This window comes from Vibrio chagasii (assembly GCF_024347355.1).
Taxonomy (GTDB): domain Bacteria; phylum Pseudomonadota; class Gammaproteobacteria; order Enterobacterales; family Vibrionaceae; genus Vibrio; species Vibrio chagasii.
Window position 1 is genome coordinate 1,672,477 of record NZ_AP025465.1, and the last position, 115,343, is coordinate 1,787,819.

Below are 115,343 nucleotides of genomic sequence, written 5' to 3' on the forward strand. Positions count from 1 at the left end.
TTTTAGACCAGTTATCATTCACCGTCGCTTGGATATTATTGCGAAGAAGAAAGCCTTTGAGTTGGAACTTTGCGTCTTTGAGATCTTTCATTGCCGTTTCTCTGGCACGCGAGAGATCTCGAATAGCTTCATCTTCGGCTTCTGGTACATAGATGGGTGTAAGCTCTTCGGCTTTTAACAGCTTGGCGAGCTTTGCTGCGTCTCGTTTGTCAGTTTTAACTCTATCGCCTGGCTTCTTAGGTATAAGTGATGGAGCGACGACATAGCAGCAGTGTCCCAGGCTCGTAATCAGGCGATAAGTCCAGTAACCACATGGTCCTGCTTCATAGACAAAGTGCAGAGTGGCTTTTGGATACTTGGATTGCAGTTGCTTGGCCAATTTAATTAGCGCGGCCTTATTGGATTTAATACGGCCTAACTGTTGTGGGTTTGCCCCTCGATGTTCTAGTAAAACAGCGACTTGAATAAATGACTTATGCGTATCTAAGCCAATGAAAATTATGCTATCTTTACTCATGCTAGCCTCCAAATTTAGTTGTTTGACGCACTAATTATGGCTCTGGCTTAAAGCTAACCCACTATATTGGAGGCTAGCACCTTTCGTGGGGGGCATTATGTCTATGTTCACCGAATAATGAAGCTTCATAGGAGGAATTATAAATGGACGATTTTTACATAGATCCAAAAGGATTGGCAGCATACTATGAAGTTCAATGGCTTGATAAACTTCGCTTAAGTGGAGTGTCTGAACAATTCGAGAGTAAATCTAAGTACGTACCTGAGTCGTTTATCTCCTCAAACCACACACAAAGCGTAGCTAAGTTTATTATTGATGCTCTGGAAGCTGAGAGTATTGATCCTATTGACGCATTAGAGGTAGGGGCAGCTTTGGGACGAAATAGCTACGAGTTAGTTACTAACATACCAAGCATTAGTTCTGTCACAGTTGTTGAGCCGTCTCACCGCTTGCTATCAAATCTCAAACAAATACTAATTGACGGTACTAAATGTGAATTTCCTTATATCAAGAGCTTGAAAGAGTTGGGGTGTTTGGACTTTGATGCTTCAACAATAGCAAAAGCGTGTGATCATGTATCATTTACTTTAATTGAAGCACCTTTCGAGCGTGGTGTGGTTAAGAAAGAGTTTGATTTAACAGTTTGCCTCAATGTACTGGATCAATGTGAATCGCCTAAAACTTTAGTAAACGCATTGATGGATGCAACTTCTTTTAATGGAATGTTAGTTTTATCATGTACTTATCAGTGGAACAAAAAGCATTTAAAAGAAGAAAGTGAAGCTGTTAATGATATAAACGACTATTTTGGAGAGGGTTGGGTAAAGCTATCTGAAGATGAACATGAATACAAGATAAGATTTAACGAAAGGTATTCGTTACTATTTCTTTCCCATGTAGTCGCTTACAAAAAAGTTGGTGGCTAACGTTTGGTACGTGCGCATAACAAACAATTTAGTAGTGATTAAGCACGCGTGGTATTTTGGGTATGCGGTGACTTCGGTGTTGAAGTGCAATACAGAGACTTGGTCATTGCGTGTTTCACACCTTAATGCTGCACTATGTCCTTGGAGATAAAATGAGAAAACTATCAATCATTACATTGGGGGTATCAAATATCGAGTCCTCAGCAAAGTTCTATGAAGCCGTACTTGGATTAGAGCGCACAGGTTATCAATCTGACGAAATTGTATTCATGGATATTGATGGTCCGGAACTAGCTCTGTTTCCCAAAGCCGAATTAGCAAAAGATGTTGGTATTGAACCAAATGGTTCAGGTTTTGCCGGTATTACACTGGCTAGAAATGTTAGTTCGTCTCGTGAAGTTCTTAGCCTGCTGAAAAAAGCTGAAGATAATGGTGGAAGAATCGTCAAACAAGGACAGCCTGTGTTTTGGGGTGGTTTTTCAGGTTACTTCTCTGATCCAGATGGGTACTTGTGGGAGATTGCTGTAGGTTCAGAGCTCTACAAAGCAGAAATCGAGTAACGCACATAACAAATTGTTTAAGATTGATTCGCAACACGTGGCATTTTCACTATGCGTTGGTTTTAGTGTTTAAGGTGGTATGCGGCGGCTTCGGTATTGCGTTGCTCGCACCTTAGTAGAGCGTTAGGTAAAAGGAGGGGTAATGAGCACGAGAGTAATTGAAGTTGTAGATTATCGAACTTCATGGGCCGATGAATTTAGTGACGAAAAGGTATTGCTTGGTTCGGTCTTGAATTCAGCTAATGTAGTGGAAATTCATCACATAGGCAGTACTTCAGTCAAAGGTCTTTGTGCGAAACCAATTATCGATATTCTTGTTGAAGTGAAATCACTAGAAGAGTTGGATAAAAACAATAAGCAGATGGAGTCGCTTGGGTATGAAGTCAAAGGTGAATTTGGGATAGCAGGTAGGCGTTATTTTCAAAAAGGTGGTATACAACGAAGTCACCAAGTGCATGCTTTTTTAGTTGGGTCTCCAGCAGTAAATAGGCATATTGCTTTTCGAGACTACTTAATTCAATTTCCAGAAATAGCGTCGCACTACGGTAATCTGAAGCGAGAAGGCGCTTCAATTTGTAACAATGATATTGGTGTATATTGTAATCATAAAGATAGGTTTATAAAGGAACATGAAGTAAACGCACTACGCTGGAAATTTACCTAACAAGAAAATCGGGATAGATTCGCAACGCTTGGTGCTCTGAATTCAAGTCCGTTTAGTAATTAAGGTCAGTTGGTGGCGCTATTTACATCTTAATTTAGCGTTAGCCTTCGTCATAGGGTTGTTGAACCAGAAAGGGATATATATGGATGTAAACCACATCTTAACTTTTGTAGCGGTTGCGACATTGTTAGTTATCTCCCCAGGTGCTAATGGGGTTCTTATCGCTAAAACTGTGTCGTCATCAGGACGAACAGCTGGATTTGCTAACATTTGGGGCTTTGTCGTTGCGTTTTATGTGCATGGGACACTATCAATATTTGGTATTTCAATACTCTTAGTTAAGTCATCTCAGGCGTTTTTCATATTTAAGATGTTAGGTGCGGCATATTTAGTTTGGATTGGTTTGAAAGCGATGAAGAGTGCACTCCATAAAAATCAAGAGCACCCAAAGATTACAGGAGGGAATAATAAAGTTACCTCACTCCGCATAGCCTTCACGGAAGGGTTAATAACAAATTTATTAAACCCTAAAGTCTCTATGTTTTACTTAGCAGCCTTTCCTCAATTTATGCCTGATACTGAGAGCCCAATAAGTGCCTACGTGCTAGTAACAGCTCATTCAATGGTCAATTTTATATGGTTCGCTATTATGGTTATGGTCCTTTCCAAAGTTAAGAACGTTACCGATAGTGCTGAGTTTAAAGCTTGGTTAAACTCAATTACAGGTTTAGTGTTTATTATTTTTGGTTCAAAACTAGCTCTAATGAAAAATGGCTAACAAAACACTTATGTTCAATTCTCTACACTTGGCATTGTTACTTCGTTCACGGTCTCTAGCTACTTAAAGCCACACTAGTAGGTCAGGATGAATAAACAATATTAAAAAATCTACTTAAGCATGGGTTCAAACCTTGTGGGGGAGGTGACTACAAAATATGCCAGAGAGTACTTAGGGAAATACATATAACAAGGCTCAAGTAGCAAGGAGGAAATCGTGACAAAAAGGTATATACCTTACGCAACACTGATATTGGCATTGTGTACTGTATTGGTATCTTTGGGTGTGAATTTCCAAATAGCAGGGTCGCTATTCGGAAAAATTAAGATTACAGAGCTAGAGCCCTTTGGCGGCTTCACATACAAGCACATTTTAGACTTGGAACTATGGCGTCTAGTAGTTTCTCAATTCATTCACGTGATGCAATTTCACATGATTTACAACGTTCTTTCACTGTTTGCTCTCGGCTACTTGCTTGAGCGAAAACTAGGTTCCAGCGTTTTTCTTGTAATATGGTTTATTTCGGGATCGATTGGCACATTTGCTAGTACATTTACGGTACCTGAACCATGGAATTTGGGGACCGGCGGTTCCCAGGCCATCTTAGGATTAGCTGCCGCGGGGCTTTTAATGTATTTAAAACGACAGATTGAAGGGAAGTTGGCGTTGGGTGTTTTAATACTAACAATTGGCCCAGCATTCGCTCTAGATCTAATCTTCAGCGAGTACCATCTTCCAAAGGTTGGTCATGTGGTTAGTTTTAGCTTAGGTGTTATTCTTTTATATGGTTTTCAACAACGTGGTAAAACTTGCTACTAAATTGGCGATTAAAATTGATTCACAATGCATGGCATTTTCACTATGGGCTTATTTAAGGCGTTAAGGTGGTATTCAGAAGGATCTATGTTGCGTTTTTCACCACTTAATGCAGCATGATTGGTCACTATACATATCTAGAAAAGGAGTTCAAACTTGAAAGTAGCTTTAGTAACTGGTGGTTCGAAAGGTATCGGACTAGGTCTCGTTCTACGCCTAGTAGAATTGGGTTATAGGGTTGTCACGTGCTCACGTTCTGAAGCAGGGTGGGGGAAAGTGCTTGCTATATATCCAGAATTAGACGCTGTGGATCATAGGGTTGTAGATATTGCTGACCAAGAGCAACTAGCGGGTCTATTCTCCTATATTGAATCCGAATATAAGAAACTAGATATTGCAGTAAATAACGCTTCTCCAGCGCTGGTTTCACGAGGTTATCTACATAAAGTTGACATCGAATTACTTAAAGAAACCCTCAATGTGGATTTCTTGTGTCAGGCTTTATGTCTGCGAGCAGAATTAAAGTTAATGGGGCCTGGCTCAAACATAGTGAATTTAAGTTCGGTGAATGGCCTTAGACCAACGCCAAATGCATCAATGTACAGCGCGTCTAAACATGCTTTGGAAGGATTAACGCGCTCAGTTGCACTTGAGAGTATTGGATCTGGTATTCGAATTAATGCGGTAGCGCCAGGTGTAACATGGACCCCACGTTGGGAAGAGCGCCAACTGGAAAATGAAAATATCCGCTCGGAGGTATCTCAAGCCGTTCCCATGAAGCGGTTTGGTTGTACCAATGAGATAGTAGACGCAATAGAGTTTTTACTTTCAGACAAGGCTACTTATATAGTAGGGCACACATTGGTAGTAGACGGTGGTTTGTCTTTGGCATAAATGGCGATAATCTGTTTAATATGATTCACAACATTTGGCGCTTTTCGACGCTTTGCGTGTAGTGTTGAAGGTGGTGTAGCTGAGTCCGATGACAACGTGCTCACTACCTTTGTTTACCGTTATTCAAAAATTTCGAGGGTATTGTTGACTATGTTTCCAAAGTTGAGACAGCCAGAAGGTAGTTTGTATTGTGGACCTTATTGTATTACTGCTTATTTAAAAAGTATGGATAAATTACCCCTTAACTCGCCTCTTAAGCTACATAAATTTGATGCGGTGCAGGTTTCATTCACGGGGGCTCCTGTCGAAGTTAATGGTTTAGAAAAATTGAAAGACTTCGCTTTTGAACTCTATAAGATCACGGGAATAATTACTCCCGGCGAGTACCCAGAATACATTGAACACTCCGGCTACAATTCATTAGGAGCAATGCTCTATGTTCTTCGTCAATTTGGCATAGAGTGTGAGGTACTTATTAGAGATGCACAAACGGATGAATATTTGCGGCGAGTTTTCCCTATCGAATTTGAGCTAATTGAAAAGCTGGGTGTTTCAACAAAAGTTTTGTCGTTAGGCAAGTCGACACCCAACAACACAATGTTGATATCAGTTATCAGGGTCAATGGTTCACTGCATTACGTACTTAACGATGCTAAGGGCAACTGGTTTGATTCAGGTATAACTGGTACTAGAGCCGAGTGGGACTCAATTGAGAATTGGCACACTGCAGCTAACAAGCGTGAAGGCGCTGCTTGGTTAGGGATATCAATTCGAGTCAAATATTAAGTACAAAACAAACTACCTAACAAAGATTCTCGCGCTTGGCAGTTTCAGCCTCATCTTTATGACCACACGAAATTCAGTTCAAGTGGTATGGCGTAATTATTCATTGGCTGGTTTTTAACCTTAAGGAGATTTATGGACAAATTTTTGATGCTTCAAGAACTTGGTGCGGGTGACTTTCAGCACCTTAACGGTTCATTGGAAGCACACTTGAAAGGAACTGAACAAGTTCTAATTAACTGGGGTAGTAGCGAGCTACTTCAAATCGCAGGTCTCTTCCATGCCGCGTATGGAACAGCAGGTTTCGATGAAAATATGGTGTCGTTAAGCCAGCGTCAAGACATAGCACGAATTATTGGTAATGATGAAGAAGCATTGGTTTATTTGTATTGTTCATGTGACCGAGACTATGTATTTCCTCAATTTGGTAAAGTGCCAGAAATCGAGTTTAAAGACAGATTTACTGGTTCAATATTCAAACTCGAGAGTGCAACGGTGAAGTTGTTTTGCGAGTTAACGGTCGCTAATGAGCTAGAGCTTGTCTATAACAGTGAAGAGTTCAAGCTCAAATATGGTTCTGAGCTATTTGAACTGTTCCAAGGTATGGATAGCTACTTAAGCTCCGAGGCAAGAAAGGCGTACAAATCAGCATTGTCGAATTTTGCATAACATTTGTTCAAGAGCGATTCGGCACGTATGTCATTTTCCATCCAATAGTTGAGTTCGATTTCTACGATGGTAAGGTGAAGCTTTGTCGTCGCATTGCTAATACTTAAATGCGGCGTAAGTAGTCAGAAGTAAAAAGGATTTATAGATGGAATTAAAGTATCGTTCAGCTGAATTTGAAGATTTGGAAAGCCTTGTTGCTTTGCTTTCAAATGACCTACTTGGTAGTAAACGAGAAGATGCGTCTATTCCGTTGAATCGTGGCTACATTGAAGCGTTCGAAGCGATTGCCCGAGACCCAAACAACGAATTATTGGTTGTTGAACTGGAAGGCGCTCTGGTCGGGATGCTTCAACTAACCTTTATTCCGTATCTAACGCATATTGGTAGTTGGCGTTGTCTTATCGAAGGTGTTCGAATCCATAGTGACTATCGTGGACAAGGTTTCGGTGAGCAAATGTTCGGACACGCTATCGAACTGGCAAAAAACAAAGGCTGTACAATCGTTCAGTTAACAAGCGACAAGCAGCGCCCTGATGCCATCAGGTTCTATGAGAAACTTGGATTCAAAGCAACGCATGAAGGGTTCAAACTCGCGTTGTAGGCTGTCTGCTAACCAACTATATAGTGAATCGCAACGCGTCGCTTTTTGATCATGCTTTGCGTTTCATTGCTTACTGTAGAACACGGGAACTTTGCTATTTCGTTGTTCAATGCTCGCAACGTAACGGTTTGTAGCCATTGTTATTTATCTATTTTGGCATTTATTATTGTTGTAGTGGCTTTGGTGATAGCCTTCGTTACTTTGGCTGTTGCTTTCAAAATATAAAAATGAATCCTTTTCTCATTTTAAGTTATTGAAATTTCGATAGTGCCATGCGTTCTTTTTTCAGCCCAATTTCGTCTCTCAATAGTAGCAAAGTTTTGTAGCCGCCCGTCTCACTTTTTTACTCAACCTCTTTTATATCATCTCAATTTTCAATATGTTTGCGCACATGAATCTAAGTGGTGAATTTGTCGACATATTGCTTAAGAATTGTTTGTCGTGCATGAATTTTTACTTTGCGGTGTTTTATTTGATTAAGGTGCTGCCCCTTAACTTTTGTATTGTATCGTTCAAACCTTTTCGATTCTCCACACCATAATGTGCTTAAAATAAGAGGAAAAGAAATGGATTTAAATTCACTGCTATTATTTGTCGTTGCTTGCCTAGCTATCAATATGATTCCAGGGCCTGATGTCATCTACATTGTTTCAAATACAATGAGAGGAAAGATGGCGAGTGGGATGAAAGCTGCTGTTGGCTTGGGTGTTGGTTACTTCATCCATACTTTAGCCGCATGCTTAGGCTTATCCGCAATAATTTTAAGTTCTGCTTTAGCTTTTAGTGTTGTGAAATGGCTAGGTGCTTTGTACTTGGTGTACTTGGGTATTCAGTCCCTAATCTCAATGTGGCGAGGGGGCAACAAAATTGTTGTGAGTGAAAACTCCGAAACTGAGAGAAGCGTATTTGTTCAAGGTGTCATTGTTAGCGTTTTAAACCCAAAGGTTGCACTCTTTTTCCTTTCGTTTCTGCCTCAATTTATTGATACATCAGTTGGCTCTGCTTCAACACAATTATTGATACTTGGTTTGTTGTTTAGTGCGTTAGCAACACTATGTAATGTTTTATACGCCTCAGTGGGAAGCTGGGTGTTTAGTCGCCCAAATTCTGAACGTTATTCTCGAACACTTGAGGGTGTATCTGGTTTTTTGCTTATTGGGTTGGCAGGTAAAGTTGCAATCAGCGAGCGCTAGTCACATAACATAAGTACCAATTCGATTAAATATACTCGGTAATCTCTGTTTGCCGAGTTCTTCTCGCTTTAATACATCAACACAAAGTTAATTTGCATAGTCGTTATCGTGTTATGCATTAACAGGCAATACGGTTTTTTCGATGGCAATGGGCTAATACTAGATCCACTTTGCTTGGCATTTTGGGGGTCAAGCACAGTTCAAACAAGGAGTGTAAATATGAAGCAAGACTTTTCTACATTAGCGACAACCGAGTACGGAAACATATTGGGTAACCAGTACTTTATGGATTTCAATATTGTTCCTCTTTGGCACGACATGCCGCGAATTTGTGGCGAAGCTTTACGGTTCAATTAGCTGCTGGTGATAACTTAATGCTTCATTCTGCAATATATGAAGCACCAAAAGGCTCAATCATTGTCGTCGATGGCGTTGATAGCGAATATGCAGTAGCAGGAGGCAATGTATGCGAAGTTGCTAAGAGCCGAGGGATAATAGGCTTTATTATTGACGGTGTCATTCGGGACTTAGGTGAAATTACAGACATGAAATTCCCGGTTTTTGCTAAAGGTGTTCATCCAGTTCCGGGAAAAAAAGAGGTTTATTCTGAACTAGGTACTGAAATTAGATGTGGAGGTATAAACGTCTCAACGGGAGATATCATTGTGGCTGATATCGAGGGAATTGCTGTTATTCCTCAGTCCAGAAAAGATGAGGTATTTTTAATGGCTTCAGAGAAAGCCAATAAAGAAGCCTCGTTAACATTAGCTCAGTGGGAAGAGAACCATAAGGCGAAGATTAAGCAAGCAATAATCTGTGCGAAACAAAAACAAAGCGTGCAAAATGATGTAGGTTGACCCAAAGATTTAAGGCTTACGTTACATAAGATTCACCAAAGACTGAGTCTTCTATCGAGTTGTTGAGATATAAGTGCATTTCAGATGCGCTGTTTTTGGTAATTAACGTTCCCTGTCGATTATCGACTTTTTCTTCAAGCTAATTACTAAGACAGGGAACTGAAATGAACAGATTAACATGGACTGCACTTGCGCCGCTTTTGCTATCAATGGCCATGGTGTTTAGCACTTATAGTTATGGAAGCGAGAGTGGGTTAGAAGCGTTCACTGTCTCTTTGGTGTTGTCTGCGCCTTTAATTTTTACCTTTTTGCTCGTTTTCTCATTTTGCCAAGATGGCGCTGCTGACAGGCATGCGTTACTTGGAACCATTGCCATTTGTATGCATCTATCTACGGTATTGTTACATGTTTGGTGGAATGGGTTCATGTTCACCGATGTGACCAGAAACGACGATTTAGGGCCAGCACAAGGGTACTCTGGTTTGATACTTTGGCTGGGTAGTATCAAGGCAATGATCATTGGCGTCGCTGTTGGAGTCTGCGCACATTTCGTGACTCGAATGGTTAGAAGGCTGGTCTTCAGATAAGATTACGTAGCTTACCAACACCTCTAACAAAAGGAGTTTGAAGTATGTTTTATAGCAAGGAGCTCAACAAAGGGTTGCTCTTGATCCTCATTGTGCTTAGCGTGTTTATTGTATTTGCATCTGACAACGGCTTCGGAGCCTTGTTTGCCCTGTCGACAAACGCTTTAATTGCGATTCTCTTTTTCTCCATGACGATTGAGCTAAAAGGCGACACACTGACTTGGTATTTCGGTTTTGGTTTTTGGCGTAAGGCTGTGAAGGTATCTGATATCGTCGAGACATCGTTTTATCAAACTAAGTGGTATCAAGGTATTGGTATCCGAATGTTGAGTGATGGATGGCTGTATAACGCATCAACAGGCTCAGCAATAAAGCTAAGCTTAAGCGTTGGAAAAAACATTTATATTGGTTGTAAAGACGCACAAGGTTTGAAGGTTGCGTTGAGTAAAAGCAGTTAGTCGAATGAAGTGACTAACTGTGTGAATGATCTGGGTTGGTTTTAACGGGTACAGGTAAATTGTGATTGAATTTAAAACGGTAGGTCTTTTTGTACTTACGGCGATAGCGGAAATAGTAGGGTGTTATTTACCTTACCTTTGGCTAAGGGAAGACAAGAGTGTTTGGTTACTTATTCCGGCGGCCATCAGCCTTGCCGCATTTGCTTGGTTACTCACGCTACACCCTACAGCAACAGGGCGAGTTTATGCGGCTTACGGTGGTGTGTACATCTCAGTCGCACTGGTATGGCTGTGGCTTATCGATGGTGAGAAGCCAACAACGTGGGATCTAGTTGGTGGTTCGGTGGCGCTGCTTGGTATGGCGATTATTATGTTCGCACCAAGAAACGTGTAATTAGACGCTGTTCCGGCGCAATTTGAATTGATTATTTTCAAGAAGGAATGAGAGTACATGACAAAGGTTGATTGGCACAAAAATCTTATAGATGAGAACACGTTAATCACAGATAGCTATAAAACGACTCAGAATGTCCGTCGATATTTTAAATCCCAACTTGGTGAACAGTTTAAGTTTGATCGTGATTTCATGTTTTGGATGAAAAGCTCAACGGGATTAACGATGGGTGATGCCGTACAAGAGTGGGCGAAGCGCAACCAAGCTAAGTAGTCACGTTTGTATGAATAGAAAAATACCGCTGATTGATTCAGCGGTATTTTTTGTTTATTGCTTTGGTGAATTGTGTGTCGGTCTTTTAATTTACAGCAGCTAACTCGACATTTTCTGTATTGTTAGAGACTTTCCAATCACCACCGAGTGCTTTATATACAGCGATAGTGCTGTTCGCGGTTTGTAGCTTGGCGGCCTTGCATCATCTTTGGTTGTCTTTGTGCATCTAACACAGACAAGTAATCAACAAGGCCAGCTTTGTACAAGGATTTTGCCTTATTGACGGCGTTATCGACGGCGAGGGTGGCTTCATCAATACGCTTTTGATTCTCTTGGCTGCGACCGTACGCGAACAAGCTTGAATCTACTTCAGCGAATGCGCTGTCTACCGAATGTTGGTAATTAAGTGCTGCTGAGCGGAATCTTGCTTCATTCATCTCGACCATGGCTTCACCGCGGCCACCATCAAACACATTCCAACTAATACCCGCTGACGCAGCCCAACCGAATGAGTCGCTACTGAACAAGTCGTCAAAACTTCCAGCGGTAACGCCAGGTGTACCCGTTAAGAAGAACTTTGGATAACGATTGGCAATACTCGCACCAAGTTCCTCGTTGATAGCGGCCATTTCACGTTCTGCGATGCGAATGTCTGGGCGCTGTTCCAATAAATCTGAAGGGATGCCTGTCGGGATAACGTCCTTCATTCTTGGCAGAGTATAGTCACCCGCTAAACGCTGATTAATGTTCGAAAGTGACTCACCTAGTAATACCACCATACGCTGCTTGTGAACTTGTTCTGCAATTTCTAGCTGAGGAACAATAGATTCCGTTGCAGCGAGCATCGCTTTGGCCTGTGTCAGATCTAACCCAGAGCCATAACCGCTTCGAACCACTTTGGTGACGAGTTCAAGCGTTCGTTGTTGGTCTTGTATGTTCTCCATGGCGATTGCTTTGCGTTCTTGAGCGCCACGGTATTGAAGGTAGTTGTGGATCACGTCTGCGGTGATTAAGGTATTTAACCCCGATTGGAAGATTTCGGCTTGTTCGACACGAATCGAAGCTGCGTTTGCTTGTCTGTCGATGCGTCCAAACAGGTCCATTTCCCACGCGATGCTCGCGCCAAGAAAACCGCCATCGTGTTGTGCCTCCAGCAATGACATACCGGTTGCTGATTCAACCGCATCTGACGCGCCAAATACTGGGCCGAGTAGGGAGTCATTCTCACTCAGTTGATAGTTGTAGTAACCACCACCGACATTCACGGTCGGTACTCTAAAGCGCGAGCTTGCAGCTCCTCTAATGCAACTTGGTAATCGTGTGGGTCGAGTTGAGCGATAGGCTGACCTTTTTGCACTCGATCGCCCGTTTTAACGAGCAATTCTTGTATGGTGCCGAGAACACGGAATGCCACGCCTGCGGTTTCTACTGATTGAAGCTTCCCTGTGAAGGTTTTACTCGACTGTTGAGATGCAGATTCAAGTTGGATAACTTGAATTGGACGCTCTTCCGTTACTTTAGATGAATCTGCAGTTGGCTCCGTAGAAACAGAATGGTTGCAACCGAAAAGAGGGAGAAGAGTGGCTGCGAGTAGAGAGTAGCGATAGATGGACATCATGAATTGCTCCTAAATATTGATGGAGCAATTCTATCGAGATGAAGACTAGAGATAATCAGTGCTAACGTTATAACACTGTCATAAAAATCGAGACAATAGCTATAGTTTTGGTAGTTCTTGTAACAAGAAATCAATCAATAATTGACTCGTATGGCTCAACGCTTTTCGTTGTGGATAAAGAAGCCAAGCTTCTTCTTGTTGCATGGTGTGATCAGGAAAAAGGTTAATCAGTGACCCTTCTTTAAGCTCTTGCCTCACAATGAGTTGTGGCAATAACGCAATGCCTCGGTGCCGCACCGACGCTCCTTTCACAAAGCCGATACTGTCACTAACGATAGACGGCTCTACTTTGATGACTTGATTTGATATTTCCCACTCTTTATCGATGTCACCACTTGGCCAACGAAAACAGACGAACGGAAATTTCGCTAACTCCTCAAGGGTGGCTGGCCTGCCGGTTTTAGCGATGTATTCTGGGCTAGAAACGAATATACGCTGTAGATCCATTACTTTACGTGCAACTACATTTGAGTCACTTAAACGACCGCCATGCATTGCAAGGTCTAACCCTTGGCGATACATGTCGATAAAACCGTTACTGATGCTGCGAATATCGAGTTCAATTTCTGGGTAGAGATCTTGGAACTTGAATAGGGTGGCTTGGACGATATCACCGGTCTCTGGAAGCAAACCGATTTTGACTCGACCATGAGGCACTTCTAGTAAGTTTGATGCCACGTGATTGGCTTTTTCCAAAGCACCCAATGCTTTCAACAGCTCGTTGTAATACAACTCGCCAGACTTGGTAACCGATAGGCTGCGCGTTGTACGGAAAAACAACTGTATATTGAGTGATTTCTCTAAATCATTGATTCGACGACTGACGTGCGTTCGCTGCAGCGGTAAAGCTTCCAAGCTCAACGACGATAGTAAATAATTTAAGACCTTCAATTTTCATAGCAAAGCGGCATTGAATACAAAGTGGGAATGTTCACGCGGCATCGTATATTAAATGGTATCTAAAATCGAAAAAAAACAATGAGTAGTTAATGACTCATTGGTTTTGATAGGACATAAATCAAAAAGTGCAGAATTACCCGTGACCGAATCTGATAAATGACTGCAAAGTCGATTTTTAGCGACCTCGGCCATCAACCATCACAACGATCGTTTTTGTGATAATGCGTAGGTCAGTCGCAATCCAAGATTTTACAGAGCATAGGCTTAATGCGTAACTGTGGTCGAATCCAACTTTACGGCGCACGTCTTCAATACAAGTGTCATAGCCTTGATTAACTTGTGCTAGCCCTGTGATACCAGGCATAACGCCATAAGTACGGTCAGCAAAGTAAGGAATCTCGTTTTCTAACTTCGTGTAGAAAGTTGGGCGTTCTGGGCGTGGACCAATTAGAGACATTTCACCCTTTAGCACATTGAATAACTGAGGGATTTCATCAAGTCGAGTTTTTCTTAAGAAGCGACCGACCGGCGTAATTCTGGGGTCGTTTTGTGTAGCCCAAACCGCACCAGAGCGAGACTCCGCATCTTCGTACATGCTTCTGAATTTCATGATCTCAAAGATTTCCATTTTCTCTGGTGTTGATTTACCGACGCGAAGCTGCCGATAAAGCACTGGACCACGAGAAGTGAGAACAATGGCTAGAGCAATGATAGGGAACACTGGTGACAAAATAATAAGTGCAACCAATGAGACTACAAAATCGAAGGTACGCTTCGCACGAGAGACTTTGTGTTGGTATAGGTTTTGATTTGATTGTTGGTCGATATTAATCATGGTCAATCCTTAACGATTTGCACGAGTCCAAGGTGAGTTTTCTAATCCAAGTAGGTAGCGTAAGCCACCGATGAAGTTGGCATAATGACCAACCACTAAATAAGAGATTAATGAAACAGGTTTGGTGACTAGGCGTTTCGGTAATATGCAGCCAAGTAAGCCAATGATGTATATCGCAATCTGTGCCCACAGCAGTGCTTCAAACACTAAATAGTGATTTAGGAGAGCTGAGCACACTAAGCACATGATCATCAAATAGGGGGTCAGTAGGCGTAGCCCTTTACCTGAAAAGAAAGCGAAAGCGATGCCTTTGAACTTAGGACTGAACAAGCCGAATAATCGGATAGCTTGCTGCATGTTACCTGCCGAGATACGTAAGCGACGTTTGAAATCGGTTTTGAGGTTTGACTCTTCAAGCTCCAGTGCAACCATTTGAGTTTCATATTCGGCGATATAGCCTTGCTTGACGATTTGCATCGGTAAAATGAAATCATCATTAATGGTATTGAGTGGCAGTGGTTCGAAAAGTGATGTTCTAAATAAGTAGAAGGCGCCATGAGAACCTAAGCTGGCCCCCAAAGATGCTTCACACTGTTTCACTGCCGTTTGATATTGCCAATAGGTGTTTTCACCTTCGTTTCCTGTCGGGCATAACAGATAAGTAGCGTTAACGACACCAACCTTGTCACTTTCGAAGTGAGCAGCGGCAATTAAAAGTGCATCCAATGATATCAGGGCTGACACGTCACTAAGTGCTGTGATGTCGCTGGTTATGTTTGTCACTTCTTCGTTTACTACTGAGACTTTACCTCGGTTCTGAGTGTGTTCATGTATCTCGAAATGGATGTCACTGCACATTGCTTCTTGAATCGTCATCTGAGCAATGTCGACAGTATTATCAGTGCAGCCATCACACGCGATAATCACTCGTAGCTTCTTTTTCGGATAGTCGAGAGAAGCTAGGTTACGGACTTTATCTGCTATCCATTGCTCTTCGTTAAATGCCGGTACAAGAATGGTGATGCTTGGTAACGTACAATCTTGTTTTTCATCTTTGTAGCAGCGATGGCTTTCTTCTACTTGACGTGCTGGATGGCCTTTCGCATACCAGCGTAAAAGGATCGGATACGCTGCATGGTGATAGACAATCAACATTCCGGAAAACAAACACAAACCGGCTAATACCCAATCAATCATGCGCAAGCTCCTTGAGAAATATTGTCGTAAGACGCGACCATTTTCACTATATCGAAGTTGTCGAGAACATATTGGCGCGGTGATAGGACGCGTTGCTGCTGGCCCTCTAGCAGAGCGTTGGCTAACTCAATAATGTTTCCTTTTTTTACCAATGTGCCACTAATTGGACATAGCGTTTCATCCACTGCACCAACATCCATGGCTACCGTAGGAATATTGCAAGCTTGCGCTTCTAACGTAGACAGGGGTAGACCTTCGTGTCGTGAAGGAAGACAGAAAGTATCGAGCGAGCCATAAAATGTGGTCATGTCTTCAACTAACCCCAGAAATATTATGCGATCTTGTAAACCAAGTTTTGTCGTTAACGCTTCTAATTGGGTTCGCTTTGAGCCGTCGCCTGCAAACGCAACAATGAAATTAGCGGGAAGAAAGGAGAGCGCTTTGATAAGTTGATCTTGTCCCTTCACATGTTCTAAGCGTCCAGCACAGCCAACAATGTGTTTATCGTTAGGTAATTCGAGCTTTTGTCGAGCAATTGCTTTGGGCGTTGGCTTGAATTTATCGCAATCGACACCGTTTTTTATAGTGATGATATTGTTGTATGAAAAAGTATGACGAAGTTGGTCATAGACACGGGTCGCGTCAGCAACTAATGTCGGTTGAGCGGCTTTTAAAGCAAGGGCTTGAAGTCTTCGGCGCTTGTTGTTTTTTAAATGCCATGCGTCGTGCTCTGTATGGATTCGGGTTGGGACCCCCGAAATTCTCGCGGCATATCCAGCGTAGAGCAATGGACCAATGTGATGCGTATGGACGACGTCCGGGCGTATGACTTTAAAAGCCTTAATGAGTTTGACGATGACGCCGATTTGAACGCCCGGTGCTTTATCTAAAAACACGATCTGGTTTTGATACGGTTGTAGTTTCGGCCAATTTTTTATCGCTTCATCTTTGGTTCCTTCTAAGCTAACGATTAGTACTTGGTCGAGTGGCTTTGCAAGACGTAACAAGTCGAGAGTGAGTGTTTCTAAACCTCCTGGCGCTAGGTGCTGAACCACATGTATGACTTTCTTACGTTGGTTTGTATTTGGCTTTTCCATAATGCGGCTCCTTGCACTGACGTTTTAAGTCTTTTTGCTAAACATATTTGTTGTTATGACTGCAAAGTTGCACGTGCCGTGCCAGAAAATTAATTAAGTTTAATCAATGGCTTAATTTGATATGGTGTCTGTTGATTTTACATTCTCAAAATAGGAATCAAAAGACAATCGACAGCGAGAGGAATCGGCTCAAATCTCCAATGGAACAACAATGGTGTTTATCGCTAAAAAAAGAGCACCAACATCAGGTTGGTGCTCGTTTCGTTAATAGTGAGCCCTTAGTTCATTTTCGGGATTACCGTTAAAACCGAAACGCCCATGATCGCTTCAATATCACTTTTTCGTTTGATCGATGAGTCAAACAATTCGAACAGTATCGCTAACCCCGCACCCAAGCCAATGCCTGCGATCAGACCTGCTAGGATGAATATGAAGGTCGGCATATTCGATTTAATACTCGGGGTGTAAGGTAAGTCGATAATCTTCACACGTTTATTTTCTTCGAACACACCTAGCGAGCCAGTTAACTGAGCCATCTCATAACGTTCATTAAGTTCATCGAATAGTTGTCGCTTAACTTCTACATCACGCTGCAAACGGTACATTTCTTTTGCGTTGTCACCGAAGTTGTTTGCCTTGTGTTCCAATTCAAAAATCATGGTTTTAAGGCTTTTTGTCTCTTCTTTTAATGACTCATAGCGCCCCCGAACAAGTTGAAGGTTATGAAGTTGAGTCACTAAAAGAGGTTGCGTGTCGGAGAGTTTGTCTCGTGAAGTGCTACTCGCAATATCCCACAATTGGTCGCTGTTCATTCCGGGTTGCTTCTGTGCGAGCAGTGTTTTTCTTTCGTTCTCAAGACGTTCCAATTCCAGGACCTTCGCCTGTACAGCACTGTGTTTATTGGTGTACTTTGCTTTTAGTAAGGTTAACGAACTTTGTGTGTCAATAATCTGATCTTCTAATCGGCCGATAACAGGATTGGTTTTTGATAGTTGTTGGTCAATCGACCCTAGGCTTTTTTCAACACCTGATAACTCGGCTTGTTTCTCGGCTAGGGTTTGCTTTAATGAAGCCAATCGATTCAAGCTTTGGCTTTGAACCTCAGGAGTTGAGTGTACATTTTCATTAATATATCTCGCTAACTCTTCTTCCGCCTTTGCCAGTTCAGCGCTTCGTTCGTCGATGTGAATTCTAAGGAAACTACTCGAGTCTTGGATCGACGAACGTTCTGGAGCCAATATTTGCTCAATAAAATGCTCGCTGACGGAACTAAGTGTCTCTTCCATACCGATCGGCGTGTTAGAGGTAAGACTTATCTTTAAGAAATCTTTACCCATTTGAGTAACAGATAAACGTTCCGACAAATCAGTAATGATCTCTTGTTTTTGAGCTTCCGACATATTAGGTGTTGTTAGCTGAAGTTCTTCTGCCACCGAATAAAGAACGTGACGGCTGTGTAACAGGGTTCTAAGTGCGCTCATTCTGTCTTTAAGCATGGTAGAAACGGCGATGTCCTCAAGAAATGGATTCATTTTCGCGGTTTCTTGTATCAGCATACTGGTGTGCGAATCGTATTTTGTTGGCGCAAGTTTACTCACACCAAACCCCACAAATGGCAAGATAAGAATAGGGATTACAATCACGTAGCGCTGACGCCACATCCCGTTCAATATGCTTAATAAACGCAGCTTGAGATTGTTCATAATAGCTCCAGCATCCAATGTACGAAGTTGCCACGGTTTTTCCAGCTGTCTTTTTCTACGATAGAGATCGGTGAGTGAGTGAGTTGGCGAGCGTTGTTAAGTGCTTGGATCATTTCCTGGGCATTATTGATTGCTGTAACGTACTTCTGATAAGACGCCATGGCAGGGAATGGTGTTGTTACTATGGGTGTGCCTGCAGCTAAGTATTCCATCAGCTTAAGGGGGCTACACGCTTGTATTTGCTCATTGTCTACAAAGGGCAGCAAACTAATATCCCAATGTTGTGAGTAACTTGGTAAGGTGTGATGTGGTCTTGGGCCAAGGTAATGGACATTGTGTAACTTTGGTAACATTAGCGTATCAAGCTCGTTAGGCCCAATGAATACAAAATCCCATTCAGGCATTGCGTGAACAACATGTCCGATCATGTCATAGTTTAGCCACTTCGACAGGCTGCCATAAAACCCTGCAATCGGACGATGACTACTTGGCAGGTCTTCAGCTCTGGCTACTGGTGTAGAAAATAGCTCAACATCAACGCCGTGTGGAAGAAGCTGCGTTTTACATTTAGGAAACTTTTTCACTAACTCTTTACTCGCTGCGAAAATCAGATCCGCTTTATCGATAAGTTTAGATTCGTGCTCAGCGACAGTTTGGTGATCAACGCCTGCGAGCGCACTGAAATCATCGCCGCAGTAATAAACCACAGCAGACTCCCCCAGATGCCCACACAGATCAACTGCAGTAGGAAGTGATGTCCACAGGATTGGGGCTTGTAAGTTAAGCTCTTCAATTATTGGTTTTAACTGTTTCAACATCATCATTTGAGCGAGCTTGCGTGAAGTGTATGATGCAGGAGCAGGGATGGTTCTCAAGTTGACGACTTTAATGTTGCTGAGGCCCGCAGAGTCCGACATGTTCTGGGTGATTGCGTTGGTCTTACCAAACAACTTATTGAATGCACGTGTTACATCTTTCACGCTTAAGCGCGGCTGTCTGAGGCCAATAGAGTTAATCCAAAGTACTTTATGTGTTTTAGCTAGTTGGCGAACTAAGTGCTGGGTTGACGATGGAAGTCCGCCGAAGTCTTCACCGAATACGATTAAATCACGCATGGTCACCTCCGTGAGTCTCAAATGCATCAAAAACATCCGACTCTGTCACTTCTACGGATTTTATTTCCCCAACCACTCGTGCGGGATTACCTGCGGCAATAGAGAATGGGGCGATATTTTTGGTTACAACGCTACCGGCAGCAATCACGGCACCTTCACCAATTGTCACGCCGCCTTTGACAGTTACATTGGTCCCTAGCCAAACATCTCGCTCTAGTATGATGTCGCCAATCTGTTGTGGGTCATCACCTTCACCGTTTGCACGACGTGTCGCATCAAGTGGGTGGCCAGAATAACCAAAAAGAAAGGCACCGCCAGCAATTCGGACATTGTCGGAAATAATCACTAGTTTGCCTACCGCGATAGTTGATTGCCAACCCACATCAACATTATTACCAATTGACAGTAACGGATGTTCCAAACCGTCGAGCGGCTGCGTACACCCTGAAAATGTGGTGTGACCCGATATACGACAGTCATTCCCAATTGAAATTTGCAGTGGTCCACTTACGAAAGGTAGGCCTCCATACAAATATAGGCGCTTACCACACTGTGCGACTCTGCCTTTGAACGCTGGGGTCCAGTAGCAAAAACGAGTAAATCCCCCGATGACATTTACAATCAATTTGTGTGTTTGATACAGGCAACGATTGAAGATCTGAGGTGTAGGGAGCTCGGCGCTTCTGATGTTTTTCAAAATGAAAAAAACATTTCTAATTCGAGAATTAGGGTGAAACTTAAGCCAGTGTTTAAATTGATGGATGCTTGCTGACGTCATAATGAAATTCCTTCTCTGTTGTTATATAGAAGTACTTTCATATTATGTGCCATATACTAAAGCCCATATTTTCAATGAGTTAAGGTTTGGCTTTTAGATTTTCTCATTTTGACAAGCAGTTTGAGATACGTTTGAAACGCAAACTGTGAGTGCTGCAAGGATGTAAATCGGCCAGTTGAAGCCCTGAGTTAGAAAAGTGCCGGACACAATGGTACCTATCAGGCCTGCGTAGACCGCGTAGGCGACAGCATTGAGTTCTGGTGGGACATTGGAACCCGCAGTTTTAAGTCGCGCCAAAGTGGCACGAGAGGTTTTGATCAGAGATACGATAAGCCCTACGAAAATGATCAACCCAATAAATCCAGTTTCAGCTAAAACGCCAAACCAGGTGCTGTGCACAGCATGATTTAATCCATCCCAATAAGCGCTATAAAAAAAGTAGTTAGAATAGAAGTTATTTAGTCCTACGCCGGTTAATGGGTTGTCTAACGCCATTTTGAACGCCGCTTCCCACGCGTAGATTCGCCCCATGGCGGATTCATCAATCCCTTCTTCGGCGGCACCACCTGAAGCTCTGTCTGATATTCCGGCAACTAAGTAAAGGACGACTGCGGCAATTGCTCCGCCAGGCATTAACAAGAGTTTAGAGTGAACCCACTTCCAAGCAAATATACCAATCACGGCAATACACCCTAATAGTCCCCCACGGCTCTGCGTTGCGATGATAGCAGCGAGCAGTAACACGCAAACGAGGCCACTTATAATTCGTTTAAACAATGGGATTCCGGAAGTGCTGGCTTGACTGATAGTAAATGCGAGAGGGAACATTAATACCAGCGCCAAATCGTTAGGGTCTCCGAGCATTGACCCCAAATCACGACCTATGGTTACGCGTGTGCCTTCAACTAAACCAATACCGTTGATTGAGTTGTAAACCGCGATGGTACTGACCAGAGCCCCCGCGTATATGATCATCATCGCCGTTTTCGCAAGATCCTCGGTGGTATTCACTAGCCACATGATCGCGAGTGTCATAACGATAATTTTCCAATAAATCCCTTTAAACTCAGCTAATGCGATCGGCCTATTCGATGCGAATACGATACCAATGATGGTAAGAACCCAAAATATGGCGAGCCAATTGAAAGAGTGATGCCAGAAGATTTTCAGCTCTTTACTGACGAACGCATGCCAGAGTAGAGCAGACAGTGCGCCTATAGAAAGCAACAAAGGGATTTTCATCGGATAGAGGACGGGAAGTGCTTCGTGAATTCTAAAGAATGAGAAGACAACGAACAGTAGAACAAAGTAAAACGCTCTGTTAACAACGAATAGAGCACCCAAAGGTATAAAAGCAAGTACTATGACAACGACCGGGTGAGGAACGAGATACCAAGCAGCACCAATAACAAGGCTTAGGAATGAGAGCCCTAAAATTAGCGGTGTTCGGTTAACTTGGTCTCTCATTGTAAATCCCTAGCGTTTTTTATTATTCAACTAAAGACATAGCAAGGTGAATGCCACATATCAACTGATACTAAGTTATTGTATTTGTGTTCAATTTAGATTTTTCTAAAACGTTGAGTTGAGGCGGGTCAAAATGAGAATCAAATTGGAAACGCGCTTGCCATTGTTATTTGGATTGAATCTATGGTGTGGCAATGTTATGCACTGTAGCAGGCTAGGATCTGGGGAATAACAGCTTGTGGAGAGTAATGCTTGCGGATGGTCGCTTTGGCTTTCATTCCCATAGTCTGCTTGTCTTGAGAAGGGAGGTCAAACCAACTCGTTAAACATGCAGTGAGTTCGCTTTCATTTGTAGCGATGTAACCATTGTCTTCATGCTGAATCAGCTGCGATAGATTACCAACGTTGGTCGCTATAACCGGTATGCCACGAGCCATGGCTTCTAATGCCGCCATAGGTAGACCTTCGTAACGAGATGGTATGACTAAAACATCAATGGTTTTCCATGCATTGTCCATACTGGTTTGGTGTCCATGGAACGTTAAGTTATTTGGTTTACTCTTTTCTAGCGTTTGCCTTTCAGGACCATCTCCAAATAGGTGAAACTTATGATTAGCCGCAAACCGTGCAAGAGCAACAAAACGGTCTGGCGCTTTTTCGTGGCTTAAACGGCCAACAAAACCTACGTGATAAATTTTGTCACTGTTGCCTGCGTCATCTAAATGTTCAGAAGTCGCTGTGCTATCAGGGATCGCAATAAAATTATTAAGCAGGGTGGTTTGCCACGGAATCTTATTTTGTATCTTGTTGCTGACAACAAAACAGTGATTAGACAGGAATCCAGTATATCTATCTAAAAAATCGTAGAGCCAAACTTTGCCTTTAGGTGTTTCGCCTGCGTGATACGTCGATATTTGACGAGGCTTACAATGGCTTGGGGTCACTAGCTTCACCAGTTTACTCACAATGCTTGCTTTGTAGCCATGAGCATGGACATGCGTGGGTTTATATTGCGTGATTGCCAGTTTAAGTTGCGAAACTGAATTGGTTTTACTTGGCGCTAAGTCGTTAAGGTGACTGTAAAGCAGGTCTAATTCTTTTAAGCGTGTTATCACTGGTGGAAGAGGAGCAAACTTGGTGAGCAGGACGACTCTAGCTTTGCGGTTATGTTTAAGTAAACCAAGGGCGAGCTCAATGACATGCGTTTCAATTCCACCAAAGGTTTGGCTATCGATGAGCAGCCAAATCTCTTCAGGTTCAGGAACTAAATGCCCCTGAACCTGAATTGGTTGAGCTTGAGTATCCAAATTAGGCTTGGTTACACTCATCTTCAGACTCCCAAGCCTGTTTCTTACGGTAAACAGTGGAAGGACTCAACTCCAATAAAACGGCAGCGTTTAACACATTTCCATCACAATGATTGATCGCATGTTGAATGGCTTCGCGTTCTATCTGCCACATTGGACGTATCGCACCGTCACTAGTGGTAAATGCCGGTGTCATTGGATCATTTGTGTCTTGAGAGACAGATGAACGCTCAAGCTCTTCTGGTGTGACTGGAGGCAGCTTACCTTCTTGAACAACTGGCGACACAGCTTCGACAACAGCGCTACGTATTGGCGTAACGCTTTTTGAGGTTGTAGCGTCTGCTTTATTGATCGGAGCAGGTAACATCTCTTTGGTTACACTGGTTTCATTGTTTAACACTACGATGTTGCGAATGATGTTTTGTAGCTGACGAACATTGCCCGGCCATGGATAGCGCTTAAGTAAACCTTGTGTCTCTTTATCGATAGACTTGAATTTCTTCTTGTCTTGTTTGGCGTAAAGTTTCAAAAAGTGGTTAGCTAGAGTGACAATGTCACTTCCTCTTTCTCTCAGCGGTGGCATCTCAATAGGCACCACATGTACACGATAGTAAAGGTCTTCACGGAATCGACCTTCTTCTACTTCGACGAGAGGGTCACGGTTAGTCGCACAGATGATTCTGACATCTACTTTGATTTCTCGGTTGCCACCTAACGGGGTAAAAGTCCCGGTTTGTAGGAATCGAAGGAGCTTTTTCTGCATTTCCGATTCCATTTCACAAAGTTCATCCAGAAACAGTGTGCCACCGTGTGCTTGCATTGCAGCACCTTTACGATCGGTTGTTGCACCGGTAAATGCGCCTTTGACATGACCGAAGATTTCGCTTTCCATTAAATCGCGGGGAATAGCACCACAGTTGATGGCAACGAATGGTTTATCACCACGCTGACTCTCTTGGTGAATAGCCTCTGCGCATACTTCTTTACCTGTCCCGCTCTCGCCATTGATGAACACACTTGCGGTTGTCGGAGCAACTGAGTCGATGATTTTATAAACGGCTTGCATCGGTAAACAAGAACCGATGAAGTTATGGAAACGGTCACGATCGAATTTGCTTTGAATATTGTCGACTAGATTTTCGAGTTTGGCTCTGCGCAGATGTAGGTTAACCGATGTTTTTAGGCGGTCGGCTTGAATTGGCTTTTCTAAGAAGTCTTCCGCACCGCGCTGAATTAGGTCAACGGCAATGTTCACTGAACCATGGGCTGTCGCGATGATTGCAGCGGTTGGGATGTCGTTATCACTGATCCAATCTAATACCTCTTCACCTGGCATATCAGGCAGTTTTAGATCGAGGATGACCAGTTGTGGGACGTGTCTCTCTATAAATGTTTTTGCTTCAGCTCCAGTTTCGACATGAAATATGTCGTATGGCTCGTCTTTTACGTACTGCTTGTAAAGTACGGCGAGGGAGGTGGAGTCTTCAACTAACAATACCTTAGGGCGCATTGTGTAATTCCTTTTGAAACTTTATCCTAACCAATCAATAACATAGTGATGTTTGAGCGTAGATACGAGTCGACTGTCTTTGTTACTTACTGGGCGCGCTGTCTTATTTGAGTTTAGTCTGTTTACGCGAACAGATGACCATGAAACGTAAATCGGTAATGACTATGTTGAGCTATTTAACTAATTTATATCTAGTGAAAGAGCGTTAACTAAAACCGGCTTCTTTTCTTTCTAATAACGCGTTGATTGAACGCTCTGCAAGTTCGATTAACTCGCCAACCTGCAGAAAGGCTTGTTCATGATGCGCTTCTAAACACTGCTGTTCTAATGCTCTTGCTAACTTACCTAAAGGCCGGTTACCTAGCGAAAGTGCGGTACTACCAAGGGTATGGACTTCAAACTCGAGCGTTTGAGCGTCGTTGTTGCTAACTGCTTCTTTAATGGTGAGTAAACGAGCCTGTGACTCTGTCACATAGTGGTCGATTAAAATTGAAATAATCTCCGGACTGGTATCTCGAACCATCTGTTCAAGTACGCTTTCATCCACAAGCTCTTCATTTTGTTGCTTATTTTCACCTGAAGGTGTGTCTGACGTTAAAGTCGAGTTCATCAAACTAAGTCCTTTTATTGAGCTGTAAATCCTTACATCATCGAGAAGTCTAATACTCGTTTGCACTCTTAAGTTTTAGTCATTTTCTGGAATAATTTCAACTGGTTGCCTTATAAACAGCAGAATAAATCGACATTAAGCCATGCTTGTGGCTATCTTTGTGATAAACCTAACGGATTGATTATACGTATTTTCACTTACAAAACATTAACTTAGGTGTGTAATGGGAGAAGGGCTTGGACTCTAGTGCTAAAAAACCTCGTTTCCTCAAAATCTAGCAAACTAAATAAAAAGGCCACCCTGTTGCTGAATAGTGGTGGCCTAAGTGTTAATAAAGTAATTGGTTACGCCTTTGTCCAAGTTGGACTTGGACTAAGACGCTTTGTCAATTTTTGGCTTTGGGATAGGTTCTACTTCTTCCTCGCTTGTTTCTGAGAAGATGTCGGCAACAGCGCTTCTCTCTAGTTCACCTTTGAGGTTCCCATCTTCGTCCACGACCGGAAGAGAATAGTCGCAAGACATGGTGTCTGGCAGAACTTCTTCAATCACTGCATCAGGTAATACCGCAGGAACTTCTTCGTAGATCTCATCACTGAAATCGTGAACCGAAGAATCTTCAACTGCGTCTTGTAAGCTCTCTTTTGTGACCAAACCTTGATAGCCATCGTCAGTAACGTGATAAGCGTAATCGTGCTTGAGCATCTTCATTTGAGCCAATGCACCTTCGATGGTCTCTGAGGTGATTCGATACAAAGGAGGCTGCATAACTGTTTCTACAGTCAAAGCACGAGCGCGATTCACGTCTTTTACGAATGCCTCAACGTAATCATCGGCAGGGTTAAGTAGGATTTCATGAGGCGTGCCTTGCTGTACTAACTCGCCATCTTTAAGGATAGCGATGCGGTCACCTAGGCGGAGGGCTTCGTCTAGATCATGGGTGATGAAGACAATGGTTTTATGGAGTTTCTCTTGAAGTTCAATTAACTGATCTTGCATTTCGCTTCGAATGAGAGGGTCGAGTGCAGAAAAGGCTTCATCCATTAACAAAATTTCAGCGTTAGTACACAGGGCGCGTGATAAGCCGACACGTTGTTGTTGACCACCGGAAAGTTGGGCAGGGTACTGATTACCATACCCTTTCAAACCTACGGTTTCCAACCACTCATTTGCTTTTGATAGGCGCTCATCTTTCTTGATACCTTGGACTTCCAAACCATAGGCGACGTTCTCAACCACAGTTCGGTGTGGCATCAACCCAAAGCGTTGAAATACCATCGACATTTTGTGACGACGAAACTCTTCCAGTTCTTTGGTATTCAAGCTCATTACGTCGATGCCTTCTACCGTGATTTTACCTTGAGTCGGGTCAATTAAGCGGTTGAAGTGACGGATGAGTGTTGATTTACCTGAGCCTGAAAGCCCCATAATCACAAAGATCTCACCGCGATTTATCTGAAGGTTAATTTCTTTAAGGCCAACGGTATGACCGGTGTCGGCGAGAATCGCATCTTTATGCTCGCCATTCTTAACGCGGTCCATTACGGACAGAGGTTTAGACCCAAACACTTTGAACAGGCCACTAATTTCGATTAATGGTTTAGTCATGTCTGAACCCTCCTAGGTGGGCATTGGTTCTACGCGCATAAGCCTGTGATGCTCGGTCAAACAGAATCGCGAGTGCAACAATGGCGAAGCCGTTCATCAAGCCTAGAGTGAAATATTGGTTGGTAATCGATTTAAGGACCGGTTGTCCTAAGCCTTTAACACCAATCATAGACGCAATAACCACCATTGATAGGGCCATCATGATGGTTTGGTTTATACCTGCCATGATGGTTGGCATTGCCAGTGGTAACTGAACGCCCCATAAACGCTGTTTCTTGCTCGCACCAAAAGCAGTCGCAGCTTCTAACACTTCTTTATCGACTAAACGAATACCTAAGTTAGTTAATCGAATCACAGGGGGGATTGCGTAAATAACCACTGCGATAAGACCTGGAATTTTACCAATACCAAGCAGCATAACCACTGGGATTAAGTAAACAAACGCAGGCATTGTCTGCATAATATCCAGCAGTGGTGTTACGATCGATTGTGCGCGATTAGAACGCGCCATGGCGATACCAATAGGAATACCTAGGAAGATAGAAACTAAGGTACACACAGTGATGATGCTGAGTGTCCGCATTGTGTCTTCCCACATACCAAAGTAGCCGATGAGAAGTAGAGATAGCACACAACCTAGAGCCAATTTCCAAGAGCGACTGGCGGCATAAACTAAGCCCGTGCAAACGCCAAGAACGATCAGCCAAGGGGTAGAGATGAGAAGTTTTTCAAACCAAACTAGGAAGGAAAGAAGAGGGTCAAATAATGATTCGATCATTTCTCCGTATTCACGGGAAAACTCACGATATGCGCCGTCTAGCGTCTTTTTAATTGCTCGCAAATCAGAGCGTTCCATTTCCGGGAAGCTCGATAACCAATTGCTGTCAGCCATTTTATATCCTTATAGTTCGGAGCCACTTGTTCAACACACTAAAATGCGATGTGAACAAGGCTCCGAATTACGAATAACATCAAGTATAGCGACGTTATTTCCATTGTATTGAAGCGTAGCCATAGACAAATATAACTACTCTCTAAGCATTGTTATTAAAGCTCAGCTTCAACCTTTTTTGCGACTTCTTCAGAAACCCATGGGTGCCATACTTCTGGGAATTCACTCAAGAAATGTATGCTCGCTTCTTCACCATCCGCTTGGTTGTCTTCCATCCAAGCTAGTAAAGCATTCATTTTTTCGTTGGTGAAACCACGCTTAGTAAAGTAGTCGTACGCTTCCGGTGCGCGCGATGCAAAACTTTCAGTGGTAATGGTGTGGACAGGAGAAGGCGGGTACATGGTTGCTTTAGGAGATTCACAGCCTTCTTGGGTCGTACAGCTGATAAATTCTTCTTTATCAACACCACTTCCAAAGTCGACTTTTACCATGTCATATTTGCCAAGAACTGCAGTTGGTGCCCAGTAGTAACCGAACCAAGCTTCTTCACGTTCATAAGCTTTCGCGATAGATCCAGATAAACCAGCACTTGAGCCAGGGTCTACGATGGTAAAACCGCTCTCTTCTAGGTTAAGTGCGTCAAACAGGTTAGCGGCACTGATTTGACAGTTCCAGCCTGCTGGACAGCTGTAAAATGCGGATGTATCTGGGTCTTCAGGGTGCTTGAACAACGCAGCGTTCTTACGTACACCTTCGATTGTTGCCATTTCTGGGTTTTGTTTAACTAGGTAAGCAGGAACCCAAAAACCCTCTTCACCACCATTTACAAGAGCTTTACCTGCGTAGCGAAGACGTTTCTCTTCAACACCTTTATCAAGAGCGTCTTTTAGGCTGTTACTCCATAGTTCCGGTGCAACATCTGGTTGGCCTTTTTCAATCATGGATGTGCCGGTTGGCATAGTGTCGCCAGGGATGAGTTCGGCATCGCAATCGTAACCATGCTCAAGGATGAATTGGTCGATGTTGGCGATAAGAGTTGCAGAGTTCCAGTTCATGTCTGCGATTGTTACGCTGCCACATTCTCCAGCGTTAGCATGACCACTGGCTGCTGCAACTAACAAAAATACGGAGCTTAACTTGTATTTCATATTGAGTTTCCTTTCTCTTTAATAATACAACCGAGCTAGTCAATGTCTGTTGACTAACTGAATTGCTCGATGGTGATCCTTTCCATGTTTTGAACCATTTGAGCAGAAGGAGGGATGGGGGAAGTGTGTGAATCAATCAGCAAACCAATACAGCAACAAAGCATAAGTGTGATTTGCTTGATTTATCCACGGTGTTTCACCGCCATCGGATAACTTTGTCAAACTATTACAAATTCTTCAAAAACCACCTCTATTTATAATCTTAGGGACTATTCGTACGAATTCCATCTTTTACTCTATTTACATGGCACTTTAACAGGCTGTGTCACATTACCACCAAAGTTAGCCGGTTTGTGTTGATCTTTGAGGCGTTTTCAGGTGAGATGACCACTAATTATGTGCATGAAATGCATTGAATGGTCGCAAAAATCGTATTTTCTATATTAAATTCGCCAAAAATTAGAAAATACGATTAATGTGCGATTTGAGGAAGTAATTGGCATTAATTCACCTGCTAGCAGGATACATTCTACATCGGCAGGTTCAAAAACTCGTTCCGATAGAGTTTATTAGCTAGACGCTCACGTAGCTTAACTGGGATAAACTTCATTCGGTTTATCTGTCTAACCAGTTCTTGTGCAAAGCTTGGCGTATCCTTCATATTCATGATGCAGCCCGTTAAGGAGATAGTCTGAGCATCGAGAAGCTTCTTAGCTTGCTCGAGATGATGAGACGATGTATCTCCGTAAGCGACAACAAGAAGCGTTGAATCACAGGCGCTAGCTACTGATTGAGCTGGGATATTACCTTTATTTATGTTGAGTAGCGGCGAAGTATCGATGATTACGCGGTCGTATTTAACTAGCCATTGAGCAACAGCCTGCTTTAATGTCGATGGATCTTTGTATGCTAACTGCGTCGATGCGACTTGCGGTGCGGGTACCCCGATAAACGTGCGTTGTGATTCAACATGCTCAATAAGCTGACCTGATTGTTCCTCTTCAAGCATATTGAGGTTCTTAAAAGCTGGGTTGAACAGGTTAAGGTCCACATACAGTGTAGAGTGACCCGCTAACAAGAAACGCTCGGCGAGGGCAGTTGCGACCGATGTTACGCCGTCACCTGAATGACAAGCAGTAACACAGATAGAGCGTTGTTCGTTTAATTCAGACGCCAAATAGATTTGCTCAACTTCGGCATGCGTTGCTGAAATAGTCATTATAACGCTCCTATTAGTACAATCGTGGTAGTAATACGTAGTATGTCCTCTAGGCCTACACGGGCTTTTTCCATAAAACTGTCACGACGGTCTGGAATGTAAATGGTGTCTCCAGCGCGCAAAACCGGTAGGTTATAAATGTTGGCTGTTTTACTAAATTCAACCAGGTCGAAAGTGCGAGCTTGTCCTTGGCAACAAGACATATTTACAATGGTAATCTTCTCAACGTATGCATTGTCAGTAGGGCCAGCCGCTTCAGCTAAGATATCTAAAATCGTCATGTTATCGTTAAACACATAACGGCCGGGGTTATTAACTGCCCCTAGCACACGCACGGTTTCTTCTTTTGGCTTGTCTAGCCAGTTTTTGTTCTTCTCAGGGATATAGATAGTATCGCCAGTAGTGACATTCGGTAGTAACGATTCATCGCCTGTTTCAAAATACAAAGACAGATTAAGCTTGCTGACCTTGGCGTAAGGTTTATCACGATGGGTCACACGAATATTGTGTATGTCTGCATCTCCAGTAGGGCCGTCGGCCGCAGACAAGATATCTAGGAAATGCATGTCTTTAGTGAAACGGTAACGGCCCGGTGCGTTGACTTGTCCAAAAATGTAAATAGACGCATCAGAGCTTTGGCGAACCCATTGTGATTTATTGTCTGATGGGTCTTGCGGTAAATCGTGTACACGAACGATTGAGCCAGCAGAGATATAGGGCATTTGGTCTCGTGGTGCACCGTTTTTAATAAACTCATCTAAATCGAATACCACGAGCTTTCTGCCAGTCACAATCTCAATTTTTGTAGTATCAGCGCGTAGAGTTGGTCCTCCGACATGCGCGAGTAGGCCCATGAAGTTCATTTCGTCTGACCACTCAATTCGACCAGGTCGGTTTACTTCACCAATCACGTTAACGGCTCTGTCTGGAGCGATCTTCAACCAAGATTTTTCGTTCATATCCGTTTTCTCAGGAACAAAAATCGCATCACCAGCTTTAATGTTTGGTGGGTTTGAGTTCGGTAAGCCTTCGGTATAGGCGGCTAAATCGAATCGAAGTACTCGACCATCGGCTTTGATAACGCGGATTTGGCGAGACTCAGCGAAGCGAGTAGGTCCACCGGCGTTAGCCAAGATATCCATGAAGGTCGCGCCTTTTTTTCCTTCAAAGGCACCAGGTGCTGCCACTTCGCCCATTACATAAACCATGTTCGCACCGGATTTAATCTCTTCTTCCTGTTTTGGCACAAAAATGGTTGAGCCCGGGCGTAGCACTGGCAGTAGACTTTCGTCGCCAGAATCAAGGTAGCGCTTAAGGTTGAATAGCGTTGGAGTATTGTTTGAGATGACGCGGATTTGTTCGACACTGGCGTAGCGAGTTACGCCGCCAGAGCGCATTAAGACATCAACGAGATCGGTATTTTCTTTATAAGTGAATGAACCAGGTGCGTTGACCTCACCGAAGACTTTAATTGAACTTCTTGAATCCGCGCTGTCACCCGAGTTGGCAAGCTTAGCAGGATCAAATTCTTGTTCAATATTACCAACCAGTGGTGAAGCAGGGACAAATAGAGAATCAAGTGATTGCAGTGTAGGCAGGTAGTCCTCATCGCCAGAATCTAAGAAACGCTTGTAATTAAATTCTTTACGTTCTGCGCCACGCTTTAAGATTAACTTGTCCAATTGAGCCCCAGAACGTAAGCCTCCAGCCGCGTACAGCGCCATTTGGACGCTCGAGCCCAAAGCCAAGGTGTATTCACCCGGTTGCTCGACGTAACCTTGAACGTAGATAATGATCTGCTGTTCTTTCACATAAACAGAAGCATTCGACAGATCTTTATAAGCCGTCGCCAGTGACTCTAGAACGACTTTATTCAACTGTTCTTTATCGTAGCCTGCGACGAACACAGTACCCACTTCAGGTAGAGTGATTCGACCGCGTTTATCCACTTGATAGCCTTTGTTTAACTCGCTCTCTCCAGGCACATTCACTTGGATAAGATCACCGACTTGCACTGCGTCTGAAAAGTCGTCGTTGGCATGTACCAAAGTCGCAATGAACATCGATAACGTGATAAGTAACGCAATCAGTAATTTCATAGTGAGCTCCCCATCTTAGCCGCGTTTTCAGGGGAGATTACTTCGATACTCACTCTGCGATTGGTTAAGCGTGTACCTTCGGATTCACCTTCAAATAGTGGTACGGTTTCACCTACCGAGACGGCTTTGATACGGCTTGGACTTAGACCAAAGATAGTGAGATAGCGCTCAACTTGTTGCGCTCGGCCTAGGGCTAATTTGTCGTTGTATTCTTCTGAGCCTGTCGCGTCTGCATGGCCTGTCACTATTAGCTCTAGCGACTTGTTGTCTTTTAAGATGTAAGACGCCTCTGCAAGCTTACCCATGTATTTGGGATTCACTTCGATAGAGTTGTGTGCGAATTGATTGTCGACGTTAAGTAGATCGTACAGTTGTTGAATTATCGACAGCTGCATACGGAATTGGTTTTCGTTCTTTGGAGGTTCACAACGCGCTTGTGAAGTTACATAGTCAAGTTGAAGCTCAAGTTCGTTTAGGCGTTTTCTTTGGATAACCAAATCGTTAGCCGCATCTAGAAGTAGGCCTCCTTGAAGCTCACGAGCGATGCGATTTTGCTTCTCGATGGCTTGGACAACCGCTGCGGGGAAGCACCAACGCGCGCCTTCTTGAATCAGCGCATCCAAATGCAATTTAGCAAGTTGCCAATCAAAACGTAAGCCATGCTCTGGACCTAACGGTTCGTCAGGCATAACCGGAGAGAAGTCAGAATTCTGATATTTCATCGAATCATAACTCTCGGCCAGTCCGCCAGTGCCGTGTTCTGGGTAACTTGTGCAACCCAGAACTAGCACAGACAGAGATAGGACTATATAGTTTTTGATTGTATTCATGCCAACGTCCTTTGTTTTTCGCTTTTTATTATTATTTTTTGTTACTTCTAGCTTAGTGGATCTTCATGAATTTGTAGGATTTTTTGAGTTAACAGGAATAGCGTGTCCAATTCGTAGGAGGTTCATGATTTCCAGCGGTTGGCCTGAAACGTTTTCTAATCGCATATTACGTTCACGTTCAGTTAGGCGTTTGAACATGTAAACAATCGCACCCACACCTGATGAATCAAGAAATTCGACCTGACTGAAGTCGACTTCGATCTCTTGATGACCGTCATTAGAAATCACGTCATCAATGTCGGTTTGGGCATCGCGACTGCCTGCCGCGTCTAAATCACCAAAAATTGAAAGTGTAAGTGTTGTTGTGTTTAGGTCAATCCTACGTAGTTCCATAGTCTTATCTCCTTTTGTTCATGAGTTTACAAAAGCACTGAATGTGCCAACTTTTTTGCCCCTACATATCAATAACTTATAGTATTTGGTTTTTAGTGTTTCATATTGAGAAAGGTGATTTCTCAATATGAGAACTAAAAATGGTCGGATTTTTGGGAGGTGTAACGAATTGATTTTGCGAATGAAACGTCACTATGGATAAGGTTGATGTATTGATCGCATCTTAGAGCAAAGATTGAATGATGAATGGCTAGAACACCTAGGATAGAAAGTAGATTTGAGCAAAGTGCTCAATACTTCTAACCGCTCAGGTACAAAAGGAATTTTGAAATGAGGCTAACCAGGTTGGCTATAGCAACACTGTGCGCGTTTTCTACGTTTCCTTCTCATGCTTCGTATCTGCCTCCAGCACAATTGGTTTTAGCAAATACTTATAAGCAAGGTATAGATGTGTCTGAATATTGGACCAGCGAAAAGCTTGATGGCATCAGGGCTTTGTGGGATGGAAAGCATCTTTATACCCGGAATGGGAATCGAATTTATGCGCCTAAGTGGTTTGTTAAAGAGTTACCGGATGTTCACCTTGAAGGAGAACTGTGGGCCGGAAGAGACAATTTTCACTTAGTCCAAACAACAGTCTTAGACCACATTCCAAGTGATACGGCGTGGCAAGAGATCGAATTCATGCTGTTTGATATGCCAGGTGCGGCGGGCGACTATCAGAAACGTTACTACAACATCTTGCACTGGGTAAGAGTGATAAACGAACCGCACATTAGGTATGTGGAGCACACACCTATTACAAGCGAAGAGGCATTGTTTCATCAACTTGATAATGTCGATGAAATTAAAGGCGAGGGGTTGATGCTTCGTAAGATTACCAGCCGATATCAGGCGGGAAGAAGTAATGACTTGTTAAAACTAAAACGACATCACGATGCAGAAGCGACCGTTATTGGCTATAAAACAGGAACTGGTAAGTATAAGGGGATGATGGGCTCAATTTTAGTACACACAGAAGATGGTGTGGAGTTTTACATTGGAAGTGGCTTCAGCGATAAGATGCGATTGTCTCCTCCTGAAATTGGCAGTCGAATTACCTTCCGTTACAATGGCTTCACTCAAAATGGTAAGCCGAAGTTCGCAAGGTTCGTTAGAGAGAAAAGTGATTATTAAACACTTGTGGATAAGCATCATGAACAAGCATTGCTGATAACTATTTTGGACACGGAAAAAGTGTGTACATGGAATAAAAAAGAGCTCTGATTATCAGAGCTCTTTTGTTTAATTAACTTGTCTTTAAGAAGCGGTTAGCGAGAGCCGAACTCCAACTGTACTCCATCACTTTGTTTGTGCATCCAGTGCAAACGCATACCAAGCATAATTGCTGCTGAAGACAAACCAATAATGAAGCCAATCCAGAAGCCGTGTGCGCCCATTGGTTTAACAATCCAATCCGTCATCCCTAAGATGTAGCCAATCGGCAGACCAAGCAGCCAGTAAGCGATAAAAGTACGATTAAAGATTGAACGCATATCTTTATAACCACGAAGTGCACCCGCAGCGATGACTTGAATTGCATCTGTACATTGGTATACCGCAGCAAAAATCAGGAGCTGCATCGCAATGGTAATTACTGCTGTGTTTTCCGTGTAAAGAAGTGACACTTGCTCTCTAAACAACACGGTGAGTGCCGCTGTGATAAATGCTGTTACCAAGCCAACAATGATACCGACGTGAGTCGCAATTTTAGCGCCTTCAGTGTTGTTCTCACCTAGCTTATGACCAACACGGATACTAACCGCAGCACCAATGCTCATCGGGATCATGAATACCAATGAAGAGAAGTTAATCGCAACTTGGTGCGCCGCTACGATCAATGAGCCGAGTGGGGCAACTAACAGCGCAACCACCGCAAACAGCGTCACCTCAAAGAAAAGTGCTGCAGCGACTGGGAAGCCGAGCTTGAATAAACGAACTTGAGCTTTTAACTGAGGTTTATGGAATTGACCGAAAATGTTGATTTTAGCCAAACGCTTAGAAGTCAGCACATAAGTAAACAGTAAGCCAAACATTATCCAATAAACGATAGCGGTTGCTACGCCACAACCAACACCGCCAAGGGCAGGAGCACCAAGCTTACCGTAAACAAACATCCAGTTAAGCGGAATGTTTAATAACAGGCCAATAAAACCAATTACCATTGCAGGCTTAGTCAAAGACATACCATCAGTGAAACTTCTTAAGGTTTGGAACAACAAGAAAGCAGGCACTGCAAACATCACCGCATTCATATAGCCGATGGTCTTTTCTGCCATTAAGGTTTCAATATCCATCAATTGCAAAATGGCTTGAGTTTGGAAGAGAACGCCAATAGTTGGAAGCGAAAGTACAAGCGCTAAGAATGCACCTTGCTGAATCTCAAAAGGAATCTTTACTTGGCGACCAGAGCCATTTAGTTGTGCGACCACAGGCACTAACGCCATAAGTAATCCGACACCAAACAAAATTGAAGGAAGCCAAATACTTGCCGCTATTGATACCGCTGCCATATCGATAGCACTGACGCCACCGGCCATAACGGTATCAACGAAACTCATGCCGGTTTGCGCGATAGATGCGATCAATACTGGCGTCGCAAGTTTGATTAGATTTGAGGCTTCTTCTTTGTAACGATGCACAAATAACTCCAGATGAGACAGAAATAAGAGACAGAATGAATATTCAGAAGGAATCAGAGACACTGATCGTTAAGCTTCCATTGGACGAATCATAAAGAAATGTCACAATAACTGCCATAGTAAAATGCTAAATAGGAAACTTATGTTTACAGGTATCGTTCAAGGCATGGCAACACTGGTTGCTATCAATAAAAAAGAGTTGGTTCAGACTCATACCATTGAGTTGGTTGATGAAATGGTAGAGGGATTAGCGATTGGCGCTTCTGTTGCTCACAACGGTTGTTGTCTAACTGTGACAGAAATTTCAGGCAACCAAATTTCTTTCGACCTGATACAAGCCACACTACGTTTAACGAATTTAGGTGCTCTAAATGTCGGCGATAAAGTGAACGTCGAGCGCGCTGCGAAATTTGGAGACGAAATTGGTGGACACAGTATGTCTGGTCACATTTCGTTAATGGCTAAGTTAGTAGAAGTCATCAAAACAGAAAACAACCGTACACTTTGGTTTGAACTACCAGAATCATCAATGAAATATGTTCTAAGTAAAGGGTACATAGGTGTTGATGGTTGCTCACTAACGATTGGTGAAGTGGAAGAGAACCGTTTCTCCGTACATTTAATCCCAGAAACGCTAAATCGCACGCTATTTGGTGGCCGTGAAGTCGGTGACGAAGTAAATATCGAGTTTGATCCTCAAACTCAAGCGATTGTTGATACTGTGGAACGCGTACTAGCAAATCAGAAGTAACTAACAGCCCCGTTCAATTTGCGTTGTTCGATTTACGCAGATCGCTAAATTAAAAAGAGCACCCATGTGCTCTTTTTTGATCTTGAGTGAAAATCTTGGATTAAAACACCTGCTCATCGTCGGCATCGATCGACAGATTGATTCTGTCTCGAACTTCGTCGATTTGCATATCTAGGTGGATGGCATTGCAACACGCAGGGCAGTCATCGTAAAAGTCTTGGCTGCCATTGGAGGCATCGAGCGTTATATTAATACCGTGCCCGCAATGAGGGCAGGAGACATGTTTCTCTGTGTATTTCTGCATGACAAATTCTCCTCAAGCTAACTTATACCACCTGAATGCTTATCTATTGTGATAAGTATTACACAGCCTGAATCTTCTGAATGCACGCTTCTGTTTGTGCCAGATATTCACCGCCAAATTGATTACAGTGATTAAGAAGGTGGTACAAATTGTAAATGTCTTTTCGATCAGTATAGCCAACGTCAAGCGGCATGACGCTTTGGTATCCTTCATAAAACTCAGGTGGGAAGCCCTGAAACAATTCAGTGAGCGCTAAATCACACTCATGGTCGCCCCAATAACAAGCAGGGTCGTAGCAAATAGGACCAAATGCTGAATTAGCCACATTACCATTCCAAAGATCACCATGAAGTAATGAAGGGCGAGGGTTGTGGCCAGCAAGTCTCATGTTCACCATCCCAACAATGTCGTCAATATCCCCGAACTCGATACCTTTCTCCTTTAGCAGCTGGAGTTGGAATCCGATGCGTTGTTCTGAAAAGAAACGGCCCCATTTTTTATGCCAGGGATTTGGTTGAAGCGTGCTGCCGATGTAATTGTCTTGGTCGCAACCAAACTCTTTTTGCTCACCCCATTGATGAAGTTTGGCAAGCTGGACACCAAAGTCATAACTGTTGTTGCCTGTCTCAAGTGGTTTGGTAGGCAGATAGTTAAGAATGATAAACGAGCACTCTTTAGTTTTACCAATCAGCACGAGCTCAGGTACGTAGACTGTTGAAGTCTCCCTTAATAAACGTAGGTTCTCAGCTTCAATCTCAAACTTAGGTAGGAACTCTCGCAGATTCACCTTAACGAAGTAACGTTCATTACCGTCGCTGATCATATAGCAATCGTTAATGTCACCATCGGGAACCTTAACGCGCTCGGTAATCTGAAAATTGAATAAGAGTGTGTCTGAAAGCTGTTGAGAAATGGCCTGCCACATAGGAAATCCTCAATGAACTGTTGGAGTGAAATACTATCGTTTGATAGCAATAGTTTAGGACAAATCTGAGTGATTTATAGACGTTCTGGTCAATGTTCTCAGCACTAGTACAAGACAGTACAGATCAATTAACAGTTTTGTGAACTCTGACTGTGTGAATGCCTTTGATAAATCAGTAACAAGTGAATTACCAATCGCAAAATAGTTGGAACAAATATCACGTGCGACACCAAATAACCTTACTTCCACTAGAAAATCAATAATAGCTTGGTATGGTTGACGCGCTATTGCTAAAGAGAGCTTTGAGATGTTGTGGTTTGAGCAGCACGGTAATTATTATTGAGTCAGCAGCTTCGCGTATTATTGATTCAATTTTGAACTTAAATACTAACAAAGATCATTTTAATCCTCGTTATAGCAATAAAATGATGACAAATGACTTCATATACATAGTATTAGCCTAATACGTATTAATCTGCCTTAGAGCTTAAAACGGAGATTTATTGTGGTTGTAGAAACCGATGGCTACCTAGCTTTAATCGAGCACTTATCATTTAACCTAGATGTATTTACTAACGGTAACGGTGATACTGGAAACGAAAGTGTCGAAGACATAGTAACTGACATGATTTCAAGCAACATTATGGCGATCTTCGAGCAAAACCCTGAGCTGCATTCAAGTGTACGTTTTCAGTTGCTTAAAGAAGCGGATGCCGTGGTTGCTGATCTAGGGGAAGTGCTTGCAGGCGTGTGGGCTAAGAAAGCGACGAACGAACAGATTGTTTTTTTGGATGAATATATCGCATTGGTGAAGAACCTGTTTGATACTGCAGTAGCAAAATACGATTAACCTCTATTCGTCTTTACTGACTATTTTTGTGGTTAGTACTCTTTATTGATGGGACTGAAAGCGTAGCACCTCTATGAGGTTGCCTTTAATTCGATTGGTGGCCTCGCAAATACACTATATGCGCCTAAAGTGCCAAAATTTAGAAGCCCAATATGGGTTATCTAGCCTAGATATAATCACACCTTTCGATGTAGAAGCATGTAGGAACTGGTTATTCCCCAAATATACACCTACATGCCTAACGGTGAAAGACGTCTTGAAAAACACCAAATCTCCACTCTTTGCTTGTTCATAAGCGATTTCAACGCCTTGTTTACTCAGATCTTTTGTTGTTCTTGGTAATGCTTGCTGTGTCGCATTTTGCACGGCAATTTGAACAAAAGCTGAACAATCCACGCCTCTGAATGAAGTTCCACCGAAATGATAAGGTACGCCTTTCCACTGCTTGTACACACCCATATAAGCATTAGTAGTCAATTGTTCTGACTTTGATAGAGGTTTATTTGCAATTTGGCTGTTTTTAGAAGGGGATGGTGCTGAACTACAAGCGGTTAATGTTGCGAAAGTTATTGTAACTGCAAGCATTTTTCTGAATTTCATATGTAACTCTTCTGAAAGAAAACTGAAATAAAAGCGTAATGAAGGGCTTCTAGTATACCGACTAACTTAAGGATATCTCTTTTTGTAGTCAAACTGGATTTCGCATGACTGACACCAATTTATCGGTAAAACCCTCACGTTATACATTCTCGCTCATTCAAACGGTGAGTGCCGTATTTATTTCGATCCTTCTACTTGTCAGCTTTTTATCTATGGTCAGTATTCGTGGCATAGATCGAGTAGGAGGTTACTTTGATACTCTGTCTGAACAAGCTCTGCCACTCGCTCTGCATAACGCAGAATTAACACAAAGCGTATTAGAACAAGTAAAACTACTCACTTATAGCACCCAATCGACTGACTTAGATACACTAAACCAAACACGTAATTTGATCGATGAACTCGCTGTAGAGAGTAACAACACGCTCGAGGAACTCCTTTTTATCTCCCAATCTTTTCCTGATGCGATTTCTCTCGAACAAAAGCAAAGCCTTATCGACGATATGGCACGGCTACAACAAATGACCAACACGGTTCTTTCTGCACAAATTGAAATACAAAGTAAGCAAAATCTGATCGACAGTAAAATTGCTGAGTTTCGTTACGGCGTAGGTTCTATCGGTCCTGAAATGAATCGTATTAGCTCCTTCTTAGTGGAAGATAATCCAGAAGCGAGTGACGCGGCCAACCGCTTTACGTCGAGTGCATCTGCGATGGCCAATACTTTCTTAATGTTGATGATGCAAAACGACCTTGAGAAAGCAGAAGATGAATATCGTCAATTGAGGAACCGAATCGCAGGTCTTAATTTGGCCTACAGTGATTTCTCTGATTGGCATCCGGACATTGCAGAGTTCGCGAGCCTAATCGCCCCTTATGAAATGGTAAAAGAAGGCTTTACAGAAGAGGGCGTCATCAAGCAAATATTGCTTAAGCTAGAGTTAGTTAAACAGCAAGAGCAAAACTTAGCGCAAGTGATTGGACTAGCGAATACGGTGATTAATACGCTCAATCAGCTATCGTCGACAGCGTCTCAATTGATCGATGAAAGTGAACTGGTCGTAAATCAAACCATGACTAACATTGACCGCGTGTTATTCATTAGTGGCTTAGTGATTGCCATGATCATTATTACATCGTGGCTAATGCTGCGTCGTTGGATGAACAAAGGCTTAAAAAACATTACACGCCAGTTAACGTCACTTGCAGAACATGACTTTTCGAAGCAGAGCGAGTTGCTTGGCCCACTCGAACTACAAGTCATCACCTCTAAACTTAATACGGTTGTCGGTTCAACGGCCGATTCTATACGTTTAGTTACTCGAAATTGTGAAACGCTTTATCAGACCGCAGAAGTGAGTCACGACGCTGCAGAGCAAACCAACTTAAGTTTACATGAGCAGAATGAATCTCTACAGAATATGATCACCACAATCACACAACTTGAAGCGTCCATTGGCGAAATCGCTCGTATTTCAAACGCATCGAATGATGATGCTCAGGTCGCAGAAGATGAGTCGGTGAGTGGTAGCCAGGTTATTGGTTTAAACCAAGAGCGCTTACAAGCTTTAGAACATTCTTTGAATATGAACGAGCAGTCAATGGCTGATCTGGATGGACGAGTGAAGCAAATCCGTGAAATGGTCGACATGATCAGTGGTATTGCAGAAAACACCAATCTGTTGGCATTGAATGCCGCGATAGAAGCAGCGCGAGCGGGAGAACAGGGCCGTGGTTTTGCGGTAGTTGCAGATGAAGTAAGGAAATTAGCGAGTGGTACGTCCCAACAGACCACCAATATCCGCAATATGATGAATGAGCTGGTGGCGGCGGCGGATCGTTCTCGTACGTCAGTTACTGAATCACGAACTGAAATGGCGAATGCACTACAAGCGAGCTGCGATGTAAAACAAGCTTTTGAAAAGATTGAAGTTGCAGTTAACCAGATTAAAGGCCGCGTCGAGCAAATTATGGTCGCAACTGAGCAACAGGCTCGTGCAACTGTTGATGTGACACACTCAATCACGCGCGTATCCGAGCAGGGCGAAAATACTAAACTGCAACTTGAATCCATGATTGAAAGTTCTGAGCAAGTCGGTGAAATCGCAGGCCATCAACAAGCTATGCTTCATAAGTATCAATTCGACGCAGAGAAATAGCCTTGCTGCTTAAAACACCTAGCGAAGTCACAAACTGCCTCGTCCGAAAACACTAAAATCCGAAAAGCAAAAAGGCAGAGTTCACGCTCTGCCTTTTTGCTTGTACCTAGTCTTCTAATTCTTACATGAAAAAGGTAGGCATGACGTGTTTGAAAAATATTAGCGAAGCAACGCCACTGATTACCACCCAAATCAAATCGAAGCGCAGGCTCACAAGCGTACAAACAATTGCGGCCAATACTTTTGGGTTGTGTAGATCAAATTCCATATCTGGCCCTGCACCTAATATCTCGACAGCAATAATCGCAGGTAAAACCGTAACCGGAACAAAGCGCAGCGTCTTTTTGAATCGTTCCGACATCTCAAACTTACCAGCTAAACCAATCACTGAGAATCGAATAACAAAGGTTGCCGCTGCCATCGCAAGAGTAATAAGAATAAAAGTCGTAGTATTCATTGTTATGCCACTCCACGTTCTTGAGTTAATAGGTCATTTTGGATCGCTTCTTGTTCCGCTTGTTCAGTCGACAGGTCCATTCGGTAGCCTGCGTACACCCCAACAACGGCAGCAATTACAAGGCCAAGAGAGTAGGGAAGTTCTGCAAGAAGCACCCCAGTAAAGGTCGCGACAATGGCTGCAACAATACATTCACGGCTTTTAACTTGTGGAATCACGATAGCGATAAAGGCTGCGACCATCGCGAAATCCAATCCATAGTTAGCAATTTCAGGGAACGAAGAACCAATCAGTGCGCCAAGGAAATCTGCCACTACCCAGTTAACCCAAAAACCACCCATTGCCGCTAAATAGAACCAGTGTCGACTTTCACCTTCTTGCTTCATCTCATTGATCGTTGCTGCATAGACCTCATCGGTAAGGCCGTAGGACATCAACATACGAACGTGAAAGGGATAGGATTTCATGTGCTCTGATATTGAAGCGCTGTATAGCATATGGCGCAGGTTTATGATGAAGGTCGTAAACATGATGACCACAATACTTGCTGATGACTGAACTAGCCCTAACGCCACCATTTGTGATGATCCGGCAAAAACGGTGAAAGACCATAAGGTACTCTGAGTAACGCTCATCCCTGCGGTAATACTGACCGCTCCCACAATGAACGAAAATGGAAATGCACCAACGCATAAAGGGAAGATTGCTCTTAACCCTGCCTGGATTTGTTGATTATTCATGACATGCTCACCCTAGATAAAAATTCAAATTTATTTGCAAATTATGGTGGGAATCGTATTGGCGAATGAAATTATTTTCAAATCAAGATTAAAATTTATTTGATTTAGATCGGTATTTTGAATTCAGTAAAATAAGAGTATGGCCTTGATTTATTTATAATCAATAGCTTAAAATAGCTTTCATTTTTGAGATCTTTGATTGAATGATTTTTCTAGTATTTTTGCAACTATTTTTGCATTTTATTGTTTTCAGTGTTTAAACTGTAGTTGAAATATTTGGCAAATCTGAATAGGAAGAATCATGAAAGAAATCATTACAGCAAATCAAGCGCCGGAAGCCATTGGTCCATACTCACACGGTAACGCATTCGGAAACCTTGTTTTCACATCAGGTCAATTACCTGTGTGTAAAGAGAAAGGTGGTGTTGTAGAAGGTGGCGTGAGTGAGCAATCTCGTCAGTCACTACTTAACCTCCAATATGTTTTACAGGCTGCAGGCAGCGACCTAGACCAAGTACTAAAAACAACGTGTTACTTATCAGACATTAATGACTTTGCAGCTTTCAATGAAGTGTACAAAGAGTTCTTTGAAAAAGACTGTCCTGCACGTAGCTGTTTTGCAGTGAAGGATCTTCCTCTAGGCGTGAAAATCGAAATCGAAGCGATTGCTGGTCGTAAGTAGCTGCTCGTAAATAATTGAAGAATAGTGTGAGGTCCTTACTATGAAACACCAATGGCAACAGTATAAAGAGATTTTGAATACCGTCGTGAAGCCAGCGCTTGGCTGTACAGAACCCATCTCCGCAGCTTACGCTTGTTCTGTTGCGGCCAAGATGCTTGTGGGTGCACCCGATAAAGTTCGCGTGTATGTATCGGATAATTTATACAAAAACTCTATGGGCGTGTTTGTTCCGGGGACAGGAAAAATTTGCCTACCCATAGCTGCAGCCGTGGGTGCGATTGGTGGGGACCCACACGCTGGCTTGGAAGTATTGGCGAACATCAGCGAAAAGATGTCGAAAAAGCACAAGCGTTGATTGACGCAGGCCAAGTCAGCGCACACCGTAAAGATGTAGACGAATTCATCTATTGCTATGCGGAAGTAGAATCTGAAGGTCAAATAGCGGCCGTAGAAATCAGTGGCGGTCATACTCATATCATCAAAAAAACCTTAAATGGAACCGTTCTATTCAGCCAAGATTGCGATCAAACAATACCAACAGGTTCTATCTGTGATGGAATCGATATTGATATTGGTAGCATCTACAACTTTGCCACCAGTGCGGACTTCGACGATATTGCTTTTATACTCGAAGCATCGGCTCTCAACGGCAAGCTGTCAGAAGAAGGGTTAGCTCATGCCTATGGGCTTGAAGTCGGGCGTACTATGGTACAAGGCATTCAATTAGGCCTAATGGCAGAAGACTTGATGAATAAGATCGTCATGCAAACGGCTGCCGCGTCTGATGCTCGAATGGGCGGTGCGACGCTACCTGCCATGAGTAACTTTGGTAGCGGTAACCAAGGGATAGCTGCAACAATCCCTGTCGCGGTTATTGCCGAGCACTTTAAAGCGACTCAAGAGCAATTGGCACGAGCATTAATCATGAGTCACTTAGGTGCGATTTACATTAAGTCGCATTATCCACCGTTGTCTGCATTTTGTGGGAACACAGTCACGAGCGCTTCAGCGGCTATGGCGATGGTGTATCTTGCAAAAGGATCATTTGAGCAAGGCTGCTACGCGATTCAAAATGTACTGAGTGATTGTTCAGGCATGGTGTGTGATGGCGCTAAGTCTACCTGCGCAATGAAAGTGAAAACCTCAACCAGTGCTGCAGTTAATGGTTTCTTAATGGCAATGCGTTGTAATGAGGCACACAACCAAGGCATCGTTGCTGATGATGTTGAGACCAGTATCCGCAATATTGGAAAATTGGTTACCGCTGGTATGAGTGTTACAGACTCTACGATTATTGATATAATGTCAGCGTAATCAAACGTTTTTGATTCAAACTATTTTTAAGACGAACCGCTTGGTAATTTTTACTTAGCGGTTTTCTCGCCAAAAGAGGAAGGACTCCGTGTTCGAATTATCTCAAAGTGACTATGACATCTTGCACGCAATCGAGAACATCGTTGATGGCATCGCCGCAATGTATGGCGAGCATACCGAAGTGTTACTACACAGTTTAGATGTTCGTAATCCTTCGATTATTAAAATTGCGAATAGCCACGTCACCGGGCGAGAAGTAGGGGCTCCAATTACTAATTTAGCATTGATGAAGCTCACTCAAGGTAACGATGTTTCGGGCGCTTACATGACAAAATGTCCCGATGGCAAAACCTTACGCTCAATGACGACCATCATTCGAAACCCTCAACAACAAGCCATTGGTTTGTTGTGTATCAACACCAACCTCGACGCACCATTTCAAGAAGTGATGCATTCACTTGTCCCTTGTTTGCTACCACATGTCGATCGTCCTCAAACGACGCCCGAAACCTTTGCGCGTAGTAATGAAGAGATGATGCACGGCTCAATCGAAACGGTAAGAGAACAGGTAAGTAATGACGCAGACATCGCGCCATCGAAGAAGAGCCGAGAGATTGTCACTCGATTACATGAAATGGGGATTTTCGACTTGAAAGACAGTGCCCAAATTGCGGCAAAAGGACTCGATATCTCTATCCATACCATCTACCGCTACCTGCGCGAGCTAAAAGCCTAACGTTTGTTGGTTAGCTATCTCTCATTCTATTTGTTCTGGTTGTATCTAAATGGCTGGGTAATCAGTTTATCTAGCCTCTGTTCCTTCCCATCACGTATTTCTGGCACACCAATATTGACCTTGTCGTGCCCAAGCTTGGGTTGAGCGTGATACGTTTTAAACCAGATATCCCACACCGATAAGAAGAAGCCAAAATTAGAGTGTGTCTCTTTGACAATCACAGAGTGGTGCACTCGATGCATATCTGGCGTGACAATCACTTTACGAAGCTGTTTGTCGAACCATAAAGGTAGACGACCGTTACTGTGATTAAACATTGCACTTACATTCAGAACGACCTCGAATATCACAACGGCTAGTACGGGCACACCCAATACAAAAATTAACGCGACCTTAATCAACATCGACAAAATCATCTCGATGGGGTGGAAGCGGGTACCCGTGGTTACGTCTATATCTAAATCGGCATGATGGACGCGATGAAGTTTCCACAGTACAGGGATACGGTGGAAGACTAAATGTTGAGTGTAAATGGCAAGATCTAATAACGCGACACAAAGGAACACGATGATTTCAAAGGGTAGGCTGATGTTATTGAACAGACCCAATTGGTTTTGTTCCGCAATCAGTGCCGCTTGAAATGCCGCAACAGGTACTAATGTCGCCAATAAAACACTGTTAAGCGCCATTAATGAGAAGTTATTTCCCCAACGAAACCATTTATTTTGAGTCAACGTTTTTCTTGGCGCACGATATTCCCACAACGCACACAAAACAAAAGCGCTAACAAAGAAAACAAGGCGAAGTAAGGATGGGTCTTGCATGAGAATTCCTTCTATCATTCTAACGATACTGTAAGTACAATCGGGCCACTTTTCTAGATTTACTGTTATTGTCCATGAGAATCCACGCTTTTCACCGTTTATATAAACACCGTTTGTCCCTTTCTACCAAGCCGTTCAATGCGCGCGGGTGTAAAGTGGTTCGATGTGAGTTCTGTAAAATCAAACAAGACAGCTGTATCTGTGAGCACCAACCGAACATAGATACGAATATTGCCACAATGTTGATTTTGTCAGATAACGAAATATTGAAACCAAGTAATACCGGTCGTTTGATTGTCGACACAGTAAAAGACAGCCATGTTTACCTTTGGCACCGAACAGAGCCAAACACAGAGATGCTGGATGTTCTGAAAGACGAGCAATATCAACCGGTGATTGTGTTCCCAGAAGATTATACCGATGACAAATCGCGAGTGGTTCAAGACCTGCCACAAATGCGTAATCCAAATAAAAAACTACTACTGATTTTCATCGATGGTAGCTGGCGTGAAGCAAGACGTATCTTTAGACGTTCTGAGTACTTACAAGATCTACCTGTGTTGTCGATTGAACCTGAATCCGTTTCTCAGTACATGATGCGAAAGTCAGACAATGAGCAACACCTTTCAACTGCAGAAGTCGCGAGCTTAGTATTAAAACAAGCTGGTGAAGAGCAGGGCGCCAAAACATTACAACTATGGTTTGAAGCATTTCGCGAAAGCTACATGCTAAGTAAGACTCGTTACAAGTCAGATCCGACCAAACCAAGCCTGAATGCTTTCATAGAGCACAGTAAAAATGAGATGTCACTCTAACCTTTAACCGCTTTGTGCTGACTTGTTGTTCAAACAGACTCAAACACGAGATAAGTTTGTTATCTATCACGGTTTGTAGGGGGAGTGTTATGGATAATGTTCCCCAGTTGTTTTATTTAAAGAGTTTATTTGCCCGAATTTAGGGAAAAATTGGAGAGATTTCATGTATTACGGCTTCGATGTTGGCGGCACTAAAATTGAATTTGGTGCATTCAACGAGAAACTTGAGCGAGTAGCAACAGAGCGCGTTCCAACACCAACAGATGACTATCAATTACTGCTTGATACGATCGCTGGTTTAGTAAAGAAATACGATAGCGAATTCTCTTGCGAAGGCAAAATCGGCCTTGGCCTTCCTGGTATGGAAAACGCAGACGACGGCACTATGCTGGTTGTTAATGTTCCTGCATCAACAGGTAAGCCACTACGTAAAGATTTAGAAGCGCTAATCGGTCGTAGCGTAAAAATCGAAAACGATGCGAACTGTTTCGCGCTTTCTGAAGCATGGGATGATGATCTAAAAGACGAGCCATCGGTTGCTGGTCTAATTCTAGGTACAGGTTTTGGCGGCGGTTTAGTTTACGAAGGTAAGGTATTCTCTGGTCGGAACCACGTTGCCGGTGAACTAGGCCATATGCGTCTACCTTTGGATGCATGGTTCCACCTTGGTGACAACGCACCGCTTTTAGGTTGTGGTTGTGGTAAAAAAGGTTGTCTAGATAGCTATCTGTCGGGGCGTGGCTTCGAATTGATTTACGAGCACTACTTTGGCGAGAAGAAGAAAGCGATTGATATAATCCAAGCTTACAACGAAGGTGAGGCTAAAGCGGCTGAACACGTTGACCGCTTCATGGAGCTTTTGGCAATCTGCTTCGCGAACCTGTTTACTGGCCTAGATCCACACGTTGTTGCACTGGGTGGCGGTCTTTCAAACTTCGAGCTTATCTACGAAGAAATGCCAAAGCGCGTGCCTAAGTACTTACTGTCTGTTGCTAAGTGTCCGAAGATCATCAAAGCAAAACACGGTGATTCAGGTGGCGTTCGTGGTGCTGCATTCCTAAACATCAAATAGTGATGGCTTTCAGCTAAACACATTACGCAGAATAAATAAAAATGCCGCAATCTCGAAAGAAGTTGCGGCATTTTTTATTGTTTGGTGTTTTTGAGCTATCGACTAACAAGAGCGAAGCTCGCTAAGAACTTACTTATTCTTTTTACCAACACCAAGGTTTTCTTTTTGCTTCAGCGTAAGATTTGAAAAACCAAGCTTGCGGAAGTAATTGTCTTGGTAGTTGCGAACTGCTTTAGTATCTGAAATCAACTCAAGCTGCTGCTCTGTTTTTAAATATTCAGTGATGTCGATGCCTTCAGCATCAGCAACCGCTTCTTGGATCGTGCGGTGTTCTTGCTTTGAAAACAGTAACTCTTTGTCTTCGTCTTTGTACGTGTACAGAATGGTACGAGCCATGATGCGCTCCGATAGAATTTTTACTTTGGGCGCACTGTACATAAAAACCGTACGTCGCTCAAGGTAATGGTAAGAAATCTTAAGATTAACTTAGTTAATGGGTTACTTATTAAGGTTGCTCAGAAATATAAAAGCCCCTTACGACTAAACCATCGCAGAAGGGGCTTCGAGCGTTCGAACTTTAATGCAATCAATACACCTTAGGCCGTTTTATTAATTAAACACGACCTTGCAACGGAATGATCGTCACTGTTTCACCAACTTTCACGGTATCAACCGATGGTGAAATTTCAATTAAGCAGTTTGCTTCACTCATTGAGCGCAGAATGCCTGAACCTTGTTTACCCGTTGTCTTAACTTCAAGTACGCCAGATTCGTTCATAGTGAACACACCACGGCTAAATTCAGTACGGCCTTGGCGAGAACGTAATTGCTCGGTAGCTACCGCATTCGCTTTTACTGGTGTCCAGTTTGTTTGACCTTGCAGCTTGCGAATCGCTGGCTCAACAAAGTTGATGAACGACACCATTACTGCGACTGGGTTACCTGGTAAACCGAAGAATGGTTTATCTTCAATTTTACCGTAAGCAAGAGGACGCCCCGGACGCATGTTGATGCGCCAGAAGTTAATCTCACCCAGTTTATCTAGCGCGAGTTTGATGTAGTCAGCATCACCAACAGATACACCGCCAGACGTTAATACCATGTCAGTCTCTAACGACGCAGCATGAAGGACATCCATCATCTTCTGTTCGTTATCTTCAATAATTCCGTAATCAACGATGTCACAGCCCAGTTTTTGAAGCATACCAATAATAGTAAAACGGTTTGAATCGTAGATAGAATTTGGTTTCTGCTCACTACCTGGTGCTTGAACTTCATCACCTGTCGAGAATACACCAACCTTCACTTTACGTAGAACAGGGCAGGTACCGAAACCCAGTGATGCCATCATGCCCATTTCTGGCGCTTCGATTCTCGTGCCACGAGTAAAGACAGGTTGGCCGATTTCAAGGTCTTCACCCGCCATACGGACATTTTGTCCTACCGAGATTTTCGCGTCTGGGAAACTAACTGTGTCACCTTCTTGAACGGCTTGCTCTCGCATCACAACCACATCAACACCTTCCGGCATTGGTGCACCAGTCATGATCTTAACCGCTTCACCTTGTTGAACTGTCTTGTCGTAGCTGTGTCCTGCCATAACTTCAGCAACAACGTGGTAGCTATCCAGATCCAAATCTTCACTACGAATGGCGTAACCGTCCATTGCAGAGTTCGTGTTCTGAGGTACATTGATTGGTGAAATAACATCTTCCGCCAATACGCAACCATACCCTTGTTCTAAGGCAACAGATTCCGTCAGCTCTAATGCATCAATACTATCAACAATCTTTTGCTGACCTTGAGTCACGGTAAGGCCTGCAGGAGAGAAAGAATCACAACACACAACTGGCGTGTTGTCTTTTGAAGATGCACACGAAGCGACTTTATTTGTTTTCGAAGCTGGGTCGAACGACTGAGTATAGTCGATGATGAAATCACGAATCGCTTCTAAGTCGCTGATCGCCATTTGTGGCAGGTTAGATTCGACTTTGCTGTCGGCTGCGATAGCAATGATGTTGTCATCATTTGGATAAAGCCAAGGTTTACCAACTTCATCACGGTGAAGCTCGATTTTAGGAAAAGCGATGTTCTTGCAGCCTTCAACCAAAATCAAATCCAACGTGTTGGTATCAAAACGGGTAAGCAGATAATCAAAGTCAGCTTCGGCTTCTGGCGTTTCTGTCATCATTACATGACGGTTACGAGAGCTGATCAACATTTGGTTTGCACCAGCTTTACGTAAGCGATAGCTGTCTTTGCCCGGCTTATCGACATCAAAATCGTGATGAGCATGTTTAAGAACGCCAACTTTCAAACCTGCGTCGGTTAACAAAGGTAACAGGGCTTCAAGTACCGTTGTTTTACCTGTGCCGCTGTAGGCAGCAAAACCTAATAACGGCAGGTTAGGGCGTTGTTTTGAATCTTTCATTATTGAAGCGTTCCGAATTGGGTGAGTTCTTCTGGCGTATTAAGGTTTACAAAGCAATTTGGTGCATCGCTGAAGTCGACGTACTCAGTGACGCACTCTTTATAGAGCAAGATAATCTTGCGATCGCCACGCTCTAAAAAGGCTTCTAGCTTTGGAAGAACACGCTTGTGGAATAGGGTAAACACCGGTTGTTTGAATTCGCCATCGTGAGCCACAAGAATGTCACTGTCTTCTTTTACCGCCGCACAAAAGCGCTCTACAAGATCATCACTGATTTGTGGACTATCACATGGGACAAAACCGACCCAATCAGTGGTCGCGTTTTTAAGGCCAGCATGAATACCGCCCAATGGCCCCGGATAATCAGGGAACGAATCGGAAACAACCGGAGCGAATGCTTGGTAACTGTCGAGGTTACGGTTGGCATTGATGGTGATGCTGACATCTTGTTGTGACAGCTTGTCTATAACGTATTGAATAAGCGGGGAACCGTTGAGCTCAACGAGTCCTTTATCTTTTCCGCCCATACGGCTGGCTTGTCCGCCAGCCAAAATAACCCAACTAGTTTGCGTTGGAAGCAGCATAAATATTCTCTTGTGCTTTGTTCTTTTTAATTACTTGCAGAAGCGGTGACTCAGCTAGCGTGTTATCTTTGATCCACCATTGCTTCTTGCACAAATCGGTTAACGCGTTGGTTTGGTGACTGGTAATGACTAAACTCGCGCCTCTCTGAAGAAGATCTTCGGCCATAATCACCAATCTTTCAATAGATTCTTTGTCTAAAGAAGCACTTGGCTCGTCCATCAGCAAAATTGATGGCTTGAGAATCCAAGCTCGTGCCATTGCTACGCGTTGACGTTCACCACCAGACAACACAGAAATGTGTTCATCTGCTAGGGTTTCTAAACCTACCATCCTCAACGCATTAATTATTTGAGCTCGCTTATCTTTTTGGCTCTCTTTACTAAAGCGAATCCCATAAGCGACATTTTGGTACACAGAACCATCAAATAGGTAAGGTGTTTGATGCAGATAGATGATGTCTTTAAATTTTAGTCTAGGGAACAGGTTATGTTGCCAACTTTGTGTCGGTGACTGAATACGGCCAGAAGTCGGCTTAATCAATCCAGACAGAATTTTTAATAGAGTGGTTTTTCCTACACCGTTATCGCCCTTAAGATAAATCGCATCGTTCGGACCGATCGACAATTCAGGGATGTGGAACAAAACACGCTCTTTGTAGCGCATTGAAATTTGCTGCGTTGTTATTTTTATACTCATGACAGCGTTCCTAAGTTCTTAAATAGCCTTTTCCTCTCACACTAGAAAGGAAAAAGTTAAGGGCTAATGCCAATGCCAATAAAACCATGCCTAACGCCACACCTTGAGCGAAAGCACCTTTGTGACTTTCCATTGCAATAGCGGTAGGGATGTTTCTTGTCATTCCCATAATGTTTCCGCCAACCATCATTGAACAACCCACTTCAGTGACGATGCGAGAAAACGCAGCAATGACTGCCGCCAGTAGAGGAAAACGAGTTTCCCAAATCAAGGTGCAGGCAACGCGAGTGGTTGAAACTCCCAGAGTGCGTGCCGTTTCCACTGCTCGGCGATCACTGGCTTGCAGCGCACCGTGCATCATGGCAACTAGAATAGGAAAGCAGATCAGCATCTGACCTAGAATCATAGCCTTTTGAGTGAACAGCAATTGCCAGTCCCCCAATGGGCCAGAACGAGAGAGCATCATGTACATCAATAAGCCAATAACCACGGTTGGTATTGCTTGCAATGTGTTGATTACAGAAAGTAACGCCCATTTCCCAGGGAATTCCGTGTAGGCCAATAAGAAAGCCATGATGATAGAGGGAACAATTACCAGTGAGATGGCGGACAAAGATACGCTGAAGGACACCGCGACAATTTGCCACAGGTCGTGGTCAAAATTCACCAGTAAATTCAATGCATCTAGCGTTGTTTGCCATAAGGTCATGAAGTATCTCGTGTGAATCGATAATAGGTTTTTATCGGTAATGACTGATGTTAATCATAGCTGACACAATATTAATGAGCCTTATTGGCCAGCTATTATTTCTTTACGTGTTTGGTTTGCAGACTCGTTAAGCGTAGTGCTATTTGGCAAAGAGTGAACCTTTAACCCCATTTAGCACAACGTAGCGAGCGAAAAACTACTCAGCACTCGCAACAAACAGTTGCTTGCCGTGCAGCTTAAAGTCGTTAATCAGTTTTTGACCTTTAGGGTTAACCAACCAATCGCTGAACGTTTTTGCTGCTTGGTAGTGAATGCTTGGGTAACGCTCTGGGTTAACTAGAATCACTTGGTAAGGGTTGAATAGGTTTTCGTCACCTTGGAAAAGAATTTTTAGATCCAATTTGTTTTGGTAAGCCAGCCAAGTGCCACGGTCAGTCATTGTGTAACCTTGCATCTCTGACGCCATGTTTAGAGTAGGGCCCATGCCTTGACCAACGCTGCGGTAGCCGCCAAAGTTTGGCTCCATCTTAGTTTGAGCCCAGATACCCATCTCTTTCTTATGTGTACCTGAATCATCACCACGAGACACAAACGTTACATTGTTTGTCGCAATCGCTTTAAATACATCCGCCACTGCTTTTTGAGATTCAACTTTCGCTGGGTCGCTTTCAGGGCCAACGATCACAAAGTCGTTGTACATCAATTTACGAGGTAAAACGCCGTAGCCTTTCTCAACAAAGTTAGCTTCTGCTTTTGGTGCGTGTGTCATCACCAAATCCACATCACCGTTTTCACCCATGCGAAGTGATTTACCAGTACCCGCTGCTAAAACATCGACTTTGATACCCGAATCTTTTTCGAATTCAGGCAGTAGATAATCCAGTAAGCCAGAATGATAAGTGCTTGTCGTTGTCGCAAGCTTGATATGAGTGGTGTCTTCTGCGCTGCTAGCCGAGTAACTGACGATAGATAGAGCTGCAATAGTTAGGGGAATTGCTTTCATTATTATTATGTCCATTTTGTTAGAAATGAATGACATGTCTTCAGTTTTAAAGGGCTCAAAGAAGGACATGTGCATAAGATGCTAATTATAGTAATTAGAAATCCTCTCCCTATAAGCAATCTTAATGCCAACAATAATGCATCAAGTCTCATTAAATTGTTGTTATTTCGGACAAAACTGCGTCATTTCGCTAGATAAAATGAACCAAAACATGAGCTAGGACAAAATGTCGCACATTGTCCCTGTTGAACAAAAGGTTAATTGGTACACTCTGTCCCAACTTTCCCTTTCGGCTGATCATTATGTCTTTACCTAGTTCAAACGCCTCTAACCTCAATCCAAACACCTTGACTCAATATCAGGCGTTTTCGGTCCTGGTGGTCGATGATGAAATTGGCATGCAGGCAATTTTAAAGAAAGCACTAGGTCAGTACTTTGGCAAGGTGTCGAGTGCAGGCTCAGTAGAAGAAGCAGAAACGCTACGTTGCAATGAACACTTCGACCTGATCGTTCTCGATATTAATCTTCCTGGTCGCTCTGGTATTGAGTGGGAAGAAGCCTTCAATGATAGCGACCGAAAAGCAGATGTTATCTTTATGACTGGCTATGCCGATCTGGAGATGACCATATCAGCACTCAAGCTCGGTGCTTCAGATTTCATTTTAAAGCCATTCAACTTAGAACAGATGATTCAAGCTGTACTTCGTTGTATGGATAAGCGCCTTGACCAAAGAATGCAGTACGCGTTGAAGCGTGATGTCAGCCGCCACATCAAAACCGAGATTATTGGTAGCTCAGATAAGACCAAACAACTTAAGCTTCTTATTAGCCAATTTGCTCCGTCAAGAGCGTCCTTGTTAGTAGAAGGTGAGTCTGGTACCGGTAAAGAATTGGTTGCACGTGGTGTTCATGAAGCCAGTAAACGAACTGGGCCATTTGTCCCAATCAACTGTGGTGCGATTGCTCCAGAACTTCTTGAAAGTGAATTATTTGGCCACACCTCCGGTGCCTTTACTGGTGCGAAGAAGAGTAGAGAAGGTTTATTCAGAGTGGCTAATGGCGGTACGCTATTCCTTGATGAAATTGGCGAAATGCCACTGCCTATGCAAGCTGCACTGCTGCGAGTGCTCGAGCAACGTACCATTCGCCCCGTCGGTAGCGAGAAAGAGATATCCGTAGACGTTCGTGTTGTCGCGGCAACCAACAGGAATCTTCAGGAAGAGGTCGAGAAAGGGCACTTCCGCCGCGACCTATTTTACCGACTCAATGTACTTAAGATTGATGTGACTCCGTTACGCGAACGACCATCCGATCTGATTGAGCTTGTTCCATATTTTACGCGCCTTTTATCGAGTGAATTAGGTATGCCGATACCTAATTGGGCACATGAAGATATCTTAGCGATGAATGAATACGAATGGCCGGGCAATATTCGCGAGCTTAAAAACCTCGTGGAGCGCTGCATTCTGTTAGACAAACCACCAGCTCACTATTGGCGAGAGATAAATGGCGACCCGGCACCTGCGAGCATTTCAGTGACGGTGTCACATGGTGCTGAAGTGCCGAACTTGAATACAACGGACGCTGCTGAAGGCTATCCAAACACTTGGACACTTAAAGAAGTGGAGAAAGCACATATCGAACAGCTTGTGAGTTTTCACGATGGTAATAAGTCTGCAGCGGCAAGAGACCTTGGCGTTGCTCGTAAAACCTTAGAACGCAAATACAAAGACTGGAACACAGAAGGCTCAGAATATGCCGATTAGACGTCAGTGGTGGGCAAAGTGGGCGTTCCGCTTCAAAACCATGGTGCGCTACCGTTTACTGTTTCTCACGTCAGCACCGATCTTTCTTACACTGTGCGCGCTCGTTGCGATCACCTTTTATTGGTCTGTTCACTATACGTGGCAAGGCGCTTTGATCGATGTTGATGAACGTCTCGACGTCGCAGACAACAGTATTCATCTGATTCAAAACCAACAAGCTTATAACGTGCGCGCATTTGCTGAGTCTTACAACTTTCGAATGAAGCTTGCGAACGACGTGCCTCAAGATGAACTCATTCGTTGGGTCTCAGAGAATAAGTCACGATACGAGCTCGATTTTTTACGCTGGCGCAGCGTAGAAAGCATGGAAAAGAAGCTTGAATATCTGAATCTCACACATAAATCATCGTTTTTCAGTGTGTTAGACAGTAGTGAACTCGATTACTTAGATCGTGATCTTGCAAAAAAGGCAGATGTTCCGATGCTTAATGGTCATGATGTTGAAACACGTGGCTTGGTTAGCCGTACTATCGTATCTATTAAAGATAAACATGATCATGTGATCGGCTTTCTTGATGGCGGGATCTTGTTGAATAACAGCACTCAGTTGGTCGATCAAATCAGCAACCTGATCTATCCGCAGAGAGAGGGCTTCAACCGCCATGTAGGAACCGTCACCGTATTTCTTGACGACCTTCGTGTGAGCACTAACGTGCCATTAAGCAGTGAAGACAGTGCAGGGCGTGCAATTGGTACGCGAGTTTCTCACGAGGTTCACTCTAAAGTCTTAAACGAGGGCAAAGAGTGGCTCGACAGAGCATATGTATACGATGCATGGTACATAACAGCTTATCAACCAATTCACGACCAGTTTGGCAACGTGATCGGCATGCTATATACCGGTTACCTAATCTGGCCGCTCATTGAAACCTACCTGACTAACCTTGGCGAAATCAGCATTACTATCGTTCTGTTGTTGATGGTTTCAGGTTTGATCGTTCACAGAGGTGCGCGCGACCTTTTCAACCCTATCGAACGCATTCATAAAGTGGTGAAGCTAGTACAGATGGGGCAAGACAAGCGAATTGGTACGTTAGGACTGGATGATCAACATGAGCTTACCTTACTTGCTAAACAATTCGACAAGATGTTGGATCTACTGCATGAGCGCAATCAAGAGATTCAACAAGCGGCGTTAGAACTCGAGTGTAAAGTCCATTCTCGCACCGCTAGTTTGAAAGAGAAAACCGAAGAACTCGAGCTGCATATCAAGCTGCTAAACCAAGCCAGAGATAAGCTGGTGGTCAATGAGAAACTGGCAGCGCTCGGTGAGCTAACCGCAGGTATTGCTCACGAGATCAACAATCCAACAGCGGTAATCCTTGGCAACGTTGAGTTGATGAAATTTGAACTAGGGGATGACGTAAGCCGTGTCGAAGAAGAAGTCCATGCCATCATGGAGCAAATCGACCGAATTCGAAATATTACGCGAAGCTTGCTGCAATACAGCCGACACGGTGGCGTGCAGGATGAGATCACGTGGCAACACATCAACCCGATCGTCGATGAAAGTATCACGCTCGTGAAAACTGGGGCGAAAAAGCGCGGCATGGTTTACGTTTCGAACTTAAACGCTAAAACATCGGTTGAAGTAAATCGAAACCAACTGCTGCAGATTCTGGTCAACCTACAAATGAATGCGATTCATGCGATGGACGGGCAGGGAACATTAACGATTTCGAGTGAAGATTGGGTTGAGAACGGCGTATCTCATGGTGCTATCGTACATGTTGAAGACGAAGGTTGTGGCATCAAAGAAGAGCAGTTAAAACGAATCTTCTCACCATTCTATACAACGAAACGAGACGGTACTGGCTTAGGCTTATCCGTATCTCAAAGTATCTTAAGTCAAATTGGTGGCGAGATACGCGTAGAATCAGAAGTGGGTAAAGGAAGCCGCTTTAGTATCTACCTTCAGCAAAAAGCGACACCACAGTTATTGGTGTCTAACCTCTAAACCTGCTACGGCTATCGTTCGATGGTTGTCCTAGCTCGCTTGGGCTGTTGTTTTTACATTCAGCCCAAGCACGAAAATCCCGCACTACTAAATTATCACCAATCAAACCTCAACCTCTGCCTGTTTGACCTATACCTCTTTTTGGTTATGTAACACAGTGTATATTTAGCGTTCTTGATGCATATCATCTGAACTGTACGAAATTTTGATAACTTGTCGAAAATCCATAATCAAAACAAATATTAAAGTCAGTCAGCTATGAAATTAAGTAACTTATCTATCAAGTCAAAACTCGCCTCAATTGTCGTTCTATCGGTTGTACTGCTAGTAATGGCATCTACATTTAACCTCATGCAGCAAAGAGCCAGCTCTATGGAAGAGCGGCAAGATAAGCTCAGTGCTCAAGTTGAAACCGCCGTAAGCTTAGCCGGCTATTACTACAGCCACCGTAGTGCGCTAGGTGAAGAAGTCGCAAAGGAGCGAGCGCTGCAAGCCATTAAGACGCTTCGTTATGACAACACCAATTACTTCTGGATTCTTAACCAGCAGCTCAACATTATTAGTCATCCGCTCAAACCAGAACTTAATGGTACTAACGCGGGTAATTTGAAAGACGGAGCAGGAAAGCACCATTGGCGTGAAATGGTGACGATTTCACGCTCTCCTCAAGAGAAAGGCTTTCTCGATTACCAGTGGATGAGCCCTCAAGGTGAGCTCAAAGATAAAATCTCTTACGTACAACTCTTCCCAGAATGGAACTGGATTATTGGCTCAGGAATACTGGTCGCTGATATTCAAGAGGCTTTCTACGCATTAGCACTTAAAGAAGGCATGGTCGCGGTTGTTTTATCAGGCTTACTGTTTGCGATGGGTTATGCGATTTCAAATAACATAATCGTCCCTCTTAACAAGCTTATCGACAACACGCATAAGATTGCCGATGGTGACCTTCGTGTTCGTATGAATATGACACGTAAAGATGAGTTGGGCGATATGAGCCACCAGATCGACACCATGCTCGACAAACTGCAAACAACGCTTCGTACAGCAAACGAGTCTGCAGATCTGTCGAGTAATATGGCAAGTCATATCGCTCAGGCCAGTGAAGAGGCAGCAACCAGTGTGAATTCGCAACATGCGCAGCTTGAACTGTTATCGACAGCAATGACAGAGATGAGCGCGACCATTTCAGATGTCGCGATGAATGCAGAAAACACCGCTGCGAGTACCAACAAAGTGGTCGATCACGCTAACCAAAATGATGAAAACATGAAGGTTACGGCAACGACGATATCTCAAGTATCTGAGAACATTTCAACTGCAAATAACTTGGTCAGAGATCTTCAATCTGGTGTTACAGAGATAAGCCAAGTGGTTGGGGTAATTCGCGATGTATCAGAACAAACCAATTTACTGGCACTCAACGCTGCGATTGAAGCAGCACGCGCAGGGGAACAAGGGCGCGGTTTTGCTGTAGTTGCTGATGAAGTTCGTAACCTAGCAAGTCGCACGCAGAACTCTACCAACGAAGTGCAATCGACCATTGAGAAGCTAACACAACAAGCTGAACGTACATTTAATGCTATGCAAAGTAGCAATGAGAAAGTGGACCACAGCGTGGTTGCATCTAACGAGACACGCCAGCAACTCGATGTAATTGTGAATGAGCTACACAACGCCAACGATATGGTTTCGCAAATTGCTGCAGCATCCGAGCAGCAGAGCACAGTAGCAACAGAGATGAGTGAGAGTGTCACTGGTATTCACTTGGCCGCTAACGAAGTACTACAGGCTTCACAATCGTTGGCTGAAGACAGTCAGAAGATGGCAAACACCACTGAACATCTCACTGAACAGTTGAAGTACTTTAAGGTTTAGTTCAATTAACCAAGCCGGAAAGACAACAGCGTTAAATAGGCGGAAACCATAAAAAACCACCTCCGATTCTTATTCAAGTGCGGAGGTGCTTTTGTTTCTATCAATCTAGCGATCAATCTAAAAATTAAGAGTGGGCAGCCACTGAGATTTTAGGTGGGTTGATGCTGTGTTTCTTAAACTCTTTCATGACACGAAGCGTAATATCTGTCTCGAATAGTTTCTCATAGGCTGTATCGACCACATAAGCCTTACAGGTTAACTGTATTGCTAGGTAGTTGTCAGTAATGGTCTGTTTCACCAATACCGTCACAGGCTTAGGTAGGTGGATGTAACGGCTTGATGAGGCCGCTTCCTGAATTAGATCACGGGCGAGGGTAATGTCCTCATCCATACCGACATAAAACGGGATCACCACCTGCATATCCAACGCCCCATAGTTACCACTGGTGGTCACTTCGTTTAGGAACTTGTTGTTTGGAATCGTAATGATGTCGTCGTTCAAAGTTCTCATACGTACTGAGCGTAAGCCGATAGTAATAATGTCACCATAGTTACCTTCGAACGTGACACGGTCACCTACTTGGAATGGTCTATCAATCATTACGGTGATACCCGCGATGAAAGAGGCCGCCAAGTCTTTAAGCGCAAAGCCGACCGACACCGCTAGGGTACCGCCAATCAGAGCCAAGATTTGGTCGTTGATGCGGAAACTCATCATGAACACGATAAGACCAGTGCTCACGTAAATGAAGAATTGCATGAACGATTGAAGCTTTTGCAGCAGCATTCGATATTGCACGAATTGGCTACCAAAGCTCGTCACCATTGAGTTAATGAACTTCAATAACAACCACATCGCTGCAATGACGATGATAGAGAAGAACACGCCACTCCAACGAACCAAACTCGCAATCTTAGAAATGTTTTCTACATTGGCTAACTCTTCTGTCGCGTAAGTCGGGAAACTTACCGCCGTCGCAAAGCCAACAAGTAATAGGACAAATAACTTCTTCATTTTACTTCACCAATAAATGTTGACGGTCGAGAACGTTAGTAATGTGACGGAACCAGTGGTCAGAGATTCTTGCCTTATCTTCATTCCAACCAATGTAACTACGGCTCTCAAAGTAGCGAAGAATACCAGTGATTTCGGCAATACTTAGCTGAGTACATTCTGATAGCACCTCGGTAGACGCAATTTCTAACTGAACGATAGAGCGAAGGACCGCCAGCATAGGTTTTGGCATGTTCTCTAGTTCTTGCGCTTCTGGAACATGGAACAGCCTTACTACCGCTTGGTCTGTCTCTTTGTTTCTGTTCAAAGAGAGACGGAAGAAGCGCAGTGCAACGGTCGGGTTACCATCTGAGTAGTGCCACAAGATACGATAGAAACCTTGGCGTGCGCGTTCTTCTTCGCTCATGTCATCTTGATCCCACTGCTTTGGTACCACTAAACCATCAAATGATAATGGCTTCTCAAGTTCAGTATTAATGCGGCTGCTTAGCAACTCACCAACTTGTTTCTCTGTCCAACGCGGAAGGAAGCAAACCAAATCAAATAACAGACGCTCGCCACGAGCTCGATCGACAAATCGCCAGCTAGACTTAGCAATCGACATCACGATTCTGTGGTTCTTCTTCGAACGACGCAGTAAGTTAGTCAATCGAATCAGATCTGAAAGACCACCAACCATTGGTTTAACTAGGCGTTGTGCATTATCAATTGCAATCAGATAAGTCGTTTCGCTCTTACGAAGATGTGCCAAGATTTGAATCTCAGTTGCGTCTTCTTCTAAGCCGATGCTTACTGCTAGATGACACAGTAATTCTTGGTAACCCGCGTAAGGGCAACTAACGTAAATTGGTTCTGCATTCGATACCTTATGCAGTAGGGTATACAGAAGTGTTGTTGCACCCACGCCACGTTCACCCGACACGATACAAATCGCTGGACTGTCAGACATAAGATAACGAGACAGTTGTTTTACTTCGTCGCCTGCATAGTCAATCAGCTCGCTGTCGATGGATCCAGGTAGAATGTATTCGTATGTCTGATCGCCTTTAATACGCACTAAGTTTTTCTGATTCTTATCAAGGTCAGACTGCTTAGCCACTTCAATCCTAAACAGGTAAGCCAGTGCTTGACTGAATACTGTGTAGTTCGAAAGCAGCGACATGATGCGATGCTGGAAGTGATAAACACTCAACCAAGCAATACCAAGCGCAGTCGCGATGATATTAAGTAAAAAGGTATCTTGGCGATTCACGGCCCAGTTAACCCACACTGGGCGATCAGAGATATGTTCTAGGCTATTGAATACCTTCGCTCTCCATAATCGAAGTACCGAGATGGTCACCAACACAAACCAAAAGAATAGAACGCTGTAAATCCAACTGTAGATGGTGCCTCTACCCAGCGTGATGCTAGAGATTTGCAGAATCACACCAGCAACAATGAAACTCCATACGTAACGGCGAATCGTTGAAAGGCGTAGCGCAATGACTTCTTTGTTTGAGGTACGTCCCATGCGGTATGCAAACTCAAGAATGAAGCTGATTGCGATAGAGCCACCTAAAATCCACCACGTGAAGATCTCAAGGAATATCAGATGTTGCAGGCTAGGGATACTTGATAGCACACGCAGAGACAGGGTGATAGCAATTAACCAAGCAATGGCTCTATCCGCACGGCTCACATACCAAATTAGACGAATCAGGAATGGAGGGTTTGGTTTCGCTTCAAGCAGGTTAACGCGAAACAGTTCGATCAACCTTTTACTGTTCGCTAACCACCACACCAGCGCAAAATAGATGAACAGCACTTTTAACGCTGCACCAATCACAGGAACCGGCGAAATAAAAATGTCTTTAATAAGCGCTTTGAAGCTGCGTATTTGGAAATACACCAAGTATTCGACGTTTAGCTTTGTCAGTTCCCACTCTTGCTTGAACTGGGTAACACCGTAAGGACCAAAACCGGTCAAGCGTTCTCTGTTACTTGTGGTGCTTTGCTCCAATAAGTGCTGCTTGCTCACATTCAAACTGTTCAACGTGACGTAGCTAGACTCTACATCGAACCACTGTTTTGGCTCGCTGTTTTCTCGATAAGCCTTGAGTCGTTTATCGAACGTTGCGATTTGCTGATTCTGAACACGCAGCACTTCAGCGAGCAACAGATTTACCTTGCGCTTATCTGACGCCTCCATAAAAAGAGGGTCGGGAAGCTCATCGATACGATTAGTCAGATCTTGGGCAATGTCAGAGACCTGAGGTTGTGATTGTAAGTCATATTCCAAGTTGGCATGACTCGGCCATGAGAGCATTGCTAATATGAGGAATAAGAAGCGCGGTAATGAACGCATAAAAGTCTCTTAGAATTATGAGGTTAGGATTACTATAGTTAGATAATCGAGCTTTGTGAAATCTCATGCATTAATGAGGGCGAGTACTTTATCCCCGAATCTTGGTGTTTTGTCATGAAACTGTCAGGCGTTAGACTAGTATTTGTGCATTAGAGGGTGTTGTGAATAGCTATATATAAAGAAGCTTTGGTTGTAACGGGTTGTTATGCGATATATTAAATTATTTATAAGAGATATGTCTTTATATAAGGCGGATTTTACTCAGTGGCTCAACACTTTATATGTTGCACAGTTTAGCTATTTATCGCTATATAAATAGAAATCAAAAATGTGAGTTATCTCAAACTATGATTTAGCTAGGTTATCGCTCACTTATTAGCGGGTAATTGCAATCAATACTTGCAGTTAAAGCCCTGAACAAGTAACGTTGCGGCGTTTTTCACATTAAAAAGGTAAAGGCATTGATCTCCACAGCAAATATCACCCAACAATTCGGCGCTAAGCCACTTTTCGAAAATATTTCAGTTAAGTTCGGCGAAGGTAACCGTTACGGTTTAATCGGCGCGAATGGCTGTGGTAAATCGACGTTCATGAAGATCCTATCTGGTGAACTAGAGCCGACTTCTGGCAATGTAAGCTACGATCCAAACGAGCGCGTAGCTAAGCTAAACCAAGACCAATTTGCTTACGAAGAATTCACGGTAATCGACACGGTTATCATGGGTCACAAAGAGCTATGGGCTATCAAACAAGAGCGTGACCGCATTTACTCTTTGCCAGAAATGAGCGAAGAAGACGGCATGAAGGTAGCTGATCTTGAAGTTCAGTTCGCTGAAATGGACGGTTACATGGCAGAAGCGAAAGCGGGTGAGCTTCTTCTTGCTGTTGGTATTGAAGAATCACAACACTTCGGTCTAATGAGCGAAGTAGCACCTGGTTGGAAACTTCGTGTGCTTCTAGCGCAAGTTCTGTTCGCAGACCCGCATATCATGCTTCTAGACGAACCAACGAACAACCTGGACATGGATACCATCAAGTGGTTGGAAGATACGCTAAACCAACGTAACTGCACAATGATCATCATTTCGCACGACCGTCACTTCCTAAACTCTGTATGTACACATATGGCTGACCTAGATTACGGTGAACTTCGCCTGTTCCCGGGTAACTACGATGAGTACATGACGGCAGCAACTCAAGCGCGTGAACGTCTACTGTCTGACAACGCTAAGAAGAAAGCACAAATTGCTGAACTTCAAACGTTCGTTTCTCGTTTCTCTGCTAACGCATCTAAAGCGAAGCAAGCAACGTCTCGTGCTAAGCAAATCGATAAGATTCAACTTGAAGAAGTGAAAGCTTCTAGCCGTCAAAACCCATTCATTCGTTTTGAACAGTCTAAAGAGCTATTCCGTAACGCACTTGTGGTTGAAAACCTATCTCAAGGCTTCGAAGAAGACCTATTCAACAAGTTCGATGCGATCTTCGAAGTAGGTGAGCGCGTTGCGATCATCGGTGAGAACGGTGTGGGTAAAACAACACTACTGAACACATTAGCTGGCGAACTTGAAGCTCGCACTGGTGGGTACAAGTGGTCTGAAAACTCAAACATCGGTTACTACGCTCAAGACCACGCACATGACTTCGAACAAGACATGAACTTGTTCGATTGGATGAGCCAATGGCGTCAAGAAGGTGAAGACGAGCAGGTGGTTCGTGGCTTCCTAGGTCGTATGCTATTTGGTCAAGACGACATTAAGAAATCAGTTAAGGTAATTTCTGGTGGTGAGCAAGGTCGTATGCTTCTTGGTAAGATCATGATGCACAAGCCAAACATCCTACTTATGGATGAACCAACTAACCACATGGATATGGAATCTATCGAAGCGCTTAACTTGGCTCTTGAGAACTACAAAGGCACATTGTTCTTCGTATCTCACGACCGTGTATTCGTAGACTCTCTAGCAACGCGTATCCTTGAAATCAAAGATGGCAAGATCAACGATTTCCGTGGTACTTACGCTGAGTTCCTAAAAGCACGTGGCTAATCTAGGCTAGTGCTTCGGACAACCGCTGTTTGTAGACATCGATAGTCTGCAGATAACAGAAAGTGTCCTTATAGAATTAAAACGCCCTTATCAGCATAAAGCGATAAGGGCGTTTTTTATTACCTACAGTGTATTCAGAGGTGGTGACAGCCCACAACAAAGTAGGCTACACATCAGTATTTAAACTGAGCCACAATCTTCTCTAGTTTCACACTCACGCTCGATACCTGTTCACTACAACGCACTGATCCTGATACTACGGTATATGTATTACTTGCTAGATGAGCGATGTCGCTAATGTTTCGGTCGATCTCCGCTGATACCATGGATTGTTCTTCTGATGCTGTCGCTATCTGACTGTTAAGGTCGAACATCTCTCCGACTTGAAAGTGGATACCTTCAATCGCATTGACCACATCTTTAGTCTGGAGCTTAACTTGTTCGGTTTGCTCCAAGCTTGCCGACATCTTAGCGACTGTCTTTGCAATGCCGGACGTTAAACCATGGATAGTCGATTCAATTTGATGGGTTGAGTCGTTAGTCATTAAAGAAAGCTCTCTCACTTCAGAGGCGACCACCGCAAAGCCTCGTCCATGATCGCCTGCACGTGCAGCTTCAATCGCCGCGTTAAGCGCGAGTAGGTTAGTTTGTTCAGCAATTCCCTGAATCGTCGTTACCACTTGATTGATTTCACGGCTCTGTTCTTCAAGCTGCACGATTAAATCTTGCGACTCTGCAATGTTCTCGACTAACACATTGATACTCGTATCTGTTAAGTGTGTTTCTTGTAATGCTTGATGGGCGTTATCTTTAATTTTCTCTGCATTAGTTGCGGCATTTTCTATATTGGCTGATACCTCGTTACTGGTCATCACCAGTTCGTTCACTGCCGTCGCGACGGACTCCGATTGTTGTTTCTGTTTCTCAGCATTACTCATGCTTTTGATCGCGGCTTCTTCAGAGCTACATGAACTCTCTGTCAACACTGTCATAACTCCCGACAACTCTTTAATGTTGCCGTGCAGCTTGTTGATGAAGGTATCAAACGAGTGAGCAAGTTGAGCGAGCTCGTCGTTACCTTTAGCGTTCATTCGCACCGTTAAATCACCATCGCCATTGGCAATCGACTCCATCATCACGTTAATCGCTTTGATACGACCCAAGATGTTGCGACCAATGAACACCAATAATAGAGAAAGCAGAGCAACAATGGCGGCGCCAAACAGATGCAACATATTTTGTGTGTGCCTAACTGCCACTGTAATCGCATGGCTTATCTCATTCTGCACTTCTTCAATGGCTTGTTCCGTTTTATGGACATTGCTACGTAAGGCGCCTCTAAGCCCCAACTCTGCAGACAAGCCTAGATTGCTGTTAGCAACCAACAGAGTTTCAACTGCAGCCTTATATTCGGAATAGGCTTGCTCAGTCGCAATCGAGGTTTGGGAGTAGGGTTCAAACTCAACAAGAGCATTGGTTAACGCCGCATTCGTTTCGCTATTAATATGTGCGAGGTAATGGAAGTCTTTTTCGATCAGCTCTAACAACGCAAGTTCCAGTGCCAAGCTTGATTCTGATTCGATTGCTGATTTCAGCGCTGTTCTTTTTCCATCAAGAGCGGCGACAAAGCCCAAAGGTGGGGTTGAACGTTCAATGTCGTTCACTTGATTGACGATCTGGTGGAACTGTTTCTGGTACTGATGAAGGGTATCGGAGATCTTGGTCATTTGCTCGGTCAGGTGAAGTTCGTGCGAGGTGAGAGTTTGGTTCAACGTCACCAATCTTTGATTCAATATGTCGGCGGTTTTATCGAAACGCTCTGCGTATTTTTGATTGTAGCGAGACAAGAAGTCTTTCTCATGTCGCCTAAGCGTTAATAAATCTACTGAGCTTCTGAGGTTTTCGGTCGCAGCGATCTCCAATGATTCCAATTTGTCTAAGCTAAGTTGCTCGTAGACGGCATAGATAAAAACACAAATAAACAGAGTGAGGTTGATTAAAATAAACTTACTGCGAATAGAAAGAGACAGCAGAGGATGCTGAGGTTCCGATGGATTACTCATGGTTAATTCCCTTTAAGCCAGTGACGTTGATATTCATCTTTAATTTGTATTAACAGATTCATTAAATTGACGAATATGTAACTAATAGCTTATTGGGGTGTTAAATCAAGATTTGTTTTAGGAAAAGCTAATTTAAGACATGATACGTGTAGGTTTAGATGGTTTGAAGCGTGAAACCTGTATCGGGAACGAATTGGGATAAAAACTGAAGAATATAAAAAAGGTGCAGCTGATACTGCACCCATAACAAATTAACTAAGCACGAGTTAACTTTACGTTTACTGCTCGCCTTTGACGTCAAAATCTATCTTGTCTGTACCTGTAAACACTTGGAAGCGCAAGCCTTTAGCACGAGCAATCGTTGTTATGCCGAACTTCTGAGCTAAATCTAAGCCCATTTGTGTAACGCCAGAGCGTGACAGTAGAACAGGGATTCCCATCTGCGCTACCTTAATCACCATTTCAGAGGTAAGACGACCTGTGGTGTAGAAGATCTTATCTCCGCCATCTTCTTTGTTGAGCCACATCTCACCCGCAAGGGTATCGACGGCATTGTGACGACCTACATCTTCCACAAACGACAACACTTGGTCATCTTTGCACACCGCACAGCCATGAACCGCACCCGCTTTCTTGTAGGTGTCGTTATAATGAGTCAGCGCTTCTAGAGCCGTATAGATTTCAGATTGCTTAATCTTGGTTTGAGGCACTTGGTAATCTTCCAATTGCTTCATCACGTTGCCATACATGGTACCTTGGCCACAGCCAGACGTTACGGTCTTCTTCTTCAGTGCTTGTTCAAGTTGGCTCGTATCTTCTTTGGTGATAACCGCTGCTGAGCTGGTTTCCCAGTCGATGATGATTGATTCAACGGCTTCTGGATCAGAAAGGAAGCTTTGGTTTTTCAAATAACCCAAGACTAATGCTTCTGGGCGTGAACCCAATGTCATTAGAGTTACGATCTCTTTCCAGTTCAACATAACGGTAAGAGGGCGCTCGCACGCAATTTGTTTCGTTAGCTTTTCGCCATATTCATCAAACACTTCAACTTCGATGGTCTGAAGTGGGTTTTCACTGGTTTTTATTATGTTTGGTTTTACCACAGTCACGTCCTACTTAATGAGATAGCGATTATAAGGGATAAGAAGTTAGGCAAGAGTCATCATACGACTCTTTAGAATACATGCGTTCTCTGTCACTTAGTCAGCCTTAGCTTTAACTCAAGCATTTAGCAATTCTCATTCCAAAATAACGGCTATCCGAGAAAACATGAAGCATTCGATTAAAATAGCGCAAAATATGAGAGTTCACCGAGACTAACTGTCTCAAACCAGCGCGATCGACTAACGTTATAAAGGTAACTTTACGACAAACGCACTAAAGACTGAGCAGGACTTAAAATGTATTGGCGTGTTTATTGCTTTGTAGAGGGTATATGATTATGCGAAGTACAAAATGTCCTACGTACGATCAGAATAAAGAAAATCAATTGGGTGCAGTATGTCTGAGATAAAAGAATTCCAAGAACACTATGAAAAAACAGAATCAGCTTGGCCAATAGGTGTCCAAAGAATAGAGAAAGAGATCAAAACTGGCATTTGGGTAACGACTCAATGGGAACTCATCGGTTTTGAATTATCACCTGAAAATGAAACCCCAGACGTATGTTTGCTCCAGTTACACAAAGACGAACGTACCGACTACCGCTTTAATCTAAGCTCTCAGCAACCTAAGCTATTCTTAGTTATGGATAATGTTGACTCCGGTAAACCTATTATTCAATTACTGACAGCGTCACAAACAGTCGCAGGCCAGTACATGGACGGAGATAACCAAGTATTGTCTTACGACATGCCTTTACCGGTACAAGCGTGGATGGAAGCCTTTATCGGTCGTCATGGCGAATTATTAGAAGCAAGACGCAAGAAGCGTAAAGGGGCAGGTCGTTCTAATGGCAACTAACTTTTTTAGCCGTTGGTCTCAACGAAAGCTCGATGAATCGACTGACAAAGCGCTCGAAGCTGAACAGCCTGTTGAAGAAACCTCGGTTACTTCTTCTGAGCCTGCTTCTCAAACACCCACCTCTGCTGAAGGACTTGCACCAAATGAACCAACCTCTATCGAGCCAACTAATGCTTTAGAAGAGTCTGCTGACACTAAAGAGTCGGCATCAGAGGCGACTGAAGAGCTGTCTATGGCTCAATTATTGGTATCAGAAGCATCAGAAAGCGTAAAAAAAGCCGCATTGCGTAAATTATTTCTCTCAGAAGAGTTTAACGTACGTGATGGCTTAGACGATTACGATGACGATTATAGTAATCTTAAGTCACTTTCTGAAGATGTCGCTGAAAGCTTACGTGATTGGGTAAAAGAGAAGGCAGAAGAAGAAACGTCAAGCGAAGAAGAGCAAGTCACTGAAAATAAAGAAGAAGTTTCAGTTAACAACGCTGAAGACACGGAATCAGATCTTGTTGAAAGTGACGAAATTACGGGACAACAAAAAGGACTGTGTAGAAACACAGTATCGAATAATTTCGACACCGATGTTATCGAAAATGACCCAAAAGAGGTGGGACAAAATATACCACACAAAGAATAGGTACATTTTGACTAAACACTCAATGAACCGCTTGCGACAAAATGTCCCAAGCGGTTTTTTTATTATCAAAATCGATTTAAATTTAATCTAATCCATTGAAAATATTGAATTATTAAATTGGCACGGCATTTGCTAAAACTAGTCCATTATCGACTTTTTTGTAGATAACTCGCGTAAACTTGACGAGTGAATGAATAGTTAACGAGACCATACGTTGTTAACTGAATACTCAGCAAGTTCTCCAACGCTAACTACAATGAAGATTGAACAGATTATCCATATCCAAAAATGGAACTGAGCAATGCTTAAACAATTATTAGAACAAGCAACTTCAAATAACGCAAAGGCGAGACTGTATGCGTTTGAGAATACCGTTGAGTTAACAAACCTAATTCCACCGACAGTAAGTTATGAAAGTGGTGGTAATACGCTAATTATTGGTCCAACTGCGATCATTGAAAGTGCTGCGGCTCAATTGCCTCAGTTAACAAGCCTGACACTACTTTCAACAGACGGTGCGAAAGCGAAAAATGCTGAGTCAGAGCTTTACTACGCAAATGCTGTTCAGGTTTCTGGATTCCTTGGTACGTTCGAAGTTCTAATCGAGAACAAAGGCCTAACCAATAACCTTGCGAAAGTAGCAATCAATCATGACTGTTTTGATGTGGTTTTGGATTTATGTCTGAATAGCTGCATGACAGAAGAAGTGCCAGTTCCTGGTTATTACCCGGTAGGGCGCGGTTATCCAAAGCTGGCTGAAGCGTTAGAAGAGATTCCTACGTTAATGGGCACGTTTGATAAGCCTAAGTTCTTCCGTTTGGATACAGACCTATGTGCACACAGTTCTCGTGGTGTTAAAAGTTGTGAGCGTTGTGTTGATGCTTGTCCTGCTGGCGCACTTTCAAGTGAAGGCTCTGATAAGACGGGTCACAAGATTGAGATCAACCCTTATCTATGCCAAGGCGTAGGTACTTGTGCAACGAGCTGTCCGACAGAAGCTATCTCTTACGCATTGCCTAATCCTGATGATACTCAAAAATTCATTGAACGTACGCTAGCTAACTACGAGCAAGCGGGCGGTTTGGACCCAATTGTGCTTATCTGTAGTTCACGTCATGAAACCTACAATGTGATGGCTCTTAAAGCGCTACCAGATAACGTGATTCCTATTGTTGTCGAAGAGTTGCCATCTATTGGTATCGATACTTGGTTTGCAGCATTGGTTAATGGTGCGACTCAAGTTCTGTTTGCAGCATCTCGCTTTATGCCAGAAACGATCATTCGTGTTCTGAATAACGAAGTAGGGATTGCTCAAGAACTACTAGACCAAATCGGTATTCCGAAAGAAACCATCGATATTCTGTACTTAGAATCTCTACGTGAAGGTCCTCCAACACTTTGTGTGGATTCGTTCGACCTTGCACTTGGCGATCTTCAAGGTAATAAGCGTCAACGTCTATTCACAGCACTTGATGCAATGTCTTCAGCTCGTATTCCTGTTGAGAATATTGTTGAGCTTCCGTCAAACGCTCCATACGGAAACGTTTCGTGTGATAGCAAAGATTGTACGTTGTGTATGAGTTGTGTGGCTGTATGTCCAACACGTGCACTTCATACCGACGGAGCTTCTCCATCTCTTAAGTTTGTAGAACAAGACTGTATTCAATGTGGCCTGTGTGAGAAGGCATGTCCTGAAAATGTTCTGACTCTTACGCCTCGTATGAACTGGGTGAAAGAAGAGCGTCAGAAAGCGGTTGTGATTCATGAAGAGAAAGCAGCTGAATGTGTACGTTGCCATAAACCATTTGCGCCTCAGTCTATGATTGACATGCTACAGAACAAGTTACGCGGTCACTCTCACTTTTCAGATGAAGCAGCGATTAATCGTATTGCTATGTGTGAAGACTGCCGTGTAGTGGATATGTTTGATTCAATGGCTCAAGACCCATTGAAACAATTGAAATACTAGGAGTTAGCCTTGGAAACGAATTTGGATCAGGCACAAGAACAGACACTAAGAACTGAGATTTATTTAGTTCTATCTGCACTGTTTCGTAGCGCACCTTCTGAAGAGGTGATCGACTTTCTAAAAACGCTCGATATTGAATCGTCAGAAAGCGCAATGCAGAAAGCTTGGATTGCCATTCAACAAGCAGCAACAGAATCAAACCGCGAAGCACTGGAAGATGAATATCAAGACTTGTTCATCGGCATTGGTCGCGGAGAGGTCGTTCCATTTGGTTCTTGGCATCGCACGGGCGCCATGATGGAAAAACCATTGGCTGACATTCGTCATGATTTAGAGCTTTTAGGCATTGAACGTGATGATCAAGTGAAAGAGCCAGAAGACCACATCGCAGCGCTTTGTGAAGTGATGGCGATGCTAACGGCTGAGGAAGAAGCACTGCAACAAGCGGTATTCAATAAGCACCTTGGTCCTTGGTTTAACTCTTTCACGCGTCAGCTTGCAGGTGCAGAAAGCGCGAACTTCTACAAATCGGCCGCTCAGCTTTGTGAAGCATTCTTAACGTTAGAACAAGTGCGTTTTAGCGTGAATACAAAAAGCAGTAAGCACAAATTAAAGATTGATGTGAAAAACGTCACTGATTACGAGTAATCGAGCAGTACGCGATTATATCGATAGAGGGGCATTAAGCCTCCAAAAAAAGATCTACCGTAAGGTAAGGAAGCAATGATGAAAAATAATAAAGATATAAACACAAGCCGTAGGGATCTACTCAAAGGCTTGACGACTGCAGCCGTTGCTGGTGCCGTTGTCGCAGGTACAACTAAAGTGGCAACCGCTTCAGAAACTGTTGAAATTTCGAAAGAAGACGTGAAGAAGACTGGCTATCGTGAAACGCAACACATTCGCGATTACTACGACACACTTTAGGAGATAACGGATGAAACTTGTCAAACGCTCCGATAGTGTGAGCAAAGAAACCAATCAGCTAGGTGTGTCTCGACGTGCCTTCATGAAAAATACTTCATTAGCTGCTGGTGGCGCAGTCGTAGGCGCAAGTCTATTTGCACCAGGCATGATGAAGAAAGCACAGGCTAAATCAGTCGACCCAGAAGCGAAAACAGAAGTAAAACGTACTATCTGTTCTCACTGTTCTGTGGGCTGTGGTATCTACGCTGAAGTTCAAAACGGTGTTTGGACAGGTCAAGAGCCTGCGTTCGATCACCCATTCAACGCTGGTGGACACTGTGCGAAAGGTGCAGCACTTCGTGAGCACGGCCACGGTGAACGTCGTCTTAAGTACCCAATGAAATTGGAAGGCGGTAAGTGGAAGAAGCTTTCTTGGGAACAAGCGATTGAAGAGATCGGTGACAAAGCGCTAGAACTTCGTAAAGAGTCTGGTCCTGATTCAGTTTACTTCCTAGGTAGTGCGAAACACAGTAACGAGCAAGCTTACGCATTCCGTAAGATGGCGTCGCTTTGGGGCACGAACAACGTCGACCACCAAGCACGTATTTGTCACTCAACCACAGTAGCCGGTGTTGCGAACACTTGGGGTTACGGTGCAATGACAAACTCGTTCAATGACATGCACAACTGTAAATCGATGCTGTTCATTGGTTCAAACCCAGCAGAAGCTCACCCAGTAGCGATGCAACACATCTTGATCGCGAAAGAGAAGAACAACTGTAAGATCGTTGTTGCGGATCCTCGTCGTACGCGTACTGCTGCGAAATCAGATCACTACGTTTCTCTTCGTCCAGGTTCTGACGTTGCGTTTATCTGGGGTGTGTTATGGCACGTCTTTGCAAACCAATGGGAAGACAAAGAGTTCATTAAACAACGTGTATTCGGCATGGACGAGATCCGTGAAGAAGTAGCGAAATGGAGCCCAGCAGAAGTTGAACGTGTAACTGGTGTTAGTGAAAAAGACGTATACCACACAGCGAAACTACTTTCTGAAAACCGTCCGGGTTGTATCGTTTGGTGTATGGGTGGTACTCAGCACACGACTGGTAACAACAACACACGTGCTTACTGTGTACTTGAGCTTGCGCTAGGTAACATCGGTAAATCAGGCGGCGGTGCAAACATCTTCCGTGGTCACGATAACGTACAGGGCGCAACTGACCTTGGCGTACTTTCTGACACACTTCCAGGCTACTACGGCTTGTCTGAAGGTTCTTGGCGTCACTGGTCAAAAGTTTGGGATATCGACTTTGACTGGGTTAAAGGCCGTTTCGACGACAACGCATACGGTGGTCAAAAACCAATGAACAGTGCAGGTATTCCTGTATCTCGTTGGGTTGATGGCGTACTTGAAGACAAAGACAAGATTCGTCAACGCGAAAACATCCGCGCGATGTTCTACTGGGGTCACGCAGTGAACTCTCAGACGCGTGGTCCAGAGATGAAGAAGGCGATGCAGAAGCTGGATATGATGGTTATTGTTGACCCATACCCAACGGTTGCAGCGGTAATGAACGATCGTACAGACGGCGTTTACCTGCTACCAGCAACGACTCAATTTGAAACCTACGGCAGTGTAACGGCGTCAAACCGTTCTCTACAATGGCGTGACAAAGTCGTTGAGCCTCTGTTCGAATCTAAACCTGACCACGAAATCATGTACCTGCTTTCTAAGAAGCTTGGTTTCTCTGATCAGCTGTTCAAGAACATTCGTGTTGAGAACAACCAACCTCTGATTGAAGACATTACACGTGAATTCAACAAAGGTATGTGGACGATTGGTTACACAGGTCAAAGCCCTGAACGCTTGAAAGAGCACCAACAGAACTGGCATACGTTCCACAAAACGTCTCTAGAAGCAGAAGGCGGTCCAGCAAATGGCGAGACTTACGGTCTACCTTGGCCATGTTGGGGCACACCAGAGATGAAACACCCTGGTACACACATCCTTTACGATACCTCTAAGACGGTTGCTGAAGGTGGTGGTAACTTCCGTACTCGTTTCGGTGTTGAGTTTGAAGGTCAAAGCCTGTTGGCAGAAGACAGCTACTCGAAAGGCTGTGAGATCAAAGACGGCTACCCAGAGTTCAGTGACAAACTACTGAAACAACTGGGTTGGTGGGATGATCTAACTGCAGAAGAGAAAGCGGCTGCTGAAGGCAAAAACTGGAAGACTGACGTTTCAGGTGGTATCCAACGTGTGGCAATTAAACACGGCTGTATCCCATTTGGTAATGCGAAAGCACGTGCGATTGTTTGGACATTCCCAGACCGTGTACCACTGCACCGTGAGCCACTTTACACGCCACGTCGCGACCTAGTTGCTGATTACCCAACGTGGGACGACAAAGAAGCTATCTTCCGTGTTCCTACGCTTTACAAGTCGATTCAAGAGCAAGACAAATCTGGCGAATACCCGATTATCCTGACCTCTGGTCGTTTGGTTGAGTACGAAGGTGGTGGTGAAGAAACCCGTTCTAACCCTTGGCTAGCAGAACTACAGCAAGAGATGTTTGTTGAAGTGAACCCGAAAGATGCAAACGACATCGGCTTTAAAGACGGTGACGATGTTTGGGTTGAGGGTGCAGAGAAGGGCCGTATTAAGGTGAAAGCGATGGTTACACGTCGTGTGAAACCGGGTCTGGCATTCATCCCATTCCACTTCGGTGGTAAGTTCCAAGGCGAAGATTTGCGTTCTAAATACCCAGAAGGCACTGATCCTTACGTTATTGGTGAAGCTGCTAACACAGCAACCACTTATGGTTACGACCCTGTCACCTTGATGCAGGAAACGAAAGTAACCCTTTGTAATATTCGTAAAGCGTAAGGAGTCTTAAAATGGCTAGAATGAAATTTCTTTGTGACACCAAGCGTTGTATCGAATGTAACGGTTGTGTCACTGCATGTAAGAATGAAAATGATGATGCTCTGGAATGGGGTATTCAACGTCGTCGCGTTGTGACATTGAACGGTGGCGAACCGGGTGAAAACTCAATCTCAGTAGCGTGTATGCACTGTACTGATGCACCATGTATGGCAGTGTGTCCTGCAGACTGTTTTGAACATACAGAAGACGGCATCGTGCTTCACAACAAAGATCTTTGTATCGGTTGTGGTTACTGCTTGTTTGCTTGTCCGTTTGGCGCACCTCAATTCCCTAAACAGGAAGCATTTGGTGAGCGCGGTAAGATGGACAAATGTACCTTCTGTGCTGGCGGCCCAGAAACAGAGCCAGGTTCTGTAGAAGAGCGTCAGAAGTACGGTGCGAACCGTATTGCTGAAGGTAAGCTTCCAATGTGTGCTTCACTATGTTCTACCAAAGCACTGCTTGCGGGTGACGCAGAGAAGGTTTCTGATGTTTTCCGTCAGCGTGTTGTTGAACGTGGTGCGAAAGGCGCGGGTTGGACAGACGGTAATGACCTGTCTTACGACGCAACTAAGAGCTAAGTAGGAGAGACATATGCTTACAATGTTTAAGCGTCTCTTCCTTGTTGTGCTGCCAATGTTGGCAGCACTAACAATGCTTTCTCCTATGAGTCATGCATCTGAGACGAACTCATCACAAACTCAAGCAAGCTCAGCTGAAAGAGAAGTGGTTCAACTTGCTGGTGCGGATTACTGGCGACAAGTTAGAGATGGACAATCAGGTTACACCACATCTCAGTCTCCTGAGCATGGCGTACTCATCAGTACTCCAGGTCAAACTTGGTACATACTAAAAGAGAAGTGGATGTCACCAGCCGGTGCCGTGGCTATCTTTGGCAGTATTGCTTTTGTCACTCTGATGTACTTTGTGATTGGCCCGCTAATGCTAAGTGCACCAAGAACAGGCAGTAAGATCAAACGTTGGTCTCGACTTGACCGTGCATTGCACTGGAGCATGGCGTTTACCTTCTTAACACTGGCGTTCAGTGGTTTGATGTTGGTTTACGGTAAACACTTCTTGAAACCATACATCCCAACGGATCTATGGGGCTTCATCGTTCTACTGGCTAAGCAATACCATAACTACATCGGCCCAATTTTCTATGTGCTGTTGATGGCTGTTCTTATCAAGTGGTGGCGCAAGTCGATCTTTAAGAAAGTGGATATCCAGTGGTTCTTGAAACTTGGCGGTATGGTAGGGAAGCATAAAGGTTCTCACCCGTCTGCAGAGTTCTCAAATGCCGGTGAAAAAGCGCTGTTTTGGCTACTTATCGTTATGGGTAGTGTCGCTGCAATCAGTGGTTTGGTATTGGACTTCCCAATCTTTGGTCAAACTCGCCGTGATATGGAGCTTTCAAACTTAGTTCATATGTTGGCAGCTCTGATCCTTATCTGTGGTTTTGTGTTCCATATCTATATCGGCCTGTTCGGTATGGAAGGCGCACTAGAAGGCATGGTAACCGGTGAAGTTGATGAAACCTGGGCGAAAGAGCACCATGACCTTTGGTACAACGAAGTAATGGAACAAGAGAAAAACGGTGTTGAACAAAACGCTAATGTCGCAACAGAGAAGAGTGAAGAGGTGAATAAGAATGAACAAACCTCATAAAGGTATTTGGGTTGCTTACATCCTAAGCTGTTTCACACCATTTACTTGTCTTATCTCTGGTGTGATTGCAATTATCTACGCGGGCTATCGTTTGGATAAAGGCGAAGACGGCGAAGTCGTTGATACGCATTACTATGGCTTAATCCGCTCGTTCTTCTTGAACCTAACCTTCTTTGTGGTTCTTATCGTAACGGTAGCAACCTCAAACGGCGTGTTAATCGGCGTGAACGATTACTGGTATCAAAACCATATTATCGATGATATCGCTTACTACATTCCGTACGTAGGTATTTTGTTTGGTGGTATCGCTATTGTGGTTTGGTTTATCCGTATGTATCAAGGTATGCAACGTTTAAGTCAAAACTTACCGCAAAACCCGTCTACAGGACCAAACCTGTAACGCCAGTGCATTAGCTAAAGCTTGCAAGCAAAGCCCAGTGATCGATTCACTGGGCTTTTTGTTTTAAGCCTCTCGAACCGTAAATAGTCGCAGCCACTCTCTGGTTCAGAACCTAATTATTGACCGCTTCAATATGGTGCAACTCCCTCATTTGGTGCAATTGTCGCTGTGATTTTTTCGATTTTCAAGATCCATAAAAGTGCACCTAAATATTTAGTCAATAATAATCAGTAATTTAAAAATAAAATCTGTTGCACGAAAATTACCCTTCGCACTTGGAACACATCTTGCCTTCACTGTTGAGTCTTTAATTAATTACAACATTGGATCGCACGATATCAGTGCAAATCAGATAAAGCGAAGGAGAATGCTTTAATGAGTGAAACGGTGACTCAAGTTCATAGTGCAGTACAAACCCTTACCCAAAGTTCAGATACTTTATTCCTCTTACTCGGCGCGATCATGGTCTTCTTGATGCACGCTGGCTTTGCTTTTCTCGAAGTCGGTACTGTGCGAAAGAAGAACCAAGTCAACGCGCTGGTTAAGATCCTTTCAGACTTTGGTGTCTCCGCCATCGCTTATTTCTTTATCGGTTATTGGGTGGCTTACGGCGCGCACTTTTTTGCCGACGCAGAAACATTGTCCCAAGGTAATGGGTACGAATTGGTTAAGTTCTTTTTCCTAATGACCTTTGCAGCAGCAATACCTGCAATAGTTTCTGGTGGTATCGCGGAACGTGCGCGTTTCTATCCAATCCTAATTGCAACATTATTTACCGTTGGTTTCGTCTACCCATTTTTCGAAGGCATCATTTGGAACGGTAACTTTGGCTTCCAAGATTGGCTAGAAGGTCAATTTGGTTATGGATTCCATGACTTTGCGGGTTCTGTCGTGGTTCACGGCGTTGGCGGTTGGATCGCTTTGGTTGCAGTTTACTTCTTAGGAATGCGTAAAGGCCGCATTCGTGCAGGTAAACATACCAACTTCGCACCATCGAACATTCCTTTCCTAGCATTGGGCGCGTGGATCTTATGTGTCGGTTGGTTTGGGTTTAACGTAATGTCAGCACAGGCTATCAACGGTATTAGTGGCTTGGTAGCGATGAACTCACTGATGGCAATGGTCGGTGGTATTCTTGCCGCTCTTGTTGCAGGTAAAAATGACCCAGGCTTCATTCACAATGGTCCTTTGGCTGGCTTAGTAGCAATTTGTGCAGGGTCAGACTTAATGCACCCATTAGGCGCTCTGATTACTGGCGGCGTGGCGGGCGCTTTGTTTGTTTACCTATTTACTTACATGCAAAACAAAACACAGATTGATGATGTATTGGGTGTATGGCCTCTACACGGCGTATGTGGCGCCTGGGGTGGTATTGCTGCAGGTATCTTCGGCCAACAAGTTTTTTGGGGCCTAGGCGGCGTAAGCTTTGCCTCTCAGGTAGTTGGTACAGTAGCAGGTGTTGCTGTTGCTCTCATCGGCGCGTTAATCGTATACGGCGTATTGAGCAAAATGACAGGGTTGCGCTTAAACGAAGAAGACGAGTTCAACGGTGCGGATCTTTCAATCCATAAGATCTCTTCTATCAATGAAGACTAGCTTTTATGGGTTGTGTGATTTTTAAATCACTATAAGTAAATTACCTTTGAATCATTACTAAGCGGCTCCGGCCGCTTTTTTGCATTTATCGAAATCAGTGTGAGTGTGTTTTTGAGAAGAGAAGGCAAACGACAAGCGAGTTATGTCACAAATAGCTAATGAATTCAGTTGGGTAAGACTATGGTCTAATCCCCAAAACTATTGTTGGAATTTGAACAGTGCTAAGCTGTTACAAAGTGACATATTGAAAAGGACGTTATATGCATTTCCCATATCGAAATATCGTAATTCTTACTGGTGCCGGCATTTCTGCGGAGTCGGGGATACAAACATTCCGAGCACAAGACGGGCTATGGGAAAACCATAAAATCGAAGACGTCGCGACGCCTGAAGGATTCGCAAAAGATCCAGACCTTGTACAAGCCTTCTATAACAAACGTCGTCACGACTTACAAAGCGAGAGCATCTTGCCAAATGCCGCTCACAAGGCACTAGGCGAGCTTGAAGAGAAACTTGATGGCAACGTTACTATCATCACGCAAAACATCGACAACTTGCACGAGAGAGGCGGTAGTAACAACATTATTCACATGCATGGTGAATTGTTGAAAGCGCGTTGCAGTGAGTCTAATCAAGTTGTAGAGCACAAAGACGATATCGAAACGGGTGAGCTTTGTCATTGTTGCCAAATCCCGGCACAAATGCGTCCACACATCGTTTGGTTTGGTGAAATGCCGCTAAGAATGGGTGACATCTATTCAGCTCTTGAAGAAGCCGATCTGTTTATTTCGATTGGTACATCTGGTGTTGTGTATCCAGCTGCGGGGTTTGTACATGACGCTAAAATGCATGGCGCACACACGATAGAGATAAACCTTGAACCAAGTGCGGTTGAGAGTGAATTTGAAGAGAAGCGCTACGGCAAAGCCAGTATCGAAGTACCAAAACTGGTGAGTGAGCTATTGTCGGTTGAGAGAGGCTCATTAACCGCTTAATCAATACTGCCACACTGTCGAACGAACATAAAAAGGAAGCAAACACATATCTGAATGCAAATAAGCGCTCAGAAAGGTGTTTGTTTTTTGTTTTTCTGACGGTTTGAAATCTTGCCTTGTGCCAATTAAACGTCTGCAGTGACGGAGCGTCGAGCTTCCTTCATCGCATACATGGCTTTATCTGATTCTTCCAACGCTTGTTGAAAATTCTCTTGATTCGTCACTTCAATACCGTAAGAGAAAGAGATATTTTCACCATGAAGCAGATTACTGACTTGGCTCACGAACTCGCCGCCACGCCCCAATTGTGCAGTCGCGACGAACTCATCGCCACCCACACGAAATACCATTTCATCTTCTAAAACGGTTTGGCTTAATGCTTGAGAGAAGCGCACAATCATTAAGTCACCAACCTTGTGGCCTTTGCGGTCATTCACCTTTTTCAATCCATCTAAATCGAAGTAGATGAGCTCGAACTCTTTCAGTTTGATTGCATCGAACTTTTTACGATTGTATAAACCCGTTAGCTCATCTTGCTTACTTTGATCTTTCAATTGGGTAAGTTCAGTAATGCCATAGGCAAGAAGTAGGAAGGCTATCTGCAACAAGCCATCTTCTAGAAAGGTGTCGATTAACTCGTTTCTGTCAGCCATTCGTCGAGGTATTTAAGCTCAGTGGTGACATCATAAAATAGGTTAAAAATGAGTAGTAGAGCACCATAGCGAAGGATTTTGTGCGGGCGAATGGCGTGACGAGCAACGTAGTAGATATACATCGTAATCACGAGGGTGTTGGTTTCGAAAAACAGGTCGTAATTAGAATCTATGTGGATGAACGAGCTCAAGGCTAACATCAAAAATGACGCCACAAGCATCAGAGTCACAATCAGTAGAATAGGGTTCGCATTCATATTAAATCGCACCATATACGATTTAATATAATCCTATATAAAGTGTAGATAAAAATAAAGCGGCTTACGCCGCTTTAGTCACCAATCAGTAACAAACTTAGTTGTTTACTTTTAGTTTTTGGAAGTACTCGTCATAAATGACGCTCGCTTCACCAACTTCATCTTGCCATACGCCGTTATCCATCACTGATTGTGGTGGGAAAACGTTCTTGTCTTCAGCAAACTCTTTTGGAAGAAGAGGGTAAGCAGTCTTCACTGGAGTCGGGTAACCGATCTCTAGAGCAATCTTAGCTGCGTTCTCTGGGCGAAGAAGGAAGTCGATCATTTTATGAGCCGCTTCGATGTTCTTTGCACCTGAAGGAATCGCTAGGCTGTCCATCCAGAAGATAGCGCCTTTCTCTGGCCAGATGATATCAATCGTTGCGCCTTCTTGGCGTGCCATGTAAGCAGAGCCATTCCAAAGCATACCAAGAGACACTTCACCAGCAAGGTAAGGGTTCGCTGGGAAATCTGAGTTAAATACCAATACGTTTGGCATTAGCTTACGAAGTTCTTCGTAGGCTTCTTTGATCTCTTCTGGGTTAGTTGTGTTTGGAGAGTAACCCAGTTTAGATAGTGCGATGTGGAAAACCTCACGAGAGTCGTCCATCATCATCAGCTGACCTTCCCACTGTGTATCCCACAGATCGCCCCAGTTTTTCACTGAAGATTTGTCTAGCATGTCTGAGTTGATACCAATGCCCGTTGCACCCCAAATGTATGGGATAGAGTAGTTGTTGCTTGGGTCAAATGGCTTATCTAAGTAGTTTGGATCCAAATCAGCAAAGTGGCTTAGCTTGGTTTTATCAAGCTCTTGAAGCATACCTTCTTTACGCATCTTTGAAACGAAGTAAGTAGAAGGAACAACTAGGTCATAACCCGTACCTTGAGTTTTTAACTTAGCGTACATGCTTTCGTTAGACTCGTAAGTAGAGTAATAAACTTTAATGCCCGTCTCTTTTGTGAAGTCTTCTAGCACTTCATTTGGAATATATTCAGACCAGTTGTAAAAATACAGTTCTTGGTCAGCTGCGAAAGAGGGTGTAGAAAGTAAAGTAGCAGCACACAATGCGCCGGTATACAGTGTTTTTTTCATTACTGTTCCGTTCATTTGTTTGATTTGAAGCTGGGTAGTGAACCCAAAGTAAATGGATTTCGAAAAATCGCGCTATATTGTAGCAGTGATGAAATAAAATAGGCAGCCTAAGCTGCCTATTCATTGATATTGTTGTTTTTAACTGATTGATTGTCGATTAAGACTAGTCAAATGAGACAGTTATTGACCCGCTTTAAGCTTCATGAAGTAATCTTCGTACTTCACTGTCTTATCGCCAACCGCAGCTTGCCATTCAACACGATCAAGGTCTTCTTGAGACGGAAAAAGAGCCGGGCTGTCTTTGAACTTCTCGTTAGAAGCTTTCACTGCTGTTAGGTAGCCAGTATCACGAGAAATTTGCTCAGCGATTTCTGGGCGCAGTAGGAAGTCGATCATCTTGTGAGCCGCTTCTACGTTTGTTGCGCCAGAGCTGATTGCAAAGTTATCAACCCAACCGATGCCGCCTTCTTTAGGGAATACCAGTTTAATTGGTAGACCTTCGTTTTGAGCCGCAGCTGCAGAACCGTTCCAAAGCATACCAAGGCCAACTTCACCAGACATGTATGGTGCGCCAGGGTTGTCTGAGTTAAATACTAGAACATTTGGCATTAGCTTTTGTAGCTCAGCGTACGCTTCGTCGATCTCTTTCTCGTTAGTTGTGTTGCCTGAGTAACCTAACTTGCGTAGAGCAATGTGGAACACTTCACGAGTGTCATCCATCATCATCAGTTGACCTTCAAGCTCTGGCTTCCATAAATCAGCCCAGCTTTGAAAATCTTCTGGATCGTACATGTCTGTATTCACAGCAAGACCAGTGATCGCAACAACGTGTGGAATAGAGTAATCATTGTTCGGATCGTATGGCTTATCCAAGTAGTTTGTGTCCAGATTTTTGAAGTTGTTCAACTTCGATTTGTCGATCTTTTGTAGCATACCTTCGTCGCGCATCTTAGATACGAAGTAAGTCGACGGCACAACCAGGTCATAGCCTTTGTTGTGTGTTTTTAGCTTTGCGTACAAGGTTTCGTTCGACTCGTAAGTCGAGTAAATCACCTTGATGCCAGTTTCATCGGTGAACTTTTCTAGGATCTCACTGTTGATGTAAGGTCCCCAGTTCATGAATACCAATTCTTTGTTATCTTTCGCAAAAGACGGTGCAGATAACATTGAAAGCGCACATGCACTACCAGCTAATAGAGTAGCCCATTTTTTCATTGACGTTAGCTCCAAACTAAACGTTGCCCTCAGGCAGTAGATAGAAAAACAGAATGGCAATTTACCATTCTGTTTATGATTAACACTTTTTGTAGAACATGAAGTTTCTCAACTTCTTATCAAGTTAACCTCGTTAAAGAGTAGGAGGCTTACTTAATTTTCTCTCTCGCTAACAACTGAGAAATAATCACCAGTATTAGCGACACCACTAACATCACTGTTGCTAGGGCGTTAACCTCTGGAGAGATACCTACTTTAACCATAGAGTAAATCTTCAGTGGCAAGATTTCATACGTTGGACCGGTTACGAAAGAGCTGATGATCACATCGTCCAAAGACAGTGTGAAGCTCAACAACCAACCCGCAGCAACCGCAGGCTTAGCAAGTGGCAGGATGATCTGTTTTAGAATCGTCCATTCACTTGCACCTAAGTCTTTTGCTGCTTCAAGCATTTTCACATCAAAGCCATTCAAACGGCTGTAAACCGTTACAACAACAAACGGCAAACAGAACGTAATGTGTGCAGCAAGTAGGGTAAAGAAGCCTAGTTGCACACCCATTACCAAGAACAGAGCCAGTAACGAGATTGCCATTACGATATCTGGTGACATCATTACGATAAACAACATGCCATTGACTACGCCTTTACCTTTAAATTGGTAACGGAATAGGGCTACGGCTGTCAGGCTGCCGACAATCGTTGCGGCTGTCGCTGAGAACACCGCTACGTTAATCGAGTGCCACGCAGCCTGCATTAGGCTGTCGTTGTTAATAAGCGCGTCATACCACTTGGTGGTGAAGCCACCCCATTTCATACCAAACTTGTTGGCATTAAATGAGTTCGCAATCAATACGATAATAGGTAGGTATAGAAAAGCGTATACCAGCGCCATAAAGCTGAACTTAACTGTGCGACCCATTAGTCTAGCTCCACCTTCTTATTCAATAGCTTGCCTGCTCGGTAGTAGGCATAAAGCATAATTGCCATTGCAACCGTCAGCGCAATACTCGTTGCCGCGCCAAACGGCCAGTCTCGGGCGTTGAGTACTTGGCTCTTAATCACGTTACCAATCAGCAAGTTCTTAGCGCCGCCTAGCAAGTCAGAGATATAGAACATGCCTAACGCAGGAAGAAGTACTAATAAACAACCACCGATGATGCCAGGCATTGTTAACGGTAGAACAACTTTCAACAAGGTTTGAAGCTTGTTTGCGCCTAAGTCTTTTGCTGCTTCTAGGTACGTGTCATCAAGTTTTTCAATCGCTGAATACAACGGAAGAATCATGAATGGCAGTAGGATATACACCAAGCCGATCATCACCGCCGTTTCTGTGTACATAATACGCAGCGGCTTATCGATGATATCTAGCGCTAGTAAGCTTTTGTTCAAGACACCTTGAGTCCCCAGTACTATCTTCAAGCCGTAGGTACGAATCAAAGAGTTCGTCCAAAATGGCACAATCACCAAGAACAGCATGAAAGGGCGCCATTTCTCAGGCATTTTTGCCACGATGTAGGCAAACGGGTAGCCAATGATCAAACACAATAGCGTCGCGATAATAGCCATATAGAAAGAGTGCATCAGCACTTTAAAATACAGCGGGTCGGCCAAACGGATGTAGTTATCGAGAGTGAAGGTCATCTCGATCAAGTTTGCTTCGTCACGAGTTAAGAAGCTGGTACCGATGATCATGATGTTTGGAATCATCACGAACAGCACCAACCAACCTGTGATTAAAGCAACAATCGCGTTTTGTAAATTAAACTTCTTGCTCATCTTCTAATACCACTTCCCAGCTCTCAACCCAAGTTACTGCAACTTTTTGGCCCAGTGAGTGATCAACATCAGGGTCATCTTCGTTGAAGAATTCGCTTACCATTACGCGCATGCCGGATTCTAGTTCTACAACTGAATCTAAAGTCATGCCTTTGTAGGTACGCTCGACAATGTGGCCAACAATACCGCGTTGCTCAGACTCTTTAATCTCTTCAATACGAAGATCTTCAGGGCGAAGCAATACCTGCAGTTTTTGACCAGAAGTGATCGCCTTATCGTGGTAGATAATGGACTCTTCACCTTCAATTGTCGCAACAATGCGTTTTTCATCTAAACGAGATGTCGGTGTCGCATCGAATACGTTAATCTCACCAATGAAGCGAGCTACAAAAAGGTTCTTAGGCTCTTCGTAAATCTCTCTTGGTGTGCCATCTTGCTCAATCACGCCGTCACGCATAACAATAATACGATCAGACATAGACAGTGCTTCTTCTTGGTCGTGCGTTACAAAAATAAACGTGATACCAAGTTGGCGCTGAAGTTGCTTCAGCTCGATTTGCATCTGTTTACGAAGTTTGTAATCCAGAGCAGACAGAGATTCATCCAACAAAAGAACTTTAGGCTTATTAACAACAGCACGAGCGATTGCGATACGTTGCTGTTGACCACCAGAAAGCTGGTGTGGTTTTCTTTGTGCCATCTGCTCTAGGCGCACCATTTTTAAAGCTTCCATTACACGAGGTTCAATCTCGCTGTTTGGAACTTTCTGCATGCGTAAGCCAAATGCCACATTTTCGAAAACGGTCATATGTGGGAATAGGGCATAGCTTTGGAATACAGTGTTAACATGCCTTTGTTCAGCAGGGACGTGGGTTACGTTCTGTTCAGCTAGTAGTATTTGACCACTATCTGCCGTTTCAAAACCCGCAATCATTCTTAGTACCGTTGTTTTACCACAACCTGATGGGCCTAAAATCGTGAGAAACTCACCATGATTTACGTTTAGATCAAGATTGCCGATGACTTCCTTACCATCGAAGCTTTTACTAATACCAGTTAGCTGTACTACTGGTTTTCCTACTGATTTTTTAGCGTTCAACGTCTGTTTTTCTCCACCTTGGTTCTGTTTGAGAACCTGTTGCTATACACCTTTGAGGCGCGAATCATAATCACCAAAAACGTGAAATCAAAGCATTTTTTACCATTCGAAGATAAAAAATTTCGCAGGTAAAAGTAAACATCCTTTACCATACTGTTATTTACTGGGTTTACGCCCCAACAAGTGTCTAATTATTAACCATCAAGATGCAAAAGCAAGCCTTGTTACAGATTCATATTTTAGTTTGTATCCGACATATGAGTATAATGAAGGTAATTTTTTATCAATAAGTTAGGTGGCTCAGTTTAATTGGCGCACCTAGGTATCACTATGAACAACGACATCGAAAAAGATTTTAATTTGGGCGGTAGTATCGACCGTGCACTTTCTGGCGATTATGAGCTCAAAGCAACGGCTGTATTCCAAGAGGCATGGAAACATACGGTAAGTCACTTTCTTTCGTTTTCCCCTGCGATTGTTGCTCTGATGTTCGTGCAACTGGCTATTTTTTATATCGCATTAAAACTGCAACTGGGTGACCCTGCGGTTATCTTAGACGCGGTTATCGATCCTGAGGCGTTTACTCCACAAATTGTTGAGTCCATTTTTATTGCCAACTTCAGCTATGAAGTTATCAGCGCGCCTATCTATGCAGGTATCTGTTTGATGGCGATGAGCCACGCAGCTGGTCTACAGACCAAAGTACGCCACATTGGCAAAGGCTTACAGTTTACGATTCCAGTAATTCTTGTGACTCTGTTCAGTCTGATGCTTCAAGGTATTGCAGGTATGATTCTGCCGTTTCTGTCGATTTACTTCTCGCTTGCGTTCAGCCACTCAATCCTGTTGATTTGCGATAAGAAAGTACCACCAATGCAATCGCTGCTACTTTCTCTGCGTGCTGTAAACAAGAAAATCTTCACCGTTGCTTCTATCTACCTATTAGTAATGCTGATGTTCATCGTCGCGGCAATGATGTACGGCATTGGCCTTATCTTCGTTTTACCTTTCTTCTTCCACGTGAAAGGCATTCTTTACCGTGAGATGTTTGGCATTAAACTCAAACTGATTGCGTCAGACAGACCAAAGAGCGACGACGACCACAACGGTAGCAACAACAAAGACCCACAGGTATTCGATGCATAACAACTCTAAATCAAGCGCAAGTAAATCACTTGCGCTAAAAGTGACAGCATTAGCCTTAGTTGGCTCAATCTCGTTAGTTGGCCCAATACTTTACCAACAAGAAGAAGAGCGCAGGCGAGCAGGGCAAAAGGCTCCAGACTCAGAGCAAAACTTTGGTGATTTGACCGTCTTTTCTGATAAGCCAGATTTCGCAGCGATTGAAGATGTAAATGAAAAGAAAGACACCTTCTTTTCTTATCTTCGCTCAAGTATCAACATCGAAAACAAGCGAATCACGAAAGAACGTGCGTTTCTAACCAAGCTTTCAGAAGCGGGGATGAACAATGTTGACTCTGAAGATGCGTCATACGCAAAGCGACTAGGGAAACTGTATAGCCTGCCGGTACCTTCAACGGGCATAGATGACGCTTGGCTGAAAGAAATGTTGAATCGTGTAAACGTGCTACCTGAAGCGCTTGTGTTAACTCAGGCGGCCAATGAATCGGCTTGGGGTACATCTCGTTTCGCCACTAAAGCGAATAACTATTTTGGTCATTGGTGTTACACCAAAGGTTGTGGCCTAGTTCCGCTACAACGTAACGAAGGTAGCTCACATGAAGTGGCAACATTCTCTTCAAGCCAAGAGTCTGTGCACCGTTACTTCATGAACCTAAACCGAAACCGCGCTTATGCAGACCTAAGAGCTATTCGCGCAAAACTAGCGGCACAGGGCGACGATCTGTTAACAACCGAAACCGCAACAGAGCTCACTAACGGCTTGCTAAAATATTCTGAGCGAGGTTCAGACTATGTGACTGATTTACAAGCTATGATCCGTCACAACGAGGTATACTGGAAAAAGTAACTCGATTTGATAGTCATTTGGCGAGCTTAAACGGTAAGTTTGACCAAATAACATCACATAAAGAGCAGCTCATTGGCTGCTCTTTCTATTTATAAACGCTCAACTTCGACAAGACTATAACAATGAAAAAGACAGCACTCGCTTTATTAGCTTCTCTAAGCCTAGGGATCTCTTTACCTGCTGCAGCGCAAGAATACATGTTTACCTATTCTAAGCTTTACACACAGCTTAAAAATAATACCAAAGAAGGGCATGATGACGTTAAAGTTGCAGTCTTCTTTGTCGATCAGCAAGCCCAAACAACCTGTCATATCAGCAAAGCTTGGATGGAAAAAGAAGAACACTACGAAGAGCTGAAAGTCTCTCCAGCTAACGAGCTTCTGCTACCAGTAGACCAAAACCTTCGTTCAGCAAACCCGCTTATTTTTGTGCAAACAAAAGAACAAGAGTGCGCATACTCCTTGGTTGTTATGACTAAAGCACCTTTAGCCGGAACGGTTGAGGTTGTACAGCTGGAAAACCTGTTACCACAGATGCAAGCAATGTTAGAAGACGTAAGCGGTATGTTCTCAAGCTGGTTCACCCCGGACATCCAAGGGTTAACGCTTGAGTTTGCAGACAAGCTTGAAGGTAACATAACGCTTTCTAACGGCAAGCAGCTCCCAATTACCCAAGGGCGCGCTAAGTTCACACTAGAAGAACTCAATGGAAGTGACAGCATCACGTTACCAGAAGCGACAACTCGTGTGTTACCTTACATTCCGGCTCAATAGCCTTTGTTTGGCGATTGACCACACGGCGTTAATCTAAACAAAACAATGTAAAGCAGCCAACTCAAACCAAGTTAGGCTGCTTTTCTTTTCCTACAACCAGCGTGGTTTGCGCTTTTGAAGCTCATTTTTTATGAAAGATGAGCGGTTATCACTAGATAAAGTGGCATCTTTCAACCAGTCACCTTGTTTATCCTGCCGTTACTATTTCAACATGAAATAAAAATCCGTATAATCCACGCCCTAAAACAGTCCCACTAGCAATCTACAGTCGGTAATACGACGGTGTGAGAGTCGCAATGAACCAAAACGATAATAGAAAAGAAGTACTAGAATTCAACAAACTTCAGAAACGTCTGAGAAGAAATGTTGGAAATGCCATCATCGACTACAACATGATCGAAGAGAATGATGTGGTAATGGCATGTATCAGTGGCGGTAAAGATTCATTTGCGATGCTAGATATTTTGCTACGTTTACGTGAAGCAGCACCAATCAAATTTGATGTTGTTGCGGTAAACCTAGATCAAAAACAACCAGGGTTCCCTGAGCACATTCTTCCTGAATACTTTGAAACGCTGAACATTCCTTACTACATCGTAGATAAAGATACGTACTCAGTAGTTAAAGAGAAGATTCCAGAAGGTAAGACAACGTGTGGTCTATGTTCTCGTCTGCGTCGCGGTACTTTGTACTCGTTCGCTGAGAAGATTGGCGCGACTAAGATCGCTCTTGGTCACCACATGGATGACATCGTGGAAACTATGTTCCTTAACATGTTCCACGGCGCTCGTCTAAAGGCTATGCCACCTAAGCTACGTTCTGATGATGGTCGTAACGTTGTTATTCGTCCACTGACTTACTGTCGTGAAACAGACCTAATCAAATACGCTGAACACAAAGAGTTCCCAATCATTCCTTGTAACCTATGTGGTTCGCAAGAAAACCTACAACGTCAAAGCATTAAAGCAATGCTGATTGATTGGGACAAGAAAACACCAGGCCGTGTTGAAAAGATCTTTAAATCAATTCAAAACGTTAGCCCAAGCCAACTGGCTGACCGCGAACTGTTTGACTTCGTAAACCTTCCACTAGACCGTAGTGGCGAGCGTGAAGAGTACGAATTCCAAGAAGCTGAAATTTCATCTTCTAACATCGATGAGTCAATGTTCATCGACGTAACGAACGTATAATAAGAATATTCGTTGTGGCGCAATAGATGCGCCTACAACAGACAAATAAAAACGCCTCAAGCAATGCTTGAGGCGTTTTTTTATAAGTTGAACTCGCCGTTAAGTTCGTCTGCTTAAACACATTAACCTTTCGAAAGGTTAGGGTCGAGTGGGCTCACGTAACCAGATGGCTTAAGCGCCAAAACATCACAGTTAATCTTATCGATAACATGCTCCGCAGTATTACCGATGAACACCGCAGATAAGCCGGTACGACCGGTTGTACCCAAGATTACCATTGCAGCGTTATTTTCAGACGCGACACGTGGAATCACATCTTCTGGTAAGCCTTGCTCAACAACGGTCTGCTCTTCACACATACCGTGCTTCTGACGCAGTGCCTTCATCGCCGTTAAGTGATGACCACGAACTGCATCGGTGTAAGACGTAGGATCGAACTCAGGCAGTTCGATAGTGATATTCGCCGGAGTGACTGGGTAAGCGTTAACTAAGAAAGGTTCCGCATCCAAACGACCAGTTATCTCGAGGAGTCGATCAACCATAGTATCGTTAAGTTCTAAATGCGCTTCTGTCTCTGAGCCTACGTGAACGGACGCATAAATTTTCGCGTGCTCTGGCCAGAAATCGTTTTTAACGAGCAGTACAGGGCTAGGGCATTTTCTCAATAGGTGCCAATCAGTCGGCGTGAAGATAACCGACTCCAAGGTGTCGTGCTTGCGCGTGCCCTTAATCAAGATATCGTGACCACCACTGTATACCTCTGCAATGATGGCTTCGTAAGGGCGGTTATGCCAAACCACCTGCACATTAAATTCGATAGAATCATCTAGATAAGGCTGTGCTACTTTGTTCATCCAGATTTCACGCTGATGAATCACGCCCTTGCGCATTGCGTCTCGTTCATCGACAGAGAGCATAGATGTCATTTCATACGAGAAGTCGTAGATAGACAAAAAGAAAGTGATATGGCTTGTTGAGGTGCTTTTCTTAGCAAGTTGGATAGCACGAACTAGAGCAGGTTGCTCATCGTGATTAATGTCTGCGACAACTAAAATTTTGTTATAGATACTCATAACTAAGCCTACTTTTCAGACCGAACATATAAATAATGTAGCGTAGTTATGGGGAGATTAAGAGAAATAAAAGAGGTTTTAAGAGAGAAACATGATGTAGCTCATTATTGAACTACATCATTGATATCTAGACTATTCTTTTGAAACGCCAGCAAGTTCCATCAGCGCATCGTGATCTTCGATAGTGATATATTTGCCTTTAACGCTCAAGATGTCTGCTTTCTGGAAACGGCCTAAAAGACGGCTAATCGTTTCAACCGTTAAACCTAGGTAATTACCAATATCGCCACGAGTCATCGTTAAGCGGAACTCACGTGGGCTGAAACCACGTTGAGAGAAGCGAGTTGAAAGATTGTAAAGGAATGCAGCCAGACGCTCTTCCGCGTTCTTTTTAGAAAGAAGCAGAATCATTTCTTGGTCGCCTTTAATCTCGTTACTCATCAGGCGCATAATTTGCTGACGCAACTTCGGCATTTTTCCTGATAGGTCATCAAGAATCTCGTACGGGATTTCACATACCATAGAAGTTTCTAGTGCTTGTGCGAAACTAGGGTGTAGGTCACCAGTGATCGCGTCAAAGCCAACAAGATCGCCCGCTAGGTGGAATGCAGTAATCTGTTCGTCACCTTGCTCGGTAATCGTGTAGCTCTTGATCGTTCCAGAGCGAATAGCGTAGAGAGATTTAAGCTCGTCACCGGCTTTAAATAACTCTTGGCCTTTTTGAATAGGCTTTTTTCTCTCAATGATCTGATCAAGTTGATCAAGTTCAGATTCATTCAAAGTGAACGGAATACAAAGTTGGCTAATACTACAATCCTGGCAATGGATCGCACAGCCACCAGATTGGACACGTTTCGTTACAGGCTTTTCAGAAATCATAACAATCTTTCACTATTTGATATACGTCAATATTTTAGCATTCCTTTATCCAGTTGGGTAGTAAAAAAACCGGATTTAAAGAATGGCTATACGGTATAAATAATGAGCTGCAGTGCCATATATCCAGAGTAGAAACCGTAAATCAAGATTAAAATCGCACCGAGTTGACGAAATAAGTCAGCTTGTTGCAATTTCTTGAGGAAGCTAGCACCCATACCAACCGTCAGCATCGCAGGAAGCGTTCCTAAGCCAAATGCGAGCATGATTCCCGCTCCATTATACCAACTGCCTGAGACAGCCGCCCAAGTCAGCATAGAGTATACTAGACCACACGGTAACCAACCCCAAATGAAACCAAACGGCAGAGCGTGGCTTGGATGCTTGAGTGGAAGGAAAGACTTACCGACTGGTGAAATATAACGCCACAGCTTCTGACCGACCTTCTCAAAGAACAATAAGCCAAACCACCATTTACCGATATACAGACCCAAAATGATCATAAAGATGGCAGCAAACAAACGAAGCCAATTAAGTAGCGCGTTGAAATCGCTAAGTTGACCGATTGAAGAGATAGCACCGCCGATCACACCACCAATAACGGCATAGCTGAGTAGGCGACCAAGGTTGTAAAGTAGGGGAATAACCGAGGAAGGTTTGGTATTGCCGATTGAAAGGAGCGACGCAATGCCACCACACATTCCCATGCAGTGGCCCGCGCCGATCAGTCCGACAACAAAGGCTCCGATCCAATCAGGCGTCATCGTTCTTTTTATCTAGGTTAGTTGGGCTTTCTGTATTGGCTTTATCATTCTTAACAGGCTTGCTGTCAGAGTGAGCATGGGCCTTTTCGTCTTCATCAAACAAAATGTTGTGACCTTGACGCTCAAGGTCTTCAAACTGTTCGCTCTTAACGGCCCATAGAAAAATACCAACTGCGATACACACCAGCACAATCGCAATGGGAATCAGGATATATAAACTTTCCATTATTTACCTTGCTCTTTTAAAAGCCTTAATGAGTTAGACACAACAATAATAGAGCTTGCAGACATGCCAACTACGGCAATGTATGGGGCAACCAAACCCGCTACAGCCAATGGAAGGATGAGTAGGTTATATCCCAATGACCATGCTAGGTTTTCGCGGATTATCTTACGCGTTTTTAGCGCCAATGTACGGGACTTAAGTAATCTATCAAGCTTGTCGCCCAATAAAACCATGTCTGCAGAGGCTTTTGCTACATCTGTTCCGCCGCCCATAGCGACAGAAAGGTGAGCACCCGCAAGGATAGGCGCATCGTTAATACCGTCGCCGACCATCATGGTAATGTCTTTTTCATCACGAGAATTAAGGTAAGCAAGCTTATCCTCTGGTTTCGCGTTCGCGACAATATCGGTGATCCCAATTTCTTCAGCCACAGGCTTCGCGTTAATCAAGGAGTCTCCAGTCAACAGGGTAGTTTTAATACCCGCTTCTTTGAATTTTTGGATGAACTCGATGCTTTCTTTACGAATCGGGTCTTCATAAGTGAAGGTTGCGATATGACGTCCAGCCATCGACAAGTAGATACCGTTGCTTTGTGTTGGCTGAGCTTCACCAAGAATAAACTCGCTACTACCGATCGCAACTTCTTGACCGTTCCAGTCACCAGTAATACCTGAACCGATAACGTTGTTTACTGCATCGACTTCAACATCATCTGACACGTGAGTCTTGAATGCTTTCGCAATAGGGTGGTTAGCATGCTGTTCTAGGCTCGCAGCCACTTTTAAACACGTCTCTTTATCAAGCTCAGAGAAAGTTTCCACACGGCTGATACGAATATCACCCTCAGTCAATGTACCCGTCTTATCGATGATCAAGTGATTTACTTTACACAAGGTTTCGAATACGTGGCCTTTACGCAGTAAAATACCAAAGTTGCCCATACGGGATGTCGAACAAGTAATTGCAGTCGGTGTAGCCAGTGAGAGAGCACAAGGACAAGTCGCTACCAGTACAGATAACATGATCCAGAATGCATCTTCTGGACGAGTTTGGTGCCAGTAGAACCAAGTACCGAAAGAGATAATCAAAATAACCGCTACAAAGTAACGAGCCACAATATCTGCAATCTCCGCGATACGAGGCTTAGACAACTGTGCTTCATCTTGAAGACGAACGATATTAGAGATGACCGAGTCCGCTTTTGATGTCATCACTTCCAGTTCAAATGACTCGTCACCATTCAACGTGCCAGCGAAGACAGTATCGCCTTCGTTTTTCACGACATGGATAGATTCGCCAGTCAGCATGGATTCATCAATGTGAACTCGACCAGAAAGTACTTTACCGTCCGCAGGAATATGCTCACCCGGTAGTACGCGAATCTGATCGCCTACCTTTAAGGTTTTTACTGGAACTTGGTCGCCATCTAACGTTGTCGCCATTGCAGGAACGAGCTTAAGCAGATTACCACTCGCTGCCGCCGCTTTACGACGCGCTCTCATCTCTAAGAAACGACCAAGCAGAAGGAAGAAGGTAAACATCGAAATAGATTCGAAGAAAACTTCTCCTTTCTCTGTCACGGTTGCCACCAAGCTCGCAACGTAAGCAAACAGCAGCGCAATCGACACAGGCACATCCATACCCAGCGTTCGCCCCTTAATACTGCGCCATGCATTGATGTAGAACGGCAGAGCAGAATAAAGCAATACCGGCGTTGCAAAGATCAAGCTTACCCAGCGGAAGTAGTTTTTAAACTCAGGCTCAAGATTGCCAAACACTTCAAGGTATAGTGCGACCGCCAGCATCATCACCTGCATGGTTGCTAAACCAGCAACGCCAAGACGATAGAGGTAGTTCTTCATTGAGCGGTGATAGGCAGCTTCTTGTTGGTCAGCCTCGAAAGGCGCAGCTTTGTAACCTAAGGTATGGACCGCCGATAACAACTCACTCAATTTAACTTGCGTGTTGTCCCAGCTAAGTAGGGCGCGGTTGGTGGTGGTGTTCACCCGGATGCTACCAACACCTTGTTTTGAAGAGACTTGTTTCTCGATTAGCCATGCACATGCTGCACATGAAACACCCTCTAGTGACAATGTCACTTCAGAAACATTCTCAGAGTTCCTTACAAACTCCAATTGAACGTCTTCATTATCATAATGACTGAGTGCCAGAAGTTGTTCTGGCACTAGATCCGCTTTCTCAGCGGGAGCGGTACGGTATTGGTAGTAAGAAACCAAACCGCTATCAACGATTGTCTGAGCTACAGTCTCGCAGCCCGGACAACACATCTTACGAGGCGATCCTAAGATCTCGACTTCAAAATCCGTTTCCGCTGGTACATCTTCACCGCAGTGATAACAGGATTCACACATAAGCTTTAGTTCATTAGTTGAGTAGGAGTTTCAATCGGGAAGTTCATGCGACCTTGAACTAACCATTCTTCGTCATGCGGCGTCAACTCAATGAACCACGGACCTTCTAAGTGATGATCCAGAGTCATTGTGTAGTTGCCTCTCGCATCAGCGGTTAGTAGCTGAGTGAAATCGCGGTCTGGTAGTGTTCTGTGAACAAACATTGCACTGATAGCAGGGAAGTGATCAAGTTTGCCTTTGTCTAATGTGATGATAACAGAGTTACCTCTCTCATTGAGCGAAGCTGATAGGCCCAGCTCTCTGGCGATATTTACTTTTGAAATGTCGACATTAATGCCTTTTCCTTTTTTATAGTAATCCTCAGTCACTAGGTCTACAGAGTTCTGTGTAAACACAATAACCGTCATAATGGTCCAAATAACTACTGTCGCTGGCAACGCGATTAAGAACCACGGCCAAAACTGTTTATACCAAGGCTTTACCATAAAAAAGATCTCAAAAAAGAATAAAAAGAAGAGGTTATAAAATAAAGGAAAGACAGCCTCTTAGAAAGAGGCTGTTATTGAAATGTTACTTATTATCTGAGTTGCTCAGGCTCCACACGTAAGATGAAACCAGTTGTACTTTGTCTTCGCCTAGAATGTCTTTCCAAGCAGGCATAACGCCAGAACGTCCGTACATAACTGTTTCAGTTACGTCTGCACGAGAATCGCCAAACAACCAATCGCGGTCAGTCAGATCAGGTGCGCCAACAGCAGGGTTACCCTTACCATCAGTACCGTGACACGCTGCACACACTACAAAGCGAGCTTTACCAGCTTCTGCTTCACGTGCGTTTACGCTACGACCAGAAAGGCTAAGAGTGTAGCTAACTACTTCTTTTACGCCTTCTTCGCCAAGCGCGTCTTTCCAGCCTGGCATTTGGCCAACACGACCGTGCATAATTGTTGTAACGATAGCCTCAGGTTCACCGCCATATAGCCATGCGTCATCAGTTAGGTTAGGGAAACCTTTCTGACCACGTGCATCAGAGCCGTGACACTGAGAACAGTTTTGCAAGAATAAACGTTGACCCACTTTGATTGCGTCAGCGTCTGATGCAATGTCAGGGATTGAACGTAAACCGTTTTCGTCGTGCGCTAGCTTTCTGAATGCTTCACCGAAGTAGGTGTCTGCATCATCAAGCTCTTTCGCGTACGCATCTAACTGTTTGTTTGCTTGCGCAGCAGCAATTGCAGAGCGAGACTCTTCAACGCTACGTACCGTTTGGTCTGAACTTGTCCAACCTAAAAGGCCTTTAAAGTTACCTAGGCCAGGGTATAGAGCAAGGTAAACCGCTGCAAAAACAATCGTACTGATGAAAAGGTATGTCCACCATTTTGGTAGTGGGTTGTTAAGCTCACGAATACCATCGTATTCATGGCCCATATCTTGACCTTCTTCTACGCCTGTTTTGTCTTTAAAACACCAACGAAGTAAGACAGCACAACCAATTAGGGTACCAATCGTAATCGCACTAACCCAGATACTCCAGAATGTACTCATTACTTTGTCACTCCTTCATTTTTAGAACTTGTTGCTGGCTCGTCGTCAGCAAACACTAGGTTCGCGTCTTCGTCGAAACGTGATTTACGGTTCTTGCCGTATGCCCACCAAACGATACCGATGAAGCAAGCAAAAACAGTCACAGTCCAAACACTTTGAAATGTAATAATGTCCATAATTATTCCTTATTTCATTGCGTGGCCAAGCGATTGAAGGTAAGCGATGATTGCATCCATCTCTGTTTTTCCTTCAACATCTTGTTTAGCGTTAGCAATTTGTTCGTCTGTGTAAGGAACACCAAATTGATTACGGAAGAGTTCAAGCTTCTGTTGAGTCAATTTGCCATCAAGTACATTTTCAGCAAGCCATGGGAAACCAGGCATGTTTGATTCAGGAACAAGTTCACGTGGGTCGATAAGGTGAACACGGTGCCACTCATCTGAGTAGCGATCACCAACACGCGCTAGATCAGGACCAGTACGCTTAGAGCCCCATAGGAATGGGTGTTCCCAAACACTTTCGCCAGCTACAGAGTAGTGGCCGTAACGTTCAGTCTCAGAGCGGAAAGGACGAATCATTTGGCTGTGACATACGTTACAACCTTCACGAATGTAGATATCACGACCTTCCATTTCCAAAGCAGAGTAAACACGTAGGTTTTCTACAGGTTCAGTTGTCTGCTTTTGGAAGATAAGAGGGGTAATCTCGACTAAAGCACCAAAACTGATAGCAATAACGATCAAGATCGCTAGTAAGCCAACGTTCTTCTCTACCAACTCATGGCGATTATTTGAATTTGAGCTCATTCTAAATCTCCTTAAGCCGGTTGAGGGATAGCTTTAAGGCTATCTTTAGGTGCAGAAACAGTTTTGTACGTGTTGTATGCCAATAAGAACATACCAGATAGGAAGATGAAACCACCTAGGAAACGTACAAAGTAGAACGGGTAAGACGCTTCTACAGATTCAACGAAGCTGTAAGTTAATGTACCGTCAGAGTTAACTGCACGCCACATCAGACCTTGCATCACACCAGAGATCCACATTGCAACAATGTAGAAAACCGTACCAATCGTTGCTAACCAGAAGTGAACATTGATTAGAGATACAGAGTACATGCGCTCTTGACCAAATAGCTTAGGAACTAAGTGGTAAACCGAACCGATAGAAACCATTGCAACCCAACCTAACGCACCAGAGTGAACGTGACCGATAGTCCAGTCCGTGTAGTGAGATAGTGCGTTAACCGTTTTGATTGCCATCATTGGGCCTTCGAAAGTCGACATGCCGTAGAATGATAGAGAAACGATTAGGAAACGTAGGATAGGGTCGTAGCGAAGCTTATGCCACGCACCAGACAGAGTCATGATACCGTTGATCATGCCACCCCAAGAAGGAGCAAACAGAACCAAAGACATAACCATACCTAGAGACTGAGTCCAGTCTGGAAGTGCAGTGTAGTGTAGGTGGTGAGGACCAGCCCAGATATACAGAGACACAAGTGCCCAGAAGTGAACGATCGACAAACGGTAAGAATAAACAGGGCGACCAGCTTGTTTAGGAACGAAGTAGTACATCATACCTAGGAAACCAGCTGTCAATAGGAAGCCTACCGCATTGTGTCCGTACCACCATTGCACCATTGCATCAATTGCACCTGAGTAAATCGAGTACGACTTAAACGCAGATACAGGAACAGCTAGGCTGTTAACGATGTGCAACACGGCAACCGTGATGATGAAGGCTCCGAAGAACCAGTTTGCTACGTAAATGTGTGATGTCTTACGTTTAATCATGGTTCCGAAGAACACGACCGCATAAGCTACCCACACAAGAGTAATAGCAATATCGATTGGCCATTCTAGTTCTGCGTATTCTTTACCAGAGGTCAAACCTAACGGTAAAGTAATTGCAGCGGACAGGATAATCGCTTGCCAACCCCAAAAGGTAAAGGCTACGAGAGGGCCACCAAAGAGACGCGTCTGACAAGTACGTTGCACAACATAATATGATGTTGCAAACAGCGCACTTGTACCGAACGCAAAAATAACCGCATTAGTATGCAGGGGACGTAAACGACTGTACGTCAACCACGGCGTATCAAAGTTTAGCTGTGGCCAAACTAATTGAGCGGCAATCAAAACACCAACGCCCATACCGACAATACCCCACAAAATTGTAACCAGGGTAAATTGACGGACGACCGTATAGTTGTAGTTTTGTTCAAGCTGCTTTTCTTGGCTCATTTGCATGCTTCCAATTTCTTATTTACTACACTTTACTTCCAACACGACTCACGTCGTAATGCCACCCAAATTAGAAAAGGAAATTCAGCCTATTCAGGACCTTATTTCCACTTGCTGATTTTAAAAAAAAGTGGCATTTTCAACGCGACACTATACTTGAATTAACAAATCAATGACAGAGTAGTAACCTTACGCTTGGTCTGGAATTGGATTTTTATTTAAAAACTTTGAACTTTGTAACAAGGAGTAAAGATTATAATGGCGGCACAAAAGCTAACAAAAGGCAGGCTTGTTCAAATTATCGTCATGTTGGTTATTTTAATAGCTGCATTTACTTGGAGAACAGTGACATACGATAATAACGAGACAATAACCTGTATCGTTTCAAAACCTTGTGAATTTGGTATTGATAATAATAATGTTTTGATTTCGGACGATAGCCAGGGGTATTCGATCGAAACATCTAAAACTGGCAAATTTATAATTAGCAATGAAGGAAGCGGAGTTTTAGAACCGAAAGGGGCTTCATCTTGGCTTTTACAAACCGATGATAAGAGCGCCTCAATAACGGTTACATTTCCACAACAGGTCATGACGTATACAGTAAACCTATCCAAAGAATAAAATGGAAAACTGAGCAACGCCTCGCTCTTTGATAGAAATATTGACTAAACCAGTGAAACCTTGTGCATTAAAGTGTTATAAAGAAGACATTAATAAAGTTTCCAGAAATCTATGAAATTTCTATCAAAAGTCTCTTATTCCCTAGACGATAAAATCGCAGTAGATGAACTGCTTCAAGGGGTAGAAAACCCTGAGAATATCGCTTGCCTCATTTGTTACTGCACAGAAGAGTACTCCACGCTCGCTGTGCAGAGATATTTCGTAGATGCGCTTCCCAACACTCCCATACACGGCTGTACCACCTGTCATGGAATAATGACGGAAACGGGCTTTCATTCAGGTCCAGCCATCGGTGTACTCATCATCTATGATTCAGGTATTAATGCCTACGGAACGGGTATTAAACACTTCAGCCAATCCATCGAGCAAAGCACCTTCGACGCGATAGATACAGCGCTTAGAAACGCAAATAGAGAAGGTGAGATCCCAGATTTAATCTTGCTTCATTCTACTCCTGGTAACGAGGAGAAAGTAATGGCAGCGATCGATACTAAGTTCGGGACTGAAGTTCCTATCATTGGTGGCAGTGCTGCCGATAATCAGGTATCTGGTAACTGGAGTATCTTTACCGAAGAGTCGCTTTCTATTAACGGGATCTCTTTAACGGTCTTTTTCGCCTCTCAATCCATCTATTCATCATTCAGTGCAGGTCACACGCCCACGCGTTACTCAGGTACCGTGACTAAAGTACGAAACAGAATCTTACTGGAGATAGACCATAGGCCAGCTGCTACGGTTTACAACGAGTGGACCAATTTCCACTTAGGGGGCAGCGCCGACGGCTATATCTTTGAAAAATCGTCTGTTTATCCTTTGGGAAGAAAAGTCGGTTCGTCTTACAACTATCCGTATTTCAAGCTTTCACACTCTATCCGAGAAACAGAGTGCGACGGAATCGAGTTATTTACCGACATCAACGAAGGCGACACCATATACTTAATGCAAGGTTCTAAGCAGCAGTTAATTAGCCGCGCCGCCAACATCATTCATTCGTCTTACTACAATGACATGGATCTGGAAGAGAAATTAGGTGCTATCAACATCTTTTGTGCTGGTCCAATGTTAAACCTTAAACAAGACATGGATGAGGTTTGTGAACAAATAAATCAAGCACTTAATGGGCTTCCTTACATATGCCCATTCACTTTTGGTGAGCAAGGAAGACTTTCTGGTGGAGAGAACGCACACGGTAACTTAATGGTGTCATCAGCAACGTTTTATAGGTTAAAAAAATAATGGGCTCTGAAGGTCAAGAAGCGCTGCAAGAAGCACGTATTGAACTACAAAAACTAAAAGCCCGTGAGAGAAAACTGGCTGAAGAGAATAGGGTGATCCTATCGACTATCTCTGCGATCAGTAAGGCGAGTAACATCTCTGAGATATTTTCTAGTCTCGAGTTTGTATTGAAAAAATACATTAAATTCGACGACTTTATCGTAGTCTCAAGAGTAGGGAATGAAGGAAATTTCAAGACTCTACTGACCAACAATAAAGTCTTTGAAGAGATGATCTGGAACGATCATGGCAAGCTATCTCGAGTCATCAATGGTGAATGCGCCATCCTTTTTGAACCCAAATCTCTGGGTGAATTTAACACTTTGCATCCCATTGTTCTCGACCAAATTAATTCTGTTTTGATTACTGGTATCGACAGCGGACTAACACAATCGGTCATTATTTTTATTCACTCGAATACCAAACATTTTAGCATCGAAACTAAAGCGACTTTGAACCGGTTCCGTCCTCTGATTGAGCGAGCGGTTTTCGACATAGAGAACAAAGAAAAGCTTGAAGCGACAGTTAGAGAACGAACCGCCGAGCTTGTCACTGCAAGGAAAGACGCAGAAAGAGCCAACAAAGCCAAGTCAGAATTCCTGGCCATGATGAGCCACGAGTTAAGAACGCCATTGAACGCCATCATTGGGCTAATCGACACCTTGAAATCGACTCAACTAACGTCAGAACAACAGTCTATACTGCTTAATATGAGCACATCGTCTGAACTTCTGTTAGCGATCATCAGTGATGTATTGGACTTTTCCAAAATTGAATCTGGTTGTTTCTCATTGGCGCCACAATGGAGCAACGTAAGAGACACTGTAACTTTTGTTTTATCAGAACAAACAAAGGCTGCAGACGACAAAGGTCTAAAGCTCACGGTGTCTAGCGATATCCCGGATGGTGAACTTCACTATATAGACCCAAGCCGCTTAGCGCAGATATTGTTTAACCTTATCGGAAATGCCATCAAGTTTACGGAGCGCGGGCACGTCCATGTTTCTATCAAATACCAGCAGAGCTCGTTCTATATAACAGTTGAAGACACCGGAATTGGAATTAGCTCACAGCAGCTATCATCGTTATTCAGTCCATTTGTGCAAGCAGATAGCACAATAACGCGAAGGTTCGGCGGCACAGGCTTAGGTTTAGCGATCACCAAGCGCTTAGTTGAGTTGATGCGTGGGCGAATCTCAGTCGAAAGTGAACCAGGAAAAGGCTCTAAGTTCGAGGTTCAATTGCCAGTGCTCACCAGAGTGACTAACAATTGCAATCAACTGGAAGATGATGTCTGCTCAAGAGAGCTCAGAAGTCGATATTCAGTGCTGGTTGTTGAAGACAACCCAACAAACCAAATGGTGATTAAGCTCATTCTAACAAGACAGGGGCATGAAGTTTTCATCGCAAGTAATGGTGAAGAAGCAATAGGCTTTATACAAGACAACAAAGATTTCATAGACATTATCCTGATGGACGTTTCAATGCCGGTCATGGATGGTTTAACCACAACCAAACATATGAGAAAGGCAAACATCCAAACACCAATCGTGGCTCTGACAGCACACACATCCGTTGAAGATAAATGTTCATGTTTAGATGTTGGTATGAATGATTTCGTGACCAAACCAGTAAGAACAAAAGAAATAACAGAAGCTATAGATAGGCTAATGCTTGAGATCTAATAAACGTATTCTTAATCGAAGATTAGGAAATATGTTTATTAGGTATTTTATGGTAAATAGTCATTATGGTTAAATACACAGTATTATTGGCTATAAAACGAAGGTAGGGCATCAGATATTGAGCTCTGCCTTATGATTACCGAACCACATTTAACATAATATACATAATACGCATAAAATCTGGGAGACTTATTAGCCTTATACTTGGCAGATTTCACGTACAGAACCACTTAATTTATTTCGCTTAACCATTTTTATGGGTTTGACTACACGTTGAATCAAATTAACTCTTTAACTCTTTAACTCTTTAACTCTTTAACTCTTTAACTCTTTAACTCTTAGATGCTATCCATTCAATATTTAACTTTCTACAGCCGACGGCTACACATTGCTTGTGTAAGTTATGAAAATGTAATCCTATTGTTGTGCTTTCAGATTTTACACACGCTACATACATAACATCTAGAAACTTGGTTTCAATTGAGAATCCTGTTTCATCTTCCAACTGCAACTGCAACTGATCAAGCATTCGAAAACTCCAACAGATTACTGAAACCTAATCTGACTTGCTGATGTGGACTCTTTCAAGTTGAGTTCGTTTCAAGCTCTCTCCATTAGCGTAGCTCTAGTTACTTAAGGTTCCATGAGCTTGTCTCTGAAACCCAAACGAAATTATGAACAAGCTACATTGAATTCAAAGTATGTCCGCAGCTAATTTCACAGGTTACAAGTTGACAATAAGTGACAACGCAACGCACTTCCGATTCACTACGTTCTGGAATGGTCATTACGCCTTGTCTTACAACTGAGATATTGACACTTCTATTATCTACAAGCTCTTAAAATCAGATATTTAGACAGATTTCGTATTAACTAAGAGGATTCATCTGACCTGTCTGATCTCAGCTATAACCTAGTTGGAGGCTACGAATTCAATACTCATGATGTTGTTAAGTTAGGACTAGAAGCCGAATACCGAAAAATTGGTAAGGTAAGCTATAGCGATTCGATGGATATCGAAGGTCAGGCTTTCTTCGTCAACGTTAAGCCAAAATTCATTGTTAAAGGAGATGAGTTAGATTTATACGTATCACTATTAGCTGGTGTTGGCTCGATGGATATGGACGTAAAAATGTCCGGAACCGCGGAATCTAAATCAGAAGCAGCTTACCAAGTTGGTGCAGAGCTTGGTGCGATAGTCTCAGACAATATCGACATCCACCTTGGCTACCGAAATGCACGTGTTGAAATCTACGATGTCGATGTTTCTTCACAAACCGCTTATATTGGTGCGCGATACAAGTTTTAACCCCTTCGAATAACCGTTAGCCCACTCTAGCAAAGCCTTCCTCTCTAAAGTGGGCGTTACTCGGTCCTTTATCTTGACTAAATCGGCCTATAAAAGTTACGTTGTATCTTATTTTGTGTAGGTATAGGAAGTTTAAGGGACTACGTTTTGCAAAATAAACCACCTAAACAGCCCACTATTTCGTGTTTAAATTTTGATCTATCAAACAGTTATAATTGAAAATAAGGTGATTAAGCAATCAAATGCTGTGCATTCGGAGTTGCATTACCAATTAAAGTGTTAACATCAGGAAATGTTGTAAACTAGGTGTTTGATATGTTGCCTAAACTTTATAAGTTCAGATCGCTCCACGATAGAAACATACAATCTATATCCGAGTGTTCGTTGTGGTTTGATTACGCTAAATCCTTTAACAACCCTTTTGATTCTAACCACATCTTCAGCCAGTGCCTTCAAAATGATTTTAAGGTGATGTGTTTCTCGCAGTCCAGCGACCACCCTATACTGTGGTCTCAGTATGGTGACAACTTCAAAGGTATGTGTATTGAGTATGACCTTAACTATTATGAGGGTTACGCGAACCTAAATTGCTTTGAGGTTCAATATGAAGACCATCCAAACAATATCTGTTTGCCTTTGTTAGAGAAGTTACCGCCATTAAGCTTAGGTACCGAACTCTTTAAGGTAAAGCACTCTAATTGGCGCTATGAGCGTGAATATCGCTGGGTACTTCCTAAGGAAGAGCTCGAAGGCAATAAACTGTTTCTTAACAAACAATGCCTTACTTCAGTCATTCTCTCAGAGCATGCTCCAGCGGATAGAAAGCTTAAACTGTTAATGACATGCCAACGCCTAGGTATTCCAGTCAAACAAGCAATGGCCAAACAGGACTCATTCACGTTTGAAGTGGTTTGCTAAACAGCCACTGTTGGTAAGTCAGGCTTTGTCATAACCCACATAAAGTGACAGTGCAACTTAAAAGAAAGAGCCACACAAGTGTGGCTCTCTTCATTACATCTTATCGGTTATTTTACCTGGTACCCTATTCTGCATTTGCTCAATCGTCATCGCTGACATTTGAACATTGGAAAACCAATAGGGTCTGTGCTTAACATTGAACAAATCACTATTATCCAGCGCTTCAAAAATAGAGAACTTTCTCCCTTGGGCTAACGCAGCTCCGTAAAGGGTTCTTTCTAGCGCTGGTATGTCATTTACTTCCTCTAACAACGCTCGCTTTATAAACTGGTTGGTTGGGCTCCAGTCAATAAATTCGACAAGCTTCTTAATTAGCTTGAGTTCGAGTTGCTCTATCATCGACTCTAGAAATTGCGTATTTGGGATGACTTCAGCGCAAGCATAATACTCTTCATGCTTATCACTCGCATCACGATAGCCGATCATGGTTTTAACCAAAGCATCTTCGAATGTCGAAGAGAAATGATTACAAATCAGAAATAAAGGTAAGACTCTCAGTACACCTAAAAGAATTCCAACATTTGGATCTTTAACGGACGTTTCTTGTAACCTCATGCGCGTAGTATTCGAGGTCACCACCAAATGTTGCCAAACCTTCGGTACGATATGTTTAATGTTGTTGTCATTCCACTTAATCAGTTGCTGACTCATTAGTAATGGAAACAACAAACGGCAGTTCTCGATACCGATTTGCCTTGCCGCAACTTTGGGGTCGAGAATGATTTTAGATTTCTTACCGTACTTTTCTGTGAACTCTCGGTTAGACACAAACTCAACAAGGCTAGAGCTAAGCGCCCTGCTTTCTGATGATATTTTGTGTAACTTTGAAAAGTTTAAAGATGGAGAATACCCAACACTTGCGAACTGATTGTAATCGGGTAATTGGGTAAATAAGGAGCTTATGAGTGTGCCTTGAAGCTTCTCTAACATAAGTGCAGAGGCGGCGTCACTCACATCATCAATGACGTAACGCAGTGTCTGTTGTTTGGCCGCTACCTTCTCGCGTTTGGCATTTACTCTGTCTTGCTCACAGCGCAATAGAATGCGCTGATTATGTGAAATTCGATCCGCTTCATCAAAGATTACGCTCTCGCAATATCTATTCTCTAAGCTAAGTAGCGTGTCGACCTTTGATTGGTCGAGTTTATATTTTGTGGATATCAACCATTTAGTAAAACGAGCCTCAACGTTAATTGAAACTTTTCTAGAGATCTCTATGACTTCTGGGGTGTAATTTTTATTTGCTAACAACAACCGAGACTTTCCTTTGCCCTAATCTTCTTTTGGCAGCATATGCTGACTTTATAAGTGAGCTAAATATTAATAGAAATTAGAGATTGGTTCACGAAATTGTTTAATTAAAATTATAAATATTTAGTTATAGTGTATTAGAGCAATTATTCTGATATGTGAATACGAATGTATTTCTCAGGAAAGCTGTACTTGAACTTTTTACGTTTAGGCAGATGCTTTTTAGCTTCTTTGCAGATTTTGCTATCCCCAGAGGTTCTGATCTTTTTGATTCTTGCATAGCCTTTGGCGTGCTTCATCTCAATCATAAGATCACAATATCCTTCTAGCTCAATATGACTCTTACTAAGCCCTTTAAGGACAGAGGTCTTAATCTTCTTTGCTACTGGGTTAATCAAGGAATCGTCGGAAAGTGTTAGTGGTGACAAAAAGCACAATAAAATTACAAGATATCTCATACTGTTCTCTTTTAGTTAAAATTGAAAACAGTATGCAGATAATGGAGAGATGTTTAGGATTAACTTAGTATGATGTTGTATTGGATAACACGTAATTATCGAAAATTAAGCTTTCTTTGAGCCTTTAGACTTGAATCCGTTATGCGGGAACACATTGCGAATGCGTTGCTGTACGTTTTTAGGTACGTCCTTAGTGAACTTCAAGTTATAGCCAGAACGTTTCGCATACACTTTTAATTCGCCCTTAAACGCATTGTTGTGGCCGATCTCTTGAAGGTTGTGCTTAAAACTCGGCGGAAGATGACCTTTAACCTGCTCAATAGCGCCATCATTGAATTTAATTTTCAGGACGGGTCTATCTACAGCGACCAACCAAAATACCAACACTGCACCGATTAAGATTACATACATCATAACGTCACCACTAATATTGATGGTTACTTATCGTCAGAAAGAAGCTTGCTTAAATCTTCTTTAAGGCTCGTTACCGTTTTACTCGCCTGTTCGCTGCGTGATGCTTCACTCACCAAATATTCAATGGCGTCAGACAAGGTACAACCTAGCTCATTCGCTCTTTGGGATAGCTTTTCCCAGACGCGATAATCGAGGTCGATTGATTTCTTTTTGGTATGAACTTGTTCAGCGTTAAAGTGGCGTTTGCGCTTCGCCCTAATCGCCTGTTTGAGCTTATTGTCGAGCTCTGGAGACATGTTGTCTGATATCCACTCAAGCACACCTGTAGGTTGGTGTTCGAGCTTTAATAACGCCTGAATAGCGACGTCAGCTTCACTTGAATCAATGTGGCAGGTGATCAATTCGCCTTCTTTCCATTTTTTGACCAGATAGTTCCATTTCCAACCACATTCTAAGTTTTCAAGTTGCTGATATTTCATGTCTAATCTCGAGTGTTAATCCTAGTGACAGCGTAACCCAAAATGGGCGATTTAACAATTATTGTCTTGAAAGAATAGACCAAGATCATACTTATATTAGTCCAGTGATCGGTAACGTCCATATAGAGCTACAAGCGAGATCGGTTTTTCTATATACTCCCTACCTCATTATCATAATCAGAAACTTAAATGACTCAAGTAGATTGGCGACATGTTACGCCTCAGTACGACGAATATAGCGCTCAATTAGAGCAATTCCATGACATCTCGCCTCTCCCATTTTCAGATATTCAACACAGATTCAGAGACGCGTTGACTCGCTTTGTCCGCTTATCAAACCTTTCACGTGTTTTGTTAGTCAACTCTCCGGACAACTCGATCTATCGCCAAATGATCGTTGAGTCTTTAGTCGCTGAGCTGAATGACGATGCACAGCCCGTTATCAAAACCGAATCGTTGAATGCAATTTCTCTGTTTGACCAAGTTCAGTCTAGAGATGGAAAAGTCATCGCGACGAAACCTGGTCTACTCACCAGAGCAAACAACGGCTACTTGATCGTATCTGCAAATTTGATTCTTGCTAATCCGGGTAGCTGGTTATTATTAAAATCTGCGCTTCTTGGCGAAGCTGTCGAACCAATCAGCAGTAACCCTGAGCACTTGAATCAATCACCAACGCTTCCTCTTACATACAACATCAAATTGATTGTCGTTGGAGACAGAGCGCAACTCGGTGACCTTGATTACTTGGATAGCGATATTCAAACCGGTTTTTGTCTTTTTAGTGAAATTGAACAAGACATTAAACTTTCTGAAGAGACTTTGACTCAATATCTAGGGTATCTGAAGTGGCTTCAGCAGCGTTACGAACTGCCGAATATGACTCAACAAGCGTTGACGGCGATTTTGACCGCAGGCGCCCGAGAAACAGAAGATCAAAGTTACATTCCATTGTGTCCGATTTGGCACAACGCGCTACTGAATGAAGCGCTGATTGAAGCCAATAACGGCGAGATTGATATTCAGCATATCCAACAAGCTCAACAGCATAAATACAATCGAGAATCATACCTACCAGAGCGCGCACTTGATGATATTCGAGATGGCCAAGTCATCATCGAAACTGAAGGTGAACAAGTGGGCCAAGTGAACGGCCTAACCGTTATCGATGTTCCAGGTCACCCAATCTCTTATGGTGAACCTGCACGTATTTCGTGTGTCATTCACTTTGGCGATGGCGATATTGCCGATGTTGAACGTAAAGCTGAGCTTGGTGGCAACCTGCATGCGAAAGGCATGATGATCATGCAAGCGTTCGTTAGCAGTGCGCTAAACCTTGAAGATCCATTGCCATACGCTGCGTCTGTCGTGTTTGAACAATCGTATTGCGAAGTTGATGGCGACAGTGCTTCACTTGCTGAGCTGTGTTCTCTAGTGAGCGCACTATCTGAATACCCTATCGACCAACAAATCGCTGTAACGGGTGCTGTCGACCAATTTGGTCGTGTGCAAGCGGTTGGTGGCCTCAATGAGAAGATCGAAGGTTTCTACCATGTTTGTAAGCATCAAGGCCTAACAGGCAAACAAGGCGTGATACTTCCAAGGTCTAATTTGAGACATCTTGCACTGAAACCGGATCTTATCGAAAGCATCAAAAACGAAGAATTTCACATCTGGTCTGTGTCAAATGTAGACGAAGCTATTCCTCTAATTATGAACAAACCATTTAGAGACGATGAAGAAGAAAGCGTTCTTAGCAAAATCGCGGAACGTATTGAAAACTTTGAAAGACATGAGCACCCAATGGGAATTGTGGGACGCATCAAAAACTGGTTTGTCTAGTACTGATCGGACTTGTTTAGCGTACACCTGTTCACTAATATGCACCTATCAAAAATCGGAGTAATTGATAATGCAAAACAAACGTGATTCTTACACTCGCGAAGAGCTTCTAGCTTCAAGCCAAGGCGAACTATGGCCACAAGGCCCTCAACTACCAGCACCAAACATGTTGATGATGGACCGCATCACTAAAATGTCTGAGACTGAAGGTGATTTCGGTAAAGGTTTGGTTCTTGCTGAGCTCGATATTACTCCTGACCTATGGTTCTTTGATTGTCACTTCCCTGGTGACCCAGTAATGCCTGGTTGTCTAGGTCTAGACGCTATGTGGCAGCTGGTTGGTTTCTACCTTGGTTGGGTTGGCGGCGCAGGTAAAGGCCGTGCTCTAGGTGTTGGTGAGGTTAAATTCACAGGTCAAATCCTACCTACAGCGAAAAAAGTAACGTACGAGATCCATATGAAGCGCGTTGTTAACCGTCGTCTAGTTATGGGCCTTGCAGACGGTCGTGTGCTTGTTGATGGCAAAGAGATCTATGTTGCTAAAGATTTGAAAGTTGGCCTTTTCCAAGATACATCAGCATTCTAATTAGATAGTTAGATTCGAATAAAGCAGCCAATGGCTGCTTTATTTTTGCCTCCAAAACATTTAGTTATAGTGCATTAAGGTTCGGATTAATTGAGATATCGCGTCCACCAGCTATGAATGAAACATGAATATCATAGAAACATTGCTCTTGGCCGTTTCGCCGTTTGCAAACTTTACCTCCCCCTAAAAACTAACAAGGCCCCATTGTATTTAAAACAATGGAGCCCTGACCTTGAATTCGTTGCGCTCTATCTACTTGTAGAGACCTGCTTGTTTATCATCTCTGGCATCTCGCCAGCCACCTAACCAATAAGACCGAGAATCCATTTGGCTATATGGGCAAGCTTCTTGTGACCTACCGTTTAAACCAGCTTTATAGCCTTGAGATTGTGCTCGTTCTAGTCGATCACGCTTTTGTCTCTTCATAGTGCAGTCCTCATACGGGTATTTCGATTTACTAACATACAATGATTACAACTTTGCGGAGTTTTTGTGACTCCAAGTCTAAGAATTGACCAATTTTTCGATTTTCTCAAGGCGAAAAAAAGCCCGAGTTCAGAATTGTGAACTCGGGCTCAAGAGAAAAAATTATTTAAATTTTCTACGGAACCCTAACAGACCAAGCACAGTCAAAGTTAACCAACCTAGGCTACCACCTTGACGATCGACTTTCTCTGAGTCAGCACTACGAGCTTGAATATCAGCTTGAGTTTTACCAGCGATAGGAACAAGTTTAACCGCTACAACCTCCTCTACCGCATTAGATGACGCGCCACCACAGTATGAGTTGTGAGACGTTGTATCATAAGGCTGAGCTGTTCCACCAACAGTACACTTAATCGCAGTCGCTGAAATTACACCAGCATCGTTAATGTCGGTTGCATCGATGATTCTAAACTTGTTGTTTTCACCAGAGGCATTACCATCATTGGTTAGATCATCTAGCCACCAAGCTTTGTTATCAAACAGCGCAATTCTTGACGAGTCAGTGCCATTTGCTTGATACGGGTAAATAAAACCACGATGTCTACGTTCACTACCTTCAACTTCACGAGTCGTTTCCGCATCAATCTGGCCTACAAATTCATTGTAGTTATTTACCGCTTTAGCTTCGCCACTTGAGCCACTAAAGAAAATTCCGCCAGACAAGAAAGTTGCTGTTGGGTTTGTCGCATCCGTTACAACAAAAATCTTATTACCTGCACTGCCGTTCTCCGGTACATAGCCATTACGTTTGGCATAACCAACTGCGAACAAGTTGTCGTTAATATCCGTCGCAACAGAGTTACTGTATCTCGCATCGTCGTTAGACGAGCCAGACTTAACTTCTGCACCACTAATCTCTTTAGTTGTCCATGTATTATTACTATCTGTTAGATCCAGAGACTTACTAATGAATACAGAAGCATTCATATCTTGTAGGTCACCATTACCATCAGCCGTATTATAGCCTACGCCGTAAAAAACAGAGTTAGATTCAACAATTGAACGCATGCTACCTTGAGCAAAGTAATCGCCTTGTTTGGCGTCACCGCTGCGAATCCAATCGATTTCTTTGGTTGTAGTACCGTCCCAGATCGCCGCTTTCGAACTGAACGCATTGTATGGCTTAGATGTGTCCGTTGCCCCTTGGTCTACCGACACACTACCTACATTGTAAACAGTACCATTACTTGCTGTAATCGCTTTCCATGCACGCGTTTCAGAAGTGCCCTTAGGACCAGTTGCTGTCGTAAATATCGCATTGTTGCGGATATCACCTTCAGATTTAACGCCTAATGGCTGCGCTGCATCATCAAGTGAGTTAATCACCGTATTGCGATTTTCAAATGTAGTACCACCTTCAACAAATGCCTTAGCATTGACGTAACTTGGATCATCTTTTTCTTTAATCCACGTATCGTTCCAACGATTTTTAGCCCAGCTCTCACACGTAGAATATCTAAGCTCTCGATAACAATAGTTTTCGAAATCAACAAACTCTTGGATGTATTGGAATGGAGCATCCATTGCGAAAGGCACTTCTTCGCGATAGCTTACCGCTTCAACCGTATTTCGAGTTTCACCAGCAAGTTTGAATGTAGTGTCAGCACAGTTTGTTGCCGCTGAGTCAAAACATCCTAGTGCAAGGTCATTCGTTCCGTCGGTAGCACTACCAGGCTGGATCGCTACACCGAAGATTTCAGATGCACCGGTAATCGAAGGCGTTACCTCAACTACCTTATAAAGCGCAGCGTTGGCATTAGTTGCAGCCAAAACTAGGGCTCCAACTGTCGTTAATTTAAATTTAGTACAAGTCATTATTACTTCTTAACTTTCCTGTTGTAGTGCCTCGAGCTCTTCCCAGCGCTCAAATGCAACTTCAAGCTCCTGCTCTGTCGCAGTTAGCTTATCTAAAACTGGCTGTGTCTGCTCTACAGATTTCGAAAAGAAGCTTGGATCGTTAACTTCTTCCTGAAGAGCTTCAATTTGTGTTTCCAATTCTTCTAAACGTTGTGGTAACGCTTCTAGCTCTCGCTGTAGCTTATACGATAACTTCTTAGGTTTAGCTTTAACTGGTGCAGTTTTGGGAGTTTCCTCAACTACTTTCGCTGGCTTTGATGGCTTTTCAACCTGTCGGTATTCAAGTGCCTGCTTTCTTTGTTGTTGAGCATCGTGATAGCCACCAACAAATTCTTCAATCACGCCGTTGCCTTCGAAGATCCAACTTGTCATCACTGTATTATCTACAAACTGACGATCGTGGCTTACTAAAAGAAGCGTACCCTGATAGTTGGCAAGCAAATCTTCTAAAAGTTCCAAAGTTTCGATATCTAGATCGTTGGTTGGCTCATCGAGAATCAGCAAGTTGTTCGATTTAAGGAAAATACGAGCTAATAACAGGCGGTTTTTCTCACCACCAGACAGCGCTTTAACAGGAGTACGAGCACGTTTAGGAGAGAATAAGAAATCTTGTAGGTAGCTAAGCGCATGACGCTCACGGCCACCTACTGTTACTTCTTGCTTACCATCCGCTAGGTTATCGATAACCGACTTCTCTGGGTCAAGGATTTCACGGTATTGGTCAAAGTACGCCACTTCAAGTTTCGTACCGCAATGCAAACGACCAGAATCAGGTTTTAGCTGGTCAAGAAGCAACTTAAGAACCGTACTCTTACCACAACCATTCGGACCAATCAGTGCAATACGATCGCCACGCATGATGTTGAAGCTAAAGTCTTTAACGATCTGTTTGCCTTCGAAACCAAAGTTAATGTTCTCAGCTTCAAATACAATCTTACCTGAACGCTGAGCATCATCGATTTGGATAACCGCTTTGCCCTGCACTTCACGACGATTCAAACGCTCTTCACGTAGCTTCTTAAGCGCACGTACACGACCTTCGTTACGAGTACGACGAGCTTTGATACCCTGTCGAATCCATACTTCTTCCTGAGCGAGCTTTTTATCGAATTCAGCGTTCTGCATTTCTTCAACGCGAAGCGCTTCTTCTTTCTCAACTAGGTAATTTTCGTAATCACCAGGGAAAGAACTCAATTTACCGCGATCAAGGTCGACGATACGCGTAGCCATCGACTTAATGAACGCACGGTCGTGCGAGATAAAGATGATTGAACCACGGAAGTCTTTAAGGAAGCCTTCTAACCATTCAATAGTAGCAACATCCAAGTGGTTCGTCGGTTCGTCGAGTAGAAGCACGTCAGGGTCACACACAAGCGCACGAGCAAGGGCTGCTTTACGTTGCCAACCACCAGAAAGGTCTGTCAGTTTAGTTTCGGCAGTCAGCTTTAGAGCGCCCAGAACATTCGTTACACGGTCTTCAAAGCGCCATGCATTAGCGTGATCCAACTGTTCTTGTACACGAGTAAGGCGGTTTAGATTCTTTTCACTAGGGTCGGTTGCGATCAGATCAAGAAGATCATGATAGATCTTTAGCTGCTCGCCAATCTCTGCTAAGCCACCAGCCACATAATCATATACTGTGCCTTCTTCGTTACGCGGTGGATCTTGTTCCAAGCGAGAAACAACCACATCTTGAGTGATTTGCATCTTGCCGTCGTCCATGATGATGCTGCCAGATAGCACTTTCATCAACGTAGACTTACCGGCACCATTGCGCCCTACTAAACAAACACGCTCATTTTCTTGCAGTGCGAAGTCTGCACGGTCTAATAATGGGTGATCGCCAAACGCTAACTGCCCATTATGAATTGTAAGTAATGCCATTCTTCTTTAACCAATCATTAAGTTCTAACAAGCCAAATGGCCAGTTAAGCTCTGAGTGTTGAGAACCGTCAGAGCTTTCAAATTTAAGCACCGGAATAGTGACCCCGTAACGGGAAAAGAGCTCATCATCGAATGCAATATCAACAACATTGACATGATGGCTAATGTTTAACTGTTCCGTGAGTTGGAATGCCATCTCACATAGATGGCACCCTTCTGTACTGTATAGAGTCAGCACTATATATCCTTATACAATCTCTTGATTACTTATGTGTAATCAACCAGCAGTTATGAATATGCTTATTACGAGAGAAATCTAGAGGCAATGTTTTAGCAGAAATGTTCTGAGCTTTAAGGCCCAGCTCTTCTAATGCTTCTAAATCCATTTTGAAGTGACGTTTATTGTTAGAGAAAACAATCGTACCTTCTTCACGAAGCAGGCGCTTTAGGTCCTCCATCAGCTGGATATGATCACGTTGAACATCGAAAGATTGATCCATACGCTTCGAGTTTGAGAACGTTGGTGGATCAATGAAGATCAGGTCGTACGATCCTTGCTCTTTAGCTAACCATTGTAAGCAGTCAGCTTGAACAAATTGATGTTGACGACCGACACGGCCGTTAAGCTCCATGTTCTCTTTCGCCCACTCTAGGTAAGTATTAGACATATCAACGGTAGTTGTAGAGCGTGCGCCACCCACTGCTGCATGTACAGATGCACTACCTGTATAAGCAAACAGGTTTAGGAAATCCTTGCCTGCCGCCATTTCACCGATACGACGACGAGTGATCTTATGATCAAGGAATAAACCTGTATCTAGGTAGTCGTGAAGGTTAACAATCAGCTTAACACCGTACTCGTTTACTTCTAGGTTCGACGAATCTTGAGAAAGCTTCTGGTATTGAGAGCGGCCTTTTTGCTTCTGACGAACTTTCAACACAACGTTATTGGCTTCAACACCAGTCACTTGAATAGAAGCACGGATGATATCGGTTAGACGACGCTTTGCTTTCTCCTCCGGTACATCTTTAGGTGCGGCGTATTCTTGAATAACAAGGTGACCTGGATATACGTCAATCGCTACATT

The 115,343-nt window shown here is 43.4% G+C and carries 107 protein-coding genes and 7 pseudogenes (2 of these 114 only partly in view); 50 read left to right on the forward strand and 64 right to left on the reverse strand.

Features of this window, described 5'->3' with window-relative positions; all coding sequences use genetic code 11:
- On the reverse strand, nucleotides 1-517 hold the 5' portion of the coding sequence (locus OCV52_RS07860; RefSeq protein WP_261900869.1) for an IS110 family RNA-guided transposase. Its footprint begins 638 nt before the window's first position; the window shows 517 of its 1,155 coding nt (coding positions 1-517); its start codon is at nucleotides 515-517; its stop codon lies off the left edge, out of view.
- Nucleotides 518-660: 143 nt separating this feature from the next.
- Here OCV52_RS07860 and OCV52_RS07865 point away from each other — a divergent pair, with 143 nt between their 5' ends.
- The 15 genes and pseudogenes from OCV52_RS07865 to OCV52_RS07945 all read left to right on the forward strand — a co-directional run bounded on the left by OCV52_RS07865 (nucleotide 661) and on the right by OCV52_RS07945 (nucleotide 10,970).
- Nucleotides 661-1,443, forward strand: coding sequence for a methyltransferase-like protein 9 (locus OCV52_RS07865; RefSeq protein ID WP_261900870.1), 783 nt, complete (start codon nucleotides 661-663; stop codon nucleotides 1,441-1,443).
- A gap of 152 nt (nucleotides 1,444-1,595) precedes the next feature.
- A complete protein-coding gene (locus OCV52_RS07875; protein ID WP_105024946.1) occupies nucleotides 1,596-2,003 on the forward strand; it encodes a VOC family protein in 408 nt (135 codons plus the stop codon).
- 142 nt (nucleotides 2,004-2,145) lie between these two features.
- The gene (locus tag OCV52_RS07885) at nucleotides 2,146-2,667 is read left to right on the forward strand and encodes a GrpB family protein (protein ID WP_137406392.1); all 522 of its coding nucleotides are present in this window, start codon (nucleotides 2,146-2,148) and stop codon (nucleotides 2,665-2,667) included.
- 142 nt (nucleotides 2,668-2,809) lie between these two features.
- Complete coding sequence (locus OCV52_RS07890) at nucleotides 2,810-3,445, forward strand: LysE family translocator (protein WP_137406393.1); 636 nt, start codon at nucleotides 2,810-2,812, stop codon at nucleotides 3,443-3,445.
- A gap of 216 nt (nucleotides 3,446-3,661) precedes the next feature.
- Nucleotides 3,662-4,264: a rhomboid family intramembrane serine protease gene (locus OCV52_RS07895; protein ID WP_137406394.1), complete on the forward strand. Its 603-nt coding sequence runs from the start codon at nucleotides 3,662-3,664 to the stop codon at nucleotides 4,262-4,264.
- Between the two features lie 153 nt (nucleotides 4,265-4,417).
- Complete coding sequence (locus tag OCV52_RS07900) at nucleotides 4,418-5,155, forward strand: SDR family NAD(P)-dependent oxidoreductase (RefSeq protein WP_137406395.1); 738 nt, start codon at nucleotides 4,418-4,420, stop codon at nucleotides 5,153-5,155.
- Between the two features lie 150 nt (nucleotides 5,156-5,305).
- On the forward strand, nucleotides 5,306-5,941 hold the full coding sequence (locus OCV52_RS07905) for a hypothetical protein (protein WP_240700648.1): 636 nt from the start codon (nucleotides 5,306-5,308) through the stop codon (nucleotides 5,939-5,941).
- Nucleotides 5,942-6,073: 132 nt separating this feature from the next.
- Entirely contained in the window at nucleotides 6,074-6,607 is a 534-nt protein-coding gene (locus tag OCV52_RS07910; RefSeq protein WP_137406397.1) for a DUF6817 domain-containing protein, read from the forward strand.
- Nucleotides 6,608-6,752: 145 nt separating this feature from the next.
- Complete coding sequence (locus tag OCV52_RS07915) at nucleotides 6,753-7,208, forward strand: GNAT family N-acetyltransferase (RefSeq protein ID WP_137406398.1); 456 nt, start codon at nucleotides 6,753-6,755, stop codon at nucleotides 7,206-7,208.
- Nucleotides 7,209-7,774: 566 nt separating this feature from the next.
- Nucleotides 7,775-8,401 carry a LysE family translocator gene (locus OCV52_RS07920; RefSeq protein WP_004742197.1) on the forward strand — a complete coding sequence of 209 codons (627 nt, stop codon included), beginning with the start codon at nucleotides 7,775-7,777 and terminating at the stop codon, nucleotides 8,399-8,401.
- Between the two features lie 219 nt (nucleotides 8,402-8,620).
- A pseudogene (locus OCV52_RS07925) lies at nucleotides 8,621-9,258 on the forward strand (RraA family protein).
- A 164-nt stretch (nucleotides 9,259-9,422) separates the two neighbouring features.
- Nucleotides 9,423-9,845, forward strand: a complete 423-nt coding sequence (locus OCV52_RS07930; RefSeq protein ID WP_137406399.1) for a hypothetical protein — start codon at nucleotides 9,423-9,425, stop codon at nucleotides 9,843-9,845.
- 44 nt (nucleotides 9,846-9,889) lie between these two features.
- Nucleotides 9,890-10,303, forward strand: coding sequence for a hypothetical protein (locus OCV52_RS07935; RefSeq protein WP_137406400.1), 414 nt, complete (start codon nucleotides 9,890-9,892; stop codon nucleotides 10,301-10,303).
- A gap of 61 nt (nucleotides 10,304-10,364) precedes the next feature.
- Nucleotides 10,365-10,697, forward strand: coding sequence for a YnfA family protein (locus OCV52_RS07940; protein ID WP_137406401.1), 333 nt, complete (start codon nucleotides 10,365-10,367; stop codon nucleotides 10,695-10,697).
- Between the two features lie 57 nt (nucleotides 10,698-10,754).
- Nucleotides 10,755-10,970: a DUF6434 domain-containing protein gene (locus OCV52_RS07945; protein WP_137406402.1), complete on the forward strand. Its 216-nt coding sequence runs from the start codon at nucleotides 10,755-10,757 to the stop codon at nucleotides 10,968-10,970.
- 85 nt (nucleotides 10,971-11,055) lie between these two features.
- Here OCV52_RS07945 and OCV52_RS07950 read toward each other — a convergent pair.
- The 20 genes and pseudogenes from OCV52_RS07950 to OCV52_RS08045 form a co-directional block, all read right to left on the reverse strand.
- Nucleotides 11,056-12,250 (reverse strand): annotated as a pseudogene (locus OCV52_RS07950) (TolC family protein); the annotation flags it as partial.
- Nucleotides 12,244-12,588: pseudogene (locus tag OCV52_RS07955) on the reverse strand (efflux RND transporter periplasmic adaptor subunit); the annotation flags it as partial. The pseudogenes OCV52_RS07955 and OCV52_RS07950, both read right to left, overlap by 7 nt.
- A 99-nt stretch (nucleotides 12,589-12,687) precedes the next feature.
- Nucleotides 12,688-13,546: pseudogene (locus OCV52_RS07960) on the reverse strand (LysR family transcriptional regulator).
- Nucleotides 13,547-13,723: 177 nt separating this feature from the next.
- Entirely contained in the window at nucleotides 13,724-14,383 is a 660-nt protein-coding gene (locus tag OCV52_RS07965) for a sugar transferase (protein ID WP_102426233.1), read from the reverse strand.
- 9 nt (nucleotides 14,384-14,392) lie between these two features.
- Nucleotides 14,393-15,580, reverse strand: coding sequence for a glycosyltransferase family 2 protein (locus OCV52_RS07970; protein WP_137406403.1), 1,188 nt, complete (start codon nucleotides 15,578-15,580; stop codon nucleotides 14,393-14,395).
- Nucleotides 15,577-16,677, reverse strand: coding sequence for a glycosyltransferase (locus OCV52_RS07975; protein ID WP_137406404.1), 1,101 nt, complete (start codon nucleotides 16,675-16,677; stop codon nucleotides 15,577-15,579). The genes OCV52_RS07970 and OCV52_RS07975 overlap by 4 nt, the downstream gene beginning before the upstream one ends.
- Before the next feature lie 278 nt (nucleotides 16,678-16,955).
- The gene (locus tag OCV52_RS07980; protein ID WP_137406405.1) at nucleotides 16,956-18,380 is read right to left on the reverse strand and encodes a GumC family protein; all 1,425 of its coding nucleotides are present in this window, start codon (nucleotides 18,378-18,380) and stop codon (nucleotides 16,956-16,958) included.
- Nucleotides 18,377-19,495, reverse strand: a complete 1,119-nt coding sequence (locus OCV52_RS07985) for a glycosyltransferase (RefSeq protein ID WP_137406406.1) — start codon at nucleotides 19,493-19,495, stop codon at nucleotides 18,377-18,379. The genes OCV52_RS07980 and OCV52_RS07985 overlap by 4 nt, the downstream gene beginning before the upstream one ends.
- Nucleotides 19,488-20,273, reverse strand: coding sequence for an acyltransferase (locus OCV52_RS07990; protein ID WP_137406407.1), 786 nt, complete (start codon nucleotides 20,271-20,273; stop codon nucleotides 19,488-19,490). The genes OCV52_RS07985 and OCV52_RS07990 overlap by 8 nt, the downstream gene beginning before the upstream one ends.
- Nucleotides 20,274-20,366: 93 nt before the next feature.
- Entirely contained in the window at nucleotides 20,367-21,740 is a 1,374-nt protein-coding gene (locus OCV52_RS07995; RefSeq protein ID WP_137406408.1) for an O-antigen ligase family protein, read from the reverse strand.
- Nucleotides 21,741-21,937: 197 nt separating this feature from the next.
- Nucleotides 21,938-23,068: a glycosyltransferase family 4 protein gene (locus OCV52_RS08000; RefSeq protein ID WP_137406409.1), complete on the reverse strand. Its 1,131-nt coding sequence runs from the start codon at nucleotides 23,066-23,068 to the stop codon at nucleotides 21,938-21,940.
- The gene (locus OCV52_RS08005) at nucleotides 23,049-24,557 is read right to left on the reverse strand and encodes a sigma-54-dependent transcriptional regulator (RefSeq protein WP_137406410.1); all 1,509 of its coding nucleotides are present in this window, start codon (nucleotides 24,555-24,557) and stop codon (nucleotides 23,049-23,051) included. The genes OCV52_RS08000 and OCV52_RS08005 overlap by 20 nt, the downstream gene beginning before the upstream one ends.
- Nucleotides 24,558-24,762: 205 nt before the next feature.
- A complete protein-coding gene (locus OCV52_RS08010; RefSeq protein ID WP_137406411.1) occupies nucleotides 24,763-25,167 on the reverse strand; it encodes an Hpt domain-containing protein in 405 nt (134 codons plus the stop codon).
- Nucleotides 25,168-25,539: 372 nt separating this feature from the next.
- Nucleotides 25,540-26,772, reverse strand: a complete 1,233-nt coding sequence (locus OCV52_RS08015; RefSeq protein ID WP_137406412.1) for a quaternary amine ABC transporter ATP-binding protein — start codon at nucleotides 26,770-26,772, stop codon at nucleotides 25,540-25,542.
- Nucleotides 26,765-27,664: an ABC transporter permease gene (locus OCV52_RS08020; protein ID WP_137406413.1), complete on the reverse strand. Its 900-nt coding sequence runs from the start codon at nucleotides 27,662-27,664 to the stop codon at nucleotides 26,765-26,767. The genes OCV52_RS08015 and OCV52_RS08020 overlap by 8 nt, the downstream gene beginning before the upstream one ends.
- Nucleotides 27,665-27,819: 155 nt before the next feature.
- On the reverse strand, nucleotides 27,820-28,812 hold the full coding sequence (locus OCV52_RS08025) for an ABC transporter substrate-binding protein (protein ID WP_061034074.1): 993 nt from the start codon (nucleotides 28,810-28,812) through the stop codon (nucleotides 27,820-27,822).
- A gap of 529 nt (nucleotides 28,813-29,341) precedes the next feature.
- Nucleotides 29,342-30,031 carry a P-loop NTPase family protein gene (locus OCV52_RS08030; RefSeq protein WP_061034073.1) on the reverse strand — a complete coding sequence of 230 codons (690 nt, stop codon included), beginning with the start codon at nucleotides 30,029-30,031 and terminating at the stop codon, nucleotides 29,342-29,344.
- Complete coding sequence (locus OCV52_RS08035) at nucleotides 30,031-32,130, reverse strand: SLBB domain-containing protein (protein ID WP_137406414.1); 2,100 nt, start codon at nucleotides 32,128-32,130, stop codon at nucleotides 30,031-30,033. Before OCV52_RS08035 ends, OCV52_RS08030 begins: the two co-directional genes overlap by 1 nt.
- Nucleotides 32,127-32,960: an OmpA family protein gene (locus OCV52_RS08040; RefSeq protein WP_137406415.1), complete on the reverse strand. Its 834-nt coding sequence runs from the start codon at nucleotides 32,958-32,960 to the stop codon at nucleotides 32,127-32,129. Before OCV52_RS08040 ends, OCV52_RS08035 begins: the two co-directional genes overlap by 4 nt.
- Before the next feature lie 63 nt (nucleotides 32,961-33,023).
- Nucleotides 33,024-33,353, reverse strand: coding sequence for an STAS domain-containing protein (locus OCV52_RS08045; RefSeq protein ID WP_137406416.1), 330 nt, complete (start codon nucleotides 33,351-33,353; stop codon nucleotides 33,024-33,026).
- Nucleotides 33,354-33,683: 330 nt separating this feature from the next.
- On the opposite strand from OCV52_RS08045, the gene OCV52_RS08050 reads away from it, so the two are divergent.
- Nucleotides 33,684-34,529: a DNA ligase gene (locus tag OCV52_RS08050; RefSeq protein ID WP_137406417.1), complete on the forward strand. Its 846-nt coding sequence runs from the start codon at nucleotides 33,684-33,686 to the stop codon at nucleotides 34,527-34,529.
- A gap of 134 nt (nucleotides 34,530-34,663) precedes the next feature.
- On the opposite strand, the gene OCV52_RS08055 is transcribed toward OCV52_RS08050, so the two are convergent.
- Entirely contained in the window at nucleotides 34,664-36,034 is a 1,371-nt protein-coding gene (locus OCV52_RS08055) for an MATE family efflux transporter (RefSeq protein ID WP_137406418.1), read from the reverse strand.
- Nucleotides 36,035-36,176: 142 nt separating this feature from the next.
- Between OCV52_RS08055 and OCV52_RS08060 the strand changes: the two genes are divergently transcribed.
- Complete coding sequence (locus OCV52_RS08060; RefSeq protein ID WP_137406419.1) at nucleotides 36,177-36,785, forward strand: riboflavin synthase subunit alpha; 609 nt, start codon at nucleotides 36,177-36,179, stop codon at nucleotides 36,783-36,785.
- A gap of 100 nt (nucleotides 36,786-36,885) precedes the next feature.
- On the opposite strand, the gene OCV52_RS08065 is transcribed toward OCV52_RS08060, so the two are convergent.
- Both OCV52_RS08065 and OCV52_RS08070 read right to left on the reverse strand, forming a co-directional pair.
- Nucleotides 36,886-37,089: a CPXCG motif-containing cysteine-rich protein gene (locus OCV52_RS08065; protein WP_102422986.1), complete on the reverse strand. Its 204-nt coding sequence runs from the start codon at nucleotides 37,087-37,089 to the stop codon at nucleotides 36,886-36,888.
- Between the two features lie 58 nt (nucleotides 37,090-37,147).
- A complete protein-coding gene (locus tag OCV52_RS08070; protein ID WP_137406420.1) occupies nucleotides 37,148-38,014 on the reverse strand; it encodes a fructosamine kinase family protein in 867 nt (288 codons plus the stop codon).
- Nucleotides 38,015-38,519: 505 nt separating this feature from the next.
- On the opposite strand from OCV52_RS08070, the gene OCV52_RS08075 reads away from it, so the two are divergent.
- Nucleotides 38,520-38,864 carry a DUF3802 family protein gene (locus tag OCV52_RS08075; protein ID WP_008217871.1) on the forward strand — a complete coding sequence of 115 codons (345 nt, stop codon included), beginning with the start codon at nucleotides 38,520-38,522 and terminating at the stop codon, nucleotides 38,862-38,864.
- Nucleotides 38,865-38,978: 114 nt separating this feature from the next.
- Here OCV52_RS08075 and OCV52_RS08080 read toward each other — a convergent pair whose 3' ends face one another.
- Complete coding sequence (locus OCV52_RS08080; protein ID WP_137406421.1) at nucleotides 38,979-39,464, reverse strand: C40 family peptidase; 486 nt, start codon at nucleotides 39,462-39,464, stop codon at nucleotides 38,979-38,981.
- A 104-nt stretch (nucleotides 39,465-39,568) separates the two neighbouring features.
- On the opposite strand from OCV52_RS08080, the gene OCV52_RS08085 reads away from it, so the two are divergent.
- Nucleotides 39,569-41,623: a methyl-accepting chemotaxis protein gene (locus tag OCV52_RS08085; RefSeq protein ID WP_137406422.1), complete on the forward strand. Its 2,055-nt coding sequence runs from the start codon at nucleotides 39,569-39,571 to the stop codon at nucleotides 41,621-41,623.
- 121 nt (nucleotides 41,624-41,744) lie between these two features.
- Here the strand turns inward: OCV52_RS08085 and OCV52_RS08090 are convergent, their stop codons facing one another.
- Both OCV52_RS08090 and OCV52_RS08095 read right to left on the reverse strand, forming a co-directional pair.
- Complete coding sequence (locus OCV52_RS08090) at nucleotides 41,745-42,080, reverse strand: AzlD domain-containing protein (RefSeq protein ID WP_137406423.1); 336 nt, start codon at nucleotides 42,078-42,080, stop codon at nucleotides 41,745-41,747.
- A gap of 2 nt (nucleotides 42,081-42,082) precedes the next feature.
- Nucleotides 42,083-42,820 carry an AzlC family ABC transporter permease gene (locus OCV52_RS08095; protein ID WP_137406424.1) on the reverse strand — a complete coding sequence of 246 codons (738 nt, stop codon included), beginning with the start codon at nucleotides 42,818-42,820 and terminating at the stop codon, nucleotides 42,083-42,085.
- 301 nt (nucleotides 42,821-43,121) lie between these two features.
- Between OCV52_RS08095 and OCV52_RS08100 the strand changes: the two genes are divergently transcribed.
- The 3 genes and pseudogenes from OCV52_RS08100 (at nucleotide 43,122) to OCV52_RS08110 (ending at nucleotide 45,552) form a co-directional block, all read left to right on the forward strand.
- Nucleotides 43,122-43,502, forward strand: coding sequence for a RidA family protein (locus OCV52_RS08100; RefSeq protein ID WP_004742245.1), 381 nt, complete (start codon nucleotides 43,122-43,124; stop codon nucleotides 43,500-43,502).
- Nucleotides 43,503-43,542: 40 nt separating this feature from the next.
- A pseudogene (locus OCV52_RS08105) lies at nucleotides 43,543-44,816 on the forward strand (L-cysteine desulfidase family protein).
- Nucleotides 44,817-44,904: 88 nt separating this feature from the next.
- Complete coding sequence (locus OCV52_RS08110; protein ID WP_137406425.1) at nucleotides 44,905-45,552, forward strand: helix-turn-helix transcriptional regulator; 648 nt, start codon at nucleotides 44,905-44,907, stop codon at nucleotides 45,550-45,552.
- Between the two features lie 26 nt (nucleotides 45,553-45,578).
- Here OCV52_RS08110 and OCV52_RS08115 read toward each other — a convergent pair whose 3' ends face one another.
- Entirely contained in the window at nucleotides 45,579-46,376 is a 798-nt protein-coding gene (locus OCV52_RS08115) for a sterol desaturase family protein (RefSeq protein WP_137406426.1), read from the reverse strand.
- A 68-nt stretch (nucleotides 46,377-46,444) separates the two neighbouring features.
- Here OCV52_RS08115 and OCV52_RS08120 point away from each other — a divergent pair, with 68 nt between their 5' ends.
- Both OCV52_RS08120 and nagK read left to right on the forward strand, forming a co-directional pair.
- Entirely contained in the window at nucleotides 46,445-47,191 is a 747-nt protein-coding gene (locus tag OCV52_RS08120; RefSeq protein ID WP_137406427.1) for a tRNA-uridine aminocarboxypropyltransferase, read from the forward strand.
- A gap of 163 nt (nucleotides 47,192-47,354) precedes the next feature.
- Nucleotides 47,355-48,263, forward strand: coding sequence for an N-acetylglucosamine kinase (gene nagK / locus OCV52_RS08125; protein ID WP_137406428.1), 909 nt, complete (start codon nucleotides 47,355-47,357; stop codon nucleotides 48,261-48,263).
- 129 nt (nucleotides 48,264-48,392) lie between these two features.
- Here the strand turns inward: nagK and OCV52_RS08130 are convergent, their stop codons facing one another.
- From OCV52_RS08130 to OCV52_RS08155, 6 genes are all read right to left on the reverse strand, one after another.
- On the reverse strand, nucleotides 48,393-48,659 hold the full coding sequence (locus tag OCV52_RS08130; RefSeq protein ID WP_137406429.1) for a DUF2960 domain-containing protein: 267 nt from the start codon (nucleotides 48,657-48,659) through the stop codon (nucleotides 48,393-48,395).
- A gap of 217 nt (nucleotides 48,660-48,876) precedes the next feature.
- Nucleotides 48,877-50,694 carry a bifunctional molybdopterin-guanine dinucleotide biosynthesis adaptor protein MobB/molybdopterin molybdotransferase MoeA gene (locus tag OCV52_RS08135; RefSeq protein ID WP_137406430.1) on the reverse strand — a complete coding sequence of 606 codons (1,818 nt, stop codon included), beginning with the start codon at nucleotides 50,692-50,694 and terminating at the stop codon, nucleotides 48,877-48,879.
- Nucleotides 50,694-51,278, reverse strand: coding sequence for a molybdenum cofactor guanylyltransferase MobA (mobA, locus tag OCV52_RS08140; protein WP_017112061.1), 585 nt, complete (start codon nucleotides 51,276-51,278; stop codon nucleotides 50,694-50,696). Before mobA ends, OCV52_RS08135 begins: the two co-directional genes overlap by 1 nt.
- Nucleotides 51,256-51,975 (reverse strand): energy-coupling factor ABC transporter ATP-binding protein, encoded by a 720-nt coding sequence (locus OCV52_RS08145; protein WP_008217897.1) that lies wholly within the window; start codon nucleotides 51,973-51,975, stop codon nucleotides 51,256-51,258. The genes mobA and OCV52_RS08145 overlap by 23 nt, the downstream gene beginning before the upstream one ends.
- Nucleotides 51,976-51,985: 10 nt before the next feature.
- Nucleotides 51,986-52,684 carry an ABC transporter permease gene (locus OCV52_RS08150; protein WP_008217899.1) on the reverse strand — a complete coding sequence of 233 codons (699 nt, stop codon included), beginning with the start codon at nucleotides 52,682-52,684 and terminating at the stop codon, nucleotides 51,986-51,988.
- Nucleotides 52,685-52,880: 196 nt separating this feature from the next.
- Nucleotides 52,881-53,687, reverse strand: coding sequence for a substrate-binding domain-containing protein (locus OCV52_RS08155; protein WP_061034058.1), 807 nt, complete (start codon nucleotides 53,685-53,687; stop codon nucleotides 52,881-52,883).
- A gap of 302 nt (nucleotides 53,688-53,989) precedes the next feature.
- On the opposite strand from OCV52_RS08155, the gene OCV52_RS08160 reads away from it, so the two are divergent.
- The 3 genes from OCV52_RS08160 (at nucleotide 53,990) to OCV52_RS08170 (ending at nucleotide 59,348) form a co-directional block, all read left to right on the forward strand.
- Nucleotides 53,990-55,453 carry a sigma-54-dependent transcriptional regulator gene (locus OCV52_RS08160; protein WP_137406431.1) on the forward strand — a complete coding sequence of 488 codons (1,464 nt, stop codon included), beginning with the start codon at nucleotides 53,990-53,992 and terminating at the stop codon, nucleotides 55,451-55,453.
- The gene (locus OCV52_RS08165) at nucleotides 55,443-57,470 is read left to right on the forward strand and encodes a sensor histidine kinase (protein ID WP_137406432.1); all 2,028 of its coding nucleotides are present in this window, start codon (nucleotides 55,443-55,445) and stop codon (nucleotides 57,468-57,470) included. Before OCV52_RS08160 ends, OCV52_RS08165 begins: the two co-directional genes overlap by 11 nt.
- 258 nt (nucleotides 57,471-57,728) lie before the next feature.
- A complete protein-coding gene (locus OCV52_RS08170) occupies nucleotides 57,729-59,348 on the forward strand; it encodes a methyl-accepting chemotaxis protein (protein WP_137406433.1) in 1,620 nt (539 codons plus the stop codon).
- A 124-nt stretch (nucleotides 59,349-59,472) separates the two neighbouring features.
- Here the strand turns inward: OCV52_RS08170 and OCV52_RS08175 are convergent, their stop codons facing one another.
- A complete protein-coding gene (locus OCV52_RS08175; protein ID WP_137406434.1) occupies nucleotides 59,473-60,363 on the reverse strand; it encodes a mechanosensitive ion channel family protein in 891 nt (296 codons plus the stop codon).
- A gap of 1 nt (nucleotide 60,364) precedes the next feature.
- On the reverse strand, nucleotides 60,365-62,710 hold the full coding sequence (locus tag OCV52_RS08180; RefSeq protein WP_137406435.1) for an ATP-binding protein: 2,346 nt from the start codon (nucleotides 62,708-62,710) through the stop codon (nucleotides 60,365-60,367).
- Between the two features lie 461 nt (nucleotides 62,711-63,171).
- Between OCV52_RS08180 and OCV52_RS08185 the strand changes: the two genes are divergently transcribed.
- Nucleotides 63,172-64,755 carry an ABC-F family ATPase gene (locus OCV52_RS08185; protein ID WP_137406436.1) on the forward strand — a complete coding sequence of 528 codons (1,584 nt, stop codon included), beginning with the start codon at nucleotides 63,172-63,174 and terminating at the stop codon, nucleotides 64,753-64,755.
- Nucleotides 64,756-64,928: 173 nt separating this feature from the next.
- On the opposite strand, the gene OCV52_RS08190 is transcribed toward OCV52_RS08185, so the two are convergent.
- Both OCV52_RS08190 and OCV52_RS08195 read right to left on the reverse strand, forming a co-directional pair.
- A complete protein-coding gene (locus tag OCV52_RS08190) occupies nucleotides 64,929-66,818 on the reverse strand; it encodes a methyl-accepting chemotaxis protein (protein ID WP_137406437.1) in 1,890 nt (629 codons plus the stop codon).
- A gap of 278 nt (nucleotides 66,819-67,096) precedes the next feature.
- The gene (locus tag OCV52_RS08195) at nucleotides 67,097-67,921 is read right to left on the reverse strand and encodes a formate dehydrogenase accessory sulfurtransferase FdhD (protein ID WP_137406438.1); all 825 of its coding nucleotides are present in this window, start codon (nucleotides 67,919-67,921) and stop codon (nucleotides 67,097-67,099) included.
- Between the two features lie 397 nt (nucleotides 67,922-68,318).
- Between OCV52_RS08195 and OCV52_RS08200 the strand changes: the two genes are divergently transcribed.
- From OCV52_RS08200 to cobB, 11 genes are all read left to right on the forward strand, one after another.
- Nucleotides 68,319-68,780: a DUF3305 domain-containing protein gene (locus OCV52_RS08200; RefSeq protein ID WP_102424329.1), complete on the forward strand. Its 462-nt coding sequence runs from the start codon at nucleotides 68,319-68,321 to the stop codon at nucleotides 68,778-68,780.
- Complete coding sequence (locus OCV52_RS08205; protein ID WP_137406439.1) at nucleotides 68,770-69,417, forward strand: DUF3306 domain-containing protein; 648 nt, start codon at nucleotides 68,770-68,772, stop codon at nucleotides 69,415-69,417. The genes OCV52_RS08200 and OCV52_RS08205 overlap by 11 nt, the downstream gene beginning before the upstream one ends.
- Before the next feature lie 301 nt (nucleotides 69,418-69,718).
- A complete protein-coding gene (locus tag OCV52_RS08210) occupies nucleotides 69,719-71,386 on the forward strand; it encodes a 4Fe-4S dicluster domain-containing protein (protein WP_137406440.1) in 1,668 nt (555 codons plus the stop codon).
- Between the two features lie 9 nt (nucleotides 71,387-71,395).
- Nucleotides 71,396-72,034 (forward strand): TorD/DmsD family molecular chaperone, encoded by a 639-nt coding sequence (locus tag OCV52_RS08215; protein WP_137406441.1) that lies wholly within the window; start codon nucleotides 71,396-71,398, stop codon nucleotides 72,032-72,034.
- 78 nt (nucleotides 72,035-72,112) lie between these two features.
- The gene (locus tag OCV52_RS08220; RefSeq protein WP_170222406.1) at nucleotides 72,113-72,313 is read left to right on the forward strand and encodes a twin-arginine translocation signal domain-containing protein; all 201 of its coding nucleotides are present in this window, start codon (nucleotides 72,113-72,115) and stop codon (nucleotides 72,311-72,313) included.
- Nucleotides 72,314-72,323: 10 nt separating this feature from the next.
- Complete coding sequence (locus OCV52_RS08225) at nucleotides 72,324-75,179, forward strand: formate dehydrogenase subunit alpha (RefSeq protein ID WP_137406443.1); 2,856 nt, start codon at nucleotides 72,324-72,326, stop codon at nucleotides 75,177-75,179.
- Between the two features lie 11 nt (nucleotides 75,180-75,190).
- Nucleotides 75,191-75,799, forward strand: coding sequence for a formate dehydrogenase FDH3 subunit beta (gene fdh3B, locus OCV52_RS08230; RefSeq protein ID WP_137406444.1), 609 nt, complete (start codon nucleotides 75,191-75,193; stop codon nucleotides 75,797-75,799).
- 13 nt (nucleotides 75,800-75,812) lie between these two features.
- Nucleotides 75,813-76,886, forward strand: a complete 1,074-nt coding sequence (locus OCV52_RS08235) for a formate dehydrogenase subunit gamma (protein ID WP_137406445.1) — start codon at nucleotides 75,813-75,815, stop codon at nucleotides 76,884-76,886.
- The gene (locus tag OCV52_RS08240; RefSeq protein ID WP_137406446.1) at nucleotides 76,870-77,286 is read left to right on the forward strand and encodes a hypothetical protein; all 417 of its coding nucleotides are present in this window, start codon (nucleotides 76,870-76,872) and stop codon (nucleotides 77,284-77,286) included. The genes OCV52_RS08235 and OCV52_RS08240 overlap by 17 nt, the downstream gene beginning before the upstream one ends.
- A gap of 375 nt (nucleotides 77,287-77,661) precedes the next feature.
- Nucleotides 77,662-78,882 carry an ammonium transporter gene (locus tag OCV52_RS08245; RefSeq protein ID WP_137406447.1) on the forward strand — a complete coding sequence of 407 codons (1,221 nt, stop codon included), beginning with the start codon at nucleotides 77,662-77,664 and terminating at the stop codon, nucleotides 78,880-78,882.
- Between the two features lie 260 nt (nucleotides 78,883-79,142).
- Nucleotides 79,143-79,877, forward strand: a complete 735-nt coding sequence (cobB, locus tag OCV52_RS08250) for a Sir2 family NAD+-dependent deacetylase (RefSeq protein WP_137406448.1) — start codon at nucleotides 79,143-79,145, stop codon at nucleotides 79,875-79,877.
- Nucleotides 79,878-80,002: 125 nt separating this feature from the next.
- Here cobB and OCV52_RS08255 read toward each other — a convergent pair.
- The 6 genes and pseudogenes from OCV52_RS08255 to potA form a co-directional block, all read right to left on the reverse strand.
- Nucleotides 80,003-80,787, reverse strand: a pseudogene (locus OCV52_RS08255) (GGDEF domain-containing protein).
- 97 nt (nucleotides 80,788-80,884) lie between these two features.
- Nucleotides 80,885-81,922, reverse strand: coding sequence for an extracellular solute-binding protein (locus tag OCV52_RS08260; RefSeq protein ID WP_008217941.1), 1,038 nt, complete (start codon nucleotides 81,920-81,922; stop codon nucleotides 80,885-80,887).
- Nucleotides 81,923-82,102: 180 nt separating this feature from the next.
- Entirely contained in the window at nucleotides 82,103-83,137 is a 1,035-nt protein-coding gene (locus OCV52_RS08265) for an extracellular solute-binding protein (protein WP_128160546.1), read from the reverse strand.
- Between the two features lie 149 nt (nucleotides 83,138-83,286).
- Complete coding sequence (gene potC / locus OCV52_RS08270) at nucleotides 83,287-84,057, reverse strand: spermidine/putrescine ABC transporter permease PotC (protein ID WP_004742279.1); 771 nt, start codon at nucleotides 84,055-84,057, stop codon at nucleotides 83,287-83,289.
- Nucleotides 84,057-84,914, reverse strand: coding sequence for a spermidine/putrescine ABC transporter permease PotB (gene potB / locus OCV52_RS08275; RefSeq protein ID WP_105024887.1), 858 nt, complete (start codon nucleotides 84,912-84,914; stop codon nucleotides 84,057-84,059). Before potB ends, potC begins: the two co-directional genes overlap by 1 nt.
- Nucleotides 84,898-86,013, reverse strand: coding sequence for a spermidine/putrescine ABC transporter ATP-binding protein PotA (potA, locus tag OCV52_RS08280; protein ID WP_137406449.1), 1,116 nt, complete (start codon nucleotides 86,011-86,013; stop codon nucleotides 84,898-84,900). The genes potB and potA overlap by 17 nt, the downstream gene beginning before the upstream one ends.
- 330 nt (nucleotides 86,014-86,343) lie before the next feature.
- Between potA and OCV52_RS08285 the strand changes: the two genes are divergently transcribed.
- From OCV52_RS08285 to ttcA, 4 genes are all read left to right on the forward strand, one after another.
- Nucleotides 86,344-87,159 carry a DUF2189 domain-containing protein gene (locus OCV52_RS08285; protein WP_004742282.1) on the forward strand — a complete coding sequence of 272 codons (816 nt, stop codon included), beginning with the start codon at nucleotides 86,344-86,346 and terminating at the stop codon, nucleotides 87,157-87,159.
- On the forward strand, nucleotides 87,152-88,003 hold the full coding sequence (locus tag OCV52_RS08290; protein ID WP_137406450.1) for a glucosaminidase domain-containing protein: 852 nt from the start codon (nucleotides 87,152-87,154) through the stop codon (nucleotides 88,001-88,003). Before OCV52_RS08285 ends, OCV52_RS08290 begins: the two co-directional genes overlap by 8 nt.
- Nucleotides 88,004-88,125: 122 nt before the next feature.
- Entirely contained in the window at nucleotides 88,126-88,776 is a 651-nt protein-coding gene (locus tag OCV52_RS08295; RefSeq protein WP_137406451.1) for a DUF2987 domain-containing protein, read from the forward strand.
- 296 nt (nucleotides 88,777-89,072) lie between these two features.
- A complete protein-coding gene (ttcA, locus tag OCV52_RS08300; protein ID WP_008221945.1) occupies nucleotides 89,073-89,966 on the forward strand; it encodes a tRNA 2-thiocytidine(32) synthetase TtcA in 894 nt (297 codons plus the stop codon).
- A gap of 122 nt (nucleotides 89,967-90,088) precedes the next feature.
- On the opposite strand, the gene uspE is transcribed toward ttcA, so the two are convergent.
- The 10 genes from uspE to ccoN form a co-directional block, all read right to left on the reverse strand.
- Entirely contained in the window at nucleotides 90,089-91,039 is a 951-nt protein-coding gene (gene uspE, locus OCV52_RS08305; protein ID WP_008221946.1) for a universal stress protein UspE, read from the reverse strand.
- Between the two features lie 132 nt (nucleotides 91,040-91,171).
- Nucleotides 91,172-91,918 (reverse strand): FNR family transcription factor, encoded by a 747-nt coding sequence (locus tag OCV52_RS08310; RefSeq protein WP_017632474.1) that lies wholly within the window; start codon nucleotides 91,916-91,918, stop codon nucleotides 91,172-91,174.
- An 86-nt stretch (nucleotides 91,919-92,004) separates the two neighbouring features.
- A complete protein-coding gene (locus OCV52_RS08315) occupies nucleotides 92,005-92,679 on the reverse strand; it encodes a sulfite exporter TauE/SafE family protein (protein ID WP_137406452.1) in 675 nt (224 codons plus the stop codon).
- Nucleotides 92,669-92,905, reverse strand: a complete 237-nt coding sequence (ccoS, locus tag OCV52_RS08320) for a cbb3-type cytochrome oxidase assembly protein CcoS (protein ID WP_102425549.1) — start codon at nucleotides 92,903-92,905, stop codon at nucleotides 92,669-92,671. Before ccoS ends, OCV52_RS08315 begins: the two co-directional genes overlap by 11 nt.
- The gene (locus tag OCV52_RS08325; RefSeq protein ID WP_137406453.1) at nucleotides 92,905-95,277 is read right to left on the reverse strand and encodes a heavy metal translocating P-type ATPase; all 2,373 of its coding nucleotides are present in this window, start codon (nucleotides 95,275-95,277) and stop codon (nucleotides 92,905-92,907) included. The genes ccoS and OCV52_RS08325 overlap by 1 nt, the downstream gene beginning before the upstream one ends.
- 5 nt (nucleotides 95,278-95,282) lie before the next feature.
- Nucleotides 95,283-95,762 carry a FixH family protein gene (locus OCV52_RS08330; RefSeq protein ID WP_137406454.1) on the reverse strand — a complete coding sequence of 160 codons (480 nt, stop codon included), beginning with the start codon at nucleotides 95,760-95,762 and terminating at the stop codon, nucleotides 95,283-95,285.
- Between the two features lie 85 nt (nucleotides 95,763-95,847).
- Complete coding sequence (ccoP, locus tag OCV52_RS08335; RefSeq protein WP_061033419.1) at nucleotides 95,848-96,822, reverse strand: cytochrome-c oxidase, cbb3-type subunit III; 975 nt, start codon at nucleotides 96,820-96,822, stop codon at nucleotides 95,848-95,850.
- Nucleotides 96,822-96,998 (reverse strand): CcoQ/FixQ family Cbb3-type cytochrome c oxidase assembly chaperone, encoded by a 177-nt coding sequence (locus OCV52_RS08340; RefSeq protein WP_004742291.1) that lies wholly within the window; start codon nucleotides 96,996-96,998, stop codon nucleotides 96,822-96,824. The genes ccoP and OCV52_RS08340 overlap by 1 nt, the downstream gene beginning before the upstream one ends.
- A 9-nt stretch (nucleotides 96,999-97,007) precedes the next feature.
- Entirely contained in the window at nucleotides 97,008-97,628 is a 621-nt protein-coding gene (gene ccoO / locus OCV52_RS08345) for a cytochrome-c oxidase, cbb3-type subunit II (RefSeq protein WP_004742292.1), read from the reverse strand.
- 11 nt (nucleotides 97,629-97,639) lie between these two features.
- The gene (gene ccoN, locus OCV52_RS08350) at nucleotides 97,640-99,073 is read right to left on the reverse strand and encodes a cytochrome-c oxidase, cbb3-type subunit I (protein WP_008221953.1); all 1,434 of its coding nucleotides are present in this window, start codon (nucleotides 99,071-99,073) and stop codon (nucleotides 97,640-97,642) included.
- 252 nt (nucleotides 99,074-99,325) lie between these two features.
- Here ccoN and OCV52_RS08355 point away from each other — a divergent pair, with 252 nt between their 5' ends.
- From OCV52_RS08355 to OCV52_RS08365, 3 genes are all read left to right on the forward strand, one after another.
- Nucleotides 99,326-99,691, forward strand: a complete 366-nt coding sequence (locus tag OCV52_RS08355) for a hypothetical protein (RefSeq protein WP_116870582.1) — start codon at nucleotides 99,326-99,328, stop codon at nucleotides 99,689-99,691.
- Between the two features lie 111 nt (nucleotides 99,692-99,802).
- Complete coding sequence (locus OCV52_RS08360; RefSeq protein ID WP_137406455.1) at nucleotides 99,803-100,987, forward strand: FIST signal transduction protein; 1,185 nt, start codon at nucleotides 99,803-99,805, stop codon at nucleotides 100,985-100,987.
- Complete coding sequence (locus OCV52_RS08365) at nucleotides 100,987-102,711, forward strand: ATP-binding protein (protein ID WP_137406456.1); 1,725 nt, start codon at nucleotides 100,987-100,989, stop codon at nucleotides 102,709-102,711. The genes OCV52_RS08360 and OCV52_RS08365 overlap by 1 nt, the downstream gene beginning before the upstream one ends.
- Nucleotides 102,712-103,042: 331 nt before the next feature.
- On the opposite strand, the gene OCV52_RS08370 is transcribed toward OCV52_RS08365, so the two are convergent.
- A complete protein-coding gene (locus OCV52_RS08370) occupies nucleotides 103,043-103,240 on the reverse strand; it encodes a hypothetical protein (RefSeq protein ID WP_137406457.1) in 198 nt (65 codons plus the stop codon).
- Between the two features lie 348 nt (nucleotides 103,241-103,588).
- On the opposite strand from OCV52_RS08370, the pseudogene OCV52_RS08375 reads away from it, so the two are divergent.
- Nucleotides 103,589-104,020, forward strand: a pseudogene (locus OCV52_RS08375) (outer membrane beta-barrel protein); the annotation flags it as partial.
- A 315-nt stretch (nucleotides 104,021-104,335) separates the two neighbouring features.
- Nucleotides 104,336-104,938 (forward strand): DUF2971 domain-containing protein, encoded by a 603-nt coding sequence (locus OCV52_RS08380; RefSeq protein ID WP_137406458.1) that lies wholly within the window; start codon nucleotides 104,336-104,338, stop codon nucleotides 104,936-104,938.
- A gap of 93 nt (nucleotides 104,939-105,031) precedes the next feature.
- Here OCV52_RS08380 and OCV52_RS08385 read toward each other — a convergent pair whose 3' ends face one another.
- The 4 genes from OCV52_RS08385 to matP all read right to left on the reverse strand — a co-directional run bounded on the left by OCV52_RS08385 (nucleotide 105,032) and on the right by matP (nucleotide 107,600).
- Nucleotides 105,032-106,252 (reverse strand): hypothetical protein, encoded by a 1,221-nt coding sequence (locus OCV52_RS08385; RefSeq protein ID WP_137406459.1) that lies wholly within the window; start codon nucleotides 106,250-106,252, stop codon nucleotides 105,032-105,034.
- Nucleotides 106,253-106,395: 143 nt separating this feature from the next.
- Nucleotides 106,396-106,707, reverse strand: a complete 312-nt coding sequence (locus tag OCV52_RS08390) for a hypothetical protein (RefSeq protein WP_137406460.1) — start codon at nucleotides 106,705-106,707, stop codon at nucleotides 106,396-106,398.
- Nucleotides 106,708-106,812: 105 nt separating this feature from the next.
- A complete protein-coding gene (locus tag OCV52_RS08395) occupies nucleotides 106,813-107,121 on the reverse strand; it encodes a DUF3634 family protein (RefSeq protein ID WP_061033439.1) in 309 nt (102 codons plus the stop codon).
- A 23-nt stretch (nucleotides 107,122-107,144) separates the two neighbouring features.
- Nucleotides 107,145-107,600 carry a macrodomain Ter protein MatP gene (gene matP / locus OCV52_RS08400; RefSeq protein WP_137406461.1) on the reverse strand — a complete coding sequence of 152 codons (456 nt, stop codon included), beginning with the start codon at nucleotides 107,598-107,600 and terminating at the stop codon, nucleotides 107,145-107,147.
- Nucleotides 107,601-107,789: 189 nt separating this feature from the next.
- Here matP and OCV52_RS08405 point away from each other — a divergent pair, with 189 nt between their 5' ends.
- Both OCV52_RS08405 and fabA read left to right on the forward strand, forming a co-directional pair.
- Nucleotides 107,790-109,442 (forward strand): AAA family ATPase, encoded by a 1,653-nt coding sequence (locus OCV52_RS08405; RefSeq protein ID WP_137406462.1) that lies wholly within the window; start codon nucleotides 107,790-107,792, stop codon nucleotides 109,440-109,442.
- Nucleotides 109,443-109,512: 70 nt separating this feature from the next.
- The gene (gene fabA / locus OCV52_RS08410; RefSeq protein WP_137406463.1) at nucleotides 109,513-110,028 is read left to right on the forward strand and encodes a bifunctional 3-hydroxydecanoyl-ACP dehydratase/trans-2-decenoyl-ACP isomerase; all 516 of its coding nucleotides are present in this window, start codon (nucleotides 109,513-109,515) and stop codon (nucleotides 110,026-110,028) included.
- 252 nt (nucleotides 110,029-110,280) lie between these two features.
- Here the strand turns inward: fabA and rmf are convergent, their stop codons facing one another.
- The 5 genes from rmf to rlmKL form a co-directional block, all read right to left on the reverse strand.
- Nucleotides 110,281-110,454: a ribosome modulation factor gene (gene rmf, locus OCV52_RS08415; protein ID WP_004742306.1), complete on the reverse strand. Its 174-nt coding sequence runs from the start codon at nucleotides 110,452-110,454 to the stop codon at nucleotides 110,281-110,283.
- 162 nt (nucleotides 110,455-110,616) lie between these two features.
- Nucleotides 110,617-112,329, reverse strand: coding sequence for a DUF3466 family protein (locus OCV52_RS08420; RefSeq protein WP_137406464.1), 1,713 nt, complete (start codon nucleotides 112,327-112,329; stop codon nucleotides 110,617-110,619).
- A 9-nt stretch (nucleotides 112,330-112,338) separates the two neighbouring features.
- Complete coding sequence (locus OCV52_RS08425) at nucleotides 112,339-114,255, reverse strand: ABC transporter ATP-binding protein (RefSeq protein WP_102423073.1); 1,917 nt, start codon at nucleotides 114,253-114,255, stop codon at nucleotides 112,339-112,341.
- On the reverse strand, nucleotides 114,233-114,451 hold the full coding sequence (locus tag OCV52_RS08430; RefSeq protein ID WP_004742309.1) for a glutaredoxin family protein: 219 nt from the start codon (nucleotides 114,449-114,451) through the stop codon (nucleotides 114,233-114,235). The genes OCV52_RS08425 and OCV52_RS08430 overlap by 23 nt, the downstream gene beginning before the upstream one ends.
- 67 nt (nucleotides 114,452-114,518) lie before the next feature.
- On the reverse strand, nucleotides 114,519-115,343 hold the 3' end of the coding sequence (gene rlmKL, locus OCV52_RS08435; protein WP_137406465.1) for a bifunctional 23S rRNA (guanine(2069)-N(7))-methyltransferase RlmK/23S rRNA (guanine(2445)-N(2))-methyltransferase RlmL. Its footprint extends 1,296 nt past the window's final position; 825 of the gene's 2,121 nt are visible here — the last part of the coding sequence; the start codon falls outside the window, past its right edge; it ends in the stop codon at nucleotides 114,519-114,521.

Excerpts from the sequence above, each read along its gene's own strand:
- OCV52_RS07945 (WP_137406402.1), top strand. The coding sequence starts at position 10,755 with ATGACAAAGGTTGATTGGCACAAAAATCTTATAGATGAGAACACGTTA.
- OCV52_RS07910 (WP_137406397.1), top strand. The coding sequence starts at position 6,074 with ATGGACAAATTTTTGATGCTTCAAGAACTTGGTGCGGGTGACTTTCAG.
- OCV52_RS07975 (WP_137406404.1), bottom strand. The coding sequence starts at position 16,677 with ATGGAAAAGCCAAATACAAACCAACGTAAGAAAGTCATACATGTGGTT.
- OCV52_RS08155 (WP_061034058.1), bottom strand. The coding sequence starts at position 53,687 with ATGAAAGCAATTCCCCTAACTATTGCAGCTCTATCTATCGTCAGTTAC.
- potC (WP_004742279.1), bottom strand. The coding sequence starts at position 84,057 with ATGGGTCGCACAGTTAAGTTCAGCTTTATGGCGCTGGTATACGCTTTT.
- OCV52_RS08070 (WP_137406420.1), bottom strand. The coding sequence starts at position 38,014 with ATGTGGCAGGCCATTTCTCAACAGCTTTCAGACACACTCTTATTCAAT.
- OCV52_RS07990 (WP_137406407.1), bottom strand. The coding sequence starts at position 20,273 with ATGACGTCAGCAAGCATCCATCAATTTAAACACTGGCTTAAGTTTCAC.
- OCV52_RS08220 (WP_170222406.1), top strand. The coding sequence starts at position 72,113 with ATGAAAAATAATAAAGATATAAACACAAGCCGTAGGGATCTACTCAAA.
- OCV52_RS08040 (WP_137406415.1), bottom strand. The coding sequence starts at position 32,960 with ATGAATACAATCAAAAACTATATAGTCCTATCTCTGTCTGTGCTAGTT.
- OCV52_RS08355 (WP_116870582.1), top strand. The coding sequence starts at position 99,326 with ATGGCGGCACAAAAGCTAACAAAAGGCAGGCTTGTTCAAATTATCGTC.
- OCV52_RS08005 (WP_137406410.1), bottom strand. The coding sequence starts at position 24,557 with ATGCGCCCTAAGGTATTGTTAGTTGAAGACTCCACCTCCCTCGCCGTA.
- OCV52_RS08315 (WP_137406452.1), bottom strand. The coding sequence starts at position 92,679 with ATGACGCCTGATTGGATCGGAGCCTTTGTTGTCGGACTGATCGGCGCG.
- OCV52_RS08190 (WP_137406437.1), bottom strand. The coding sequence starts at position 66,818 with ATGAGTAATCCATCGGAACCTCAGCATCCTCTGCTGTCTCTTTCTATT.
- OCV52_RS08065 (WP_102422986.1), bottom strand. The coding sequence starts at position 37,089 with ATGCAGAAATACACAGAGAAACATGTCTCCTGCCCTCATTGCGGGCAC.
- OCV52_RS07890 (WP_137406393.1), top strand. The coding sequence starts at position 2,810 with ATGGATGTAAACCACATCTTAACTTTTGTAGCGGTTGCGACATTGTTA.
- OCV52_RS08000 (WP_137406409.1), bottom strand. The coding sequence starts at position 23,068 with ATGAGTGTAACCAAGCCTAATTTGGATACTCAAGCTCAACCAATTCAG.
- OCV52_RS07920 (WP_004742197.1), top strand. The coding sequence starts at position 7,775 with ATGGATTTAAATTCACTGCTATTATTTGTCGTTGCTTGCCTAGCTATC.
- OCV52_RS08420 (WP_137406464.1), bottom strand. The coding sequence starts at position 112,329 with ATGACTTGTACTAAATTTAAATTAACGACAGTTGGAGCCCTAGTTTTG.
- OCV52_RS08160 (WP_137406431.1), top strand. The coding sequence starts at position 53,990 with ATGTCTTTACCTAGTTCAAACGCCTCTAACCTCAATCCAAACACCTTG.
- fdh3B (WP_137406444.1), top strand. The coding sequence starts at position 75,191 with ATGGCTAGAATGAAATTTCTTTGTGACACCAAGCGTTGTATCGAATGT.
- OCV52_RS08260 (WP_008217941.1), bottom strand. The coding sequence starts at position 81,922 with ATGAAAAAAACACTGTATACCGGCGCATTGTGTGCTGCTACTTTACTT.
- OCV52_RS08360 (WP_137406455.1), top strand. The coding sequence starts at position 99,803 with ATGAAATTTCTATCAAAAGTCTCTTATTCCCTAGACGATAAAATCGCA.
- OCV52_RS07995 (WP_137406408.1), bottom strand. The coding sequence starts at position 21,740 with ATGAGAGACCAAGTTAACCGAACACCGCTAATTTTAGGGCTCTCATTC.
- OCV52_RS08025 (WP_061034074.1), bottom strand. The coding sequence starts at position 28,812 with ATGAAATACAAGTTAAGCTCCGTATTTTTGTTAGTTGCAGCAGCCAGT.
- OCV52_RS08295 (WP_137406451.1), top strand. The coding sequence starts at position 88,126 with ATGAAAAAGACAGCACTCGCTTTATTAGCTTCTCTAAGCCTAGGGATC.
- OCV52_RS07980 (WP_137406405.1), bottom strand. The coding sequence starts at position 18,380 with ATGAACAATCTCAAGCTGCGTTTATTAAGCATATTGAACGGGATGTGG.
- OCV52_RS08395 (WP_061033439.1), bottom strand. The coding sequence starts at position 107,121 with ATGATGTATGTAATCTTAATCGGTGCAGTGTTGGTATTTTGGTTGGTC.
- OCV52_RS08340 (WP_004742291.1), bottom strand. The coding sequence starts at position 96,998 with ATGGACATTATTACATTTCAAAGTGTTTGGACTGTGACTGTTTTTGCT.
- OCV52_RS08030 (WP_061034073.1), bottom strand. The coding sequence starts at position 30,031 with ATGACTATTTCAGCAACGCATGCCGAAGTTGAGCAAATCTATTTGGCG.
- ccoP (WP_061033419.1), bottom strand. The coding sequence starts at position 96,822 with ATGAGTACATTCTGGAGTATCTGGGTTAGTGCGATTACGATTGGTACC.
- OCV52_RS08010 (WP_137406411.1), bottom strand. The coding sequence starts at position 25,167 with ATGAACTCGACTTTAACGTCAGACACACCTTCAGGTGAAAATAAGCAA.
- OCV52_RS08095 (WP_137406424.1), bottom strand. The coding sequence starts at position 42,820 with ATGAATAATCAACAAATCCAGGCAGGGTTAAGAGCAATCTTCCCTTTA.
- OCV52_RS08200 (WP_102424329.1), top strand. The coding sequence starts at position 68,319 with ATGTCTGAGATAAAAGAATTCCAAGAACACTATGAAAAAACAGAATCA.
- OCV52_RS08150 (WP_008217899.1), bottom strand. The coding sequence starts at position 52,684 with ATGACCTTATGGCAAACAACGCTAGATGCATTGAATTTACTGGTGAAT.
- fabA (WP_137406463.1), top strand. The coding sequence starts at position 109,513 with ATGCAAAACAAACGTGATTCTTACACTCGCGAAGAGCTTCTAGCTTCA.
- OCV52_RS08265 (WP_128160546.1), bottom strand. The coding sequence starts at position 83,137 with ATGAAAAAATGGGCTACTCTATTAGCTGGTAGTGCATGTGCGCTTTCA.
- OCV52_RS08310 (WP_017632474.1), bottom strand. The coding sequence starts at position 91,918 with ATGATTTCTGAAAAGCCTGTAACGAAACGTGTCCAATCTGGTGGCTGT.
- OCV52_RS08035 (WP_137406414.1), bottom strand. The coding sequence starts at position 32,130 with ATGAAATTACTGATTGCGTTACTTATCACGTTATCGATGTTCATTGCG.
- OCV52_RS07965 (WP_102426233.1), bottom strand. The coding sequence starts at position 14,383 with ATGATTAATATCGACCAACAATCAAATCAAAACCTATACCAACACAAA.
- OCV52_RS08245 (WP_137406447.1), top strand. The coding sequence starts at position 77,662 with ATGAGTGAAACGGTGACTCAAGTTCATAGTGCAGTACAAACCCTTACC.
- OCV52_RS08045 (WP_137406416.1), bottom strand. The coding sequence starts at position 33,353 with ATGGAACTACGTAGGATTGACCTAAACACAACAACACTTACACTTTCA.
- OCV52_RS07985 (WP_137406406.1), bottom strand. The coding sequence starts at position 19,495 with ATGCGTGATTTAATCGTATTCGGTGAAGACTTCGGCGGACTTCCATCG.
- ccoO (WP_004742292.1), bottom strand. The coding sequence starts at position 97,628 with ATGAGCTCAAATTCAAATAATCGCCATGAGTTGGTAGAGAAGAACGTT.
- OCV52_RS08210 (WP_137406440.1), top strand. The coding sequence starts at position 69,719 with ATGCTTAAACAATTATTAGAACAAGCAACTTCAAATAACGCAAAGGCG.
- OCV52_RS08135 (WP_137406430.1), bottom strand. The coding sequence starts at position 50,694 with ATGAAAGATTCAAAACAACGCCCTAACCTGCCGTTATTAGGTTTTGCT.
- OCV52_RS07935 (WP_137406400.1), top strand. The coding sequence starts at position 9,890 with ATGTTTTATAGCAAGGAGCTCAACAAAGGGTTGCTCTTGATCCTCATT.
- OCV52_RS07865 (WP_261900870.1), top strand. The coding sequence starts at position 661 with ATGGACGATTTTTACATAGATCCAAAAGGATTGGCAGCATACTATGAA.
- OCV52_RS08165 (WP_137406432.1), top strand. The coding sequence starts at position 55,443 with ATGCCGATTAGACGTCAGTGGTGGGCAAAGTGGGCGTTCCGCTTCAAA.
- mobA (WP_017112061.1), bottom strand. The coding sequence starts at position 51,278 with ATGCTGCTTCCAACGCAAACTAGTTGGGTTATTTTGGCTGGCGGACAA.
- OCV52_RS08330 (WP_137406454.1), bottom strand. The coding sequence starts at position 95,762 with ATGGTAAAGCCTTGGTATAAACAGTTTTGGCCGTGGTTCTTAATCGCG.
- OCV52_RS08380 (WP_137406458.1), top strand. The coding sequence starts at position 104,336 with ATGTTGCCTAAACTTTATAAGTTCAGATCGCTCCACGATAGAAACATA.
- OCV52_RS08090 (WP_137406423.1), bottom strand. The coding sequence starts at position 42,080 with ATGAATACTACGACTTTTATTCTTATTACTCTTGCGATGGCAGCGGCA.
- OCV52_RS08115 (WP_137406426.1), bottom strand. The coding sequence starts at position 46,376 with ATGCAAGACCCATCCTTACTTCGCCTTGTTTTCTTTGTTAGCGCTTTT.
- OCV52_RS08235 (WP_137406445.1), top strand. The coding sequence starts at position 75,813 with ATGCTTACAATGTTTAAGCGTCTCTTCCTTGTTGTGCTGCCAATGTTG.
- OCV52_RS08205 (WP_137406439.1), top strand. The coding sequence starts at position 68,770 with ATGGCAACTAACTTTTTTAGCCGTTGGTCTCAACGAAAGCTCGATGAA.
- OCV52_RS08080 (WP_137406421.1), bottom strand. The coding sequence starts at position 39,464 with ATGAAATTCAGAAAAATGCTTGCAGTTACAATAACTTTCGCAACATTA.
- OCV52_RS08130 (WP_137406429.1), bottom strand. The coding sequence starts at position 48,659 with ATGGCTCGTACCATTCTGTACACGTACAAAGACGAAGACAAAGAGTTA.
- OCV52_RS08370 (WP_137406457.1), bottom strand. The coding sequence starts at position 103,240 with ATGCTTGATCAGTTGCAGTTGCAGTTGGAAGATGAAACAGGATTCTCA.
- OCV52_RS07905 (WP_240700648.1), top strand. The coding sequence starts at position 5,306 with ATGTTTCCAAAGTTGAGACAGCCAGAAGGTAGTTTGTATTGTGGACCT.
- OCV52_RS08175 (WP_137406434.1), bottom strand. The coding sequence starts at position 60,363 with ATGAAGAAGTTATTTGTCCTATTACTTGTTGGCTTTGCGACGGCGGTA.
- OCV52_RS08225 (WP_137406443.1), top strand. The coding sequence starts at position 72,324 with ATGAAACTTGTCAAACGCTCCGATAGTGTGAGCAAAGAAACCAATCAG.
- OCV52_RS08390 (WP_137406460.1), bottom strand. The coding sequence starts at position 106,707 with ATGAGATATCTTGTAATTTTATTGTGCTTTTTGTCACCACTAACACTT.
- cobB (WP_137406448.1), top strand. The coding sequence starts at position 79,143 with ATGCATTTCCCATATCGAAATATCGTAATTCTTACTGGTGCCGGCATT.
- OCV52_RS07970 (WP_137406403.1), bottom strand. The coding sequence starts at position 15,580 with ATGATTGATTGGGTATTAGCCGGTTTGTGTTTGTTTTCCGGAATGTTG.
- ttcA (WP_008221945.1), top strand. The coding sequence starts at position 89,073 with ATGAACCAAAACGATAATAGAAAAGAAGTACTAGAATTCAACAAACTT.
- ccoS (WP_102425549.1), bottom strand. The coding sequence starts at position 92,905 with ATGGAAAGTTTATATATCCTGATTCCCATTGCGATTGTGCTGGTGTGT.
- OCV52_RS08365 (WP_137406456.1), top strand. The coding sequence starts at position 100,987 with ATGGGCTCTGAAGGTCAAGAAGCGCTGCAAGAAGCACGTATTGAACTA.
- OCV52_RS08145 (WP_008217897.1), bottom strand. The coding sequence starts at position 51,975 with ATGAGTATAAAAATAACAACGCAGCAAATTTCAATGCGCTACAAAGAG.
- matP (WP_137406461.1), bottom strand. The coding sequence starts at position 107,600 with ATGAAATATCAGCAACTTGAAAACTTAGAATGTGGTTGGAAATGGAAC.
- OCV52_RS08405 (WP_137406462.1), top strand. The coding sequence starts at position 107,790 with ATGACTCAAGTAGATTGGCGACATGTTACGCCTCAGTACGACGAATAT.
- nagK (WP_137406428.1), top strand. The coding sequence starts at position 47,355 with ATGTATTACGGCTTCGATGTTGGCGGCACTAAAATTGAATTTGGTGCA.
- ccoN (WP_008221953.1), bottom strand. The coding sequence starts at position 99,073 with ATGCAAATGAGCCAAGAAAAGCAGCTTGAACAAAACTACAACTATACG.
- OCV52_RS08015 (WP_137406412.1), bottom strand. The coding sequence starts at position 26,772 with ATGACTAAACCATTAATCGAAATTAGTGGCCTGTTCAAAGTGTTTGGG.
- OCV52_RS08060 (WP_137406419.1), top strand. The coding sequence starts at position 36,177 with ATGTTTACAGGTATCGTTCAAGGCATGGCAACACTGGTTGCTATCAAT.
- OCV52_RS08100 (WP_004742245.1), top strand. The coding sequence starts at position 43,122 with ATGAAAGAAATCATTACAGCAAATCAAGCGCCGGAAGCCATTGGTCCA.
- OCV52_RS08240 (WP_137406446.1), top strand. The coding sequence starts at position 76,870 with ATGAACAAACCTCATAAAGGTATTTGGGTTGCTTACATCCTAAGCTGT.
- OCV52_RS08285 (WP_004742282.1), top strand. The coding sequence starts at position 86,344 with ATGAACAACGACATCGAAAAAGATTTTAATTTGGGCGGTAGTATCGAC.
- OCV52_RS08290 (WP_137406450.1), top strand. The coding sequence starts at position 87,152 with ATGCATAACAACTCTAAATCAAGCGCAAGTAAATCACTTGCGCTAAAA.
- OCV52_RS07875 (WP_105024946.1), top strand. The coding sequence starts at position 1,596 with ATGAGAAAACTATCAATCATTACATTGGGGGTATCAAATATCGAGTCC.
- OCV52_RS08430 (WP_004742309.1), bottom strand. The coding sequence starts at position 114,451 with ATGGCATTCCAACTCACGGAACAGTTAAACATTAGCCATCATGTCAAT.
- OCV52_RS08180 (WP_137406435.1), bottom strand. The coding sequence starts at position 62,710 with ATGCGTTCATTACCGCGCTTCTTATTCCTCATATTAGCAATGCTCTCA.
- OCV52_RS08020 (WP_137406413.1), bottom strand. The coding sequence starts at position 27,664 with ATGGCTGACAGCAATTGGTTATCGAGCTTCCCGGAAATGGAACGCTCT.
- rmf (WP_004742306.1), bottom strand. The coding sequence starts at position 110,454 with ATGAAGAGACAAAAGCGTGATCGACTAGAACGAGCACAATCTCAAGGC.
- OCV52_RS08085 (WP_137406422.1), top strand. The coding sequence starts at position 39,569 with ATGACTGACACCAATTTATCGGTAAAACCCTCACGTTATACATTCTCG.
- OCV52_RS07930 (WP_137406399.1), top strand. The coding sequence starts at position 9,423 with ATGAACAGATTAACATGGACTGCACTTGCGCCGCTTTTGCTATCAATG.
- OCV52_RS08325 (WP_137406453.1), bottom strand. The coding sequence starts at position 95,277 with ATGTGTGAATCCTGTTATCACTGCGGTGAAGATGTACCAGCGGAAACG.
- uspE (WP_008221946.1), bottom strand. The coding sequence starts at position 91,039 with ATGAGTATCTATAACAAAATTTTAGTTGTCGCAGACATTAATCACGAT.
- OCV52_RS07915 (WP_137406398.1), top strand. The coding sequence starts at position 6,753 with ATGGAATTAAAGTATCGTTCAGCTGAATTTGAAGATTTGGAAAGCCTT.
- OCV52_RS08425 (WP_102423073.1), bottom strand. The coding sequence starts at position 114,255 with ATGGCATTACTTACAATTCATAATGGGCAGTTAGCGTTTGGCGATCAC.
- OCV52_RS08170 (WP_137406433.1), top strand. The coding sequence starts at position 57,729 with ATGAAATTAAGTAACTTATCTATCAAGTCAAAACTCGCCTCAATTGTC.
- potB (WP_105024887.1), bottom strand. The coding sequence starts at position 84,914 with ATGAGCAAGAAGTTTAATTTACAAAACGCGATTGTTGCTTTAATCACA.
- OCV52_RS08050 (WP_137406417.1), top strand. The coding sequence starts at position 33,684 with ATGAGGCTAACCAGGTTGGCTATAGCAACACTGTGCGCGTTTTCTACG.
- OCV52_RS07885 (WP_137406392.1), top strand. The coding sequence starts at position 2,146 with ATGAGCACGAGAGTAATTGAAGTTGTAGATTATCGAACTTCATGGGCC.